General features: G+C 60.3%; 103 protein-coding genes, 1 tRNA gene and 1 riboswitch (1 of these 105 only partly in view). Of the genes, 55 read left to right on the top strand and 49 right to left on the bottom strand.

The genetic code is table 11. From position 1 onward, the window contains the following. From rsmA to GSQ93_RS37185, 3 genes are all read left to right on the top strand, one after another. Positions 1-121, top strand: partial view of a 16S rRNA (adenine(1518)-N(6)/adenine(1519)-N(6))-dimethyltransferase RsmA gene (gene rsmA / locus GSQ93_RS37195; protein ID WP_158941203.1) — the 3' end only. 692 nt of this gene lie to the left of the window's left edge; only the last 121 of its 813 coding nucleotides appear in the window; the start codon falls outside the window, past its left edge; it ends in the stop codon at positions 119-121. Positions 122-536: 415 nt separating this feature from the next. Beyond that, on the top strand, positions 537-1,685 hold the full coding sequence (locus GSQ93_RS37190) for a porin (protein WP_158941202.1): 1,149 nt from the start codon (positions 537-539) through the stop codon (positions 1,683-1,685). Between the two features lie 178 nt (positions 1,686-1,863). Then, entirely contained in the window at positions 1,864-2,808 is a 945-nt protein-coding gene (locus GSQ93_RS37185; RefSeq protein WP_158941201.1) for a LysR family transcriptional regulator, read from the top strand. A 9-nt stretch (positions 2,809-2,817) separates the two neighbouring features. On the opposite strand, the gene GSQ93_RS37180 is transcribed toward GSQ93_RS37185, so the two are convergent. From GSQ93_RS37180 to GSQ93_RS37110, 15 genes are all read right to left on the bottom strand, one after another. After that, on the bottom strand, positions 2,818-3,753 hold the full coding sequence (locus GSQ93_RS37180) for a DMT family transporter (protein ID WP_158941200.1): 936 nt from the start codon (positions 3,751-3,753) through the stop codon (positions 2,818-2,820). A gap of 551 nt (positions 3,754-4,304) precedes the next feature. Further along, on the bottom strand, positions 4,305-4,691 hold the full coding sequence (gene gloA / locus GSQ93_RS37175) for a lactoylglutathione lyase (protein ID WP_089163063.1): 387 nt from the start codon (positions 4,689-4,691) through the stop codon (positions 4,305-4,307). A gap of 171 nt (positions 4,692-4,862) precedes the next feature. After that, positions 4,863-5,864 (bottom strand): M48 family metallopeptidase, encoded by a 1,002-nt coding sequence (locus GSQ93_RS37170; RefSeq protein ID WP_158941199.1) that lies wholly within the window; start codon positions 5,862-5,864, stop codon positions 4,863-4,865. A 96-nt stretch (positions 5,865-5,960) separates the two neighbouring features. Then, on the bottom strand, positions 5,961-6,782 hold the full coding sequence (locus tag GSQ93_RS37165) for a 1-acyl-sn-glycerol-3-phosphate acyltransferase (RefSeq protein WP_158941198.1): 822 nt from the start codon (positions 6,780-6,782) through the stop codon (positions 5,961-5,963). A 67-nt stretch (positions 6,783-6,849) separates the two neighbouring features. Then, on the bottom strand, positions 6,850-7,413 hold the full coding sequence (gmhB, locus tag GSQ93_RS37160) for a D-glycero-beta-D-manno-heptose 1,7-bisphosphate 7-phosphatase (RefSeq protein WP_158941197.1): 564 nt from the start codon (positions 7,411-7,413) through the stop codon (positions 6,850-6,852). An 11-nt stretch (positions 7,414-7,424) separates the two neighbouring features. Next, on the bottom strand, positions 7,425-9,524 hold the full coding sequence (gene glyS / locus GSQ93_RS37155; RefSeq protein ID WP_158941196.1) for a glycine--tRNA ligase subunit beta: 2,100 nt from the start codon (positions 9,522-9,524) through the stop codon (positions 7,425-7,427). 18 nt (positions 9,525-9,542) lie between these two features. Beyond that, complete coding sequence (gene glyQ, locus GSQ93_RS37150; protein WP_158941195.1) at positions 9,543-10,550, bottom strand: glycine--tRNA ligase subunit alpha; 1,008 nt, start codon at positions 10,548-10,550, stop codon at positions 9,543-9,545. A gap of 182 nt (positions 10,551-10,732) precedes the next feature. Continuing rightward, positions 10,733-11,230: a GNAT family N-acetyltransferase gene (locus GSQ93_RS37145; RefSeq protein ID WP_158941194.1), complete on the bottom strand. Its 498-nt coding sequence runs from the start codon at positions 11,228-11,230 to the stop codon at positions 10,733-10,735. Further along, positions 11,211-12,929, bottom strand: a complete 1,719-nt coding sequence (lnt, locus tag GSQ93_RS37140) for an apolipoprotein N-acyltransferase (RefSeq protein ID WP_158941193.1) — start codon at positions 12,927-12,929, stop codon at positions 11,211-11,213. The genes GSQ93_RS37145 and lnt overlap by 20 nt, the downstream gene beginning before the upstream one ends. Positions 12,930-13,143: 214 nt before the next feature. Continuing rightward, positions 13,144-14,070, bottom strand: a complete 927-nt coding sequence (locus GSQ93_RS37135) for an HlyC/CorC family transporter (protein ID WP_158941192.1) — start codon at positions 14,068-14,070, stop codon at positions 13,144-13,146. A 235-nt stretch (positions 14,071-14,305) separates the two neighbouring features. Next, entirely contained in the window at positions 14,306-15,001 is a 696-nt protein-coding gene (locus GSQ93_RS37130) for a gamma-glutamylcyclotransferase (RefSeq protein WP_254074258.1), read from the bottom strand. A gap of 3 nt (positions 15,002-15,004) precedes the next feature. Then, positions 15,005-15,478, bottom strand: a complete 474-nt coding sequence (ybeY, locus tag GSQ93_RS37125; RefSeq protein ID WP_158941228.1) for an rRNA maturation RNase YbeY — start codon at positions 15,476-15,478, stop codon at positions 15,005-15,007. Next, positions 15,475-16,584, bottom strand: a complete 1,110-nt coding sequence (locus tag GSQ93_RS37120; protein WP_158941191.1) for a PhoH family protein — start codon at positions 16,582-16,584, stop codon at positions 15,475-15,477. Before GSQ93_RS37120 ends, ybeY begins: the two co-directional genes overlap by 4 nt. Before the next feature lie 33 nt (positions 16,585-16,617). Then, positions 16,618-17,979 carry a tRNA (N6-isopentenyl adenosine(37)-C2)-methylthiotransferase MiaB gene (miaB, locus tag GSQ93_RS37115; protein WP_158941190.1) on the bottom strand — a complete coding sequence of 454 codons (1,362 nt, stop codon included), beginning with the start codon at positions 17,977-17,979 and terminating at the stop codon, positions 16,618-16,620. Positions 17,980-18,174: 195 nt separating this feature from the next. After that, positions 18,175-19,146, bottom strand: coding sequence for a LysR family transcriptional regulator (locus GSQ93_RS37110; RefSeq protein ID WP_158941189.1), 972 nt, complete (start codon positions 19,144-19,146; stop codon positions 18,175-18,177). A 149-nt stretch (positions 19,147-19,295) separates the two neighbouring features. On the opposite strand from GSQ93_RS37110, the gene GSQ93_RS37105 reads away from it, so the two are divergent. From GSQ93_RS37105 to GSQ93_RS37095, 3 genes are all read left to right on the top strand, one after another. Next, positions 19,296-19,700: a VOC family protein gene (locus tag GSQ93_RS37105; protein WP_158941188.1), complete on the top strand. Its 405-nt coding sequence runs from the start codon at positions 19,296-19,298 to the stop codon at positions 19,698-19,700. Positions 19,701-19,710: 10 nt separating this feature from the next. After that, a complete protein-coding gene (locus GSQ93_RS37100) occupies positions 19,711-20,889 on the top strand; it encodes an MFS transporter (protein WP_158941187.1) in 1,179 nt (392 codons plus the stop codon). Positions 20,890-21,119: 230 nt separating this feature from the next. Next, a complete protein-coding gene (locus GSQ93_RS37095) occupies positions 21,120-21,989 on the top strand; it encodes a hypothetical protein (RefSeq protein WP_158941186.1) in 870 nt (289 codons plus the stop codon). 295 nt (positions 21,990-22,284) lie between these two features. On the opposite strand, the gene ribB is transcribed toward GSQ93_RS37095, so the two are convergent. The 3 genes from ribB to glpD all read right to left on the bottom strand — a co-directional run bounded on the left by ribB (position 22,285) and on the right by glpD (position 25,972). Then, positions 22,285-23,010, bottom strand: a complete 726-nt coding sequence (ribB, locus tag GSQ93_RS37090) for a 3,4-dihydroxy-2-butanone-4-phosphate synthase (RefSeq protein ID WP_158941185.1) — start codon at positions 23,008-23,010, stop codon at positions 22,285-22,287. 163 nt (positions 23,011-23,173) lie between these two features. Continuing rightward, a riboswitch (FMN riboswitch) is annotated at positions 23,174-23,353 on the bottom strand. A 100-nt stretch (positions 23,354-23,453) separates the two neighbouring features. Further along, entirely contained in the window at positions 23,454-24,224 is a 771-nt protein-coding gene (locus GSQ93_RS37085; protein WP_158941184.1) for a helix-turn-helix domain-containing protein, read from the bottom strand. A gap of 164 nt (positions 24,225-24,388) precedes the next feature. Beyond that, positions 24,389-25,972 carry a glycerol-3-phosphate dehydrogenase gene (gene glpD, locus GSQ93_RS37080; RefSeq protein WP_158941183.1) on the bottom strand — a complete coding sequence of 528 codons (1,584 nt, stop codon included), beginning with the start codon at positions 25,970-25,972 and terminating at the stop codon, positions 24,389-24,391. A gap of 256 nt (positions 25,973-26,228) precedes the next feature. Here glpD and GSQ93_RS37075 point away from each other — a divergent pair, with 256 nt between their 5' ends. Then, the gene (locus GSQ93_RS37075; RefSeq protein WP_158941182.1) at positions 26,229-26,609 is read left to right on the top strand and encodes a hypothetical protein; all 381 of its coding nucleotides are present in this window, start codon (positions 26,229-26,231) and stop codon (positions 26,607-26,609) included. Between the two features lie 95 nt (positions 26,610-26,704). Here GSQ93_RS37075 and GSQ93_RS37070 read toward each other — a convergent pair whose 3' ends face one another. Together GSQ93_RS37070 and GSQ93_RS37065 are read right to left on the bottom strand one after the other, a co-directional pair. After that, the gene (locus GSQ93_RS37070) at positions 26,705-26,902 is read right to left on the bottom strand and encodes a hypothetical protein (RefSeq protein WP_089163086.1); all 198 of its coding nucleotides are present in this window, start codon (positions 26,900-26,902) and stop codon (positions 26,705-26,707) included. A gap of 330 nt (positions 26,903-27,232) precedes the next feature. After that, positions 27,233-28,012 carry a DeoR/GlpR family DNA-binding transcription regulator gene (locus GSQ93_RS37065; protein WP_158941181.1) on the bottom strand — a complete coding sequence of 260 codons (780 nt, stop codon included), beginning with the start codon at positions 28,010-28,012 and terminating at the stop codon, positions 27,233-27,235. Between the two features lie 749 nt (positions 28,013-28,761). On the opposite strand from GSQ93_RS37065, the gene GSQ93_RS37060 reads away from it, so the two are divergent. Together GSQ93_RS37060 and GSQ93_RS37055 are read left to right on the top strand one after the other, a co-directional pair. Further along, entirely contained in the window at positions 28,762-29,589 is an 828-nt protein-coding gene (locus GSQ93_RS37060; protein WP_089163045.1) for a ferritin-like domain-containing protein, read from the top strand. Positions 29,590-29,675: 86 nt separating this feature from the next. Then, the gene (locus GSQ93_RS37055) at positions 29,676-30,200 is read left to right on the top strand and encodes a hypothetical protein (protein WP_158941180.1); all 525 of its coding nucleotides are present in this window, start codon (positions 29,676-29,678) and stop codon (positions 30,198-30,200) included. A 230-nt stretch (positions 30,201-30,430) separates the two neighbouring features. Here the strand turns inward: GSQ93_RS37055 and GSQ93_RS37050 are convergent, their stop codons facing one another. The 4 genes from GSQ93_RS37050 to GSQ93_RS37035 form a co-directional block, all read right to left on the bottom strand. After that, complete coding sequence (locus tag GSQ93_RS37050) at positions 30,431-31,963, bottom strand: DEAD/DEAH box helicase (RefSeq protein WP_158941179.1); 1,533 nt, start codon at positions 31,961-31,963, stop codon at positions 30,431-30,433. A gap of 311 nt (positions 31,964-32,274) precedes the next feature. Then, positions 32,275-32,895: a hemolysin III family protein gene (locus GSQ93_RS37045; protein ID WP_158941178.1), complete on the bottom strand. Its 621-nt coding sequence runs from the start codon at positions 32,893-32,895 to the stop codon at positions 32,275-32,277. A gap of 267 nt (positions 32,896-33,162) precedes the next feature. Continuing rightward, on the bottom strand, positions 33,163-34,461 hold the full coding sequence (locus GSQ93_RS37040; protein ID WP_158941177.1) for a cytochrome c: 1,299 nt from the start codon (positions 34,459-34,461) through the stop codon (positions 33,163-33,165). A 21-nt stretch (positions 34,462-34,482) separates the two neighbouring features. Continuing rightward, on the bottom strand, positions 34,483-35,244 hold the full coding sequence (locus GSQ93_RS37035) for a cytochrome c (RefSeq protein WP_158941176.1): 762 nt from the start codon (positions 35,242-35,244) through the stop codon (positions 34,483-34,485). A 455-nt stretch (positions 35,245-35,699) separates the two neighbouring features. Between GSQ93_RS37035 and GSQ93_RS37030 the strand changes: the two genes are divergently transcribed. Then, complete coding sequence (locus GSQ93_RS37030) at positions 35,700-36,635, top strand: CopD family protein (protein WP_158941175.1); 936 nt, start codon at positions 35,700-35,702, stop codon at positions 36,633-36,635. A 41-nt stretch (positions 36,636-36,676) separates the two neighbouring features. On the opposite strand, the gene GSQ93_RS37025 is transcribed toward GSQ93_RS37030, so the two are convergent. Further along, positions 36,677-36,982: a hypothetical protein gene (locus GSQ93_RS37025; RefSeq protein ID WP_158941174.1), complete on the bottom strand. Its 306-nt coding sequence runs from the start codon at positions 36,980-36,982 to the stop codon at positions 36,677-36,679. A gap of 300 nt (positions 36,983-37,282) precedes the next feature. Beyond that, on the bottom strand, positions 37,283-38,431 hold the full coding sequence (gene dgoD / locus GSQ93_RS37020) for a galactonate dehydratase (RefSeq protein WP_031359553.1): 1,149 nt from the start codon (positions 38,429-38,431) through the stop codon (positions 37,283-37,285). Between the two features lie 152 nt (positions 38,432-38,583). Between dgoD and GSQ93_RS37015 the strand changes: the two genes are divergently transcribed. The 4 genes from GSQ93_RS37015 (at position 38,584) to GSQ93_RS37000 (ending at position 42,625) form a co-directional block, all read left to right on the top strand. Continuing rightward, positions 38,584-39,282 (top strand): FadR/GntR family transcriptional regulator, encoded by a 699-nt coding sequence (locus GSQ93_RS37015; RefSeq protein ID WP_158941227.1) that lies wholly within the window; start codon positions 38,584-38,586, stop codon positions 39,280-39,282. A 259-nt stretch (positions 39,283-39,541) separates the two neighbouring features. Next, positions 39,542-40,600, top strand: a complete 1,059-nt coding sequence (locus tag GSQ93_RS37010; RefSeq protein WP_158941173.1) for a DedA family protein/thiosulfate sulfurtransferase GlpE — start codon at positions 39,542-39,544, stop codon at positions 40,598-40,600. Between the two features lie 55 nt (positions 40,601-40,655). Beyond that, positions 40,656-41,543 (top strand): alpha/beta fold hydrolase, encoded by an 888-nt coding sequence (locus GSQ93_RS37005; protein WP_158941172.1) that lies wholly within the window; start codon positions 40,656-40,658, stop codon positions 41,541-41,543. Positions 41,544-41,875: 332 nt separating this feature from the next. Further along, complete coding sequence (locus GSQ93_RS37000; protein ID WP_158941171.1) at positions 41,876-42,625, top strand: hypothetical protein; 750 nt, start codon at positions 41,876-41,878, stop codon at positions 42,623-42,625. 443 nt (positions 42,626-43,068) lie between these two features. On the opposite strand, the gene GSQ93_RS38825 is transcribed toward GSQ93_RS37000, so the two are convergent. Together GSQ93_RS38825 and GSQ93_RS36990 are read right to left on the bottom strand one after the other, a co-directional pair. After that, positions 43,069-43,506, bottom strand: coding sequence for a nucleotide-binding protein (locus GSQ93_RS38825; protein ID WP_158941170.1), 438 nt, complete (start codon positions 43,504-43,506; stop codon positions 43,069-43,071). A 194-nt stretch (positions 43,507-43,700) separates the two neighbouring features. Continuing rightward, positions 43,701-44,081, bottom strand: coding sequence for a hypothetical protein (locus tag GSQ93_RS36990; RefSeq protein ID WP_216857734.1), 381 nt, complete (start codon positions 44,079-44,081; stop codon positions 43,701-43,703). Between the two features lie 155 nt (positions 44,082-44,236). Here GSQ93_RS36990 and GSQ93_RS36985 point away from each other — a divergent pair, with 155 nt between their 5' ends. Then, on the top strand, positions 44,237-44,524 hold the full coding sequence (locus GSQ93_RS36985; RefSeq protein WP_158941168.1) for an AbrB/MazE/SpoVT family DNA-binding domain-containing protein: 288 nt from the start codon (positions 44,237-44,239) through the stop codon (positions 44,522-44,524). A gap of 3 nt (positions 44,525-44,527) precedes the next feature. Then, positions 44,528-44,866 (top strand): type II toxin-antitoxin system PemK/MazF family toxin, encoded by a 339-nt coding sequence (locus GSQ93_RS36980; protein WP_158941167.1) that lies wholly within the window; start codon positions 44,528-44,530, stop codon positions 44,864-44,866. A 37-nt stretch (positions 44,867-44,903) separates the two neighbouring features. Here the strand turns inward: GSQ93_RS36980 and GSQ93_RS36975 are convergent, their stop codons facing one another. Continuing rightward, the gene (locus tag GSQ93_RS36975; protein WP_158941166.1) at positions 44,904-45,053 is read right to left on the bottom strand and encodes a hypothetical protein; all 150 of its coding nucleotides are present in this window, start codon (positions 45,051-45,053) and stop codon (positions 44,904-44,906) included. A 134-nt stretch (positions 45,054-45,187) separates the two neighbouring features. Between GSQ93_RS36975 and GSQ93_RS36970 the strand changes: the two genes are divergently transcribed. Then, entirely contained in the window at positions 45,188-45,460 is a 273-nt protein-coding gene (locus GSQ93_RS36970; protein ID WP_158941165.1) for a DUF1778 domain-containing protein, read from the top strand. Between the two features lie 669 nt (positions 45,461-46,129). On the opposite strand, the gene GSQ93_RS36960 is transcribed toward GSQ93_RS36970, so the two are convergent. From GSQ93_RS36960 to GSQ93_RS36945, 4 genes are all read right to left on the bottom strand, one after another. Continuing rightward, positions 46,130-46,206, bottom strand: a tRNA-Met gene (locus tag GSQ93_RS36960). Positions 46,207-46,325: 119 nt separating this feature from the next. Further along, positions 46,326-47,984, bottom strand: a complete 1,659-nt coding sequence (locus GSQ93_RS36955; protein ID WP_158941164.1) for an MFS transporter — start codon at positions 47,982-47,984, stop codon at positions 46,326-46,328. Positions 47,985-48,211: 227 nt separating this feature from the next. Beyond that, complete coding sequence (locus GSQ93_RS36950) at positions 48,212-49,789, bottom strand: sensor histidine kinase (protein ID WP_158941163.1); 1,578 nt, start codon at positions 49,787-49,789, stop codon at positions 48,212-48,214. 24 nt (positions 49,790-49,813) lie between these two features. Next, complete coding sequence (locus GSQ93_RS36945; RefSeq protein ID WP_158941162.1) at positions 49,814-50,557, bottom strand: response regulator transcription factor; 744 nt, start codon at positions 50,555-50,557, stop codon at positions 49,814-49,816. A gap of 224 nt (positions 50,558-50,781) precedes the next feature. On the opposite strand from GSQ93_RS36945, the gene recA reads away from it, so the two are divergent. The 8 genes from recA to GSQ93_RS36905 all read left to right on the top strand — a co-directional run bounded on the left by recA (position 50,782) and on the right by GSQ93_RS36905 (position 60,451). Then, positions 50,782-51,858, top strand: a complete 1,077-nt coding sequence (gene recA / locus GSQ93_RS36940; protein ID WP_062081268.1) for a recombinase RecA — start codon at positions 50,782-50,784, stop codon at positions 51,856-51,858. Between the two features lie 16 nt (positions 51,859-51,874). Beyond that, a complete protein-coding gene (recX, locus tag GSQ93_RS36935) occupies positions 51,875-53,497 on the top strand; it encodes a recombination regulator RecX (RefSeq protein ID WP_254074257.1) in 1,623 nt (540 codons plus the stop codon). 223 nt (positions 53,498-53,720) lie between these two features. Continuing rightward, complete coding sequence (locus GSQ93_RS36930) at positions 53,721-54,404, top strand: DUF2889 domain-containing protein (RefSeq protein WP_158941161.1); 684 nt, start codon at positions 53,721-53,723, stop codon at positions 54,402-54,404. A gap of 203 nt (positions 54,405-54,607) precedes the next feature. Next, entirely contained in the window at positions 54,608-55,789 is a 1,182-nt protein-coding gene (gene sucC, locus GSQ93_RS36925; RefSeq protein WP_367889811.1) for an ADP-forming succinate--CoA ligase subunit beta, read from the top strand. A 125-nt stretch (positions 55,790-55,914) separates the two neighbouring features. Further along, positions 55,915-56,796: a succinate--CoA ligase subunit alpha gene (sucD, locus tag GSQ93_RS36920; protein ID WP_158941159.1), complete on the top strand. Its 882-nt coding sequence runs from the start codon at positions 55,915-55,917 to the stop codon at positions 56,794-56,796. 152 nt (positions 56,797-56,948) lie between these two features. Further along, positions 56,949-57,659, top strand: coding sequence for a TerC family protein (locus GSQ93_RS36915; protein ID WP_158941158.1), 711 nt, complete (start codon positions 56,949-56,951; stop codon positions 57,657-57,659). 223 nt (positions 57,660-57,882) lie between these two features. Further along, positions 57,883-58,392: a pilin gene (locus tag GSQ93_RS36910; protein WP_213767645.1), complete on the top strand. Its 510-nt coding sequence runs from the start codon at positions 57,883-57,885 to the stop codon at positions 58,390-58,392. A gap of 238 nt (positions 58,393-58,630) precedes the next feature. Then, on the top strand, positions 58,631-60,451 hold the full coding sequence (locus tag GSQ93_RS36905; protein ID WP_158941156.1) for a PglL family O-oligosaccharyltransferase: 1,821 nt from the start codon (positions 58,631-58,633) through the stop codon (positions 60,449-60,451). A 187-nt stretch (positions 60,452-60,638) separates the two neighbouring features. Here GSQ93_RS36905 and moaC read toward each other — a convergent pair whose 3' ends face one another. From moaC to GSQ93_RS36870, 7 genes are all read right to left on the bottom strand, one after another. Then, positions 60,639-61,118 carry a cyclic pyranopterin monophosphate synthase MoaC gene (moaC, locus tag GSQ93_RS36900; protein WP_158941155.1) on the bottom strand — a complete coding sequence of 160 codons (480 nt, stop codon included), beginning with the start codon at positions 61,116-61,118 and terminating at the stop codon, positions 60,639-60,641. A 103-nt stretch (positions 61,119-61,221) separates the two neighbouring features. Then, a complete protein-coding gene (locus GSQ93_RS36895; protein WP_158941154.1) occupies positions 61,222-61,857 on the bottom strand; it encodes a DUF2946 family protein in 636 nt (211 codons plus the stop codon). After that, complete coding sequence (locus GSQ93_RS36890) at positions 61,850-63,145, bottom strand: YheT family hydrolase (RefSeq protein WP_254074256.1); 1,296 nt, start codon at positions 63,143-63,145, stop codon at positions 61,850-61,852. The genes GSQ93_RS36895 and GSQ93_RS36890 overlap by 8 nt, the downstream gene beginning before the upstream one ends. Before the next feature lie 123 nt (positions 63,146-63,268). Next, positions 63,269-63,715, bottom strand: a complete 447-nt coding sequence (locus tag GSQ93_RS36885) for a nuclear transport factor 2 family protein (RefSeq protein WP_158941153.1) — start codon at positions 63,713-63,715, stop codon at positions 63,269-63,271. A 311-nt stretch (positions 63,716-64,026) separates the two neighbouring features. Then, positions 64,027-65,076, bottom strand: coding sequence for a lipopolysaccharide heptosyltransferase II (gene waaF / locus GSQ93_RS36880; RefSeq protein WP_158941152.1), 1,050 nt, complete (start codon positions 65,074-65,076; stop codon positions 64,027-64,029). 289 nt (positions 65,077-65,365) lie between these two features. Beyond that, a complete protein-coding gene (locus tag GSQ93_RS36875; RefSeq protein ID WP_031359576.1) occupies positions 65,366-65,560 on the bottom strand; it encodes a zinc-finger domain-containing protein in 195 nt (64 codons plus the stop codon). Between the two features lie 134 nt (positions 65,561-65,694). Next, the gene (locus GSQ93_RS36870) at positions 65,695-66,618 is read right to left on the bottom strand and encodes a branched-chain amino acid transaminase (protein WP_158941151.1); all 924 of its coding nucleotides are present in this window, start codon (positions 66,616-66,618) and stop codon (positions 65,695-65,697) included. Positions 66,619-67,212: 594 nt separating this feature from the next. On the opposite strand from GSQ93_RS36870, the gene GSQ93_RS36865 reads away from it, so the two are divergent. The 9 genes from GSQ93_RS36865 (at position 67,213) to GSQ93_RS36825 (ending at position 78,021) form a co-directional block, all read left to right on the top strand. After that, complete coding sequence (locus tag GSQ93_RS36865) at positions 67,213-68,058, top strand: AzlC family ABC transporter permease (protein ID WP_158941150.1); 846 nt, start codon at positions 67,213-67,215, stop codon at positions 68,056-68,058. Next, entirely contained in the window at positions 68,055-68,378 is a 324-nt protein-coding gene (locus tag GSQ93_RS36860) for an AzlD domain-containing protein (protein WP_158941149.1), read from the top strand. The genes GSQ93_RS36865 and GSQ93_RS36860 overlap by 4 nt, the downstream gene beginning before the upstream one ends. Before the next feature lie 476 nt (positions 68,379-68,854). Next, positions 68,855-70,045, top strand: a complete 1,191-nt coding sequence (locus tag GSQ93_RS36855) for a phosphoglycerate kinase (protein ID WP_158941148.1) — start codon at positions 68,855-68,857, stop codon at positions 70,043-70,045. A gap of 427 nt (positions 70,046-70,472) precedes the next feature. Further along, complete coding sequence (gene pyk, locus GSQ93_RS36850) at positions 70,473-71,909, top strand: pyruvate kinase (RefSeq protein WP_158941147.1); 1,437 nt, start codon at positions 70,473-70,475, stop codon at positions 71,907-71,909. A gap of 612 nt (positions 71,910-72,521) precedes the next feature. Then, positions 72,522-73,586 (top strand): class II fructose-bisphosphate aldolase, encoded by a 1,065-nt coding sequence (gene fba / locus GSQ93_RS36845; protein ID WP_158941146.1) that lies wholly within the window; start codon positions 72,522-72,524, stop codon positions 73,584-73,586. A gap of 427 nt (positions 73,587-74,013) precedes the next feature. Next, positions 74,014-74,916: a phosphoribosylaminoimidazolesuccinocarboxamide synthase gene (locus GSQ93_RS36840; RefSeq protein ID WP_158941145.1), complete on the top strand. Its 903-nt coding sequence runs from the start codon at positions 74,014-74,016 to the stop codon at positions 74,914-74,916. A gap of 282 nt (positions 74,917-75,198) precedes the next feature. Next, complete coding sequence (purE, locus tag GSQ93_RS36835) at positions 75,199-75,726, top strand: 5-(carboxyamino)imidazole ribonucleotide mutase (protein WP_158941144.1); 528 nt, start codon at positions 75,199-75,201, stop codon at positions 75,724-75,726. A gap of 79 nt (positions 75,727-75,805) precedes the next feature. Beyond that, positions 75,806-76,993, top strand: coding sequence for a 5-(carboxyamino)imidazole ribonucleotide synthase (locus tag GSQ93_RS36830; protein WP_158941143.1), 1,188 nt, complete (start codon positions 75,806-75,808; stop codon positions 76,991-76,993). A 5-nt stretch (positions 76,994-76,998) separates the two neighbouring features. Further along, positions 76,999-78,021: an L-threonylcarbamoyladenylate synthase gene (locus tag GSQ93_RS36825; protein ID WP_158941142.1), complete on the top strand. Its 1,023-nt coding sequence runs from the start codon at positions 76,999-77,001 to the stop codon at positions 78,019-78,021. A 230-nt stretch (positions 78,022-78,251) separates the two neighbouring features. Here GSQ93_RS36825 and GSQ93_RS36820 read toward each other — a convergent pair whose 3' ends face one another. From GSQ93_RS36820 to GSQ93_RS36810, 3 genes are all read right to left on the bottom strand, one after another. Further along, positions 78,252-79,442: an SGNH/GDSL hydrolase family protein gene (locus GSQ93_RS36820; protein WP_254074255.1), complete on the bottom strand. Its 1,191-nt coding sequence runs from the start codon at positions 79,440-79,442 to the stop codon at positions 78,252-78,254. Positions 79,443-79,689: 247 nt separating this feature from the next. Then, complete coding sequence (gene dacB, locus GSQ93_RS36815) at positions 79,690-81,288, bottom strand: D-alanyl-D-alanine carboxypeptidase/D-alanyl-D-alanine-endopeptidase (protein WP_254074254.1); 1,599 nt, start codon at positions 81,286-81,288, stop codon at positions 79,690-79,692. A 166-nt stretch (positions 81,289-81,454) separates the two neighbouring features. Beyond that, positions 81,455-82,423 (bottom strand): LysR family transcriptional regulator, encoded by a 969-nt coding sequence (locus tag GSQ93_RS36810; protein WP_158941140.1) that lies wholly within the window; start codon positions 82,421-82,423, stop codon positions 81,455-81,457. Positions 82,424-82,548: 125 nt separating this feature from the next. On the opposite strand from GSQ93_RS36810, the gene GSQ93_RS36805 reads away from it, so the two are divergent. The 9 genes from GSQ93_RS36805 to GSQ93_RS36765 all read left to right on the top strand — a co-directional run bounded on the left by GSQ93_RS36805 (position 82,549) and on the right by GSQ93_RS36765 (position 92,116). Further along, positions 82,549-83,859, top strand: a complete 1,311-nt coding sequence (locus GSQ93_RS36805; RefSeq protein ID WP_158941139.1) for an MFS transporter — start codon at positions 82,549-82,551, stop codon at positions 83,857-83,859. Between the two features lie 19 nt (positions 83,860-83,878). Next, positions 83,879-85,123 (top strand): Zn-dependent hydrolase, encoded by a 1,245-nt coding sequence (locus GSQ93_RS36800; RefSeq protein WP_254074253.1) that lies wholly within the window; start codon positions 83,879-83,881, stop codon positions 85,121-85,123. Between the two features lie 13 nt (positions 85,124-85,136). Further along, positions 85,137-86,159 carry a histone deacetylase family protein gene (locus tag GSQ93_RS36795; RefSeq protein ID WP_158941137.1) on the top strand — a complete coding sequence of 341 codons (1,023 nt, stop codon included), beginning with the start codon at positions 85,137-85,139 and terminating at the stop codon, positions 86,157-86,159. A gap of 118 nt (positions 86,160-86,277) precedes the next feature. Beyond that, entirely contained in the window at positions 86,278-86,940 is a 663-nt protein-coding gene (locus GSQ93_RS36790; RefSeq protein ID WP_089162973.1) for a response regulator, read from the top strand. Further along, positions 86,940-88,265 carry a HAMP domain-containing sensor histidine kinase gene (locus GSQ93_RS36785; protein ID WP_158941136.1) on the top strand — a complete coding sequence of 442 codons (1,326 nt, stop codon included), beginning with the start codon at positions 86,940-86,942 and terminating at the stop codon, positions 88,263-88,265. Before GSQ93_RS36790 ends, GSQ93_RS36785 begins: the two co-directional genes overlap by 1 nt. Before the next feature lie 65 nt (positions 88,266-88,330). Further along, on the top strand, positions 88,331-89,878 hold the full coding sequence (locus GSQ93_RS36780) for a DegQ family serine endoprotease (protein ID WP_158941135.1): 1,548 nt from the start codon (positions 88,331-88,333) through the stop codon (positions 89,876-89,878). 354 nt (positions 89,879-90,232) lie between these two features. Beyond that, positions 90,233-90,664: a carboxypeptidase-like regulatory domain-containing protein gene (locus GSQ93_RS36775; protein ID WP_158941223.1), complete on the top strand. Its 432-nt coding sequence runs from the start codon at positions 90,233-90,235 to the stop codon at positions 90,662-90,664. A gap of 274 nt (positions 90,665-90,938) precedes the next feature. Further along, on the top strand, positions 90,939-91,301 hold the full coding sequence (locus tag GSQ93_RS36770) for a DUF427 domain-containing protein (RefSeq protein ID WP_158941134.1): 363 nt from the start codon (positions 90,939-90,941) through the stop codon (positions 91,299-91,301). Positions 91,302-91,351: 50 nt separating this feature from the next. Further along, positions 91,352-92,116, top strand: coding sequence for a CoxG family protein (locus tag GSQ93_RS36765; protein ID WP_158941133.1), 765 nt, complete (start codon positions 91,352-91,354; stop codon positions 92,114-92,116). 18 nt (positions 92,117-92,134) lie between these two features. Here GSQ93_RS36765 and GSQ93_RS36760 read toward each other — a convergent pair whose 3' ends face one another. Next, entirely contained in the window at positions 92,135-92,773 is a 639-nt protein-coding gene (locus tag GSQ93_RS36760; RefSeq protein ID WP_158941132.1) for a TetR family transcriptional regulator, read from the bottom strand. A 451-nt stretch (positions 92,774-93,224) separates the two neighbouring features. Between GSQ93_RS36760 and GSQ93_RS36755 the strand changes: the two genes are divergently transcribed. The 3 genes from GSQ93_RS36755 to GSQ93_RS36745 are packed head-to-tail and all read left to right on the top strand — an operon-like array spanning position 93,225 to position 99,355. Then, on the top strand, positions 93,225-94,499 hold the full coding sequence (locus GSQ93_RS36755) for an efflux RND transporter periplasmic adaptor subunit (RefSeq protein ID WP_158941131.1): 1,275 nt from the start codon (positions 93,225-93,227) through the stop codon (positions 94,497-94,499). A gap of 28 nt (positions 94,500-94,527) precedes the next feature. Continuing rightward, complete coding sequence (locus GSQ93_RS36750) at positions 94,528-97,719, top strand: efflux RND transporter permease subunit (RefSeq protein WP_158941130.1); 3,192 nt, start codon at positions 94,528-94,530, stop codon at positions 97,717-97,719. 1 nt (position 97,720) lies between these two features. Beyond that, positions 97,721-99,355: an efflux transporter outer membrane subunit gene (locus tag GSQ93_RS36745; protein WP_158941129.1), complete on the top strand. Its 1,635-nt coding sequence runs from the start codon at positions 97,721-97,723 to the stop codon at positions 99,353-99,355. Between the two features lie 109 nt (positions 99,356-99,464). On the opposite strand, the gene GSQ93_RS36740 is transcribed toward GSQ93_RS36745, so the two are convergent. Beyond that, the gene (locus tag GSQ93_RS36740; protein WP_158941128.1) at positions 99,465-100,838 is read right to left on the bottom strand and encodes a nucleobase:cation symporter-2 family protein; all 1,374 of its coding nucleotides are present in this window, start codon (positions 100,836-100,838) and stop codon (positions 99,465-99,467) included. 446 nt (positions 100,839-101,284) lie between these two features. Between GSQ93_RS36740 and GSQ93_RS36735 the strand changes: the two genes are divergently transcribed. The 3 genes from GSQ93_RS36735 to fghA all read left to right on the top strand — a co-directional run bounded on the left by GSQ93_RS36735 (position 101,285) and on the right by fghA (position 104,599). Next, positions 101,285-102,508 (top strand): AGE family epimerase/isomerase, encoded by a 1,224-nt coding sequence (locus GSQ93_RS36735; protein ID WP_158941127.1) that lies wholly within the window; start codon positions 101,285-101,287, stop codon positions 102,506-102,508. A 58-nt stretch (positions 102,509-102,566) separates the two neighbouring features. Continuing rightward, positions 102,567-103,673: an S-(hydroxymethyl)glutathione dehydrogenase/class III alcohol dehydrogenase gene (locus GSQ93_RS36730; RefSeq protein WP_158941126.1), complete on the top strand. Its 1,107-nt coding sequence runs from the start codon at positions 102,567-102,569 to the stop codon at positions 103,671-103,673. A gap of 80 nt (positions 103,674-103,753) precedes the next feature. Further along, on the top strand, positions 103,754-104,599 hold the full coding sequence (fghA, locus tag GSQ93_RS36725) for an S-formylglutathione hydrolase (protein WP_158941125.1): 846 nt from the start codon (positions 103,754-103,756) through the stop codon (positions 104,597-104,599). Between the two features lie 7 nt (positions 104,600-104,606). Here fghA and GSQ93_RS36720 read toward each other — a convergent pair whose 3' ends face one another. The 4 genes from GSQ93_RS36720 to GSQ93_RS36705 are packed head-to-tail and all read right to left on the bottom strand — an operon-like array spanning position 104,607 to position 107,457. Continuing rightward, positions 104,607-104,798, bottom strand: coding sequence for a hypothetical protein (locus tag GSQ93_RS36720; RefSeq protein WP_158941124.1), 192 nt, complete (start codon positions 104,796-104,798; stop codon positions 104,607-104,609). After that, positions 104,795-105,577, bottom strand: coding sequence for a metal ABC transporter permease (locus GSQ93_RS36715; protein ID WP_158941222.1), 783 nt, complete (start codon positions 105,575-105,577; stop codon positions 104,795-104,797). The genes GSQ93_RS36720 and GSQ93_RS36715 overlap by 4 nt, the downstream gene beginning before the upstream one ends. Beyond that, positions 105,570-106,508, bottom strand: a complete 939-nt coding sequence (locus tag GSQ93_RS36710; RefSeq protein WP_158941123.1) for an ABC transporter ATP-binding protein — start codon at positions 106,506-106,508, stop codon at positions 105,570-105,572. Before GSQ93_RS36710 ends, GSQ93_RS36715 begins: the two co-directional genes overlap by 8 nt. Positions 106,509-106,560: 52 nt before the next feature. Continuing rightward, on the bottom strand, positions 106,561-107,457 hold the full coding sequence (locus GSQ93_RS36705; RefSeq protein WP_158941122.1) for a metal ABC transporter solute-binding protein: 897 nt from the start codon (positions 107,455-107,457) through the stop codon (positions 106,561-106,563). A 428-nt stretch (positions 107,458-107,885) separates the two neighbouring features. On the opposite strand from GSQ93_RS36705, the gene GSQ93_RS36700 reads away from it, so the two are divergent. The 6 genes from GSQ93_RS36700 to GSQ93_RS36675 all read left to right on the top strand — a co-directional run bounded on the left by GSQ93_RS36700 (position 107,886) and on the right by GSQ93_RS36675 (position 114,012). Continuing rightward, entirely contained in the window at positions 107,886-108,659 is a 774-nt protein-coding gene (locus GSQ93_RS36700) for an L-iditol 2-dehydrogenase (RefSeq protein ID WP_158941121.1), read from the top strand. A gap of 206 nt (positions 108,660-108,865) precedes the next feature. Then, positions 108,866-110,173 carry a sugar ABC transporter substrate-binding protein gene (locus GSQ93_RS36695; RefSeq protein ID WP_158941221.1) on the top strand — a complete coding sequence of 436 codons (1,308 nt, stop codon included), beginning with the start codon at positions 108,866-108,868 and terminating at the stop codon, positions 110,171-110,173. A 205-nt stretch (positions 110,174-110,378) separates the two neighbouring features. Next, entirely contained in the window at positions 110,379-111,221 is an 843-nt protein-coding gene (locus GSQ93_RS36690) for a carbohydrate ABC transporter permease (RefSeq protein WP_254074259.1), read from the top strand. Further along, on the top strand, positions 111,218-112,066 hold the full coding sequence (locus tag GSQ93_RS36685) for a carbohydrate ABC transporter permease (protein ID WP_089162953.1): 849 nt from the start codon (positions 111,218-111,220) through the stop codon (positions 112,064-112,066). Before GSQ93_RS36690 ends, GSQ93_RS36685 begins: the two co-directional genes overlap by 4 nt. A 70-nt stretch (positions 112,067-112,136) precedes the next feature. Then, positions 112,137-112,841, top strand: a complete 705-nt coding sequence (locus tag GSQ93_RS36680; protein WP_158941220.1) for an HAD family phosphatase — start codon at positions 112,137-112,139, stop codon at positions 112,839-112,841. 49 nt (positions 112,842-112,890) lie between these two features. Further along, positions 112,891-114,012 carry an ABC transporter ATP-binding protein gene (locus GSQ93_RS36675; protein ID WP_158941119.1) on the top strand — a complete coding sequence of 374 codons (1,122 nt, stop codon included), beginning with the start codon at positions 112,891-112,893 and terminating at the stop codon, positions 114,010-114,012. The last annotated feature ends 174 nt before the right edge of the window (positions 114,013-114,186 follow it).

Genomic DNA, 114,186 nt, shown 5'->3' with positions numbered 1-114,186 from the left:
GGGCGTGTATCGTGATCGCGTGGATTTCGATGCGCTGGGATTCGACCTTTCGCGGCGCGCGGAAGAAGTGCCGGTGGCCGAGTTCGTGAAACTGGCGCAGGTGGTGAAGGCGGCGCAGTAGTCGCTTTTAAGGCAGCAGGCGCGTTCCTGTGGCGCGTGCCTTCTTGGGCCGGGATGACGTGCGCGCTGGCGCACCAAGGCGGTTCTATCCGACCGCTATTGCCCCTGCTGCCGCTGATCTTATCTTTTCTATCTCACTATTCCGGGTTCGCTGACGCGAACCGCGCGACCGCTGTTCTGCTTGTCTTTCCCCCTCGCTCTCATGCGGCTCCTGCATCCTATCGATGCAAGGAATGCACTGGAGTAAATCCCCTCGTTAGTCTCAAATTGGCAGCGCAAACGCGCAGCAGACTCTTTTAAGGGGCAACCGCTTCAGCGGCATGACGCGGGTGCATCGGAGACGGGCAACGGCTTCTTTGATTCGTGGCGATACAGGCGCGGCCTGATCGTCGCATTACGACATCACGAGGAGACGTATGAACAGGTCGGGACAACTTAAAAAAACGGGCGGGTTAGGAAAATGGTGCAAGCTGAGTTGCGCGTTGCTGCCCGCCGCGTTCGCGTGCGAAACGAGCGAAGCACAATCCAGCGTCACGCTCTACGGCGTTGCCGACGTGAGCGTGCGTTATCTGTCCAACGCCGACACGCAGGGTAACGGCCGCTTCCTGATGGGACCGGGCGGCATGAGCGAAAGCCGCTGGGGCATCAAGGGCGTTGAAGATCTGGGCGGCGGCTGGGCGACCACCTTCAAGCTCGAAAACCGCTTCTTCCTGAACAGCGGCCAGAGCGACCCGACCATGCCGTTTTTCAACGAAGCGCAAATCGGACTGCAGTCATCCACTTACGGACAGGTCGTGTTGGGCCGTCAGTACAACGTGATGATTGAGGGCATTGTGATGGGCGGCTACTCCAGCAATCCGTGGATTCCCTTCGACTTCAACTTCCAGCCCGAAGTCACCATGACCGGCGGCATCTGGAGCAGCAACCAGATTCAGTATCACGGCAAGTACAAGGACTTCCGTATTTCGACCGCCTATTCGTTCAGCGGCAACGCCGGCCATATGGCATACGGCAGCCAGTACGGCGTGGCCGCAGCGTACGCGCCGGCGAACGGCCCGTTCACGCTCGGTGGCGCGTTCAAGGAAACGAAGGACTCGATCAACGGCAGCAACGCAAAGGCGTGGACCATCGGCGGCTCGTACACGTGGGACAAGACGCGCTTCGCGCTGGGTTATATCGTCAATCAGAACGACAAGGGATTCTCCACGTTCGCCAACGGGCCGTTCGCTGCACCGGGACTCGCCGCGCTGAAATGGTCCGACTTCAAGAAACGACGGATGATACTTGGCGGTATTACGCAGCAAGTCGGACCGTGGCATTTCGCCGGGAACGTATGGCGCACGCTGCAAGACGGGAAGACCCAGCCGATGGACGGTTCGGCGTGGCAGTTTCAATTGGTCGCCGACTACGACATCTCCAAGCGTACCGATGTATATCTGACAACCGATTATTCACTCTATAGAGGCGATCTGATCGGCTCGCAGTTGCAAGGGGTCAACGCTGTCAGCCTTGCGCAAAAAAGCACGCAGCTTGGCGTGATGGCCGGGATCCGGCACAAGTTTTGAACCCGTTTTGAGTCAGGACCGGCGCATCCGGCGCGGGATGTCGCCGGACGTTCGCGTATTTTCTGCGAACGTTCGGCGCCGGTATGCGCTGGTATGTGCGGCTCGCAGACTGTGAGAAATGGTATAACCAGCCGGCTTCAAAACCGGCGATCAATCAATTAGGGCTCCGTTTTAAATCATGCATGAGATTAATTCGCGGCGTCTCGCGCACCTCATCGCGCTCGCCGAGGAGGGCAGTTTCGCGCGTGCAGCGGAGCGGGTTCACCTGAGTCAGCCCGCGCTCAGCCGCAGTATCCAGGCGCTGGAAGACGAGTTCGATATCAAGCTTTTCGATCGTGCAGCACGCGGTGTGACCACGACGGCAGCCGGCCGGATGCTGGTCGAGCGCGCCCGGCGGGTGCTGTTCGAAGCACGCTGTCTTTTTCGCGACGTCGAGCTGATCAGATCCGACGCCCTAGGCGAAGTGAGAATCGGAATGGGACCCTATGCCGCTGCCGTCCTGTTTCCGGATTTGCTGGTCGAACTTGCGCGGCGGTTTCCTGCCACCAAGGTAGTGGTTCAAATAGACGAAGCGGGCGTGCTGATGCAAAGCCTGCGCTCGGAGGGCGCTGATTTCGTGGTGGTGGATCGTCGCGAAACGCCTGCTGCGCCCGACATAAGCACGCATCGTCTGACCAGTCATGACGGTGGCTGGTTCGTGCGCCCTGGTCATCCGTTGCTCGCACGTTCACCGGTGCCGCTGGCAGCGTTAAAAGATTTTCCGATGGTGTCCGTGCCGCTGTCCGCGTTCATGGAAGATGCGTTGCGGCGATTGCTAAAGTTTCGCGCGCACGAAGCCATTCCGGTGCAGCTGGAATGTGACGATGTCGCCGTGCTGAAGGACGTAGTCGCGCGATCGGATGCCGTGATGTTTTGCACGGCTTCCGTGTTACAGCGAGATCCCGATAGTCAGCGCCTCGTGCGCGTGCCAATTGTTCATTCGCGCAAATTGGGGCTCCAGTTCGCGCTTATCTGTCTTGCGGATCGGACGCAATCCGCGGCGGCGGATGCGGCACTCGCACTTGCCGGGCAGATCATGAATGACGCCAGCCGCGCGGCGCAAGCGGCCGGACGCGCCCGGTAGCGGGCCTTTTCAGGTGCGCCGCCATCCGGCGGGGGCATTGACCAGCGCAATGCCCATGACCACAAGCGCCGATGCAATAATGAAACGCGTTGTCAGCGTTTCGCCCAGCAGCACCACGCCGAAGGCCACACCGAAGATCGGCGTGAGAAACGAGAACACCGAGAGCCGCGACGCCATGTAGCGCGTCAGCAGCCAGAACCACGTGAGATAGCTCAGGAACGCCACCACGATCGCCTGATAGGCGAGACTGGCGACGGCAACCGGCGTGATCGTGCTCACATGCGTCTGCCCGAGCGCGAAGGCGAGTGCGAGCAACACAATTGCCGATACCGCGAGTTGATAGAGGAGCGTCTTGCTCGCGCTTGCACGAGCGAGCGGTGATGCGCGGATGACGACCGTTGTCGCCGCCCAGAACACGCCGCCGAGTACGCCGAGGGCATCGCCGGCAGTGCCTTGCCATGTCGATGCGCTGCCCGTGGTGGGGTGCAGGAAGCCATCGGCGAAAGCGAGTGCGATGCCGCCGAACGCGAGCGCTATTCCCGCCCACTGCACCCGCTTCAGTTTTTCTCCCGCGACGAACCAGTGCAGGCCGAGCGCCATAAAACACGGCGCGGTGTAGAGAAAGACGACCATGCGCGTGGCGCTGGTCAACGTCAGTCCCAGGAAGATGCACACAAACTCGCCGCCGAACAGCAGGCCTGCGAGCAGGCCGGACGCGAGGGTATCGTCGCGGCGAAACAGCGCGACGCCGCGTGAACGTGTCCATAGCCAGACGAGGATTGTCGCGATGGTTGAGCGGATTCCCGCTTGAAGCAGCGGCGGGAACGAGGCGTTCGCTCCCTTGATGGCGACCTGCTGGAAACCCCACACGGCGCATAGCGCGATCATCAGCAGGATGGCAGTGGCGTCGGGCGCGCGGCGTACAGGCAGGGCAGTGGTGCTCATCGAATTATTGTGTTTTAGCCGGTTGCTGAGTCATGTCTCTGGCGCATTCTGCCATTGATGGCGTTGGGCTGTCATGCGGGGGTGTCTCGCATGGAGTTGGCATTACCGGTGTTGGGTCGGCCGCCCGGGATGTCGAGTGATTAAGCCCGGCGCGTTGTGCGCTGCACGAAAATGCTGGCACGCTGGCCTTTGTTCACGATGTAGGGATCGTGCTGTTGAGCCTGATAATTTAGGATATCTGATGATAGTTCGCGAAGAGTTGGCATCAAGCGGAAATGTTTGAGGCTCCCGAAGGAGCCTCAAACAGCGCGGGAGCTCTTGACTGGAAACCAGCATACCAGCACGGCTGGACCCTGCTTGCGCAGGAGGCGGATAGACGTCCTTGCGAACCCCGCAGACCTATCTGTGATCAGTATATATAGAGCAGACATTTCGTGACTTCGAAAAAACGTCACGTTTTGAGTGCGATCGGCGACAAGCGCAAATTTGATCGTCGCGAAAAGTTTGGAGATAACCCGCCATCGCTGGCAGATCGTTACCTCCAAACCGACTCAAGCATGCTTCTCGATCAACTCGACCTTGTACCCATCCGGATCTTCAACAAACGCGATCACGGTCGTTCCGCCTTTCACCGGACCGGCCTCGCGCGAGACCTTGCCACCGGCTTCGCGGATGCGATTGCAAGCGGCCGCTGCGTCGTCCACTTCCAGCGCGATGTGACCATAAGCCGAGCCCAGGTCGTACTTGTCGACGCCCCAGTTGTAGGTCAATTCGAGCACGCTGTTTTCGCTTTCATCGCCGTAACCGACGAACGCAAGCGTGTACTTGTATTCGGTGTTTTCGCTTTGACGCAGCACTTTCATGCCGAGGATGCGCGTGTAGAAATCGATGGATCGCTGCAAGTCGCCGACTCGCAGCATGGTGTGAAGAAGTCGCATGATGGGGTTCCTGTGGGGAATGTCGATGGAACGGGTAGTCCGCTTTACCGTGTCTTTTACCGTGTTCTCAGTGAACAGCGCGCACGATTAAAACGGCCACGTCCAAAATTGTACCGCCCGCCGCCAAGGCTCGCTGAGCGCTGCGTTGTACCGCTCCGCGAGCATGGCGCGTTAAAGCAGGGGCAGCAATTCGGGCGGATGATGTTTGAGCGTATGCCGCGCTTCGCGGAAGTCCGGGAAAATGGATTCGACGGTGTGCCAGAAGCGCGCACTGTGATTCATCTCTCGAAGGTGCGCGAGTTCGTGCGCGACCACATAGTCAATGACATGCACGGGGAAATGAATCAGCCGCCAGTTGAGGCGGATCTTGCCGTCGCTGGAACAACTGCCCCAGCGCGTAGCTGCCGAGGACAGCGCATACGCCCTGAATTCAACGCCTAATTTTGCCGCATACACCGGCAGCCGTTCGCCGAAAACCTCCAGCGCCTGAACATGCAGCCAGCGTTGCACACGCTCGCGAATAAGCTGACCATCTGCCAGTGCGGGAAGGCCGAGCCACAATACGTCGGTTTGTGAATCGAAGGCTGGTTGCGTCGCGCTCTTGCCCGTCGTGCCCGGCGCGGAAGTCATCATGACGGTGACGTTTTTCCCGAGATACGGAAGCTGTGCGCCATCCTTCCATTCAATCCGCGGTACCGCGCGTTGTTCCACGCGCGTTTGCCATTCGGTGAGCTTCTTGAAGATCCACTTTTCCTTCTCGGCAATCGCGCTTTCAATTGCGCCGATGGTCACCCAGCGCGGCGCCGTAATCGCGAGGCCGGTGCCGTCGATAGTGAAGCCGATTGTCCGGCGCGATGATCGTTTCAAGCGGTAATCGAGCATCTGCGAACCGAGCACGAGTTGCCGGTTGCGCGACCCGTCGGGCGCAGTGGGTGCACCGGGTGAACGAAATGGCGGCGCGGCAGGGCTGGTGGTTTCGGTTGTATCGGTCGGCGTGATGTCGCCACGCAATGTTGCAGGCATGGCGGGTGTCGTTGCGGCAGGAGTGCCCAACATGGCAGGCGATGGTGCCGCACTCGACAGCCTTGGCTCACTGGGGAGGTTGAGCGGCAGGTCGAGTTGCGGGTTGTCGAGCGCGGCAGCGGGACGCTGTCGCGAGGGGGTCTTCTGCATCGGCTCAGCTTGGCGCACGCGGCGCAGGAATGACGGAAAGAACGGCACTAACGATAGAAATGAACGTAACGAGCGCAACGATAACGACATCTGGCGCTACAGGCCGGTAGCCGCGCCGCGAGACTTGGACTCGGCATCAGACTTAGCGTCTGACTTGGCGTCGGCGTCAGACTCGGCAGCGAAACGATCGGCGGGACCGTACGAGTCCGGATCAAGACGACGCATTTCCGTTTCGATCCAGCGCTCCACGCGCAGGTTGACTTCTTCCGGCGTGAGGCCTGTCGTGTCGATCGGACGACCGATAGACATTGTGACTATACCCGCATATTTAAGAAACGATTTCCGCGGCCATACGTGTCCGGCGTTGTGGGCAATAGGGACGACCGGCGCACCCGCCGCGCATGCGAAGCGCGCACCGCCTGACTTGTACTTGCCTTGCTGGCCCACGCGTGTACGCGTACCCTCCGGGAACATGATGACCCACGCTCCCTCGGCCATGCGCTCGCGCCCTTGCCGCGCCACCGATGCAAACGCGTCCTTGCCCTGACGCCGGTCGATATGAACCATCTTCAGCATGCCCATGGTCCAGCCGAAGAACGGCACGAACAGCAACTCACGCTTGAACACATAGCAGAGCGGTCGCGGCATTAACGCGGGGAATGCCAGCGTTTCCCAAGCCGACTGGTGTTTCGACAACAGCACGGCCGGACCATTGGGAAGGTTCTCCATGCCTTCAATCTGATAGCGGATACCGTTCAGGTATCGCATCACTACGACGCACGATTTGCACCAGTACGCCGCCATCCAGTAACGCTTTTCCGCGCGCATGAACGGGAACACGAGGAAGCACACGCACGCATACGGCACCGTATAAACGGCGAAAAAAATCATCAACAACAGCGAACGAATGAAGCGCATCGGCTTGAATAAGTCTTATGTGATGTGACGAAAAAACCCTGGCGTTAGATCGGCTAGATCAGTCAGGTCAGTCGTGATGTGCGGCGAGGAAGTCGAGCGCGAAGGTGCGCAGGTCGTCGTGTACTTTCGTATTCGGCGGCAGATTGCCCGCTGCGAGCGTTTTGCGCCCCTTGCCGGTCAGCACCAGATGCAGCGCAAAGCCGAGCGCCGCGCCCGCTTGCAGATCGCGCAACGAGTCGCCGACCATGGGCGTGTCAGCAGGATCGATCTCGAAGCGCTCGACAATCTGCTGCAACATGCCGGGCTTAGGCTTCCTGCACTCGCACTCGTCTTCTTGCGTGTGCGGACAGAAAAACACGGCGTCTATGCGGCCACCCACAGCCGCCGCCGCCCGGTTCATCTTTTCGTGCATTGCGTTGAGCGCGGCCATGTCGAACAGACCACGGCCTATACCCGATTGATTCGATGCAATTGCCACACGGTAGCCGGCCTGATTCAAACGCGCGATCGCTTCCAGGCTGCCGGGGATGGCAACCCATTCGTCGGGCGACTTGATGAACGCGTCGGAGTCGACGTTGATCACGCCGTCACGATCGAGAACCACCAGTTTTTTATTTGCGTTGGTCGGCATGGTGTGGCGCATCAGGCAGCAAGCTTCGAAATGTCCGCGACGCAATTCATCTGCTGATGCAGTGCGCCGAGAAGAGCCAGGCGGTTACTTCGCAGCGCCGGATCTTCCGCGTTCACCATCACGTCGTTGAAGAAAGTATCCACGGCATCGCGCAACGCGGACAGCGCGGAGAGCGCTTCCGTGTAGTTGCGCTCGGCCAGTTGCGTTTGCACGCGCGGTGCGACTTGCTCGAGCTGAGCGTACAGCGCTTTTTCGGCCGCTTCTTGAAGCAGGGCGGGCTGCACACTGGAAGGCACGCCTTCCGCCGACTTCTTCAGGATATTCGAGATACGTTTGTTCGCCGCGGCAAGCGATGCGGCTTCCGGCAACGACGCGAATTCGCGCACAGCGTCCAGACGCGCGACGATGTCATCGAGGCGCGTGGGGTTCAGGCTCAGCACGGCGTCAATTTCAATTGCGTTGAAACCGCGCTCGCGCAGCACGCCGCGCAGCCGGTCCATGAAAAACGCGTAAATGGCGTCGGTTGAATCGACGACTTGCGGCATGCCGGCGAATTGCTTGTGTGCGGTGCGCAGCAAGTCGAACAGGTCGATGGCAAGGCGCTTTTCCAGCAGGATGCGCAACACGCCGAGCGCGTGACGGCGCAGCGCGAACGGATCTTTCTCGCCGGTTGGCTGCAGGCCGATGCCCCAGATGCCAACGAGCGTTTCCAGTTTGTCGGCCAAAGCGACGGCGCTGCTCACGCCGGTGGGCGGAGTTTCATCGCCGGAAAATCGCGGCTGATAATGTTCCGAAGAAGCGAGCGCGACTTCTTCCGGCTCGCCATCATGGCGCGCGTAGTACGTGCCCATGGTCCCTTGCAATTCCGGGAATTCGCCGACCATGTCGGTGATCAGGTCGGCCTTCGCGAGCAGGGCGGCGCGCTTCGTGACGGCCACATCCACGCCGATCATGGGCGCGATTTCACCGGCCAGCGCTTCAAGCCGCTGCACGCGCTGCAACTGCGAACCGAGCTTGTTGTGATACACCACGTTCGCGAGCAGCGGCACGCGGTCGGCGAGACGTTTCTTCTTGTCCTGCTCGAAGAAGAACTTGGCGTCGGCCAGTCGCGGGCGGACCACGCGTTCGTTGCCTTCCACAATATCGCCCGGCGTTTGCGTGTCGATGTTCGACACAATCAGGAAACGCGAACGCAGCTTGCCGTGCTCGTCAGTCAGCGCGAAATACTTCTGGTTCGTCTGCATGGTGAGGATCAGGCATTCCTGCGGCACTTGCAGGAACGACTCGTCGAAACGGCACTGGTACACGACCGGCCATTCGACCAGCGCATTCACTTCGTCCAGCAACGACTCAGGCATGACGACGCGATCTTCGCCCGCGAATGCCTGCAGCTGCGTGCGGATGGATTCGCGGCGATCATCGAAATTCGCGACGACCTTGCCCTTCGAGCGCAAGGTTTCGGCGTAATCGTCGGCGTGCGCGATAGCGACAATTCCTTCCGACATGAAGCGATGCCCCAGCGTGGTGTCGCCGGAGTCGATGCCGAGCGCGCTCACCGGCACGATATGACGGCCATGCAACGCGACCAGCCCATGCACCGGCCGCACGAACTGCACGCTGGTGCCGTCCGGCCGTTGATAGGTCATCAACTTGGGAATAGGCAACTTGCTGAGCGTTTCTTGCAGAGCGGTCTGGAGACCGTCGGCAAGGGTTGCGCCGGGTGCCGCGTAGCGCAGGAAAAACGCTTCGGCCTTGCCGTCCTGGGCGCGTTCGAGATCGCCGATGGCGAAGTCGGGAAAACCCAGCGCCGCGAGTTTCTTCGCGAGCGGCGCGGTGGGCTGGCCGTCTTTGTCCAGTGCGACGGAAACTGGCAGCACCTTCTCGCGCACTTGCCGTTCCGGCGCGACTGCGCGCACATTCTTGATGAGCACGGCGAGACGTCGCGGCGTGGCATATTTTTCGAAACTCGCTTCGCCTTCAATCAGGTCGCGCGCGGCCAGCCGCTGCACAATACCTTCGGCAAACGAGGTGCCCAGGCGCGCGAGCGCCTTCGGCGGAAGTTCTTCGGTGCGCAGCTCGACGAGCAGCGATGCAAGATTGGTTTCGGTCATTGTTATGTCGTGCTCTGGTCAGGCCTGATCGATATTGCGCTCGACCTTCAGCGCCGGCGCCCACGCGGGCTTGGCGGCGTCTTGTGCGTCCGTGGTGAGTCCGGCCGCGGCGTGTACGGGGTTGCCCAGCATCGGGAAGCCGAGCGCCTCACGGGACTCGTAATAGCCCTTTGCGACTGCACGCGACAGATCGCGAATCCGGCCGATATACGCCGCGCGCTCCGTCACAGAAATCGCGCCGCGTGCGTCCAGCAAGTTGAACGTATGGCCGGCTTTCAGCACCAGTTCATACGCGGGCAGCGAGAGCTTCGCTTCAATCATCTTCTGTGCTTCGGCTTCGTAGCTCTTGAAGAACGTGAACAGCAGGTCGACGTTCGCGTGCTCGAAGTTGTAGGTGGACTGCTCGACTTCGTTCTGGTGATACACGTCGCCATACGTCAGGCGCCGGAGTTCACGGCCGTTCGGCGTGTCCTCTTCCCATTCGGTCCACACGAGGTCGTAGACGTTCTCCACTTTCTGCAGATACATGGCGAGCCGTTCGAGACCGTAGGTGATCTCACCCAGCACCGGCTTGCAGTCGATACCGCCGACTTGCTGGAAGTACGTGAACTGGGTCACTTCCATGCCGTTCAGCCAGACTTCCCAACCAAGGCCCCACGCGCCGAGCGTCGGATTTTCCCAGTCGTCTTCCACGAAACGCACGTCGTTCTGCTTCAGGTCGAAGCCGAGCGCCTCAAGCGAGCCGAGGTACAGGTCCAGGATGTTTTCGGGCGCGGGTTTCAGCACCACTTGATACTGGTAGTAGTGCTGCAGGCGGTTCGGGTTGTCGCCGTAACGGCCGTCCTTCGGACGCCGTGACGGCTGGACATACGCTGCGCGCCACGGTTCCGGGCCAATGGCGCGCAGGAATGTGTGCACGTGCGAGGTACCCGCGCCGACTTCCATGTCGATCGGCTGGAGGAGCGCGCAACCCTTGTTATCCCAATAGGATTGCAGCGTCAGGATGATTTGCTGAAAAGTGAGCATGAATGCCTTTGAAGCGTGCCTTCGAAGCCTAAGCCGGTGGGCCGGCGCGTAGTCGAAGCGGACCGGAAAAATGCACCGGCCGGAGGGCTAAAACGTTGAATTTTAGCGGGAATGAGGGGCTTGTGCGACTTTCCGGGGGTGAACGGCGGACTCATCGGCCATTCGGCCGGTAAAAACGGGGATTATCCGTGGAGCCGTTTCGTCATGGGTACGCAATCCATGGTCAGGCCGCGCGGCGAGCGGTATGGCGTGATTTCATCGCCTTCAAAACCGAGTGAGCGATAGAACGGCGCGGCGTTCAGCGTGGAGTCGAGCTTGAGTTCCTGAAGTCCGTGCGAAAGGGCGAGTGTTTCCAGATGGCGCATCATCGCCGTCCCGATGCCACGTTTCATATACGCCGGATGGACAAAAATCGCATCGATTTTGCCGGTCGCGAGGTCGATCATGCCGGTGCCGGCCACTTGGTCGCCGATGGTTGCCACCAGGAAACGCTCCTCGACGGCATCGGCAAATGCTCTCGAAGCCGTGCCGCCGGTCCATTGCTCCAGTTGGTCCAACGGATACGCGGCCGCGCATTCACTCATCACGGCGGCGCGGCGGATCTCCCACGCGGCGTCCGCGTCCGCTCGCACCGCTTTGCGGATGGCGAGCAGGGCGGGCTCAGGATTGTTGCGGACCATTGTTGTCAGGTTTGTTGCGGCCGTTCCTGCCCGGCGCGAACGCAAAGGCGAACGCCAGCAGCAATAGCGACACCAAGATCACCGTCATGTTGCCGCTCGTGACATACGGCGTACGGCCGGATGTGCCCTGCACGGTGGCATCGAGAGAACCGACCGTGTACACCGGCAAGCGCGCCACGACATCGCCATTCGCCGCGATCACCGCGGTGGTGCCCGTGTTGGTCGAGCGCAGCATGGGGCGACCTGTTTCGATCGACCGCATGCGGGCCATTTGCAAATGCTGATCCAGCGCAATGGTGTCACCGAACCACGCAAGATTCGTGGAGTTCACCAGGATGCCCGCGGGCGCTTCCTGTTCGCGAATCGTCCGCGCAATCTCTTCACCGAAAATGTCTTCGTAGCAGATATCGACGGCAATCGGCTGGTTGTGTACGAAGAACGATTTTTGCACCAGTGGGCCGCGGCCCAGGTCGCCGAGCGGAATGCCCATGAGCGCCACGAACCAATGGAAACCCGTTGGCACGAATTCGCCGAATGGCACGAGATGATGTTTGTCGTAGCGGTACACGTCGTGCTGATTCGGCGTGATGCCGAACAGGCTGTTCGTGTAGCCGGTTACGCGGCCTTCCGAAGCGGTTACGCCAATTGCACCGAACAGGATGGACGAGTTGGTGGTATCGGAGAAATTGCGCAGTGCAAGCGCCAGATCCGGGGGCACCTCGACAGCCAGAACGGGCAATGCCGTCTCCGGCGTGACGATGAGATCCGCAGGCTTCTCGGTGATCAGTTTTTTATACAGCGACAACGATTGATCCACGCCCGCCTGCTCGAACTTCATGTCCTGCTTTACGTTGCCTTGCAGTAGCCGAACGGTGAGCGGCGCATTCGCCGGGGTCGTCCATTCGACCAGCGACAACAGCGTGCCGGACGCAAGCAGCACCATTGCCACGATGAACGGCGCAAGGCGCGCAGCCTTCGAGGTTTCGGCCACCGCCGAGTTGGGCTTAAAACCGTAAAACCCTTGCACAAGCAACGCGGCCACGAGGCCAAGCACCCAGCCCACGCCATATACGCCTGCAATAGATCCAAAGCCCGCCAACGGGCCATCGACTTGCGCATACCCGCTTGCAAGCCACGGGAAGCCGGTGAACACAAGGCCGCGCAACCACTCGCCCAGCGCCCACGCGCTCGCGAACGCAAACGCGCCATGCCAGGTCGGCACGAAGCGCGGTTCATCGATCGGCATCGTTGTTGAGGAGTCGTTGTCGCCATACCGTGCACGGCCCGCGCACAGCGACCAGACCACGCCCGCCAACGCCGGATAGATCGCGAGATACATTGAAAACAACGCGACCGCCGCAGCCGCCAGCGGCGCCGACATGCCGCCGTAGTCGTGCATGCTGACATACAGCCACCACACACCCGTCACGAAGTTGCCGAATCCAAACGCCCAGCCCGTCAACGCCGCGCTTTTCCAACCATCGGTGCGCGTCAGCCACGCGAAGAACAGCGTAAAGATCACGAGTTCGACCCAGCCGCCATGCGGCGTAGGCGCGAACGACAGCGTATTCGCGGCGCCCAGCACGGCTGCCACGAGGTAATGCCAGAACGGCAAGGACCGAGCCGTGCCGGCGCGTTTTTCAGCGGGCATCGGCTGGGAGCCGCGCCGCGAGGTGATAGGAGACGAAGAGTCGGCCATGGATTACGAGGTCGGCAGAAAGTAAGCGAATGACGAAGCGTGACCGGCGCTCGTCATTTCACAAAAAGGGCGCAAAACACCTGTGTAGCCGGCACGCCACTGACTACTGGCAACTGACGCGTAGTGTGAACACGCAGTGTTACAGGCTTAAGCAGGCCGGGGCCGCTCAGCGGCGTTCCAACGCGTATGTCGATCAAGCAAGAAGCAAACGCGTTCAATCGCGTTCGTCGTCGTTGTCATGGTCGCGATGGTCGCGGTGGTTACGCGAATTCCCGTCGAGCAGGTTGGTATTCGGTGCACGTCGTACACGCAGCACGTGGATCTGGCGGGCGTCGCCGCGGAGAATCTCGAACACGAACTCGTCGATCTTCACCTTCTCTCCACGATGCGGCACGCGCCCGAACCGATGCGTAACCAGCCCGCCGATGGTGTCGACTTCGCCGTCGGAATAGTGCGTGCCGAACTGTTCGTTGAACTGCTCGATACCCGTCAGTGCACGCACACGATGCGCTCCATCCGGCGTCGCAATGATGTTGCCGGCTTCTTCGTCGAAGTCGTATTCGTCTTCAATGTCGCCAACAATCTGTTCCAGCACGTCTTCAATCGTGATCAGTCCGGCCACGCCACCGTATTCATCGACGACGATGGCAATGTGATTCCGGTTCACGCGGAAATCGTGCAGCAATACGTTCAGGCGTTTCGATTCCGGAATGAACACGGCGGGGCGAAGCATGCCGCGGACATCGAATTCTTCTTCGTGGTAATAGCGCAGCAAGTCTTTTGCAAGCAGCACGCCGATCACGTTGTCACGGTTGCTTTCGAATACCGGGTAGCGCGAGTGCGCTTTTTCGAGCATGAACGGAATGAACTGCTCGGGCGTTTCGGCAATATTGATGGCGTCCATCTGGGCACGCGGAATCATGATGTCGCGCGCGCAGAGTTCCGAAACCTGGAACACGCCTTCGATCATGGAGAGCGAATCTGCGTCGAGCAGATTGCGTTCGTGGGCGTCCTGAAGGACTTCCAGCAATTCGTCGCGCGATTCAGGTTCGTGCGAGATGAAATCGGTCAGGCGCTCAAGCAGCGTGCGCTTTTCCGGCGGTTTGTCGGTGTGTCGTCGACTGGGATAGGCGTCGTTCATAGTGGGGCGCCCGGATTGTTCCGGACGCGAAATTTCGGAAAGTTAAGAATACACCAAGGAAAATTCGCGCCCATTCGAGCCGGCGCGAAGACGTTCAGATTTTGTAGAAACATCGTAACTGATAAATATTGGCCGAGTATGTCGAGCCGGTGACGTTAGCCGATCGGTCACAGTTGAATACATTACCAAGCATTCGATGCAGTTTTATGCGTGCTTTTAACGCGTTCCGTCGCATTCATTCTTGCGACGAATTCGTGGAATTCGCGGAATTCACACTCCGGCAGCGCTGCAACAGCGCTTCGAGTTGCCGGTCGGGCATGCCGCATTCGCGTAGCGCCTCGACCGTTCGGCTAACGTAGTCGAGCGTGGTGCCGTATCGGCCGGTGGCGCAGCCGAGCACGTGGCGGACCATTGGGTCGGCGAGCTTGCCGGTGTAGGTGGAGGCCTCGCGTCGCATCACGAACGCCAGCGCCTCCACACGGCGGCCGTCGACCAGCGTGCAGGGCAACCAGGCCACGCGGTACGAATTCATCGCCATTTCGCGTCGCCACAGCACGTCAAGGTGCGGGTCCGCGCCCTCAGCGGCAAGCCTGAACGCCATGCCGGAGCACGAACCGCCGCGATCCAGCGCCAGTACGAGCCCAGGCTGCTCGGGTGTGCCGCGATTCACGCGCGACCACAAATACAGCCCGCGATGATAACCGTGCACCTTGCTGCGCACCGTTTCCACGGCAGGCAAGCCCGGGTTCCAGATCAGCGAGCCATAGCCGAACAGCCAGAGATCGGTCTTGCGATCCCAGTGCGCCAGGGCTTTTTCACGCGATGCCACGAGTTCTTCGTCGGTGAGAAGACGCGACTCCTCGAACACCGGCGGATAGTCGACGGGAATCGCTGCAGACAGGTCGGGGAGAGGGGAAGGGTCGTCAGTCACGGCTTAGTTGGGCGGCAACGGCAGGTAAGGATCGGTGAAACCGAGCTGTTGCATGATGCCCGTTTCGATCGATTCCATTTCTTCCGCTTCCGCCGAATCTTCATGGTCGTAGCCCTGAGCGTGCAGCGTACCGTGCACGATCAGATGCGCGTAATGCGCGGCGAGCGGCTTGTTCTGCTCGCGCGCCTCGCGTTCCACTACCGGACAGCACAGCACCAGGTCGCCCGTGACCGGATCGTCTTCCGACTCGGCGTAGGCGAACGTCAGCACGTTAGTGGCGTAATCCTTCTGCCGATACGACCGGTTCAGCGTCCGGCCTTCCTCGGTATCGACGAAACGCACGGTCAGTTCCGCGTCCGCGAACAGCGACGCCTTGATCCAGCTAGCGACGGTTGCGCGCGGCAACAGCGCCTTGTGTTCAGGGAACGTTTTGGCGGCGGGAAACTGCAGTGTCAGCGCAAGCTTGGGCATGCTTATTCAGAGCGATATTTTGCGGTGGCCGCCGCGGCCGCCGCGGCGTCGCGCTCCGATTGCGCGTCATACGCTTCCACAATGCGCGCCACCAGCGGATGCCGCACCACGTCCACGCTCGTGAACTTCGTCATCGCGATACCGCGGACATCCGCCAGTATGTGTTGCGCTTCAATCAGCCCGCTTCTGTGCCCGCGCGGCAAATCGACCTGCGTGGTGTCGCCAGTGACAACAGCCTTCGACCCGAAACCAATCCGCGTCAGGAACATCTTCATCTGTTCGGGCGTGGTGTTTTGCGCTTCGTCCAAAATGATGAACGCGTGATTCAGCGTCCGGCCGCGCATGTACGCGAGCGGCGCGATTTCGATCATCTGGCGTTCGAACATTTTCGCGGTTTTATCGAAGCCGAGGAGGTCGTAGAGCGCGTCGTAAAGCGGCCGCAAATACGGATCCACTTTCTGTGCGAGATCGCCCGGCAGGAAACCCAGACGCTCGCCGGCTTCCACCGCAGGACGCGTCAGCACAATGCGCTTCACCTGATCGCGTTCGAGCGAATCTACCGCGCACGCCACTGCCAGATACGTCTTGCCCGTACCCGCCGGGCCGATGCCAAACGTCACATCGTGCGCAATGATCTGCTTCAGGTATTCACGCTGCATGGGCGTGCGGCCGCGCAGATCGGCGCGTCGCGTGTACAGCTTAGGACCTGGATCTTCCTCGTCGCCCAGATCGATGGTCGCGCTGGGTTCATCGAACGGATGATCGGGGTCGCCACGGAAACGTGGATCGACGGGATCGGAATTCAGATTATTCGACGGCTTGTTGGCATTCAACCCGCGCCGCGCCGCGTTGCGCGCTTCGACCAGCGCAAGCTGGATATCGTCCACCGACAACGTGTCCTTCGCGCGATTGTAGAAATTCTCGAGCGCCGCTAGCGCAACCTTCGCGCCGCGCCCGCGGATGGTGATCTTGTGTCCGCGACGCGTCAGCGTCACGTCGAGCGCCTGCTCGATCTGCCGCAAGTTTTCGTCGAGCGGGCCACAGAGGTTGGCGAGCCGCGCGTTGTCCTCGCGCGGTGCGGTGAATTCCATATGCTGCTGAGCGGTCTTCAAGGCGAGAGTCGGGTTCCTGTCGAAGCTGCGGTTTTAGTGAGTTGTCGCGGGCGTCATGATCAATTCGCCGCGCAACGAATGCGGATACGCCACGTTGATTTCCACATCGACCATCTGGCCAATCAGCCGTTTGTGCGAAGAAATGGGTGCCGGAAAATTCACCACGCGATTATTCTCCGTGCGTCCGGCGAGTTCGCTCGGGTCCTTGCGCGATGGGCCTTCCACCAGAATGCGTTGCACCGATCCCAGCATGGAGTTGCTGATCTTCGCTACATTTGCCTCGATGGTCGCCTGCAAATGTTGCAAACGCTTGAGCTTCACTTCGCGCGGGGTATCGTCGTGCAGGTTTGCAGCGGGCGTGCCAGGACGCGGGCTGTAGATGAATGAGAAGCTGGTGTCGTAACTCATTTCGTCGATGAGCTTCATCATCTTCTGGAAGTCATCTTCCGTCTCGCCCGGGAAGCCGACGATCATGTCCGTGGACAACGATAAATCCGGACGAATCGCGCGCAATTTGCGGATCACGGACTTGTATTCGAGCACGGTATAACCGCGTTTCATGGCCATCAGAATGCGGTCGGAACCGTGCTGCACCGGCAAGTGCAAGTGGCTCACGAGTTTCGGTACTTTCGCGTACGTATCAATCAGCCGCTGCGTGAATTCCTTCGGATGCGACGTGGTGTAGCGAATCCGCTCGATGCCCGGAATTTCCGCCACGTATTCGATCAACGTAGCGAAATCCGCAATGTCCGTGGAATGCTGTGTCACCGGTCCACGATACGCATTCACGTTCTGACCGAGCATGGTGACTTCGCGCACGCCTTGGTCGGCGAGGCCCGCGATTTCGGTCAACACGTCGTCCAGCGGCCGCGATACCTCTTCGCCGCGCGTATAGGGCACCACGCAATAGCTGCAGTACTTGCTGCACCCTTCCATGATCGATACAAACGCGCTCGGGCCATCAACGCGCGCCGGCGGCAGATGATCAAATTTTTCGATTTCCGGAAACGAGATATCGACTTGCGCGCGGCCACTGGAACGCCGTTTCGCAATCATTTCCGGCAGACGATGCAGCGTCTGCGGGCCGAACACCAGGTCCACGTACGGCGCGCGGGACACAATCGCCGCGCCTTCCTGGCTCGCCACGCAACCGCCTACGCCAATGATCAGGTTCGGATTTGCTTCCTTCAATTCGCGGACGCGGCCGAGATCGGAGAAAACCTTTTCCTGCGCTTTTTCGCGCACTGAACACGTGTTGAAGAGAATGACGTCCGCGTCTTCCGGCGTAAACGTTTGGGTGAGGCCATTGGCTGCTCCGAGGACGTCGACCATTTTGTCGGAGTCGTACTCGTTCATCTGGCAGCCAAAGGTCTTTACATACACTTTCTTGGTCATGAATTTCGCCGGTCGCAGTGATTAGTCTGGGGGCGCGGTATTTAATGCGTTGAAGGGACTGACGTGTTTCGTTTCGTCGGCGTTTGCGCTCGTTTTTGGGGCCGCTTTTAGCGCTGCTTTAGCCCTATTTCGCCTGAAATGGCCGAAATTCGGACGCCGCGCAGCTCGACGATTGACTCGACGGTTAGCTCGATATTATAGCGTCCGCTCGACGTCGTAACCCGGCTTGCCGGGCGGATAGGCCAAGTCGCCCAGCAATTCCGCGGTCGCGCGGGCGAAGCGTTCGATCAGGAAATCCAACAGCACGCGCACCCGCGGCGCCATGTACCGGTTGCCGTGGAACACGGCGTGAACGGCCGCTTCGTTCGAACACCAGTCTGCCAGCAAAATCTTCAGCGCGCCGGAGCGGACATCGGCGGCAATATCCCAGATCGATTTGTGCGCAATGCCCTGGCCCGACAGCGCCCACGCACGGGACAACGCGCCGTCGTTGGTTTCCCAGGCGTTATCAAGCGGCACGGTGTGGGTGAAACGCTCGTCGCCACGGACGAAATCGAACTGATTGAACGTAGCCGTGGACGTCACCAGCACCGTGAATGTGTGCGTAGCGAGATCGGCGGGCGTTTTCGGATCGCCGTGCCGCGCCAGGTATTCCGGCGATGCGCACAGCACACGCCGGTTCGGCGCCATCCTCCGCGCGACCAGATTGCCCTCCGACGGCCGGTTAAAACGGATCGCCAGATCAATATCTTCCAGCAGCAGATTCGACACTGAATCCGACAGCGTCAGCGAAAAGCTCACGTCCGGATACAGGCGGCTGAATTCATCGAGCCAATGGCACAGCAGGTTGCGGCCGAAATCCGATGTGGCCGAAATCCGCACCTTGCCACGCACGAGATTCAGGCCGGCGTGCAGCGCGGCTTCGCCGTCGTCGATAGCCTGCAGCGCGATCTGGCAATGCTGCAAATAAAGCCGGCCTTCGTCGGTGAGCCTGAGCTGGCGGGTGGTGCGCTCGAACAGCCGTGCCGTGAGGGATTTCTCCAGCTTGAGCAGCCGGGCGCTGGCAGCCGCCGGCGATAAACCCAGCTTGCGGCCCGCCGCAGACAAGCTGCCGAGCGCTGCCGCTTCGGTGAACAAGCGCATGTCGCCGAGTCGATCCATCGTCATTCTCAATTTACTTTTGATAATGCTTCAAATGCTACGCCAATTATCAAAACGTTTCTCCGCGCGCAGAATTTGGTGCATTGCAGCGTATGAGGTCGAAGATCGATCATGCAGCCCGAATTTTCCAGACGCGCCCTGACGCGTATTCCCCGATGAAACTCGATCACGTCACGATCGTCGCGCCCGATTGCGAGCCGATCCGCCATTTTCTCGTCGATATAGCCGGCATGAAAGTCGGCCCACGGTCGCCGTTCGGCGTAAGCGGGTACTGGCTTTATCTCGATGACGCACCCGCCGTGCATCTGATCGAGCACGGTTCGGTGCTGGCTTCGCCGCCCGGTGGGCTGGCGGCTACGCGTATCGATCATCTCGCGTTGCGCGTGCAAGACGCAGCCGAATGGCAGGCGTTGCTCGCACGCCTTCACGAACACGCAATCCCGTTTTCCGCAGCCGATGTTCCGCTCTCCCGCGAGCAGCAAGTGTTCGTGCAGCTCGCGCCGGGCGTGGTCATCGAGTTCGTGACGTCAAATTCCGCTTTCTCCGCATTCTCAAACTAAGGGGATTTCCATGCCTATTCCACTTCTGGCGCTCGCGATCAGCGCGTTTGCCATCGGGACGACCGAGTTCGTCATCATGGGGCTGCTGCCTGATGTGGCCCGGGATCTGGCTGTATCGATTCCATCGGCGGGCTTTCTCGTCACGGGATACGCGCTGGGCGTGGCCGTGGGCGCGCCGCTCCTCGCCGTGCTGACCGCAAAATTGCCGCGCAAACTCTCGCTGCAGTTGCTGATGGGCGTGTTTATCGTCGGCAATGTGCTGTGCGCCGTGGCACCGGGTTATTCGATGCTCATGGTGGCCCGCGTGGTGACATCGTTCGCGCACGGCTCGTTTTTCGGCATTGGCGCAGTGGTCGCGGCGTCGCTGGTTCCCGCTGAAAAGCGCGCTAGCGCAATTGCGTTGATGTTTACCGGACTCACGCTCGCGAACGTCTTGGGCGTGCCGTTCGGGACGTTTATCGGCCAGGAATTCGGCTGGCGCGCGACATTCTGGGTCGTGGCGGCGCTCGGCGTGTTGTCGTTGATCGGCGTGGCCGCGCTCGTGCCCAACAAGCACGATTCGGGACCGTCGAACTTCGGCCACGAATTGCGTGTGCTGAAGGAACCGCAAGTCTGGCTCGCCCTGGCCATGACCGTGCTCGGCTTCGGCGGCGTGTTCGTGGTCTTCACCTACATCGCACCGATTCTCGAACAGGTCAGCGGATTTTCGCCACACGGCGTGACGTTGGTGCTCGTGCTGTTCGGAGTTGGATTGACGATTGGCAACACGATCGGCGGCAAGCTGGCCGATCGGGCGCTGATGCCTTCGCTGATGGGCATTCTCGTCGCGCTCGCCATCATCATGGCGGTGTTCGCGAAGACCAGCCACAACCAGACGCTGGCGGCCGTCACGATCTTTATCTGGGGTATCGCCGCGTTCGCCACCGTTCCGCCGCTGCAAACACGCGTTGTCGAGAAGGCGAAACACGCGCCGAATCTGGCGTCGACGCTGAATATCGGCGCGTTTAATTTGGGTAACGCCGGTGGTGCGTGGCTTGGCGGCGTGGTGCTGCAGCAAGGGCATCCGCTGGATTCGCTTCCGTGGGTCGCGGCGGTTGTGGCTGTGGTCGCGCTTGGCGTGACTTGGTACGCGGGCCGGCTGGATCGCGGCGGGCAGGGAGCGAGTGCGGGGGCAGTGGATGCGGTTTGAGTTCGTGGGGTGAGCGGGATGGGGGAATGCGCACGCCGATCTATCGTGCGGCGTGGTGCGGTATGCGCGTCGATCTAGCGCGTCGATCCGGCGTCCCGCAAAGGAAGACCCGCACGCCGATCTCGCCAACCTCCTCGCCGGATATTGACCCGGCGTCCTCAACCGACTAGCGTGTCGTGCGAGCCGCATCCGCGGCTTATCGCTTGATCACGCTTTTCGACTGAGGTTTTATGGAAGACATCACGCTGCGCCAATGCCTGAAGGGCGCATGGCGCGACGCCGCCTCCGCCGTACGACACATGCCGATCGTATTTCTAGTGGCGTTCGTAGCGGTGCTCGCGACGGGAACCGCCGGCTACAAGGCGCAATTCCCCGGGCTCGAGGCGTCGGGCAGCACGCTGACTGCGATGACCAGCAGCAGCGCCGGTCATGCCGCCGGGTTCACTCAGGGGCTGATTTCTCTTGGCGTCACGTTTATACAGACATTGATACTCGCGGTGCTGGCCGTGTTTGTGGTCCGCTTTGCGATGAAACTGAGCGCTGAGCCCGTCGGGGCTTCCGCCACGTCCGTGCCCGTGCCCCCGGCGACACGCCTCTGGGACGCCGGTATCCGACGCTATTTCCTGCTCTGCATCGCGCTGATTGCCGGTTACGTGGGCGCGATGCTCGCGGTGGCGATCGTCTGGATCGGGTTGCGGCTGGCGGGATTGTCCAGCGGCACCTCGATGGCGGCTACTGCCACGCTTGCTGTGCTGGCCGTGTGCGGCGTGAGTTATGTGTCGGCAAGGCTGTCCTTGCTGTTTCCGCACACTGCCGCCGGTGGCCGGATTCAATGGCGCGCCGCCTGGGAAGATACGCGTGGGCACTTCTGGTTTATCACGACGGCCGCCGTGCTCGCGATTTTGCCTATCGTGGGAATTGCGACGGTGTTGACGGTGATCGCGGAAATGCTGGCGACGACAGGGTCCGCCGGCAGCCTGACCATGGGATTGCTGGTCGTGCAAAGCGTGGGCACGCTGCTTTATACGGCGACGGGGGCAACCTGCTCGGTCTGGCTGTACAGGAAGTTCGCGGCGATTTTGGCGACTGAGGCTAAGTGAATTTGTGTTGGCGAGGGCTGTTTCATTGGCCGCTGCGCTTGTTTGCGGTTTGCTGTTCGTGGTTCGGGGTTCAGGCGAGGTCGAGCGTAGCCGTCATGTCCCCTTCGACGTTTGCATTAGAACGGTTTTGACATGCGTCGATCGACGCGGCGGCGGGTTGAATTGCTTTGTCGCCGGATGCAGCCGTTCCCAGCTTTCCCACGATACCCAAACGAAAAACGCGGCCCTTCAACTCAGGGCCGAGTTTTTCTTTGCTCTCGATATTCCGTTGAACGGAAACGGAACCTTCCCGTCGTTAAACCGTTTCTTCGGCCAGTTCGCGCGCGGCGGCGAGCGCCATGCGGAAATCGGCGAGTTCGGCGATGGTCAGCACCGGAATGTTGCGCTCCTTCACGAACGCATCGATCTGCGCACCACGCGCCATCGTGCCATCCGGGTTCATCAGTTCGCACAGCACGCCGGCCGGCTTCAATCCGGCCAGGATCGCCAAGTCGACGGTTCCTTCGGTATGACCGCGCCGCGTCAGCACGCCGCCCGGCTGCGCGCGTAGCGGGAACACGTGGCCAGGACTCACGATATCGCCAGCCTTGGCGTTATCGGCGATTGCGGCGCGGATCGTGGTCAGCCGGTCCACTGCGGATACACCCGTCGTCACGCCCTCGCGTGCTTCGATAGAAACCGTAAATGCGGTGCCGTATTTGCTGCCGTTGTCGGCGACCATGGGCGGCAAGTGGAGCGCGCGAACGGTCTCGTCAGGAAGGCACAGGCACACGATGCCGCTGCACTCGCGGATCATCAGCGCCATGCCTTCGACGTCTAGCTTTTCAGCGGCGTAAATGAGGTCGGCTTCGTTCTCGCGATCGTCGTCGTCGAGCAGGGCGACCGCACGGCCTTCGCGCAACGCTTGCAGGGCAGCGGCAATTCGATGAGGAATAGCAACGGGCGCGTCGCCTGCGCGAAGTTGCGCAAGATCAGCAAAGGCGGTGGCCGGGGAGGTGGAGGTGAAAACTGATTCGGACATGGATGAAACGCTCTCGCAAAAGAAATGGGGCGAAAAACGTTTCAGGGCATTGCAAACAGACAGAACGACACGCGTTTTCAGCGCCGTCAACTCGACAGCACCCGTTCGACGCGGACGCAAACAAATGCGCCGCGGCAAACACGCGAAACGGACATGGCCGTCTGCACATCTTCTTCCATCCGGACTATGACCGTCGGCTCTGGCATCTCACCAGATCTGCTGACCCCGTTGCGTAGCTGGCAATGATTTGCAAGCTGCGTTCACAGGCGCTCGCGGGCTCACGAGAAGCTTTCGCCGCTCGCATACCGCCGGTGGGGAATTGCACCCCGCCCTGAAGACGTACTGACTTGTCGCTAAACACTTAACAACGCGACTAATTTCAGGATACAACAGACTTGGTGATGTTGCAGTACTGCCTGCCTGCAGCTTCTACGGAAGTGCGTCTAGCTGGCATCGTCGATACGACGTGAATCGGCCGGAACATGCCAGCGCGGCGGCGTTTCCGCGTTCACCGTCACTTGGTACGCACGCGCTTCCGTGTTGCCGGGATTGCGCAGCGTGTGGGGTTGATCGGCGTCGAACACAATGGCGTCGCCCGTGGCCAGCAACTGCGCCCGGTCATGCACGCGGATTTCCAGCGTGCCGTCGCTTACAACCAGGTTGATCGTGGTGCCGGGCGGACGCGGAGTGCCTGATTCGGCGTGCAGCGGGGCGATCCGCAGTTCATGGAATTCCGCCGATGCCGGCGCACTCAGCGGAAACAGCGGCCGTGCCGAAAAGCGTCCGTTCGATGTCACGAGGCGCGTCGCCTGCTCGGCCGGCAAATATTCGATGCCATTGGTCGCGTGGCGTCGAAGGAACGCCGCCACCGATACCTTCAGCGCGCTTGCAATCTTGTGCAGCACCTTGATGGACGGCACGCTGCGCCCGGATTCGATCTGCGCCAACATGGCTCGGGACACGCCGGACGCGCGAGCGAGGGCATCGAGCGAAAGTTGGCGTTCGGCGCGCAGCCGCGCCAAATTCACGCCAACGAGATATTCGAGCGCGTCGCTCGCTTCCTGTGCGTCGGTCTGCTGCGCGTCATGCGCATGATGACCGTTAGCCGGAACCTTGGCCGACGCCGCCTGTGTTGCCTCGGCGAGTTCGGCCGGCGCGCGCGCATCGAACGACTCGCGCACGAGTTCCAGCGATGAATAAGCCGGTGCAACCATGATGAGCCTCCAGTCGTTCTGTCGTCCTGTCGATTAAACCCGCTCAACGAAACAGCGCGGGAACGAGTGAAGGCAAGACTAGCATTGGCTTCAGTGGCGTCAAACGAAGATATCGTCACACCGTTATCAGGTGCCGCAGGGTAGCTATTCGCGGCAAAGCCCGGTTAAAAGACGGTGCGAGCGGTCGTGGGTGATGTGGATGACGCCACCTGCGCCTGCGCTTCCGGCTTGCTCGATGCGAACCACCCGTCAATGCGACGAATCACGTCATCTAGCGAACCGGGCTCCAGGTGCAAGCCGAGTTTCGAGCGGCGCCAGAGCACGTCGTCCGCACAGGTCGCCCATTCGTTGTCGCGCATATAGCGGAGTTCGGCTTCGTAGAGGCCTGGAGTGAGGGCCTCGCCGAGATCGGCCAAGGAGCTTGCATTGCCCAGAAGCTTCTGGGCGCGCGTACCGTAAGCCCGTGCGTATCGATGCGCGAGTTCGTCGGGTAGCCAGCGATTACGCTGCTTGAACGCGCTGAGGAACAGCGCGAAGTCGGCATTGGCAATGTCCCCGCCCGGCAACGGCGCGCCTTCGGTCCACGTTTTACTCCGGGCCGGCGATTGCAGTGCTTCGCCGAGTTTGTCGACGGCTTCTTCAGCCAGCTTGCGAAACGTCGTGATCTTGCCGCCAAACACCGACAACAACGGCGCTTCGTTCGCGGGCGTGTCGAGTTCGAGCAGGTAATCGCGCGTGACTGCCGATGCGTTCTCCGCCTTTTCGTCCTCGAGCAGCCCGCGCACGCCGGCATAGGTCCAGCAAACGTCTGCCGGGCTGATGTGCTTCTTGAAGTAGCGGTTGATGGAGTCGCAGAGGTACGTGGTTTCTTCCGGGCTGATGGCCACTTTGGAGGCGTCGCCGTGATACTCGAGGTCCGTCGTCCCGATCAGCGTGTAGTCGTGCTCGTACGGAATCGCGAAGATGATGCGTTTGTCCGGATTCTGGAAAATGTACGCGTGGTCGTGCTCGAAGAGGCGCCGGGTGACGATGTGGCTTCCCTTGACCAGCCGCACGGTGTGGCGCGTGTGCGTGTTGCTGTTGAGCGAGTCCTTGAGCAGGTCGCTGACCCAAGGGCCGGCAGCATTCGCGATGGCGCGCGCCCGAACGTCAAAGGTCGCGCCGTGGTTGTCGGCAAGCGTGGCGTGCCAAACGCCTTCGCCGCGCCGCGCACTGACCAGACGCGTGCGGGTCTTGATGACCGCGCCGTGTTCCTGCGCGTCGACCGCGTTGAGCGCGACGAGCCGTGCGTCGTCCACCCAGCCGTCGGAATAGACAAAACCGCGCTTGATTGAGTCGATCAGCGGTGCACCTGCCGGGTGCCGGCGCATGTCAATGCCGCGGGAGCCGGGCAGCAATTCGCGCCGAGCGAGGTGATCGTAGAGGAAGAGGCCGGCGCGGATCATCCAGGCGGGGCGCAAATTGGGCATGTGCGGCATCACGAAACGCAGCGGCCACATGATATGCGGCGCCGCGCGCAGCAGCACTTCACGCTCCTGAAGCGCCTTGCGCACGAGCCGATATTCACCGTATTCGAGATAACGAAGCCCGCCGTGAATAAGCTTCGTACTCGACGACGACGTGTGCGAAGCAAGGTCGTCCTTTTCGCACAGCATGACGGTGAGGCCACGGCCCGCCGCGTCCCGCGCTATGCCCGTGCCGTTGACCCCGCCGCCCACCACGAGCACATCGTAAAGATTGCCTTGCATCGCTTGTCCGCCCCATGGCCCCCAACGGAAAACTCCGTCGGAACATAATAATGTTCGAATTCGAAATTTAACGAACAAAAACGAAAATGTAAAGTCGTCTGAATGGCTAACGCTCTGCTGTTACGGCGTTTTGCCGGAAAAAGTGCAGGTCGCGGTCGTATTTCGGATCATTTGGAGTCATAGACCGTCCGGCCGAGTGGCGCGACGTTGACCACCGACGGATACTGTAGCCACTGAAGATGAAGGAGAGAATGCAATGCGAAAGATGCTGGTGGCCGGTGCGCTGAGCGCGCTGATGCTGGGCGGATGTTTGTCAGCGCCTGATGTGGCAGGGTCCGGCAGAGCGCCGTCCTTGGCCGCGCTTCAGTCCATGTGCGGTGGGAGCGCTGTCGATTACGGCACGGACGCGCAAGGCGTGTATTCGGCGTTTCTCGATGCTTATGTGGCGCAAAAGCGCGGCAAGTTGCCGAAGGAGCAGTTTTGCGGGTTCCAGGCGGGGATCGCGAGTCAATATGCGGCGTTCAGTGCTAATCGCACGGCGGCGGCGCAAAACGCGTGGGCAATGTTCTTCGCAGATCAACGGGCGCAAGCGCTTAGCTGGCGCGCAGCCGTCGACCCGACGTTGCGCGCTGGCTAATCAGTTGGCTGATTGATTCGCGAATCGGTTCGCTCGCAGCCTGATTCACTCGCTGGCGAGCGCTGGCTTACCGAAAAGCGGCAGGTCGGCGAAATTTACGAATATCGTTTGATTGCTTTCATCGTGGAGTCGCCGGAAGCCGTCAGGCTCCACAACTGGCGCCCAGACGCGAGATTTTCCAACTGGACAAGCTGGCGCTCGAGCAGGGCGTCGAGTTCGTCGCGCACCATGTCCATCTGATGGGGAGCGTCTTGCAACAGGAGCAGCGTGGCAAATTCATGCGGACTGAGCATCGTGTTCTCCATGACAATCGAACGGCACTTTGACCGGTCGGCGACCGGCATTCGTGCTTAGGAACGTTGTGCGAGGCTGGAACTTCGATCCGGCAGACGCATGATGCATAGCGTGGTGGGCGGCGCCGAAAAGCGGCGCTTCGTTGCCGGGATTTGATTGTATGCAAGTGCCAGACGAGTGCCAAACGCTTGCGCAAAATATTGGGTTTGACTTTTTAGGGGCGCGAAAGCGGTTCAGCAGACAAGCGGAATCGTAGAAATTACTTGAGGTTCCTGCCGCGGTGCACACAGGCAGGGTGCACTTGTGGCGCAGGGTTTTTGGGTCGGCTGCTACTCCGCCACGAACACCTGCGTGTTTGCATCGGCGAGCGTTTGAACCATGTCGGGCGGAGCGGGGGCATCGGTGAAGAGCGCGTCGATCTGGCTCAGGTGACCGAGCCGGACGAGCGCCGGGCGGCCGAATTTCGAATGATCGGCGGCGAGAAAGACCGTGCGCGCGTGTTTGATGATTGCTTCGGCTACGCGGACTTCGCGTGTATCGAAATCACGCAGCGTGCCGTCGGATTCAATGCTCGACGCCCCAATGATGGCGAAGTCGACCTTGAACTGGCGGATGAAGTCGATGGCCAGCTCGCCCACAATGCCTTTATCCCAGGGTCGAACAATGCCGCCGGTGATCAGCACCTCGCATTCGGGGTAGCCGCTCATCATGCTCGCCACGTTGAGGTTGTTCGTGATCACGTGCAAGCCGCGATGCCGGTTCAGCGCCCGGGCAACTTCCTCGGTCGTGGTGCCCAGGTTGATGAAGAGCGACGCCTGATCCGGAATGTGCTGAGCGACCAGCGCGGCTATGCGACGCTTTTCGTCGTGGAACATGCGCTGGCGCGCCGTGTATGAGACGTTCTCCGAACTGGTCGGGAGGCTCGCACCACCGTGATAGCGGCGCAGCAGGTTCATGTCGGAGAGCCAGTTGACGTCGCGGCGGATGGTTTGCGGCGTGACGTCGAAATGCGTGGCCAGGTCCTCTACCGTCACGAAGCCATCGCGTTGCACCCAGTCGAGCAGCTCTTGCTGTCGTGCGTTCAAGGTGATGCGGGGATCTCGTGTCATGGCGTCGAAGAGTGCGCTTTATTGTCTTGAGGTGGCCCGTATTGTAAGGGAAAGGCCCAGCAGGCCCGCAATGCTCGATCACCCGCCTTGCCTTTGGATATCGCTGTCTTATATCCGAGATGCACGCGCGCTAACGAGCGCCTTGTCAGGGCAGTTTGTGACTCGGAAAGGCACATCGAGAGCGACAAGTTCGTTACGACGCATTACGCCGCGTGGCGACCGCGAACAGGTCGTGATGAAGGCGCTCCGCGTGATCCACCCATGTGTACATATCCGCATGTCTCGATGTCCGCACCGGCCGTACGGGTTGCATGCTTCGCGTTCTGCGCAGCAACTCGTGAGGATGGCAAAATTGATAGTGTTGAGTCTGAGTGCGGCTTAGCGGCCGGGACCTTATCGCGTGGTATGCGGATTCAAAATGAAAATCGCTCGGCGAAAGGGTCAATGCTGAATCGTCTTTCAATGGCTTGCCGAAATCTCTCTGTAAGCGGGCGGGAATCAAGTCTGACATGCGTTATCGCAACGCGAACCGGCGCGGTACGATTTATGCTGATTTGTCCGGCATCCGGAACTGACATGTGGTTCTGACGGTCTGTCTTCGGGTCTGCAGCTTCGTTGCAACCCGGCTAAGATGCAGGCTCTAAGTCTTTAACCACATGAGGACGCCGCGACTTGTTCACGGCGTCGCCTGATTTTCGGCCGGTTTGGCTGACGGCGCGTTCAGTACAGCTTTTGGGAGCGCGATTTTTATGCACACTGACAGTACCCATGTGATGCCCTGGCGGATCGAAGATATCGATCTGGCCCGGATCGACCGGCGTAAAGCGGCATCGAATGAACACCTTCTCTTGTTGCTGTGCGCGGCTTCGTTCATTGAGAGCGGGACCGATCTTTATACAAGCAACTTGAGCACTTATTTCAACGACGACCCCGAAGTTTCCGACTGGCTCAACAATGAGTGGGAACCGGAAGAAATGCAGCATGGCCGCGCGTTGAAAACGTATATCCATCATGTGTGGCCAGAGTTCGACTGGGACACGGCATTCAAGAATTTCTTCGCCGAATACTCGCTGACGTGTTCAGTCGAGGACTTCGAGAAAACGCGTGCGCTTGAAATGGTTGCGCGTTGCGTTGTTGAGACCGGGACGGCCACGCTGTATCGGGCAATCAACGAGTGCTCGGATGAACCGGTCCTCAAGCAACTCACCGACAACATCCGCACAGACGAAGTCCGGCATTACAAGCACTTCTTCCGCTTCTTCAAGAAGTACAACAAGATCGAGGGCAACGGCCGCTTCGCCGTTCTTGGCGCATTGCTGCGTCGTGTAATGGAAATCAAGAATGAGGATTCCGAGATCGCGCTGCGCCACGTGTTTGCGATTCGATACCCGGAGCGCGCCAATGACACCGCGCACAACAGGGAGTTGGCGGCGCGGGTGAATGCGCTGGTCCGGCGCAATTTGTCGGCGGACATGTGCGTGAAAATGCTGCTCAAGCCACTCGATCTGCCAGCCCGAATTCAGCCTAGCGTGCACTATCCGCTCGCGAAGATCACGCAGCACGTATTCTTCCGATAGGTCAGCCGGCGTTTGCACTGAACGGTTCGCTACGCTTTAATCGATGGCCCGCTTTCGCGGGCCATCGTCTTTTCACGGAGATCCGCATGACCGATTCCACTGCGTCCGGTACGGCCGGTTCCCACGGTATCGAGCACGGCACGTTTGACGAATGGCCCGCAGAATTGCGGACCTTGTTCGACGGCACGTCGATCGAGACGAAAACGGGCTTCACGGCGTCGTTGCTTGCAGCCGATGAAGGCCGTGTGCGGACGTCATTGTTGAGCGTCGGCGAGTTGTTCGCGCCGGATCCGGGGACGTTGTGTTTTTCGTTGTGGCCGCAGTCGCGGGCGGCGCGGTTGGTGTCGAAAACGGGTAACGCCACGCTGACCTTCGTCTTCGATGAAGCCTTCTTCCAGGTGCAGCTTCAGGCGCGAATTGCGCCGTTGGCGGGTTCACCGATCACGTGTTTTATCGCGACGATAGAAAGCGGGGAATGGCAGAAAGTCCCTTATGCGCGGCTTGTGCAGGGCATTGGATTCGAGTTTGCGGCGGGGCAGGGAGACGCGGTGCTGGCGCGCTGGCGAGAACAGGTTGATGTCCTGAAGCGTGCAGCGAGCGCCGCAGCCTGAAATAAAAAGCGGAGCCGAGGCTCCGCTTTTTATCGGGTGCAAGCTGCGGCGGTTACGCTGCGGAGAGAGAAGGTTTGCAACTGACCTTTCGCCAGCATAGCGAGGCTTGACGCAGCGAGGCTTGAACTTGAGGCAGCGAGCTTGCGCTCGCACACCTTCCGGTCCGAAGCGGTCGTTACACGCGTAAGAAGGCGCAGGCGAGCATCCCACCCGCACCCTCATCACGCCATTTAACGCCCGCGTTGTCCCGTCCGGGGCGTATCGCGCCGACCTGCACCGCCGCCGCCTTCACTGCGCGGCTTGCCGCCGAGCAGCGCAGCGCCAGCTGGCCGTGAGCCTTCTGGTTTGCGCGGCGCGGCGCCATTGGCACCGGTTTTCGCGGCAACGGGTTTCGGCGAGCGCGAACCGTAGCCACCACCACCGTTGCCACCATTACCACCACCGCCATTACCATTCCCGTTACCGTTTCCAGCCGGCTTCGCCGACGGCCGCCCGCCGCCGTTCGATTGCTTCGGCGCACCCTGACGCGGCGCGCCTTGACCTTGGCGCGGCGCACCTTGACCTTGCCTTGCACCGCCGCCACCTTGGCCGCGTCGGAGAATCGGTTCCGGCTTCTGTGTCAGATCCGGTTCAAACCCGGCGATAACTTCCTGCGGAATCGGCCGCTTGATCAAACGCTCGATATCCTTCAGCAACTGATGTTCATCGACGCAAACCAGCGACAGCGCCTCACCCGTCGCCCCTGCACGCCCGGTACGGCCGATCCGGTGAACATAATCCTCCGGCACGTTCGGCAAATCGAAGTTGACCACGTGCGGCAACTGGTCGATATCGATACCGCGCGCCGCAATATCCGTCGCCACCAGAACCTGCAGCGTGTTGTCCTTGAACTCGGCCAAGGCACGCGTGCGAGCCGACTGGCTCTTGTTGCCGTGAATGGCCAGCGCGCTGATGCCGTCCTTCGTCAACTGCTCGGCGAGCCGATTCGCGCCATGCTTCGTACGCGTGAAGACCAGCACCTGGAACCAGTTGTTCTTCTGGATCAAATGCGTGAGCAACTCGCGTTTCTTGTCGCGATCCACCGGGTGAATCTTCTGCGCGATAGCTTCAACCGTCGAATTCCGACGCGCCACTTCAATCAGCGCCGGGCGGTCAAGCAGGCTGTCCGCAAGCGTCTTGATTTCTTCCGAGAAGGTGGCCGAGAACAGCAGGTTCTGGCGCTTCGGCGGCAACTTGGCGAGCACGCGCTTGATGTCGTGGATGAAGCCCATGTCGAGCATCCGGTCGGCTTCATCGAGCACGAGAATTTCGAGCTTCGACAAATCGATGGTCCGCTGCTGCATGTGATCGAGCAACCGGCCCGGCGTTGCCACGACAATATCCACGCCGCGTCGCAGCGCATCGATTTGCGGATTGATGCCCACGCCGCCGAACATCACGGTCGATTTCAGTTTCAAATACTTACCGTAGCCGCGCACGCTTTCTTCCACCTGGGCGGCGAGTTCGCGCGTAGGGGTGAGGATCAGCGCGCGGACCGGACGCTTCGCACCGGCCAACGGCGCGGGCGCTTCGGACAAACGTTGCAGGATAGGCAGCGTGAAACCTGCCGTCTTGCCCGTGCCGGTTTGCGCGCCTGCGAGCAGGTCACCGCCGTTCAGAACAGCCGGAATGGCCTGCAACTGGATGGGGGTAGGGATGGTGTAGCCGAGTTCGTTGACAGCGCGAAGCAAGGGTTCGGACAAGCCGAGGGAATCAAAAGACATAAGTGTTCACAGATTCGGTATGACGACCGGCGTTATCGCTTAAAGCCCCAAAAGGCTTTGCAGCCCCAAAAAAAGGCGGCTCGCACAACAAGGTGCGTGCGTACGACGATCGAGGAAATCGGGCGGCATGACGTTCGGGGCGCTTGCTCAAAGTAAAAGCTACGAGCGCCGGGAAAGTTGCCGCGAAGATCAACGCGCTATCAAGACACGCTGACTGGCGTTAAGTTGCATTTGAAACGCCGTAAAACGCTTCGCGTCAGGCATTAGGTGCCGATTAAGGCAATCTCACGCAACGTACTCGGGCAAAGTGCTCAAGCAACGTAACGTGCAATGCTGACGAATTGACACAAGCTGCCGCCCAACACGAACAGGTGCCAGATGCCATGTCCATGCCGGATGCGCTCGTCGTTGATGAAAAAGTAAATGCCGGCGCTGTAGATCAAACCGCCGGCCAGCAGCCACGCCGTGCCGGCGGGCGGTAGAGCCGAAACGAGAGGACGGATGGCTACGAGCGCGAGCCAGCCCATCATCACGTAAATCACCATCGATACGCTGCGGGTTCGACGCCCGAGCGTGAGTTCCTGAACGATGCCAAGAGCAGCGAGCCCCCAGCTTACGCCGAATAACGACCAGCCCCACGGGCCGCGCAGCGTAACAAGCGTGAACGGTGTGTAGCTTCCAGCGATCAGCAAGTAAATGGCCGAATGATCGCATTTTTGCAATACCGCCTTGGCCCGCGGGCTGCGGACCCAGTGGTACAGCGTGGAAATTGTGTAGAGCACAAGCAACATCGCGCCGTACACGGCAAAGCTGACGATCTTGTACGGGTCGCGTTCCATCGCGGCCATGGTGACGAGCGTTGCGAGTCCTGCCACCGACAGCACCGTGCCGACGAGATGGGTAACGCTGTTGAACCGTTCACCAAAATGCATCGACCATCCTCATCGCGTGATTGCGATCCTGTCTGCAACGCCGCGCTTTTCTGCTTTAAGAAGTGTTGAGACCGGAGCAAAACCCGCGTAATCCGGCAAACCGACCTGAGCATTTTACCGCCCCCCGAGGTCCGTCCAGCCTGCCTGTCCGCGCTCCGGCTTATTCGCGCTCAAAAAAGAAGAAGGGCGCAGCCCCGGTTTCGAGGCCTGCGCCCTGCTTGCGCCTTTCAGCGTATTTTACGCTACCTGCGGAAAACCCTTCTTCAATCAGTCCAGCGGAGCCGAACGCAGGTTGCTGACTTGTTGCGGCGACACCGGCGTACCGTGGTTGCCCCACGACATACGAATGTACGTCACCACTGCAGCCACTTCCGTATCCGACAGCGATTGAGCGAACGGCGGCATGCCATACGGATGCGGGTTGCCGTCCGTGCTCGGCGGATAACCGCCGTTGAGCACCATGCGGATCGGGTTCACGGCCGATTGCATCTGGATGGACTGGTTCGTGGCAAGCGGCGGGTAGGCCGGCGGTTTGCCGAGACCGTTTTCCGCGTGACACTTCGCGCAGTTTTCCGTGTAGATCTTCTTGCCCTGTTGCAGCAATTCCGAACCAAATTGCGCCGATGTTTCGAACTGCATCGTTTCCGGCGCTTCACCCTTTTGCGGGATCGACTTCAGGAACGTCGACATGGCGTTGATGTCCGCGTCCGACAAGTACTGCAAGCTGTTGTGGACCACTTCGGCCATCGGGCCAAACACGGCGCCGCGCTGCGATACACCGGTCTTCAGCAAGTCGTTGATGTCCTTGATGTCCCAGTCGCCGAGGCCGGCTTCCTTGTTCGACGTCAACGAAGGCGCATACCAGTTCTGCAACGGGATCAACCCGCCGCCGAATGCTGCCGAGCTGACCGGGCCGCCCATTGCGTTGATCGATGTATGGCACATGCTGCAATGGCCAAGCCCTTCGATCAGGTAAGCGCCGCGGTTCCACTCAACCGACTTGGTGGGATCCGGCTTGAATTCGCCTTCGCTGAAGAAGAGCACGCGCCAGCCAATCAGCATGTTGCGCTGGTTGAACGGGAAGCGCAGTTCGTGCGGACGGCTGGGTACGTTGACCGGGGGCACCGAGCGCATGTATGCAAACATGGCGTCCGAGTCGGCGCGTGTGACCTTGGTATAAGCCGTGAACGGCATGGCCGGATACAGCAGGCTGCCATCTTTCGAGCGGCCGAGATGGATCGACCGGTAAAAGTCTTCCGACGTCCACTTGCCAATACCGTACTGGTCGTCCGGCGTGATGTTCGGCGTGTACAGCGTGCCGAACGGCGTGAGCATGGGCAGGCCGCCAGCAAACGTCTTGCCGCCGCGAACCGTGTGGCAGGCAATACAGTCGCCGGCACGCGCCAGATATTCACCGCGTTTGATCAACTCGGTCTGGTCGGCGGGCACGGCGGCAACGGCGCCGCCCGAATGGAAGGTGTCGCCACCTGACCAGAGAGCGGCAGCAGCGGCGGCGGCAGTAATGACAACAACAGCCGAAAGTGCGAACAGGGACTTGCGTTTCATATTCTTCTCGCTCCTCGCGCCTTATTGCGGTTCGCTGCCGCAGGCGAGCGGCGTTTTGCGCGAGCCTGCAGGCGCGGGTACCGGATTAGCCGGTGCGGTTTGCGTGGAGAGCCATGCGGCGACAGAAGTCACGTCGTCGTCGGTCAGGCGGGTGGCGATCTGTTGCATGCAGTCAGGTGCGATTGCGTGACGCGAGCCCGCACGCCAGGCGCCAAGTTGCGCGCTGATGTAGTCGGCGTGCAACCCTACGAGGCCCGGAATAGCCGGTTGCATACCCGTCAGGTTGGCGCCGTGGCACGCGGCGCAGGCGGGAATGCCACGGCCAACGTCGCCGTTCAGCACGAGTTGTTGTCCTTTCGCCACCGTTGACGCCGACACAGTCAGCTTGGCCGGCTGCGGATACGGCGGACGTTGTTGCGAGAAATACGTAGCGATCTGATGAAGGTAGTCGTCCGAGAGATACGTGACGAGGTAATTCATTGGCGGATACTTCCGGCGGCCTTCGCGGAAGTTCTGCAACTGGTTGTACAAGTAGTCAGCCGGCTTGCCAGCAAGACGCGGGAAATAGTCGTTGTCCGTGCCTTCGCCGTGGACGCCGTGACATGCCGTACAACCCTGAACACGCGCTGCCATGGTGTCCGGCGCCATTGGCTGGGCGGCGGCTTGAGCGGGCGCCGGGGCTTCTGCTGCGCCGGCAATGCTGGCACTGGCGATCAGCGCCAGAGCCATTAGCGGGGCGAGCAACGGACGAAATATGCGTCTTGAAGACACGCGACACTCCATGAATTTCGAGGACCTGCCGAGCTTCGTTCGGCCCGGTGCGAATATGTGGTGAACCATTGCCACATTGGCTCTGCGAGCCGGTGATGCGACGCGGCATTCTATCATCGATGCCTGATGATGACTATTTGAGCATCGCCCTGTTGCGCCGCACTTTCAACGTGTACGCGACAATTTGCCGCGCGACGGATCGACAGGGCTTTTTGAACATGCGTAACAGTTAACAGTCGAGGGGATTCGACAAAGTATCGACGAGTTTTGTGGGGTTTGGTGGTGGTTTTGCGTTGCTCGAGTGCCCTTGGGCGCTAATGCATTCCGTGTGCCCGTTCCGCTAGACTCGCGTTCCTGGCCCATGCGATTTGTTTTGTTTCTTTTTTGTTTCTTCATCGACCCTTCATCGAACCTTCAATGCATTCCTTGTTTGCTTTCAGCCTGAATTTCCTCGTTGAGTCGCGGTTATGAGTGACGATCCGCTGTGGTTCGCTCAAGTCCTCATTGCCGCAATTGCTGACATCGCGTTTGCCTGCACGCTCGGCGGGGCGTTCCTGAGCGTGTGGTTATCGAAGGAAAACGCGGCCGCGCCTATTTCTCCCGCGCGACTCGGTTGGGTAAGGGCGCGCCGGCTGAGCACGGGCGGCGCGGTCGTGCTCGCGGTGGCGGATCTTGTGCTGGTGTGGATGCAGGCGGCGTCGATGAGCGGTGCGCCTCTTTTTCAGGCCTTCGATGCCGTCGTCACCGTTGTGACCGGCACGCACGCCGGCACGGGCTGGGCGATCGCGTTCGCCGGCAGCGTGCTGCTGATATTGGCTACGGTCTTGGGTAATCCGAAGGGCGGACCGCGAGTCGGATTGTTCGCGATCGGTGCACTCGTGGCGGCGGCGGGCAAGGCGTCGATAGGACATGCCGCCGATGCCGGCGCGTTTTCGCTCGCCGAAGGTGTGCAGACGGTTCATCTGCTGGCAACGGCCGTGTGGGGCGGGTTGGTGATCGCGAGCGCGTGGCGGGTGTTGCCGGCGTTGGGGACGTCGCTGGCGCGGGCGTCCCTGATTCGTATTTCCGGGAAGGTTTCCACGGCTGCGGTGCTTGCCGTATCGCTGGTGATTCTCACCGGGATATATAACGCGTGGCGCGGGCTGGGTGGATCGGTGGAAGCGCTCGAAACGAGCGGATGGGGCCACGCGCTGGTCGTGAAGGGCGTACTGATTGCGACCGCGTTGCTGCTCGGCGCGATGAACCGATGGTCCGTCATGCCGCGATTACAGCGCACTGCATCGACAGTCGATGCGCACACGTTCACCGGCGTGATGCGGATGGAGGCGTTGCTGATTGTGGGGGTATTTGTCGCGGCCGCCGTGCTGTCGCACAGCGTGCCGGGTTTTTCTGCGATGGGCTGAATCGAAATAAGTTAAAGCGACTACCGATTGATGCCGTTAATTTACTCGTAGCCCAGCTTATGACTCACGATGGGGGCGCAGAATAGTGCCAGCGCGCAGCCGATCGCTTTGCCTTCGAGCTCGATGAACGCGCGATGCGACATGGGCGACGACAACAACACATCAAGCAGTTGCGGCAAGCAAAACAGGACGGCCGCGCCGATAAAGCAGCGCGTCACCGTCGACATGCGCCAGCCGTGCTGGGCGCCCATGACGGCACCGATCACCCGCAGCACGCCGAACAGCACCAAAGCGCCCACAGCCATCTGGGTGCGGACAAATTCATCTGGAAGGATGTAGTTATACATGCTGGACTCTCTAGCTTGGTCGTCGCGCTCTTCCCGGGCGCTGGGTCGAAACAAACACACGTACGCCAGATAATGCAAGAGGCGGGCCAGGCGTCATCACCTTCGGCAAAACCTTGCGGCGCATAGGTTTCGTGCGCCGTAAGCAAGCCATGTCCAGTGCTGTAACCCGTTGGCTGAAACCATACCGCCAGCATGTTACGTAACGCCATTGAGACGAAATTATCGTATCAATGGCGCTATTCTACGATGCCCGCTAATTTTGCATAGTGCGGTGCAGCGCAATTCTCTGTAACTCTTGTATCACCACTCTGCAACGCTGCCATCGGCGTGACGCCACACCGGATTGCGCCAGCGATGCCCGACCTTCGCCATCTCGCGCACCTTCTCCTCGTTCACCTCGATACCCAAGCCCGGCCCTTGCGGAATCATCACCATGCCGTCTTCGTATTTGAAGACTTCGGGGTTCTTGATGTAATCGAGCAGGTCGTTGCCCTTGTTGTAGTGAATCCCGAGGCTTTGCTCCTGGATGAAGGCGTTGTAGCTGACCGCATCGATTTGCAGGCAGGTCGCCAGCGCAATGGGCCCAAGCGGGCAATGCAGGGCGAGGGCGACGTCGTAGGCTTCGGCCATCGATGCAATTTTGCGGCACTCCGTAATCCCGCCCGCGTGCGACGCGTCCGGCTGGATGATGTCGACGTAACCGCCCGCCAGGATGTGCTTGAAGTCCCAGCGGGAGTACAGACGCTCGCCGAGCGCGATTGGCGTGCTCGTCTGGTTCACGATGTCGCGTAACGCTTCAACGTTCTCCGACAGCACCGGTTCTTCGATAAACAGCAGCTTGAACGGATCGAGTTCCTTCGCGAGCACCTTCGCCATCGGCTTGTGCACGCGGCCGTGGAAGTCCACGCCGATGCCGATATTCGGTCCGACCGCCTCACGCACCGCCGCCACGTTGTTGATGACGGCTTGAACTTTGTCGAAGGTATCGATGATCTGAAGTTCTTCCGAACCGTTCATCTTCACGGCCTTGAAACCGCGGTCCACGACGGCGCGCGCGTTGTTCGCGACATCGCTCGGACGGTCGCCGCCGATCCACGAATACACCTTGATCCGGTCGCGGACCTGGCCGCCGAGCAGCGCGTGAATGGGCACGCCATGATGCTTTCCCTTGATGTCCCACAGCGCCTGGTCGACGCCCGCAATCGCGCTCATGCCGATCGGACCGCCGCGATAAAACCCCGCGCGATACATGACCTGCCAGTGATCCTCGATCAGCAGCGGATCCTTGCCGATCAGATAGTCCGACAGCTCATCGACTGCCGCCGCAACCGTGTGCGCGCGGCCTTCCACCACCGGTTCGCCCCAGCCGACGATGCCTTCATCGGTCGTGATCTTCAGGAAACACCAGCGCGGCGGAACGATAAAAGTCTCAAGTTTGGTGATTTTCATGCTGGCGTCTCCTGATTTTTCCGGTGGGTGAGGAACGAGGGTTTCTATGCTATCAAAAATCCGTTTGATGTGTATATTAATAGTACTATTCGACGAAAACCCTTGTCGGAAAAGGGTCCGTATAATCGCGTGGTTTTGATTGCTTAGCGACAATCTTAGGAAAGGGGAAGGGTATCCAGCAAGATCTGCACGGACGCGTGGCGTACGACCTTGGCACCGAGATTTTGCGCGGCGATTTTCCGCCGGCTTCTACGCTGCCGCGCGAAGCCGAACTGATGGAGCGTTTTGGCGTCAGCCGGACCGTGTTGCGGGAGGCGCTGCGAACGCTGACATCGAAGGGGCTGATTGAATCGCGGCCGAAGATTGGGACGCGCGTGCGGCCTCGGCAGGCTTGGAATCTTCTCGATGCGGATGTTTTGGAATGGTATTCGCGAGTCGCCAGGCCGTTGCAGTTCGCGATAAAGCTGCAGGAAATGCGCGAGATGATCGAGCCTTACGCGGCTGCGTTGGCTGCCGCGAATCATGACGATGACGCGTTAGCACGTTTAAACCAAGCACATCAAACGATGCTGGACGCGCGCAATGTCGATGAATGGGTGCGTGCCGATTTGCGGTTTCATCTGAGCGTGTTGAATGCGTGCAGCAATGAATTGCTGGTGCCGCTCGGAACGTTGATCGAGCGCACGCTTGAGGCGCAGTTGCGGCTGAATGCGCGGCGGGCGGAGGTTTTCAACGCATCGATGGCGGAACATACGGCCGTTTTCGATGCCATCGTCGCGCGGAATTCGGCGGCGGCGCGTGACGCGATGGGCGGTTTGCTCGGCGTGACGCGAGCGCGGATTGAGGGGTAAAGCCGGTATTCTCAAACGCATCTGCACCCAGCGACGATTCGTAGAGAATTCACCTTACGCACCCAATCCGACGCCCGTATCCTCGGCATAACGTGGAGGCGACCTTCAGACCAGGCGAGCGCATTAAAGGCTTTTGGCCACTCGGCGATAATTTCAGATTCGCGATAAAGTTGCAGGCCCGGGCGCCGTTTTGTTGATATTGATCAGGTAGAAGTAATTCACAACGCGGCGCTCCGCACCCTCCCCGAAGGAGCCCGAATTGCCGCACGTCCCGATCTCCGTTGTGTCCTCGTGGGGCGCGTGGGCCGTGTTCGTCAGCGTGCTCGCCACCCAACTCGGCGTTCCCATTCCCGCTGCACCCATGCTGGTGCTGGCCGGCACGTTAGTCGCGGCCGGGCTGGCTTCGTTCTGGCATATGTTGGCGGCCGCGGTCATCGCGGTGGTTATCGCCGATTCGCTTTGGTTCGCGGCCGGCCGGTTGTATGGCCGGCGGTTTCTGAACTCGCTCGTGCGCTTCTCTCTTTCCCTTGATACCACTTTGCGTACCGCCCGGCATTGGTTCGAGCGGTTCGGCGTGCCTTTGCTGGCGCTGTCGAAGTTTGTGCCGGGATTGGGATTGGTGTCGTCGCCATTGCTGGGGACGACGCAGATCGATGTGCGGGTTTTCGTGTTCTGGGATCTGGTGGGCGCGACGCTCTGGGCGTCGGCGTGGATGCTCGGTGGCGCGATTTTGAAGGCCGAAGTCGCGAATCTGCTGGTGTTTGTGAGGACGTATGGGCTCACCGCGCTCGATGTGCTCGGCATGGCTGCGGGTGCGTTTTTGGCGTACCGATGGGCGCGCCGCTTGCAGTTCCGTCGATGGCTCGCGAAGTATCGGATCTCGCCCGAACAACTCGATGAAATGATGCGCTCCGATGCACCGCCCGTTATTTTCGATGCCCGGCCGGAAGAGGTGAGGCGGAAGGAGGCGCATCGGATCAAAGGCGCGATTCCGCTGGATTTGGAGTCGTCTCGGAAAATCGATCCGATGTTTCAGGAACACGAGGTCGTGGTGTATTGCGTGTGTCCGAATGAAGCGACGGCCAAGCAGATCGTGCGGCAGTTGAAGGCGAAGGGGTTTAGGAATGTGCGGCCGCTGAAGGGCGGATTGGACGCGTGGGAGAAGAAGGGGTTTCCGGTGGAGGCTATTCCTTTTGATTCTTTACGGGCGACTGCTGGGTCGTTGGATTCTGCGTCTTCTTCTACCTCTTCGCTCGATGACGACGATGATCGGAGTTTGGGCGATATGGTGACCGTTCGGGCTACGGCGCCGGAGTGAGTTTTTTTGCGGACTTTTGTTTTTCGCGGTATTTCGTTAATCGGAGTTGCAACGGATGAAGCTGTTGGATGGGGTGGATCCCTCGCAACTTTTTGGCCTGCCAGCGCCGGATATCGCCACGCTCGATGATGGTTTGCAAGTTCCCTTTGTACAGACCGGGCACGAGCACGATGAGGTGATGCTGTTCGTGCATGGGTCGCTTTGTGACTTTCGATACTGGAAGCCGCAGTTAGGGCCGCTTGCCAAGCAGTATCGATGTGTCGCGCCCAGTCTTTCGCATTATTGGCCTTCGGGCGTGTTGGGGTTTGGTGCGATGGCTGGTGGTTCAAGGCAGTTCAGCTGGGACGCGCATGTTGATGAGTTGGGAAGGCTTATCGAGCGGTTGGGCGTTGGGGCGGTGAATGTTGTCGGGCATTCAAGGGGTGGGTGTGTTGCGTTTCATCTCGCCGTGAGGTATCCGGAGTTGGTGAAGTCGTTGGTGCTTGCGGATCCGGGTGGGGCGGTGGCTAGGGGCGGGGATGATGGGAGAGCCGGGACGGTTTTGCCTGCGCCGGTTAATGCGTTGCGCGCGAAGGCGGCGGAGTTGATTGGTCGCGGGGAAGTTGATGCGGGGTTGGAGCTTTTTGTCGATTCGGTGAGTCGGCCAGGGTTCTGGGCGAGGAGTCCGAAGGAGTTCAAGGCCATGGCGATGGATAACGCGAATACGTTGGCGCTGCAGTTTAGAGATCCGTTGCCGGCCTACGATGCGCGCGCGGCGGGGAGGGTGCAATGCCCTACGCTGCTAATCGATGGGGAGAAGAGTCCGCGGATGTTTCGGGATGCGGTGGGGGCGTTGGAAAGGTGGATTGAAGGAGCGCGGAGCGTGACGATTGAGGGCGCATCGCACGGGATGAGTGTTACGCATGCGGGAGCCTTCAATCGGATGGTCATGGGCAACGTTTAAATGCAATGAAATTCGCGCGAACGATCACGCCGCTGTCGCTATTTCTGGTTTTGGTACAGCCCGCCACTTGAACGATCCCGCGGGATTGCTTTCATGGAGCAGCTTTTCAAGCATTTTTCGCATGCACGAGCCGCTTGAAGCTTACGCCCCTGCTGGTACGGGGACGGCTTCTTCCTGCGCCGATTTGGTAAGCAGGGTTGCATCAATCTTGTCTCCCGACGATGTTGCACTTTCCTTCAAGGGAGGTGCCTGGCAACAAACCGGACATGACAGGTACATTTACCGACTTCTGAGAGCCTCTTGCCAAGCTCAACGATTCGGACCTTGAGGGTTTGGACAGGCTTTTGGGACAATGGACGATTAAAGATGCATTGTCCGTTTTGGATGAAATTGATAATCGTCTCGCGGTGATCGTTGCCATCGACAAGCTCAGCGGAGACCCAGGCACCGACGAGCTGCACACGCTGCATCCTTTGGTTACCCAGGCACGTTGGCTATTCGGCCCAGAATTCGACAGTCACGAATATGCCTCGAACGTCACGCTTCGCACTGCAGCCGGAAAGATTTTTGGCAAGCGTGTCGATGCGGCTGCATTTCTCAACCCCAAGCAGCGTCCCGATCTGATGATTCTATCGGACGCCACATGTTCGATTGTCGGAACAGAGGGTTTCGACAGCCATGACCAAGGCCTGACCCGCATACAGAATGTTCTGATCATCGAGCTCAAAAAGGGGAAGTCGTGCATCGGCAGGGATGAGATGAACCAGGCGGATGGTTACGTTCAAGACTTCCTGGCGAGCGGAGCAATGGACGGCACCCCGGTTTTTCGTGCCTTCGTCGTGGGCCACGAAATAGCTCCCAAAACGAGCAGGGAAAAGGACATCAAGGACGAGGGCGTCATTCGGGGGCACATCTTCGCGACGACGTACGGCCAACTCACCCGAAGCGCCAACCACAGGCTATTTAAGCTAAGGGAAAAGATCCCCACCCGCTACGATGAAGTCTCCGGCGCAGATTTAATGGCGCGGGTGATGCAAACGCCGTCGCAGAGCGTCATTGCACTGTTAGAGGATGGTAGGTGACTCGACCGAACCCAACCGGTGCCTCTACCGATATGTGCTCGAGGGGCACCCCGCCGTTTTTGCTCGAGATGAGTGGCGGATTCGATTTATTAGCCGCACTGCAAATCCATAACCCGCGCGCAGCAGACTCGTAGTCCGCGGAGACCCCGAAGCCAGTCGGAATTACAACAGATCAGCGAGTTCGGCGCGGGCAGTAGTTTCCATAGAATAAGGGATGACCCATGCTCGCAGCGTCCGGTTGTATGACGCATACGAAAGCGCTGAGAGGCGCTCTCTGTGAGAAGGATTGTCACTCTTAAGTAAAAACGATTTCTTGTAGGGTTCTATCTTTAGCTTTGTCGTGGCCGCAGGCTCTGCAAATTTCGACGATTCCGCGGGCGCGGCGTTGGCTACATTTGCAGCAGCGCTTTTCTCATTGTTGTCTTGGAAAGACCTCAGTTTATTCACAACTCGCAGTATCTGCGTGCATGCTGGATTGACTGCGGCCTCCCAATTTGAATCGCGGCGTTGAGATTCATACCTGGTTGGACTAAACCCGAAGAGATCTGTAGGTAGTCGCATTTTCTCGGAGTCGGAACGAGAAAAAAACAACGCTCTTGCCCAAGTCGACCAATGAAAAGACCGAGCTCGAAAAGAACATTGTCTCGTACGACTTGGTCTACCGCGGATCTCATAATCGAGACATCGTCGGGGCTAAAAACGAAAATCGCAAAATCCGACACGCGGAGTATTCCCATCAAGTCGAAGAGCGTGGACGAAGACGGTTGAAAAACACCGTCCTTCCAAACGGTGCATTCGGCATCGTCTGTTAGATTCGAATGAATCGCGTTTGCAATTGGGATTCCCTCTCGGGATGAACCAATAAATATTTTGGGTTTCATAATTTCCTGCTGTCTAGTGTTTGTGTTTTTTGAATGCCTTGGTTGGGCTTCGTCAGAAAAGTAATTTTTGAGTAGATTCTTCTGAACTTAATCCTGCTCGGCCATTTTTGCTAAACCTTGCTCTCGCAACCGCGATCGTATAGTGCTTCTCTATAATTTAACGCTAGGGCGCAAATTTTGACTTTTAACGGTTTTTAAACATTAAACGTCAATGTCAGGGTGCTAGCTTTCGGGTCCTTGAGAAAGCGATATGGCGGACGCGTATTCAATCGCATCGAGCTGTCAAGTTCAGAGGGGCAGCCGGATCGATTGCCTAGATCCGTATCGGATTCGCCGCCATGATCCGCACGCTTTCCATTCGAGGGGCTCAAGATCTCGGTTTGTATCAATTGCTCGATTTGCTGCGCAGCTAATTTGGCCGAAAGTACTAAACCAACGACCAATCCGTAAATTTTGCTGGGCAGCAGATGATCTTTTTGCAGAGACGAATCATTTTGCAAACTCGTTACCGTCCCCCTGCTGAGGCGTTTCGCAGATTTCGTATGAACGAAGGGCATCAACAAGGCGGCCGACAACGCCTCGGCCTTCAATGAACCAATTGAGGGAAAGTAGACACGCCGTATACACGTCCATGAAAATGCGTTACAATGTGTCTACGCGGTATCTACCGGACGCTGCAGTTGTTTTGATATCTAACGGCTACGAAAGCCGCTCAATAAGGAGCCGACGCATGGCACTTCAACAGGTGAAGCGGTGGGGCAACAGCCTCGCCGTGAGAATTCCTGCAGGTCTCGCAGAAACTCTGCGCTTGCAGGAAGACACGGACGTAGAGGTGAGCGCAGAAGATGGCGCTCTTGTGATTAAACCAGCGGGCGTGAAAAAGTTCTCGATGGCGCGCTTTCTTGAGGAAGGCCCGGCGCGCAAGCGAGAGCGACAGGTCGATCCGTTGCTGGATGACGAGCCGATGGGTTCAGAGGCCGGCGGCCCGGATGATCCCGCCCGCAATGACGCGTGGTGATAAATGGACGATGGCATTCCAGAGGCAGGTGAGGTGTGGTGGGTGCAGTTAGCGCCAACAATGGGAACTGAGCAGAGCGGCAAGCGGCCGTTTCTTGTGATTAGCCCGAAAGCAGTCAACGGCGTGATCCATCGGGTCATCGGTGTGACGATCTCGAGGACGAATCACGAGTGGCAGACCGAGATTCCGCTCTCAACGCTTCCCGAGCCTTGCGTTGCTCAGGCTGACCAGATTCGGTCGGTCGATATCGAGGCCAGAAAGGCTGAGTTTCGCGGGCACAAGGTGACAGAAGCAGAGCTGGAATCGGTGAGAGAGGCGGTGCGACCGCTGATCGGTTTGTAACGATCAAGGGGCTCGGAAACAAGCCATTTTTGTCGAGTTAGGTGAGGCCGCGACGCTGCCTTGGCGGATGCTGGTGCGCGACAATTGGAAGGTCACGCCGGCCATCATAGTTGTCGCGCAACGGGAATTCGTAGTTGACGATATCCAGTGTTGGCGGAACGTGAACACCGCTTCGCGGCGTGAGCATGCAGCCTTCCCGCCGTAAATACTGCGCGGGCCTACCAAGAGCAAAGGGCGACCGTCGGCCGGTCGGCGTGCTGACAACAGCTATACGCAAACGTATTATGTGTATCTGTTGTGCATACACAAAGGAGAAGCTTTATGCATGACGTCTCCATAAATTTACGTGCGCTACCCAAACAGCGCGACCTGATCGACCATGCGGCCAATCTGCTGGGCAAGAATCGCTCGGACTTCATGCTGGAAGCTGCATGCGAGCGCGCGCAAGCTATCGTGCTGGATCAGGTCTTTTTCAGCCTGGACGAGAACAAATTCCGGGAATTCACCGCGCTGCTCGACGCGCCACAAAGCGCTAATCTAGGATTCGAGCGTCTGATGGCTGTCAAGGCTCCGTGGAACGCGGGCACGGGGTGAGCGCTCAACTTTTAGTACCGCAGTCGCTCGCTGCGACGCATCTACTCGATGGCTTCAATTGTGGCGAGCCATCACTAGACGATTGGCTTAGGCGGCGTGCACTGACCAACCATCTGAACGGGGCCAGTCGCACTTTCGTCGCAGTCAATCCCAATCAGTGCGTGCTTGGGTATTACGCTTCGGCGGCGGGTGCAGTCGCGCATCAAGATGCCACTAGCGCCGTCCGTCGCAACATGCCGGATCCAGCGCCAGTAATGCTGCTCGCAAGGCTCGCGGTCGATGCTCGCGTTGGGTATCAAGCTTGGCGGCGCCTTGCTCAAGGACGCAGGCTCATGTGCGATCTGTCGCAGAGAATGCCGGTGTCCGCGCGTTGCTTGTGCATACGTTGAACGAGCGCGCGAAGCAGTTCTACGAGTACTACGGATTTAGGGCATCGACGGTAGATTCAATGATCTTAATGCTCCCTCTAAAACGGCATCCGTAGTAGCCACACTAGCAGCTTTAGGTCGGAAAGAGGCAAGGCGCACTGTCGCGCCCTAACCAGAACGCAAGACGCGTTCTCGGCTTGCTCACTCAAATAGTCAAAAAAGCTATAACCATCAAGAACTGGCAGCGCGCACCCAAACAAAAAGCCGCTACTTCTTTCGAAGTAGCGGCTTTTTTTACAACTGGTGGCGAATCAGGGATTCGAACCCCGGACCTGCGGATTATGATTCCGTCGCTCTAACCGGCTGAGCTAATTCGCCAAGAGATCGAGATTATGAAGAGGGTTGCGAAACCTGTCAACCCCTTCCAGGCTCATTCCTAGAGACAAGTGAGCCCGGAAAGCGACCACCCCACAATCGCTCCCCCAATCGCCCGAAAATCAATCCGAGTCATAAACCGCCGTTCCCCTCGTCTCCTTCACAAACAGCATCCCGATCACGAACGCCGCGAGCGCGATCACAATCGGATACCACAGCCCCGAGAAAATATTCCCCTTCGCGGCCACGATAGCGAACGCCGTCGCCGGCAAGAACCCGCCGAACCAGCCATTGCCAATGTGATAAGGCAGTGACATCGACGTATACCGGATCCGCGCCGGGAACATCTCAACGAGCATCGCGGCGATAGGCCCATAAACCATCGTCACGAAGATCATCATGATGGTCAGGATGACAATAGCCATCGTCCAGTTAATCAGCGCCGGATCAGCCTTCGCCGGATAACCCGCCGACTTCAGCGTGCCAGCCAGCGTCTTGTCGAACGCAGCGCCCTGGGCTTTCGCATCGGCGGCCTTGCCGTCATACGTATCCACCACGGTGTCGCCGACCTTGACCTGCGCGATCGTCCCGGCCGGTGCGGCCACGTTCTCGTAGTTCAAACCGGCCTTCGACAACGCGCTCTTGGCAATATCGCAGGAGCTCGTGAACTTCGATGTCCCCACCGGGTTGAACTGGAACGAACACTCGTCCGGATTGGCAATCACGCTGATCGGCGCCTTCAAGGTCGCGGCTTCCAGCGTCGGATTCGTGTAGTGAGCGAGCGCGTGGAAGAGCGGAAAGTACGACAGCGCGGCAATCAGGCACCCGGCCATGATGATCGGCTTGCGCCCGATCTTGTCCGACAGCGATCCGAAGAACAGGAAGAACGGCGTCCCGATCAACAACGCCACTGCCACCATGATGTTGGCGCTGGTGCCATCAACCTTCAGCGTCTGCGTCAGGAAAAACAGCGTGTAGAACTGGCCCGTGTACCAAACAACGGCCTGTCCCATCGTCAGCCCGAACAGCGCAAGCAGCACGATCTTGAGGTTTTTCCACTGCCCGAACGCTTCGGTCAGCGGCGCTTTCGACGTCTTGCCTTCCGCCTTGATGCGCTCGAACACCGGCGATTCGTGCAGCTTCAACCGGATCCACACGGACACAGCAAGCAGCAGGATTGACACCAGGAACGGAACACGCCAGCCCCACGCCCCGAACGTTTCCTCACCAACGGAACTCCGTACCAGCAAGATCACGATCAGCGAGATGAACAGCCCAAGCGTAGCCGTCGTCTGGATCCACGCGGTCCACGCGCCGCGCTTGTTGGCGGGCGCATGTTCGGCCACGTAAGTCGCCGCGCCGCCGTATTCCCCGCCGAGCGCGAGCCCTTGCAGCAGCCGCATCGCGATGAAGAGCACAGGCGCGGCAATCCCGATCGTGCCGTACCCGGGCAGCAGCCCGACCACGAACGTGGACAGACCCATGATCACGATGGTCACAAGGAAGGTGTACTTGCGTCCGACCATATCGCCGAGACGCCCGAACACAATCGCGCCGAACGGCCGCACGGCAAAACCCGCCGCAAAGCCGAGCAAGGTGAAGATGAAAGCGGCCGTCGGATTGACGCCGGAGAAGAACGTCCTGCTTATGTAGATAGCAAGCGAGCCCGCCAGATAAAAGTCATACCACTCGAACACCGTGCCTAGCGATGACGCGAAAATCACGCGCCGTTCTTCGCTCGTCATCGGTGCGTGGGAAATGCGCCCCTCGACCGTTGCCATGAAATCGTCTCCTGTATTGATCTTTGAGTGGCATCCGCGAATAGCAGCGCCGTGCAACGATTATTGGAGGGAAAACTTACGGCGTTCTGACGTGGAAGGGGTGGGCGCCAAGATGCTTTTTTATCTTCCTATTGAGTTAATTTCTTCTAAATTGCTGTCTTCTATCTAAATTAGTTGGCTAACGTCCGTCTAAATTGGGTTGTGGAAAGACTTTAGGCAAACTCCGATCAGGGTTTGTCCCGGGAAGGATAAACCCGCTTCAAGCCCACTCGGACAAGCGTTCCGGCTTGTCGCGGCGTTTCGCTATACACGTGATCGTCAATATCGAGAGTGCCGCCGTGCATCATCGCGATCTCCCGGACGATGGCAAGACCGAGTCCGCTGCCATCGCCTTCACGCCCAAGAATGCGATAGAACCGTTCCACCACACGCGTGCGTTCCGCTTCAGGAATGCCCAACCCCGTGTCCTCCACTTCGAGAAAGACGTGCCGCGTGTCGGACTCGTCAGTACGCACGCGGACCGTGATCCGGCCTCCCGGCGGGGTGTAACGAATGGCGTTATCGATAAGATTCGACAGCATTTCGCGCAACATCACCGCATTGCCTTCAACCTCGACCGGATGCGGCGGCTCCTCATAACCAATGTCCATCCGTTTGGCCAACGCCGCCTGCACCCAGTCGCGCACAGCGAGCCGCGCGAGATCGGTCAACTCCACGCGCGAGAAAATCTGCCCCGACATCCGGTTCTCGGCCCGAGCCAGCGCGAGCAGTTGCGTCACAAGCCGTGCGGCGTGCTCGGAACTCGTCGCTATCTGTTCAAGCGAGCGCTGCACTTCCGCCGATACATCCTGCCGCAACGCCAGCTCTGCCTGCGTCCTCAAGCCCGCGAGCGGCGTTTTCATCTGATGCGCGGCGTCGGCTATGAAGCGCTTTTGCAACTGCATGTTCTGCTCGAGCCGGTTGAGCAGATCGTTGAACGACGCCACCAACGGCGCGATTTCCGGCGGCGCACGGCTGGCTTCGAGCGGTGAAAGATCGTCGGGACGCCGGGCGCGAATATTCGCTTGCAGCGCATGCAGCGGCGCCAGCCCGCGCGATAACCCGAACCAGACCAGCACGATAGCCAGCGGCAAGATCACGAACTGCGGCAGGATCACGCCCTTGATGATGTCGTTGGCCAACTGGCTGCGTTTATCGAGCGTCTCGGCCACCTGGACCAACACCGGATTAGAAAGCGTCGGTGCTTCCACCGTTGTATAAGCGACGCGAATGTCGTTGCCGCGCAGCACGTCGTCACGAAATTCCACAATGCCGGGCTGCGGCCGGTCATCGTCGTGAGGCAAGGGCATATCGGCGTCGCCGCCTACTAGTTCTCCACGCGTACCGAGCACCTGGAAAAACACGCTGTCCACGTTATCCGCGCGCAGGAAGTCACGCGTGGCGTTCGGCAGCCGCAATTCCGCGACGCCATTCACCGGCGCGATCTGCCGCGCGAGAACGTACGCATCCGTTTCCAGCGCGCGGTCGAACGGCCCGTTGGCAATCGACTTGGCGACGAGATACGTGACCGCAATACTCATGGGCCACAGAAGCAAGAGCGGCGCGAGCATCCAGTCCAGGATCTCACCGAATAGCGAACGCGGCGCGGGCTCGCCGTCGGGCTCGAGCTCGTCCGGTGGTGCGAACGGATTCGCGTAACGCGCGTCGCGAGAAGCATCGGGGTCGGCTTCCGGCAGATCCGGCGAAAGTGGTGTCAGCTCGCGCAACGCCGGAGCGGCGCGCTCGGGGGACGCTGGCGAGCCCATGGCGTGGTTACTCGTGGTTACTTGCTACTTGTAATGCGGGCTGGGCGAGACAGGCTCGTCGGCGTTTGCCGGGGCAGGTGGTACAGAGGTGGGCACCGCGGCAACGGCTTTTTCAAGGCTATAGCCTAACCCGCGAACGGTTATGATCCGCGCCCCACCGGCCTCGATTTTTTTTCTTAGCCGATGGACATAGACTTCGATCGCGTTGTTGCTGACTTCCTCGCCCCACTCGCAAAGGTGGTTGACGAGTTGTTCCTTCGAGACTAGCCGGCCAACCCGTTGCAACAGGACTTCGAGCACGCCGAGTTCGCGTGCAGATAATTCGATGACCTGGTCGTTGATGGACGCAATGCGCCCGACCTGATCGAACGCGAGCGCGCCATGTTTGACAACGGTGGGGCCGCCGCCTGCGCCACGCCGGGTAAGGGCGCGCACGCGGGCTTCGAGCTCGTTCAGCGCGAACGGTTTGGCCATGTAGTCGTCGGCGCCGAGGTCGAGGCCCTTGACGCGTTCGTCGACACTGTCGGCGGCCGTCAGGATCAGCACGGGCATCTGGGAATTGCGGGCTCTGAGGCGCCTCAGGACCTCCAGGCCGGACATCATCGGCAGGCCCAGATCGAGGATCAGAAGGTCGAAAGTTTGCAGCGAAAGCGCATTGTCCGCGTCCACGCCGTGCGGCACGTGATCCACGGCATAGCCCGATTGGCGGAGTGATCGAATGAGACCGTCCGCGAGTATGCTGTCGTCTTCGGCAATGAGGATTCGCATCGTAGTGTGCGCAAAAGGCATTGCCGGCACCGCAATTCGCCCGGCGCGGCGGTCTCCAGGTGTAGTGGTGTTCGCAGGGGTCGAACGTGGCGCTGAAACTACGCGCTTCAATCGGACTTGCAAAAACACCTGTTTTTTTATACAGTGTCTGCAGCAGTGCGCCCAACCGGAAAAAGTCCCAAGGGCATGCGCCAGACGCCGTTCATCATAGCAAAGGACGATTCATGGAAGATAGCAAGAAAGGCCCGGGCGGGATGTCTGCAGAGAAGAGCAAGGCGCTTGCCGTCGCGCTCGCGCAGATCGAGAAGCAATTCGGCAAGGGGTCGATCATGCGACTCGGCGCTGGCGAAGCCATTGAAGACATTCAAGTGGTGTCGACCGGTTCGCTCGGACTAGATATTGCATTGGGCGTTGGCGGCTTGCCGCGTGGACGCGTGGTGGAAATCTACGGTCCGGAATCGTCGGGCAAGACCACGCTGACGCTGCAAGTCATCGCCGAAATGCAGAAGATCGGCGGCACGGCAGCGTTTATTGACGCGGAACACGCGCTCGACATCGCTTACGCACAAAAGCTCGGCGTGAACGCGTCGGACCTGCTGATCTCGCAGCCGGATACGGGCGAGCAGGCGCTGGAAATCTGCGACGCACTCGTGCGCTCGGGTTCCATCGACATGATCGTGATCGACTCGGTCGCGGCACTGGTGCCGAAGGCTGAAATCGAAGGCGAAATGGGCGACTCGTTGCCTGGTTTGCAAGCGCGTTTGATGTCGCAAGCACTGCGCAAGTTGACCGGCACGATCAAGCGTACGAACTGCCTGGTGATCTTCATCAACCAGATCCGCATGAAGATTGGCGTGATGTTCGGCAATCCGGAAACCACCACGGGTGGTAACGCGCTGAAGTTCTACGCATCGGTGCGCCTGGACATTCGCCGTATTGGTTCGATCAAGAAGAACGACGAAGTGATCGGCAACGAAACCCGCGTGAAGGTGGTGAAGAACAAGGTTGCGCCGCCGTTCCGCGAAGCCATTTTCGACATCCTTTACGGTGAAGGTATCTCGCGTCAGGGCGAAATCATTGACCTGGGTGTGCAGGCCAAGCTCGTTGACAAGGCAGGCGCCTGGTACAGCTATAACGGCGAACGGATCGGCCAGGGTAAGGACAACGCACGCGAATTCCTGCGTGAGAATCCTGAAATGGCGCGTGAAATCGAAAATCGGATTCGCGAGTCTCTGGGCGTCAATGCAATGGCCGACGCAGTTGCACCGGGTGTTGCCGAAGTGGCAGATGAAGAAGAATGAGTTTTAGGCGGTAGAGATGATGCGCAGCAAGAGCCGGTTCGGATCGAAGACCGGTCGCGATTCAAATCGTGACGCGGAGCAGGACGTAAAGGAAGATCCGGACGGCTCGAAGTCCATAAGCGACGAAGACGAAAGTCCCGACGCCGAGGACGGAGTTGATCGCTACGAACGTAGCAGCGATCGATACCGCGCAGCAGCAGGCGAACGCGTCGGTGCGGAGAAAACTGCATCGGCGCGTCGTTCGTTTGGAAACAGCTTTTCTAAAAGCGGCGGGGTTTCCGGCGAAAAGAGTGGAGGCGGTGGGTTTAGTAAGGGCGGTGGGTTCTCCAGCGGCAAGAGTGCTGGGAGCAGTGCTGGGAGTGGTAGTAGTTTCGCCAGGAAAAGCAGCTTTGGCCGCCCGGGTGGTTCAAGTTTGTCGTTTGGCAGCAGCAAGGCTGAGGCAATCGCCGCGAGTTTAAAAGAAGCCGGCGAAACCACGCAGCAAGACAGCGAGCCGGTATTCGAACGGTCGAGTGATCGTGCGTATCCGAAACGCGGATCGTTTGGTAGTGCTGGTGCGTCGGCGCGGTCATCTTCGAAGAGTGCGTCGGCAGAGGCGCCGGCTGAGTACGAGCGATCGAGTGATAGAGGCAAATTTGGACGTGGCGGGTTGTCGGGGCGCAAAGCGGCTAGTCCGGCCTCGCGTGGAAAATCTTCACCTCAGCCTGCTGACGGTGAAGACGTTTTCGAGCGGTCTACCGACCGGCAAGCCAGCCGTCGCAAAGCGCCGAAATCAACAATGCCCGTTGATGAGATCGGCACCGAAACCGCCGACATTCCGGTTGAATCCCAAATCGAGCAGCAACAAAGCGAATCCGCGCATCCTGATTCGGAAGCCGGATTGGACGCGGTCGATGCCGAGGAACGCTTAAAGCGTGCTCGGGCGGTATTGGAACAAGCACTTGTTCAATCGCAGGCCACTCCTGCAAAAGCTGCCCGGAAATCGCAATCGAAACCACCAGTTATTTCTCCGGGCGTGCTTGGAGACACAGGCATTGGCATAGCCGATCCATTCGAGTCGTTCGAACAGTGCGTGCCATCGACTGCGGATGCAGCTAGCGAAAACCAAAGCGCCGAAGCGGTTTATACACGCGGCTCTACCGGACGTGGAAAGGCATCGGCGACGGACGATTCCAAGCGAAAGGGGCCGCAATTATCGTTACGCGGCCGTGCGCTGGGTTATTTATCGCGTCGTGAACATAGCCGCACTGAGTTGTCGCGCAAGCTGACGCCGCATCTCGGTGAAGGCGATTCCCTCGATACCTTGCTCGACGCGCTTGAACGGGAAGGGTGGTTATCGAATGAGCGATTTGTCGAGAGCGTTGTTCATCGGCGGGGCACTCGTCTCGGCACGAGCCGGATCGTGCATGAGTTAAAGCGCAACGGTATCGACGAAACGTTGATTCAGGACGCTGGCGCTGAGTTGAAGAAAACCGAGCTCGCTCGTGCTCGCGATGTCTGGAGCAAGAAATTCGGCGAACTGCCAACAACACCGGCCGAACGCGCAAAGCAAGCGCGGTTTCTCGCCACGCGAGGGTTCAACGGCGGGACGATCGTGAAAGTGCTGAAAGCAGGCGACGACGACTTTATCGACGAATAAACGAATAAACGAATAGGCATCGGCGTTATTTTGACGCTGCGACCCCAACCTCGACGTTGAGTAGAATTCCCTACCGCCAACGACCGTATCGAAACGAACGCGAAATAAGCCGCCGCACAAGCCTCTGCATTGCCTCGCAAGCTCCCCGCGGCAACCCGATCCGGCCGAAAATGCCCAGTATGGTAAAATTTCGGCGTTTTCCCATTCCGGCCTTCCTCTGCACATGCCGCTTTCTCCGCCCGTTTCTCGACAGTTGCGCCATCGCCGCGCGATTCGAATGGAAGCGTTTGAGCGTGAAGATGGCTTGTGGGATATCGAAGCCTGTCTAACCGATGAAAAGCCGCGCGACGTCAAACTCGCGTCGGGCGTCCGGCCTCAAGGCCTGCCGATCCATGAACTCTGGCTGCGCATCACCATCGACCGCACGTTCACCATCGTCGACGCCGAAGCGGCTTCCGAGTGGGCTCCGTATACCGGAATGTGCGCAGCATCGAACCCCGCGTATCGCGCGCTCATCGGCCTCAATCTTGTGCAAAATTTCCGTCGTGAATCCAGCCGTTTGTTGGCCGGAACGACCGGTTGCACGCACATCACTGAACTCTGCGCCGTGTTGCCCACAGCCGCCATCCAGGCATTCGCCGGCGAGGTGTGGAACACCGAAAAAGGCGGCGCGCCGGGCAAACCATCGGAAAATCCAGCAAGCGGTGCATCAAACAAAGCAGCAGAAATCGACAAACCCCCATTCCAGCTTGGCCGTTGCAACGCATTGCGTTTCGACGGTGAAGCCGTTCGGCAATATTATCCGCGCTGGTTTGGTCACGCGCCGCGCGGGACGGCAGACCGGATAGCGGATCAGGACAACTCCAAAAAGGCCGGAAGCGACACGGAGCCGGCTCAGCGAAATTGATCGGAATTAGTCGACACTAATCGAAATTAGCAAGAGCAGGTTCCCAGAACTGGCCGACCAGGAAACATCAGCATGACGCCGGACGCGCGTACTTTTGGCGCCGGAAGCAACGCTGAACGTGATTCAGGTATTCCAAGTAAATTGAATAAGTAATTCAGGCAACTCATTAATTCACGTAATCGAAGTTCAATCCAACTCTCAGACTGAAGGAATCACGCATGAAGATTCACGAGTACCAGGGAAAGGAAATCCTGCGGAAGTTCGGCGTCGCGGTCCCGCGCGGCAAGCCCGTGTTCTCGGTGGACGATGCGGTCAAGGCCGCTGAAGAGCTGGGCGGCCCGGTTTGGGTCGTCAAGGCTCAGATTCACGCTGGCGGTCGCGGTAAGGGCGGCGGCGTGAAGGTTGCAAAGACGCTGGAACAGGTTCGCGAATATTCGAACCAGATCCTCGGCATGCAGCTCGTCACGCACCAGACCGGCCCTGAAGGCCAGAAGGTGAACCGCCTGTTGATCGAAGAAGGCGCGGACATTAAGAAGGAACTGTACATCGGCCTCGTGCTCGACCGTATCACGCAAAAAGTCGTGGTGATGGCATCGAGCGAAGGCGGCATGGACATTGAAGAAGTTGCGGAAAAGACGCCGGAACTGCTGCACAAGTTCGCCGTTGAGCCGTCGACGGGTCTGCTGGACAAAGACGCTGACGACCTCTCGCGCAAGATCGGCATCCCGGAAGGCTCGATCCCGCAAGCGCGCGCGATCCTGCAAGGCCTGTACAAGGCATTCTGGGAAACGGACGCATCGCTGGCCGAAATCAACCCGCTGATCGTCACGGGCGACGGCAAGGTGATTGCGCTCGACGCCAAGTTCAACTTCGACGCCAACGCGCTGTTCCGTCACCCGGACATCGTCGCGTATCGCGACGTCGATGAAGAAGATCCGGCTGAAGTGGAAGCGTCGAAATTCGATCTGGCCTACATCTCGCTCGATGGCAACATCGGCTGCCTGGTGAACGGCGCCGGCCTGGCAATGGCCACCATGGACACGATCAAGCTGTTCGGCGGCGAGCCGGCCAACTTCCTCGACGTGGGCGGCGGTGCGACGACCGAGAAGGTTACGGAAGCCTTCAAGATCATGTTGAAGAACCCGAACCTCAAGGCAATCCTCGTGAACATCTTCGGCGGCATCATGCGCTGCGATGTGATCGCGGAAGGCGTGATCGAAGCGTCGAAAGCCGTGTCGCTGAAGGTGCCTCTGGTCGTGCGCATGAAGGGCACGAACGAAGATCTCGGCAAGAAGATGCTGGCGGATTCAGGCTTGCCGATCATCGCGGCCGACAGCATGGAAGAAGCTGCGCAGAAGGTTGTCGCAGCCGCCGAGGGCAAGTAATCGCCAGGATTTATCCGGCAATTACGAGCGTTCCACCAGATACGAAAGGCGGCGCTTTTCCGCCTGCTGTGCTTTGAAACAAGGCACGCGGGCTAAAGGCGGCGTCGACGAACAGAGGTCACACTATGTCGATTCTGATCAATAAAGACACCAAGGTCATCACCCAGGGCATTACCGGCAAGACCGGTCAGTTCCACACCCGCGCTTGCCGCGAGTATGCGAACGGCCGTGAAGCGTACGTGGCGGGCGTGAACCCGAAGCGCGCCGGCGAAGATTTCGAAGGCATCCCAATCTACGCAAGCGTCGCGGAAGCGAAGGCTGAAACGGGCGCAACCGTTTCGGTGATCTACGTGCCGCCGGCGGGCGCCGCTGCTGCAATCTGGGAAGCGGTCGAAGCCGACCTGGATCTCGCAATCTGCATCACGGAAGGCATTCCCGTGCGTGACATGCTCGAGCTCCGGGACCGTATGCGTCGCGAAAATCGCAAGACGCTGTTGCTCGGACCGAATTGCCCGGGCACGATCACGCCGGACGAACTGAAGATCGGCATCATGCCGGGTCATATCCACCGTAAGGGCCGTATCGGCGTGGTGTCGCGTTCAGGCACGCTCACGTACGAAGCGGTTGGCCAGTTGACGGCTATTGGCCTTGGCCAGTCGTCGGCAGTCGGTATTGGCGGCGATCCGATCAACGGTCTGAAGCACATCGACGTCATGAAGATGTTCAACGACGATCCCGACACGGACGCCGTGATCATGATTGGCGAGATCGGTGGCCCGGACGAAGCGAACGCGGCTTACTGGATCAAGGACAACATGAAGAAGCCGGTGGTTGGCTTTATCGCGGGCGTCACGGCTCCGGCCGGCAAGCGCATGGGTCACGCGGGCGCGCTGATTTCGGGCGGTGCGGATACGGCCGATGCCAAGCTGGAAATCATGGAAGCGTGCGGTATCACCGTCACGAAGAACCCGTCGGAAATGGCGCGTCTGTTGAAGGCGATGCTGTAAGGGTTTCAGGAACGGCCGATCGACAGAAAACGCAGGGCTGCGCTATGCTTACGTAAGCCTTTCGTTAAACGTCGGTTCTAAAAGCGGGGGAGCTAAGGCTTCCCCGCTTTTTTTATCGCGCGTTTTTTCTGATGTCGTTCACTGGTTTTCTCATGCTCGAATTTTTCGCCACCCTCCATTGGGGCGCTGTTCTACAAATTATCGTCATCGATATCCTCCTTGGCGGCGACAACGCCGTCGTCATCGCGCTCGCCTGCAGGAATCTGCCGCCCCAGCAACGCACGCGCGGCGTGCTGCTCGGTACGCTCGGGGCCATCGTGCTCCGCGTCGCGTTGATCTCGTTCGCCGTTGTGCTGCTCGATGTCCCGTTCCTCAAGTTCGCTGGCGGCCTGATGTTGCTGTGGATCGGCGTGAAGCTGATGATGCCGGATCACAGCGACCCGGATATCAAGCCGACCGACCAGCTTTGGGCGGCAATCAAGACAATCATCGTGGCCGATGCCGTGATGAGCCTCGACAACGTGATTGCAGTGGCGGGGGCGGCCGAAGCGGCCGATCCGCAGCATCGGCTGGCGCTGGTTATCTTCGGCCTGCTGGTGAGCATCCCGTTGATCGTGTGGGGCAGTACGCTGGTGCTGAAGCTGCTCGACAAATTCCCGATCGTAATTGCGCTTGGCGCCGGTTTGCTCGGGTGGATCGCGGGCGGATTGATGATCGACGATCCGTTCTTCGACCGTTGGCCCGCGTTGAACGTGCTGGGTGCCGAATACACGGCGCATGTGGCGGGTGCGGTGCTGGTGCTGGCCTTTGGCTGGTACTTTCGCCGGCGTGCGCTGGCGGCGGAATCGAAAGCCGCGCACTGATTTTCGGTTTAACCGTTGGCCGTTTGGCTGACTGTTGAGACGGGGTGGCGCTCAATAAGATCGAAGCGTCTGGATTGCATCACGCAACCAGGCGCTTCGTCTTTTTGGGAGTCCAGCGATGGCAGCAGCAATGACAGCAGCGGTATGCAGAGTAGATGGATCGGGTAGTAGCAAAGTGTGGTTTCGAAGGCTGATTACGCGCGGCAAGATACAGCGTTTCGGGATGGGCTTCACGTTGATCGAGTTGATGATCGTGCTGGCAATTGTTGGCGTGGTCGCGGCGTACGCTATTCCGGCCTATCAGGATTATCTGGCGCGTAGCCGGGTGGGCGAGGGTTTGTCGCTGGCATCGTCGGCACGGTTGGCGGTGGCGGAAAATGCCGCGAGCGGCTCTGACCTGGGTGGGGGATATTCGTCGCCGCCGGGGACGCGAAACGTGGAGTCCATTCATGTCGACGATACCAATGGGCAAGTCACCATCGCGTTTTCCACGCGTGTGGCGCCGGCAGGATCGAATACGCTCGTGCTTGTGCCGTCAACGCCGGACAACGCCGAGACGCCGACTGCACGTACCGTTCTGACGAAGGGTTCGGTTCAGGCCGGATCGATCACGTGGGAATGTTTCGCCGCCACGAAAACGGCGTCTTCGTTGCCAGCGCCGGGCGCGGGTCCGTCACCTTCGGAAGCGCCCACATTACCGCCCAATCTCGCCCCGCCGGAGTGCCGGACTTAACCAGTCGAGAGGCACTGAGCGAAGCTGAAAGGCTGGCCGCATGAAACCGTAATCGCGATGAACCGTCATCATGGCGCTTGTGAGCGAGCACGCGGATTGCGGGCAGCCTCGATGTTTTGCTGAAACCGCCACGAAATTTTCAGGAATGACAGGGATTTCGGCGCATTTCATGCCAGGTGTCGCACAGCAAGAGTAATTTTTTGTATAGTGCGCCGGTTGCCGACGTTCCCTACCCCACATGCCTTCAAACATCGCGCGCTACCTTTCTCTTGCTGCCCTCTGTCTGGCACTGACGATCCCGTTCGCGGTCGTCAACCATACCTATCCCATTCCGACCTTCTACGCCGAGTTCAGTGCGCTTGCACTGTTCCTGGTGATTGGCGGGGGAATGGCGCTGATCGTGTGTTTGTCCGAGCCACGCGTGCCATTCGCGATGCCGGTTATCGCGTTGATGCCGCTCGTGCTTGGTTTGCTACTGGTGGCGCAGACGGTTGTTTTGCCGGTGTCGCAGCCGTCGATGAACTGGCTCGGCGGCGGCTATTTGCTGGCATCGTTTGTCGCGGTGCATACGGGTTATGGCTTCACGCGCGCGGGTCTGGGCGAGAAGGCGTTGCGCTGGGGCGCATCGGCGTTGATTGTCGGTGGCCTGTTCGCCGTGTTCTGTCAGGTCGTGCAGTTGTTCCATATGGAGCCGAAGTTTTCGCCGTTCGTGGTGGCCTACAACGTTGCGATCGAACGGCGGCCGTTCGGCAACATGGCGCAGGCGAATCACCTTGCCACCTACATTGCGTTCGCAACGGCGGGCGCGCTGTACTTGGTGCAGACACGACGCCTGCCGGTGATCGCATGGCTCGTCTTGTCCGCGATATTTTCAGCGGGCCTCGCGTTGACCGTGTCGCGGGGACCGTGGCTGCAGATGGGCGTTATCGTGGTCGGGGGATTGTGGATGGCCTTCATTCAGGGCCGTCCAACCGTGGCCGATGATCCGGATGGTCCCGCCAGCCGTGCTGCTCGCAACAAAACACGCGCATGGCTGATTCCGATCATGCTCTTGGTGTTGTTCTTCGCGGTGAACGCAGCCATTCGCTGGGCGAACTTGCGTTTTCAGCTCGAACTGGGGCAATCGGCGGCGGAGCGGATGCAGGACGCGAACCAGATCGCGCCGCGGCTTGCGCTTTGGAAGTACGGCTGGACCATGTTCCTGACGCATCCGTTGCTGGGTGTTGGCTGGGGCGAGTTCCCGCTGCATCAGTTCGAGTTCGTGCGTGAGCTTGGCGGTGTGGAGATCGCGAACAATTCCCACGATATTTTCATCGACTTGCTCGCGAAAACCGGTCTGCTCGGTATGGCGATCGTGTTGTTCAGCGTGGTGTGCTGGCTCGTGCGCGTGCTGCGTGCGCCGCATACGCCTGCGCGGATTTTCGCGCTGTCGCTGCTGGGCGTGCTGATGATGCACGCGCTGGTTGAGTATCCGCAGCAGTACATGTTCTACCTGATGCCCGCGATGCTGATTTTTGGCTTGCTGGAGACGCGGCCATTGCGGTGGGTGTCGCGATCGTTTTCTTATGGATTGTATGTCGTGCTCGTGGTGCTTGGACTGGCATCGCTGTACCCCATCTTGCGCGACTACAACCGCTCGGAAGTGCTCTATTACGGGTCGCAGCCGGCTGAGCAATACCATGCGAATCCGTCGTTTTTGTTCGGCGCATGGGGGGAGTATGGCGCCGCGACATTACTGCCGATGAACAGCCAGGATCTCGCCACCAAGCTTGTGATGCATCGTCAGGCGCTGGCGTTGTTGCCTGGGGAAACTGTATTGCGACGCTACGCGGTGTTGCAGGCGCTGGCCGGACAGTCGCAGGACGCACTCGATACCATCGCCCGGCTGAAGATTTTTTCCACCGAGCTCCACGACTGGCCGCAACAACTGGCGGATGTTTATCAGTTATTGGACGATCAGGGTCAGCCGCTGGCCGGGTTCAAGGCCGAGCTGATGAAGATGTATGGTGTGCCAGCGCCGTCAGCTACCGATGACGATAGCGACGATGGGGATGATTGAGGGGCGGCTTGATGGACGACTTCGCTGTGACGAAGAGATCGATCGCGGCTAAAAACAAAGGCAGTTCCGACTCGCGTTGGAACTGCCTTTTTTGTCGGCCCAACGTTGTCGGTTACCAATGCTGGCAATCAAGCAGCGACAGCGATTTACTCAGAACCCGAGCATGCAGCGATACTCAGCCCCGTGATCAGCTCCCCGCCACCCAGTCCCCCGATTTCCCACCGTGCTTCTCCAGTACCTTCACATTGGTGATCGTCATTCCGCGATCCACTGCTTTGCACATGTCATAAACCGTCAGCAGTCCCACCTGCACGGCGGTCAGCGCTTCCATCTCCACGCCTGTGCGCCCGAACGTTTCCACGCGTACTTCGCAAAACACGCCGGGCAGGTTTTCATCGATGGAAAAATCCACGGCCACTCGCGTCAACGCCAGCGGATGGCACAGCGGGATCAGATCGGAGGTGCGTTTCGCGCCCTGAATCGCTGCGATTCGCGCGACGCCGAGCACATCGCCTTTTTTAGCCTTGCCGTCGCGGATCAGCGCGAGCGTGGCCGGCAGCATGACGATCGAACCGCGCGCGATGGCTACGCGACGCGTCTCGCTTTTATCGCCGACATCGACCATGTGCGCTTCGCCAGAAGCATCGAAATGTGTAAGTCCGGACATAACCTCTCCTTGCAACGGGCGATCATCATATCAGCGGCGCGCGAGTGATCCCGGCGCGCTCACGCCGCTACGATAAGCCGTTCAAGTTGTTTTAGCTTTCGCTTTACACCGCCGCCGCGTTCGCCGCCGGGCTGGTAACAAAGCCAAACTTGCCCGGCACATCGGCTCGATCGATATGCCCCAGCGTCAGATCGATGCCAGCAGCAAAATGGAACACGCCGCCGTTATCGTCGAGATCGGCGTGTGTGGAAAACAGATCGAGATCGTGATCGTGCAACGCGGCGATTCGCGGCACGTGAGAGCCATCGCGGGCATCACGGGCATCGGGATCATCTGAAAACAGCACAGCGCCTTCATCGTCGAGCCAAGCCGCCGTCGGCTCAAACCGCTTGCCTGCGTGATCGGTCAGCCGCAAAGCACCGGCGGCTGCGCCGTCCATCGCGCCATCCATCGCATCGTTCACTTCACTCAGCCGCACGATCCATGGCGTATAACCCAGCTCCACATACACACGCTGGGGGCCGTTTTGAAAGAACCACTGGCCTTCGGCATCGGCGGCGTAGTTGCGGTTGATGAAGCCCAGCAACGCGTCGTGGCGGATGATATCGCCGGGAAGGCCTGCCGCCTGCGTGGCATCGTCGCGCATGCGCCACTGACCGCGGCGATCAAGCAGCAGCCAGCCGGTGCAATGCGGGACGTTGGGCCATTTGGCCAGCGCCTGTTTGACGATCTCATCCATGCTCGGAATCCGTTTGGTGCGCCACGTGATGCACGTGACGCACATGAGTTTGCAAATAGCCGAACACCCGCTGCGACAACCAGTCGATCCGCCCCGGAAACGGCCCGGTCATAAAGCCGACGTGGCCGCCATGCGCGGGTTGATCGAGGGTCACAGCCGCTGAAACTTCCGCCGCCGACGGCAACACTCGCCCAGGCAGGAACGGATCATTGCGGGCGTTCAGAAGTAGCGTTGGAATGGCAATGCGCGGCAGATAGGGCCGGGTGGTGGCACGGGTCCAGTAGTCTTCGGTATCGCGAAAACCGTGGAGCGGCGCGGTCACGGCGTTATCGAAGGCATGCATGGTGCGGGCCGCGAGCATGGCATCGCGGTCGAACAGGCCGGGATACTGGTCGAGTTTCGCCAGCGCCTTGTGCTTGAGCGTCTTGAGAAAGTTGCGCGTGTAGATCATGCCGAAACCCTGCGATATCGCGTGGCCACCGGCGTGGACATCGAGCGGCGCGGAGATCGCGGCGGCAGCGTCGAGAATGGCCGCTGCGTCCTGTTCCTGCTCGCACAACCAGCGCAGCAGCACGTTGCCGCCCAGCGATACCCCCGCCGCGATGACCGGCCCGGGATGTTGCGCCTTCAATCGACGCAAGACCCAGTCGACTTCGGCGCTATCGGCGAGATGGTAGAAGCGCGGGAGGAGATTCATCGAGCCGCCGCAACTGCGGAAATGCGGCACGACGCCAAACCAGCCGCGCGCCTTCGCTTCGGCCATCAGCACGCGTGCATAGTGCGAGTCCGAGCTGCCTTCAAGTCCGTGGAAGAGCACAAAGAGCGGTGCGCCCGGGTCGGGAGGGGGATTCGCCCCTCGTGGCGCGGCCGTGTCGTGGCCGACGCCTTCGTGCAAGGCCGCGGATTCATCGAACGATGTGGCAGCGGCGTTTCCAGGCTCACGCGACGCGGGCTGCGAGGCGACGGTGGTGGCGCTGGAATGAACGCAGTTGTGGCCTTCACCATCGGCGTCATAAGCCAGCCAGTCGAGTTCGATGAAATCGCCGTCCGGGGTCGTCCATCGCTCCCGTCGGTATTTCACCGCCGGCCGCTGCGCGAACAACGCCGGCACGATGGTCTGTGCGTGCGCGGTCGGCAGCCATCGAGGCGCTCGGTACAGCCATTCGGCCAGCGGCTCAAGCGTTGCTTGGCTCACTGCGTCGAGAGCGGCCGAAGCGGTCTGCTCAAGCGCAGAGGGGGATTCCAGCGCCGGAGCATCAGGAATGAGATGAGCGTGATCGCGTTTCATGGCGCGTCTTCAAACAGGAAGCAGGATGCGAACGGATGCCGACGGTCTGCCGATCAGACTGGCAGAGCAATTGTCGAGCCGCGGACGCCGGCTACCCTGCCCAGCGTACCCGCAAAACCGATGTCAATGCAGCGGACCTTGTCCATGTCGCATTTTCGCAGCAACTTGTCCTGCGGCTTCGTCTGGCATCGCACTAGCGTGGATATGCGCTATGCGCCATTCCCCACGTTCGTGGACCATTACATAGGTGCTGAACACCATGACGGGCGAACTGCCCGGTTCGACAGGCTGATGCGCTTCGGCGATGGCGTAGACCACGGTGCCGAGACTGTCGTACACGCGGATATCGAGCGGCTCGACCGTGACCGGCCGGTTCCCCAGTTGCGTCGCGAGACCCGCGCGTACGCTGTCCAGGCCGCTCAGGTGCGAGCCGTCCGCGCAGATAAAGGTGGCGAATTCCTCGTCGATCCAGAGCGCCATGATGCTGTCGATATTGCCCTCCGCGACAGCCTGGTAATAGGCGTTGAGGGTATCGGCGGCGGCTTCGAAGAGGCGGGCAAAACGTGGCATGGCTAGTGGGTCTCTAACAGTCGATGCATGGCGCCTGATGTTCTCGGACAGTGAGCGCCACGGTTCGGTCAAGTTTCAAAAGCATGCCCCGGCTTAGGGACATTGGCATGTCAGGAAGCGCCGGTAATCGCAAACGCGCCGCCGACAGGAACTCGGAAGGACGCGGGCACGGCGCCGGTGAACCTGGCGTGGCGGACGCTGCCCCGACGAAGTCATGAAGCAGTCTTTGAAGCCGAAGCGGCGGCCCAAGCTTGCTCGATCAGCAAATCAGCCTGAGCCATGGCGCCGAAGCCGCGTCAGCGTAACCCGTTCTAATGACGCTGCATCATCAGCATGCCGCGTAAATCGGCGAAAACCTGCTCGGCGCCGAGTTCACGCAAACAGTTCAAATGACCCAGCGGACACTCGCGGGCAAAGCACGGACTGCATTCGAGGTGCAGCCATTGTACCTTTGCGAGATCGGAGAGTGGCGGTGTGTGGCGCGGGTCGGTCGAGCCGAACACGGCCACCAGCGGGCGGCGCAGCGCAGCGGCGACGTGCATCAGGCCGGAATCGTTGGTCACCACGGCGCTCGCGCGCGAGATCAGCGCGCACGCTTCACCCAGCGACGTTTGCCCGCACAGGTTACGCACGTTCGGCGCGCGATCGGCAATGGCCTGGGCGATGGGCGAATCTTTCGGCGACCCGAGCGCGACGATCCGCGCGTACGGAAACGACTGCGCGATGAACTGCGCGAGCGCCGCGAAATGCTCCGGCGGCCAGCGTTTTGCCGGACCGTATTCCGCGCCCGGACAAAACACGACCAGCGGCGCGCGGGTATCGAGATTAAAGCGGGTGGAGACGCGCGCCGCTTCGTTCAGGTCGGCATCGAGCCGCGGTACCGGCATGGGAACCGTCGCGTTTTCCTGCAGCCACGGCAGCTTCGCGCCCGGCGCATAGGCGAGGGCGGCGTACTGGCCGACCATGGGCGGGCGTTGCCCCTTGGCCGGATTCGCGTGCCGCACGTTGAGCACGCCATAACGGCTTTCGCCCGTGTAGCCGACCCGCAGGTTGATCCCCGCCATCCACGGAATCAGCGCCGATTTGAACGAGTTCGGCAGCACGTAGGCGGCGTCGTAACCCACGTCGCGCAAATCGCTCGCGAGTTGCCATCGACGCAGCATTTGCAGCTTGCCGTGGGCGAGATCGGTGGCGTAGACGTCGTGGATCTCGGGCATGCGTTCCAGCACGGGCGCGACCCAGGCGGGCGCGACAGCATCGATGACAATGCGCGGATGCAGCTTCTTCAGCAGCGAAAACAGCGGCTGCGCCATCAATGCGTCACCAATCCAGTTCGGTGCGATAACCAACGCGCGACGCATCTATGTAGGTTCCAGTCTCAAAAATAACGCAGCTCGCACCATGTGGGCGGGCGCGTCGTGGCAATGGGGAGTGAGGGCGCCCGGCTTCCAGTGTCCGATATCCGGCCTGTCCGGCGTCGAGGCGCGAGGTGCTGTGCTTTCAAAACATGGAGCGCGGCCGGAGCGTAGTGTTCAACGGGGTCGGCAGCAGCATCGGATGAGTGCGGCACAGCATCGCTAGTGGCCGCGAAGACCCAACGGGCGGCGTGGTTCAAGCCGCAGGCCGCTGGCTCTTCGCGAAGTCGAAGATTTAATGACCCTTGATGTGCTCGCCGTCTTTCAGCTTGTAGCGCGTGCCGCAATACGGGCAACGTGCTTCACCGTGGGAAATATCGAGGAAAACGCGCGGATGCGTGCTCCAGCGCGGCATGTTGGGGTTCGGGCAGAACGCCGGCACATCTTTCGCCGACAACTGGACCAGCGGCATTTCCTTCAGTTCGCTCATGAGGAATCTCGTTCGTTCTAGTCTGGGGACGCAGTGAGCCTGGTTTTTTCGAGTCCGATATTCCTGAGACTCGAAAAACCCGGCTCACCGCCGTACGTCATGCGTCGGGTTGCGCGTTAAGTTACGCAGTTGCGTTACTTAACTTGCGCAAGCCAACCGGCGTACTTTTCGTTCTTGCCGCTCACGATATCGAAGAAAGCGCTTTGCAGCTTTTCCGTGATCGGACCACGCTTGCCTTCGCCGATAGTGCGATTGTCCAACTCGCGGATCGGCGTGACTTCAGCGGCCGTGCCGGTGAAAAACGCTTCGTCGCAGGTGTAGACCTCGTCGCGGGTGATGCGCTTTTCGATCACCTGAATGCCGAAGTCGCGTGCGAGCGTGATGACCGTGTCGCGCGTGATGCCGTCCAGGCACGAAGCCAGGTCCGGCGTGTACAGCTTGCCGTTGTTCACCAGGAAGAAGTTTTCGCCGGAGCCTTCGGACACGTAGCCGTCCACGTCGAGCAGCAGCGCTTCGTCGTAACCGTCGGTGATGGCTTCCTGGTTCGCGAGGATCGAGTTCACGTACCAGCCCGACGCCTTCGCGCGGACCATGGAGACGTTCACATGATGGCGCGTGAACGACGACGTTTTCACGCGGATGCCCTTCGCAATGCCGTCGTCGCCAAGATAGGCGCCCCACGGCCACGCGGCGATTGCGACGTGAATGGTGTTGCCTTTCGCCGATACCCCCAGCTTCTCCGATCCCACCCAGATGATCGGCCGGATGTAGCAGGATTCCAGCTTGTTCACGCCGACCACTTCGAGCTGCGCGGCTTCAAGCGTTGCATGGTCGAACGGCACTTCCATCTGGAAGATCTTGGCGGAGTTGAGCAGGCGCTTGGTGTGGTCTTTCAGGCGGAAGATCGACGTGCCGGTGCCCGTCTTGTAGGCGCGCACGCCTTCAAAAACGCCCATGCCGTAGTGCAGCGTGTGGGTGAGCACGTGGATGTTGGCGTCGCGCCAGTCGATCAGCTTGCCATCCATCCAGATCTTGCCGTCGCGGTCGGCCATTGACATACGATTTCTCCTGGCGAGTAGTGTGCAGATAATGAGTGGGCCGCCGGTTTTCGTCAGCGTATTTGCCAGCTTACTTGTCCGCGTTTTTCGTCCGCTTGACCAGCATGACGATGACGACGGGCTTTCTGCGCCTTCCTCCGATCCGTGGCGGCTGTCCGTAGACAGCGCACGTGGCATGGGATTTCAGCGCAAAACAGGCAAGCAACCGGGCGGCCAAAGACCGTCATTTTAGCGTCTTTTCGATTAAAAAATGGGCGCTGTCGGCCATTTGGCGCCTTTCACGACGCTATAATTTGCCTTTCGGCTTCACGCGAAGTGCTCAGGGTGTGGTCAACATTGCGGATCGAAAGCAAACTGTGAGGAACCTGCGAAAGCCCGCCATCCGGATCGGTCGGCCTGATAGGGCGTGAGACCGGGCTTGATTCAAGGCTCGGCGCAACGGTTTCGGGTCATGTTTCGGATCGTTTTAGACACGGATTCTGGCTCGATCCGCAGCGGGTCTGCACCAACCGCCCGACCCTTGCCCGTTCTTCGCCGGATCCACCGGATCCGCCGCTCAACCGCACAAGTACACCCCGACTCGCACCAATCTCCATGCTCGACCGGCTGTCAGACCTCAACCGACGCGCGTTTCTCGATGGCGTCAAAACCCTTTCTCCAGCGGTTCCGGCCACGTTCTCGTGGGGTCTTGTAACGGGCATCGCGATGGCCAAGTCCGTGCTGACCTTGCCGCAGGCGCTTGGCATGTCACTCGCGGCCTACGCGGGATCGTCGCAACTGGCCGTGCTGCCGTTGCTCGCTGCGAAGCTGCCCCTCTGGACCATCTTGCTGACCGCCGCCATGGTCAACCTGCGGTTCGTCATTTTCAGCGCGGGGCTTGCGCCCCATTTCGCCTATCTGCCGCTGCGCCGCCGGCTGGTGCTCGGCTATTTCAATGGCGACATCATTTACCTGATGTTCCAGAAGCGTAATTTCCCGACCGGCTATCAGCCCGGCAAGGAGGCGTTTTTCTGGGGCATGGCGGCGACGAGCTGGTCCTCGTGGCAAGTGTCATCCATAGCGGGAATCCTGCTTGCGAGCCTTTTCCCCGATAACTGGGGCCTCGAGCTCGCCGGCACGCTTGCGCTGATTCCGCTGATCGTCTCGGCTATCGCGACGCGCTCCACGCTGGCGGCGGTCGGCGTGGCGAGCGTGATTGCGTTGATTACGCTGGATTTGCCGTATCGGCTTTCATTGCCGCTGGCCGTGGCGGCGGCGCTGCTCGCCGGAACATTCGCCGATGTCATGGCGGAGAAGCTGGGAGCGGGGCGCAAGACTACCGGCGCGGCAAAGCCTACGGAAAGTCTGGCGCCTCGTCTCACCGACGCCGCGCCGCTGAATCCTCCCTCCGATCTCGACAAATCGCCGGTAAGCCCGAAGCGCGCCCGGAGTGCCCGATGAGCGCCGCGCAAGTCTGGCTGGCCATCGCAGGCATGGCGCTGATCACGGGCGTCACGCGCGCGCTGTTCCTGATGGGCGGCGAGCGCATAATCCTGCCCGAGCGTGTGCAGCGCGCGCTGCGCTACGCGCCGGCTGCGGCACTGGTGGCGGTCGTCGTGCCTGACCTTCTGACTACGCCGACCGGCCTGTCGATTGCTTTCTCGAATCACGCGCTCTACGCTTCCCTGTGCGGTCTCGCCTGGTTTCTCTGGCGCCGCGGCATGCTCGGGACGATTGTCGTCGGCATGATTGTCTTCACGGTATTGCGGCTGTTCGCCTGACGCTGTTTTGCTGCGGCGCGTCATGCAGCGTGTGACCTAAGCCATCGAAAACTCGCCAATCCCGAATCCTGGGGATTTGCGTTTCCAGCGTCGAACGGGCATGGGTATCGGTTAAAATGGCGCTCTCGCTGTCGTATCGAATGAGGTCGAAACGTGTATCCGGCAGTCATCGCACACCCGCTTCACTCGCTCCATTCTTCGCTGCCACGCCTCGTCGCCCGGGCCTCCAGGTCGCAGGCGAAAGGCGCGGCACGCCTCGTTTCGTCGTCCCTTATTAGTTCAACTCGTTGGTCGAATCCTCCGCTTGGCGCGAGTCGCCTTGCGATGCTGCACGCACGCCGGTTTATCGCCGGCATGGTTTTGAGCACTTCAATTTCTCCGTAGCGACCTGTGTGAGTCCGCTGGCGTAAATCCACGGCGCGCAGATTCAACTCGCCCGAACCGCTTTCCAATTACTCGCTCACCCGCTGACTCCCATGACGAAAGTATTGCGTTTCACCGATCTGATCGCCGAAGGCAAAGTGTCCGGCAAACGTGTTTTCATCCGAGCCGACCTCAACGTCCCACAGGACGATCAGGGCAACATCACCGAAGACACGCGCGTGCGCGCCTCGGTGCCGGCGATCCAGCAAGCGCTGGCAGCAGGCGCCGCCGTGATGGTTACGTCCCACCTCGGCCGCCCGACGGAAGGGCAGTTCAAGCCAGAAGACTCGCTTGCGCCGGTAGCCAAGCGCCTCGGCGAACTGCTCGGCCGCGATGTGCCGCTGATCGCCGACTGGGTGGACGGTGTGCAAGTGCAGCCGGGCCAGGTCGTGCTGCTCGAAAACTGCCGCTGCAACAAGGGTGAGAAGAAGAACGACGACGCGCTGTCACAGAAGCTCGCCAAACTCTGCGATATCTACGTGAACGACGCGTTCGGCACCGCGCATCGTGCGGAAGCAACCACGCATGGCATCGCGAAATACGCGCCCGTCGCGTGTGCCGGTCCGCTGCTTGCCGCTGAACTCGACGCATTGGGCAAGGCGCTCGGCGAGCCGAAGCGCCCGCTGGTCGCCATTGTGGCGGGATCGAAGGTATCGACGAAACTCACTATCCTGAAGTCGCTGGCCGAGAAAGTGGACCAGTTGATCGTGGGGGGCGGCATTGCCAATACGTTCATGCTCGCGTCGGGGTTGAATATTGGCAAGTCGCTGGCGGAGAAGGATCTTATCGATGAAGCCAAGACCATCATCAGCGAAGCGCGGGCGCGTGGGGCGTCGGTACCCATTCCGAGCGACGTCGTGACTGCGAAGGAATTTGCCGCGGCCGCCAAGGCAGAAACGAAAGCCGTCGATCAGGTTCAGGACGACGACCTGATTCTCGATATCGGTCCTGACACCGCCAAGGCGCTTGCCGCGCAGTTGGAGAAGGCGGGCACGATCGTGTGGAACGGGCCGGTTGGCGTGTTCGAATTCGACCAGTTCGGCAATGGCACGAAGACGTTGGCGGACGCAATCGCGAACTCATCGGCATTTTCGATTGCAGGTGGCGGCGACACGCTCGCGGCCATCCAGAAGTACGGCATCCACGACAAAATCTCTTATATCTCGACTGGCGGCGGCGCGTTCCTGGAGTTTTTGGAAGGCAAGACGCTGCCCGCGGTGGAAGTACTCGAGTCACGGGCCTGAGCCGATGAAACGAGCCACGTCGAAGAGCGATCGTCCCGAGTCCGTAGTCGAAGTTGCTGCAGATAAAAAAGAGTTGGCTGCTGACGCGGGTTTGTCGGTAGCGGCTGAAATTGGATCGAGGGTGGAGGTTGGGATGAAACCTGGCCCCGCTCGCGCACCGGCCAAGTCGAAGCGTTCCGCTGCGACACCGGCCCGGCGTGGTTCGGATGTAAAGCAGGAAAGGAAGCAAATAAGGAAAGAAACGGCGGTCATGATTGGTGGCGCGAGCGCGTCGCTGATTCCGGTCGCCGGGCAGCTATCGAATAGCCACCACAAAGCGACGCCGGCCCGAGCCGGCGCGCGTTCGCAGGCGGAGACAGTTTCATCCCCGTCGGCACACCGTACTCGCAGCGCTGTTTCAGGCGATACCACCCAGACGAGGAATTCCATGCATCGCGCTACAAAGATTGTCGCCACTATCGGCCCCGCTTCCAGCACCCCTGAGATCCTGCTGCAAATGATGCAGGCCGGTCTCGACGTGGTCCGCTTCAACTTCTCGCACGGCACCGCCGACGATCATCGTCAGCGTGCGCAATACGTTCGCGACGCCGCCAAGCAATGCGGCCGTGAAGTGGCGTTGATGGCTGATTTGCAAGGCCCGAAGATTCGCGTGGGCAAGTTCGAAAACGGCAAGGTTACGTTGATCGCCGGCAATTCGTTCATCCTCGATGCCCGCTGTGAGCTGGGCAATGACGAACGTGTTGGTCTCGATTACCCCGATCTGCCGCGCGACCTGCGCAACGGCGACGTGCTGTTGCTGAACGACGGCTTGATCGTGCTCGACGTGGTCCGCGTGATTGGCGAAGAGATCCATACCACGGTGAAAGTGGGCGGTGATCTGTCGAACAACAAGGGCATCAATCGGCAGGGCGGCGGCCTGACGGCGCCGGCGCTGACCGAGAAGGACATGGAGGACATCAAGACAGCGATGTCGCTGGGCGCGGACTTTGTGGCGGTATCGTTTCCGAAGAACGCGACGGACATGGAGATGGCGCGGCAACTGGCGAACATCGCGGGCGCGCCTTACGGCATCAAGCCGAAGATGATCGCGAAGATCGAACGCGCGGAAGCCATTCCGGCGTTGCAGGGCATTCTTGATGCGTCGGACGGCATCATGGTTGCGCGCGGTGACCTGGCGGTGGAAGTGGGTAATGCGGCTGTTCCGGCTTTGCAGAAGCGCATGATCCGGATGGCGCGCGAGTCGAACAAGTTCGTGATCACGGCCACGCAGATGATGGAGTCGATGATCCATGCGCCTGTGCCCACCCGTGCTGAAGTTTCTGATGTCGCGAATGCCGTGCTGGACGGGACGGACGCGGTGATGTTGTCGGCGGAGACGGCTGCGGGTAAGTATCCGGTGACGACCATCGAGACGATGGCGGCCATTTGCCTGGAAGCTGAGAAGTCCGAGCAGAGCGAGCTTGACAAGGATTTCCTTGATCGCACGTTCACGCGCATCGATCAGTCGATTGCAATGGGCGCGTTGTTTACCGCTTATCACTTGGGCGCGAAGGCGATTGTTGCTTTGACCGAGTCCGGGGCGACGGCGTTGTGGATGTCGCGGCATTGGTCGCATGTGCCCATTTTTGCGCTGACGCCGCGGATTGGCAGTGAGCGGACTATGGCGCTTTATCGGAATGTCACTTCGCTGCACCTGGATACGAACACCGATCGCGATGTTGCGCTTCAGCAGGCGCTTGAGGTGGTGGTTTCGAAGGGGTATGCGGCGCGCGGGGATATGGTCGTGTTGACTGTTGGTGAGCCAATGGGGCAAGCCGGCGGCACTAACGCGATGAAGATTGTGCGGGTCGGAGATCCGTTTTAATTTCGTTCGCACCGGTGGACGGTTTGGGGCGGTTTTGGGTTGGCGGTTGAGTCATTGCCGGGTTGCTGCTTTCGGCCTTAGTGGTCTGCGTGAGTTGGATGTTTTCTTTATCACTATTAGCCACTGTGCGTGGCGGCACGTCATTTCTTTGTTCAAAGCGACAAAGAAACGAAGCAAAGAAAACGCTTTCAACCACGCTACCCTAAGTGTCCACAGCGTGCAGTTTTGATTCATAGGTGCCCCAAAAGCACGGTGCTCGCCAGAGCCACCGATGTTTGAAACCCTCCTTCTCGCGAATCCCGACATAGACACGCTTCGCCACCCGTGCTCTCGGGCAAGATCAAGCACTCACAGACCAGCACGGCTTCACGCGTGCTGGTCTGTTCGTTTGCTGGTCAGATTGATCGCTAACCTCGAAACGACCTTCTAAGCACTGTTCCCCGCAGCACCCCGTCTTACCTAAGCCCCCCAAACCCGTCCACCGGTGCGAACGAGCACATAGAGCCCCTACGGGCTCCGGCTAAAATATTACAAACATGGCGATGCCCAAAAGAGCAATAACACCGCAATCAGCCAAAAAAAGACTTCGTTCCATCTCAAGGAGTTTTACCCATGCCTCTCGTATCAATGCGTCAACTGCTGGACCACGCGGCCGAAAACAGCTATGCGCTCCCAGCATTCAACGTCAATAACCTGGAGCAAGTTCAAGCCATCATGGCGGCCGCCGACCAGATCAACGCTCCAGTCATCATGCAAGCCTCCGCCGGCGCGCGGAAATACGCTGGCGAAGCGTTCCTGCGCCACCTGATCGAAGCCGCCGTCGAGTCCTACCCGCACATCCCGGTCGTCATGCATCAGGACCACGGGCAATCCCCCGCAGTCTGCATGGCGGCCATCCGCAGCGGTTTCACCAGCGTCATGATGGACGGCTCGCTCGAAGCCGACGGCAAAAGCGTGGCATCGTATGAATACAACGTCGATGTATCACGCAAAGTGGTCGAAGCCGCCCACTCCATCGGCGTGACGGTGGAAGCCGAACTCGGCGTGCTCGGCTCGCTCGAAACCATGATGGGCGACAAGGAAGACGGCCACGGCGCCGAAGGCACCATGACCCGCGAGCAGTTGCTCACCAACGTCGAACAAGCCGCCGACTTCGTGAAGAAAACCCAGTGCGACGCGCTGGCTATCGCCATCGGCACATCGCACGGTGCGTACAAATTTACCAAGAAGCCAACAGGCGATATCCTCGCCATCCAGCGCATCAAGGAAATCCATCAACGCATCCCGAACACCCATCTGGTGATGCACGGATCGTCGTCGGTGCCGCAAGATTTGCTGGCCGAAATCCGTGAATTCGGCGGCGACATGAAGGAAACTTATGGCGTGCCAGTCGAGGAAATCCAGGAAGGAATTCGCCACGGCGTGCGTAAGGTGAATATCGATACCGACCTGCGCCTCGCAATAACGGGTGCAATTCGCCGCTATTTCGGCGAAAATCCGTCGAAATTCGATCCGCGCGACTACCTGAAACCGGCACGCGAGGCAGCCAGGAAAATTTGCCTCGAACGCTACATGCAGTTCGGCTGCGAAGGCCAGGCGAGCAAGATCAAACCGATCCCGCTCGATAAAATCGCCGAGAAGTACAAATCCGGCGAACTGGCTCAAATCGTCAGGTAAGCCAGTCGATAAGCGCTACGGCCCCGGTTTTATGCGCTTAACAAGGTTTGACAGGGCCAGCTTGCCTTGGGTCATGAGTAGTTGAGTCATAAGCTGGACCATGAGCCCAGGCAGGCATTTGAACGGCCCGCTGGACGGCTTTTTTTGAGATGTTCATCCTCGGGCGGTGTAGTGGGCGGTTTTGCTTGCAGCATCGCCGTCGATGAACCAAAACCGAGTCGTCCGCCCGACGCGTTTACAATGGCGTTGAGTCGCGTTTGTCGCCCGGTTTTGCGCCGGGCATCACAATACGCAGAATGAATGCAAAGGCTGACCCTGGGCGCATGACAGGGCCAGCTGACACGAACCGCCGTTCCCGCAATTCCGGGGAACGGCGTGTTGGTTTTTTCTCTCAGCCTGATTTGCGGCACTTTTCCGGTAGATGACGATGTCCACCTCACATTCCCCGCTGTACGAATCCACGCTGAAATCGGTGCCCCTGCTCGGGCGCGGCAAGGTCCGCGACAACTACGCAGTCGGCACCGACAAACTCCTGATCGTCACGACCGACCGCCTCTCGGCGTTCGACGTGATCATGGGTGAGCCCATTCCGAACAAGGGCCGCGTCCTGAACCAGATGGCCGATTTCTGGTTCGCGAAGCTCTCGCACATCGTGCCGAACCACAATACGGGCATCGATCCGGTAACTGTCGTTTCCGCCGATGAAGCCGATCAGGTCAAAGGCCGCGCCGTCGTGGTGAAGCGCCTGGAGCCGATCCTGGTGGAAGCGGTCGTGCGCGGTTATCTGGCCGGCAGCGGCTGGAAGGACTATCAAGCAACGGGTTCGGTCTGCGGCGTGGAATTGCCGCCGGGCCTGAAGAATGCCGAAAAGCTGCCCGAGCCGATTTTCACGCCGGCAGCCAAGGCCGAAATGGGCCATCACGACGAAAACATCACCTACGATGAGATGGAACGCCGGATCGGCACGGAACTGTCGGCGACCATCCGCGAGATTTCGATCAAGCTGTACAAGGAAGCGGCCGAGTACGCGGCGACGCGCGGCATCATCATCGCGGACACGAAGTTCGAATTCGGGCTGGACACGCGCGGCGAACTGTTCCTCATGGACGAAGTGCTGACGGCGGATTCGTCACGCTTCTGGCCGGCGGACGGGTATCAGGTCGGCACGAACCCGCCATCGTTCGATAAGCAGTTCGTGCGCGACTGGCTCGAAACGCAATCGTGGGGAAAAACGCCCCCGGCGCCGAAGCTGCCTGACGACGTCGTCGCGAAAACAGCCGAGAAGTACGAAGAAGCGCTGCAACGGTTGACCGGGCAGTCGCTGGCGTAATTTTTTAAGCGGCCGGTCCGGCGCACGATAGCGCCCGCTTTTGCGGGCGGGTCCGATGGCTTGGCCGCCATAACGGTGACGGCAAAATGCTGCCGGTAATCAGCGCACGAGAGCAAAACACCCGAGCGATGCACGGGAGCAACGTATCTGACTAACGCTCCCGAGCCCCCGGCCATGCAGCGCCGAGTCCCGAAAGCCATTTCATATGGCCAAAAAGCTTTCTATCCGCACCACCCGAAAAGGGCCGACAAAGGCCTGTCCACCCCAAAGGAATGCAGCACGATGAGCGAAGTCCAGACCGCCGCCGCGGCCCACACGCATGACGCACCGTTGATCGGCGTGTTAATGGGTTCCAGTTCCGACTGGGACGTGATGAAAAACGCGGTCTCGATCCTCCAGGAATTCGGCGTGCCTTACGAAGCCAAGGTCGTGTCGGCGCACCGCATGCCCGACGAAATGTTCGCCTACGCCGAAAGCGCGCGTAAGCGCGGCCTCGCGGCGATCATCGCGGGGGCGGGCGGCGCGGCGCATCTGCCGGGCATGCTCGCTGCCAAAACCACGGTACCGGTGCTGGGCGTGCCGGTATCGAGTAAATATTTGAAGGGCGTGGACTCATTGCATTCAATCGTGCAGATGCCCAAGGGCGTGCCTGTGGCGACGTTTGCTATCGGTGAAGCAGGTGCGGCGAACGCGGCGTTGTTCGCGATCTCCATACTCGCTGTCACCCAAACGGCCTACGCTGACAAGCTCGCGGCATTCCGCGCGCGCCAGAACGACGCGGCGCACGCGATGGTCCTTCCGCCGCTGTGAATTCACCGGTTGCGCAGCAGTTTTACGTAACACCTCCGGCACTATTTCCGGCCCGAGACCGACTGACCGACCCCACACGATGAACGCACACTCCCAACCCAGTTCTCCCATCCAGCCGGGCGCATGGCTCGGCATGGTCGGCGGCGGCCAGCTCGGCCGCATGTTCTGTTTCGCGGCGCAATCCATGGGCTATCGCGTGGCGGTCCTCGATCCGGACGAGACGAGTCCGGCCGGTTCCGTCGCGGATAAACACATCCGCGCTGCCTTCAACGACGAATCCGCGTTGACGGAACTCGCGCGATTGTGTGCGGCGGTATCGACGGAATTCGAGAACGTGCCGTCCGCCAGCCTCGATTTCATCGCGAAAACCACGTTCGTGAGCCCCGCCGCCCGATGCGTGGCGATTGCGCAGGATCGCGTGGCGGAGAAGCGATTTATCGCGAGTGCGGGCGTGCCGGTGGCGCCGCATGTGGTGATCGAGTCGCCGGAAGCGCTGGCCGCTTTAAGCGACGAACAGATCGCCGCCGTGTTGCCCGGCATTCTGAAGACGGCGCGACTCGGCTACGACGGCAAAGGCCAGACAAGCGTGCGCAACGTCGATGAAGTGCGCACCGCTTACGGGTCGCTCGCGGGCGTGCCTTGCGTGCTCGAAAAGCGCATGCCGCTCAAGTTCGAGGTGTCCGTGCTGATCGCGCGTGCCGGTGACGGGAAGTCAGCCGTGTTTCCGCTCGCGCAGAACCAGCACGTCAGCGGCATTCTGGCCAAGACCGTCGTGCCCGCGCCGGATGCGTCGCCTGCGCTCGTCGCCCAGGCACAGGACGCCGCGCTCACCATCGCCGCGAAGCTGGACTACATTGGCGTGCTGTGCGTGGAGTTTTTCATCCTGGAAGACGGCACGCTGATCGCTAATGAAATGGCGCCGCGTCCGCATAATTCCGGTCACTACACCGTCGATGCTTGCGCCACCAGCCAGTTCGAGCAGCAAGTCCGCGCGATGACCGGCATGCCGCTGGGCGACACGCGCCAGCATTCACCGGCCGCGATGCTGAATATTCTCGGCGACATCTGGTTCGAAGGCACGAAGGCCCGCACGCCGCCGTGGCATGACGTGATCGCGTTGCCGACCGCGCGTTTGCATCTGTACGGCAAGGAAGAGGCGCGGCACGGCCGGAAGATGGGCCATGTGAATTTCACCGGCGCCACGCTGGAAGAAGTGCGCACGGCGGCGCGCGATTGCGCCCGCATGCTGCACATTGCGCTGGGTTAACTTTGATGACTTTCGAAGCTCCCACCGTCGCGCAGATTCAGGAGGCTGCCGCGTTGCTCGACGCCGGGCAACTCGTCGCGTTTCCGACTGAAACCGTCTACGGACTGGGCGGCGATGCCGAGAATCCCGAGGCCATCGCACGGATTTACGCGGCGAAAGGGCGGCCTTCGAATCATCCGGTGATCGTGCATCTCGCGCCCGGCAGCGACCCGGCGTACTGGGTCGAATCGCTTTCAGCCGATGCGCAGAAATTGATCGATGCCTTCTGGCCCGGTCCGCTCACGCTGATCCTGAAGCGCGCGGCGCACGTGCCGGCGGCGGTTAGCGGCGGGCAGGATTCCGTCGCAATTCGTTGTCCGTCGCATCCGGTCGCGCAGGCGCTGCTCATGGCTTTCAGCACTTTGCGCGATGGTCATGGCGGCGTGGCGGGGCCATCGGCGAATCGGTTCGGACATGTCAGCCCGACCACGGCGCAACATGTCCGCGATGAATTCGGCGCAAGCGTGCATGTGCTCGATGGCGGGGCGGCGAAGGTGGGCATTGAATCGACGATTCTGGATTTATCGCGTGGCTTTCCTGCGTTGCTCCGGCCGGGACATGTGAGTCCGTTGGAGATCGCCGATGTGCTTGGCGTGATGCCGCGTCTTCCCGATGGCACCGACGCCAGCGCGCCACGCGCCTCCGGCACGCTGAAGGCGCATTACGCACCGCGCACGCCGCTGAGCTTGTTGCCGTTTGCGGCGCTTGAACCGTTGCTCGCCGCGCATCCGCTCGATGCCGGCAAGAAGCTTGCGTTGGTCGCGCGGGAATCGAGCGCCGGTAAATGGGCGGACGCGCCGAACGTGCATTTCATCGCCGCACCGGACGATCCGCAGAGCTACGCACGCGAGTTATACCGCTTGCTGCGCGCGCTCGATTGCGCCGATGTCGAGAGGATCTTGATCGAGACGCTGCCGGTGTCGGCGGAATGGACCGCGGTGAACGACCGGTTAGGGCGTGCGGCGGCGGCGTTTGAAGAGCAGGAGTAGAGGGGCGCGGCCGGCTAGCGCCACGCTAAGCACGATCACCTAAAAAATCTTTCAAATCATAGGTCTCGGCGCCCTAAATAGTTTAGATACAAAAAAGTATCTAAACTTTCGAGCGGACATGCGGGGCCATAAAACCCACAGTCTGACGGCGATAAAACCGTCCTTCAAAAAGCAAAACGCCCAGTCGGAAAGACCGGGCGTTTTAACCTCATCAGCTCATTCAGCCGCGCTTATTTCCCCAGCCCGCTTGCAGCAATCTGCTGCTCCACGTAGGTGGAGAACAGCGCGTGCAGATGCGTCGTCGGATGGACTGTATCGGCGTACATATACGACTGATCTGCGCCCGGCACCGTGTAGGTTTGCGGTGAGCAGAACAGCGACGTAGCAAAGGCGCTCGGGTCCGGCTCGCCCAGCTTGGTCGCGGCGGCGGTCATCGCGGCGAGATTACAGGCGGTGCCCGTATTCGATACCGTGAAGCCGTTCGCCTGGAAGTTCGCCTGGATGCCGTCGACCCAGGTGTAGGCATCGACGTAGATCACCTTCGACAACAACCCCGACTGCGCCAGCGCGCCTTTCAGCGTGCCATTGAACAACTGCGTCACTTGCGAGAAGGTCACGCCTTTATCGGCGCTGGCCAATCCCTCAGGCGCTCCGCCGATGTCAGGAACCGCCGATACCACCACGTGCGTCGCACCGGATTGCAGCACCCGGCCAACTAACGTCGCCAGGTCGATAGCCGCCTGGCTGATCGCGGTCGTCGCGGCGGTCGTTGCGGCGGTGCCGGCTGCCTGTGCCTGTGCCGGCGTGATAGCGCCAGCGGCAAGCTGCGCCTGGATGCCGGCGGCTGTCGCTTGCGCCACGGCCAGGTTGTAGAAGATGTCGTTGGCGCCGCCGTTCACCAGCACGAGTTGATTAGCATTGAACGAACCATACGAGCCGATGAACTGAGTCACCTGATCGTTGATCGGGATCGTGGTGGCTTCCGAGAAATCGGCATTCGCCGTGCCTGGCGTTGCGTGGCCAACTCCCGGCTGCAGCGTCACCCGTGAGCCGCCCTGTGCGTAGCCCAAACCGCTGGCCGGCGTCAGCGGGATGCCAAAGCCACCGGTGTTTGCCGCCGTCAGCGTGCCGCCGTAATACTGCGCCACGTTCTGGGTCCAGATCTGGCCGGGATTCGTCGTGAAGCGGCCGCCGCCGAAGTTTGCCGCCGCGACCGGCGCATACGTACCGACGTCCGAGAGACTGTCGCCAAACGACACCACCTGCAGTTTCACGCCGCCCGCGGGGGTGTTGTTATTGTTGTTATCGCTGCCGCCGCCGCACGCGGCCAGCATGGCAAACGCGGCGCACGCAGTGGCCGTCTGGACAGCGAGCAGCCAGCGCGGTTGACGCGCGGCGGGTTTCGTCAGGGCGGGTTTCATCGACTTCATCTCCTCGTTCCTCGTTGATCTCGTCATGTGGTCTGCACGCCGCTTCGAGGTTGCTGTCGGCTCGCGTTCCGCTTGGGCGTTGGCTTCAAACGACACGCACTGCGGACAATGCGTGTCGTCGGCTTGGCGTGGCGATAGCTTACCGAATCTTTAGGAGGATTTGAGATTGTTTCCTACGAGGGTTTGCCTGTGCTTGCAGAGCGCGCATCCTCGGGTTCTAAGTCGATGACGGACCGTTTTACTCCGTTGCTCCCGTGCGGCGCGCGCCTTCATACACCCACTCGAGCAGCGCGTCATGCGCCGCCCGCGCCGCTTCGGCGCGTGGATCGTTGATAAAACTGACCACCACGTAGCTCTCGCCGTTCTCCGCGCCCACGTAGCCGGCGATGGCCCGCACGTCACGCAGCGTGCCCGTCTTGATATGGGCATTGCCGCCCGCGCCCGCGTTCGTGAGCCGGTTGCGCATGGTGCCGTCCACGCCCGCAATAGGCAGCGACTCGATGAAAACCTGCGCCACCGGGCTCGAATTTGCCGCCACCAGCAAGTCGGCGAGCGATTGCGCCGTAATGTGTTCTTCGCGCGACAGCCCGGAGCCGTTATCGAGGTAAAGGTTGGTCATGGGCAGCGCGCTGCGATGCAGGAACGCCTCGATCGCCGCCGATGATTTCTGGGTCGTCGCCGGCGGTTTGCCCATCGCGGCGCCGATGGTCAGGAACAGGTTGCGCGCCATCACGTTGTTGCTGAACTTGTTGATGTCGCGAACGATATCCGACAGCACCGGGCTGCGGTGCGTGCCGACCAGCCGCGCGCTGACCGGCGTCGGGCCTTCGCGGGTGGTGCCGTTGAATGTGCCACCAGCCTGTTTCCACAGCGCGAGGAAGCCGCCTGCAAAGAAAGTGGAGTGGTCGAGCGCGGCAACGTTGATGGTCCGCGGGCCGCAGCGCAGCGGATAGTCGCCGATAAACGACGCCTGCACAAAACCGCCCGTGGTTTGCGCCACGCTCGGCGATGCCGCCGGCAGTGAGCCTGCGCACGCGCCGCGCGTAACCTTGAGTTCGTTGTCGATTTGCAACTGCGCGAGTTGCGGCAGGACATCGATTGCAACCTGGCCGTCCGGGCTCGGCGTCAACGTGAACGACAGCGACTTGAACGCATACAGCAGCGGGTCCGGGCCGACGTTGTAGGGCGCGCTTTCGTCGGCGTCGAAGGCGGGGAGATCGCGCGTGGAGGTATCGAAGTAGCGTTTGTCGAGCACCAGCGCACCATCAATGCCCGTGATGCCGTTGCGGCGGATCTGGTCCACCAGGTCGATGAGTTCTTCCGGCACGAGTTTCGGGTCGCCCGTGCCCTGGATGTACAAGTTGCCGTGAAGGACGCCGCTTGCATCGACTTCACCGTCGGCGTAGGCCGTGGTTTTCCAGCGGTAATCCGGACCCAATAACGACAAGCCCGAGTACGTGGTGACCAGCTTCATGGTCGAGGCGGGCATCATCGGCTCGTTGGCGTTGATCGCGACGAGGGGCACGCCGCCGCTGCCGATCCGCTCGACCACCACGCTCATCGATGAAATCGGCACGTGGGCGCGTGCAAGCGCCGCCATGACCGTGGCCGGAAGCGGACCGGCCGGGACAACAACGCGCTGGATCTTCGACTTTTTCGCCGTTGCGTGCTTCGGCGTGGGTTTCTGTGCTTCCGACTTTGAGCCGCCACCGCCGCGTGCCTCGGCAGGCGTGTTCATCGCGAAGGTGAAAGTGGCTGCGGCTATAACCAGGGTCGTGGCTGTGCGCCAATGTTTGGCAAGTGGGTTTTTCCTGTTCAGAAAGGCTGCTCTATACATGTGGTCGGATCGTGATGGGGTGATGTGATGCGGTTTTGCGGATTGCAGGGCGAGGGTGCCCCAAGCGGTGCGGCTATTGTATGGGGGTTCTGCTTACGGTTTAAGGTTTGCGGGCTTTCAACCGGCAGCGGGTGCGCGGCTTTGGCACCGGCATTCCGCCTGGGGCTCAGCGCGGGGCGAGCCGTTCGGGCAGTGAATAGCGCTGCATCGTGCGCTCCATGCCGTCAAGGAACGCCTGCTCCGCCGCGTTCATCTTGCGTCCGCGATGCCACAGCAGATCGACGTCGACATCGACCAGACCTTCTTCGGGCGGCAAACGCCACAGGCGCTGCTGCGAAAGGTCGTCGCGGACAATGTGCTCGGGCAGGCAACCGATGCCATATCCCGCGAAGATCAGCCGCCGCACTTCGTCCAGACTGGGCGATGCCGCCACGATCCGTCCCGTGAACCCGCGCTGGTCGCGAAAAACGGTCAGCGGCGACAAGCTGTCGCCAATTTGATCGCTCGTGAATGACACGAAATTCTCCGCGAGCAAATCTTCCATGCTCAGTCCATGCCGTCCAAACAGGCGATGGTACCGGCCACAAAAAATGGCATATCGCTGGCGCAGAAAGCAACGCTGCTCGAGTTTATCGATGGGCGTGCGGCACAAGCTTAAGCCCGCTGTCGCGGTCTTTTGCAGCAGCGACGAAATGATGTCCGAGGAACGCATGACTTCGATATGCAAGTCGATACGCGGATAAGTCCGGTGGAATTCGCCGAGAAACTCGTCGTACACGCCTGAATCGATGCGGCTCACCGTGAGCAGCCTGATCGAACCGGTGATGTCTTCGCTGCGGTCATCGAGCTCGGTTTCGAGCCGTGACATGTGCCCGTAGATATCGCTTGCGATCCGGTACACCTCTTCGCCCGCGTGCGTTGGCTCGAAGTGCGGGCCGCGGCGCTGGATCAGGTTGCGCCCGAGCGTGTCTTCCAGGCGCTTGAGCGCCTGGCTCACCGCCGGTTGCGTCAGATGCAGGCGCGCGGCGGCGCGGCTCACGCTGCGCTCCTGCATGATGACCAGAAAAGTTCGCAGCAGGTTCCAGTCGAGCCGGTCGTTCAGGAACCGCGCGATATCCACACGCCGTTGAGTCATGGGGGAATGTCCAAGGTATTAGCCAAACTTATATGGCGAATAATAAATCGAAATTGGACTAATGTTTTATGGCTGGCGATAAAACGCCCTGACCATGCATTAAAACAAGCGAATCAGGAGCCACCGTGACCCCAGCATCCAGTCCGACTCGCCAGCCCGTGCGCGCGGCGACCGCCGCTTTCATCGGCACGATGATCGAGTGGTACGACTTTTATATCTACGCGACCGCCGCTGCGCTCGTGTTCGGCGAGCTGTATTTCCCGTCGCATGATCCGTTCATCAGCACGATGGCGTCGTTCGCCACGTTCGCCGTCGGGTTCTTCGCGCGACCGTTGGGCGGTGTGATCTTCGGTCACCTCGGCGACAAGATCGGCCGTAAGAAAGCGCTGATGACCACGCTGATGATGATGGGCGTGGCGACCGTATGCGTCGGCTTGCTGCCCGCTTATTCGAAGGTCGGCCTGCTTGCGCCGGTGTTGCTCGTGCTGCTGCGCGTGGTGCAGGGCATTGCCGTTGGCGGAGAATGGGGCGGGGCGGTGTTGATGGCGGCTGAACATGCACCCACGGGACGACGCACATTTTTCGCGTCGTTCGCGCAACTCGGCAGTCCGGCCGGGCTGATTCTGTCGCTGATCGCGTTTCGCGCGGTGACGTCGATGCCGCATGACGAGTTCATCGCGTGGGGCTGGCGTCTGCCGTTTTTGATCAGCGCGGTGTTGCTCGTGGTCGGCATCCTGATCCGCATGGGCGTGAACGAGTCACCGGAATTCGAGCGCGAGAAGTTGTCCAAGCGCACGGTGGAGTTGCCGATTGCCGAAGTGTTCCGCTCATCGGGCGCGCTGGTCGCGTTCTGTATAGGGGCGAATACGATTGGTATTGCCGGCGTCTATTTCACCAATACCTTCATGATTTCGTACACCACGCAGTATGTGGGCGTGACGAAATCGCTGATTCTCGATTGCCTGTTTGCCGTCGCGATCATCCAGTTCCTTACCCAGCCGCTGGCCGCGTTGCTCGCCGAAAAGATCGGCGGTGCGCGCTTCCTGAAGCTCACCGCCCTGTGCGCGATGATCTCGCCGTATCCCATGTTTATCCTCGTGCAGAGCGGCAACATGGTGTCGATGATTATCGGCATCGCGATTGCCGTGGTCTGCATGGCGAGCTTTTATTCGGTCATCGCGGGATTTGTCAGCGGTGTGTTTCCGGTGCGTGTGCGTTACTCCGCGATCTCGATTTCTTATCAGGTCTGCGGCGCGATTGCGGGCGGCCTGACGCCGCTCGTGGGCACCTGGCTTGCGCACAAATTCACGGGGCAATGGTGGCCGCTGGCGGTGTTTTACACGTGCCTCGCCGGGATTTCGCTCCTGTCGATCGTCGCACTCGATGCGTTGAAACATCGTCGCGCCGATGCCCCGGAAGCACTGGCTGCTCGCTGAATTAAGAGGATACCGAAGCATGTTGAAGATCGACGGCCCGCGCCTGTGGGCGAGCTTGATGGCGATGGCAACAATCGGCGCGACGCCGAAAGGCGGCGTACGTCGCCTTGCACTGACGGAAGAAGACCGCCGAGGGCGCGCGTTATTCGCTGCGTGTTGCAGCGAAGCGGGAATGTCGGTGCGCACCGATGAAGTCGGCAACGTGTTCGCGCGTCGTGAAGGCTCGGATGCGAATGCGAAACCGGTGGTGATCGGTAGTCATCTGGATACGCAGCCGGAAGGCGGTCGCTTCGATGGCGTCTACGGCGTTCTGGCTGCGCTCGAGGTGGTGCGCACGTTGAACGATCACCGCGTGTTGACGGAGAAGCCCATCGAGATTGTTTCGTGGACGAACGAAGAGGGCGCGCGCTTCACGCCGGCCATGCTGGGCTCGGCGGTGTTTGTCGGCGCGACGCCATTGGAAACCGCATTGCAGACGAGGGACGCAGAGGGCGTGACCTTGCGCGAGGCGCTGAACGAAATCGGTTGCGCAGGAGCGCGCGGACTCGGCGTTGAAAACGTCGATTCGTATTTCGAAGCGCATATCGAACAAGGGCCAATCCTGGAGAGTCACGGCCATCCTATCGGCGTGGTCACTGGCGGCCAGGCGATCCGCTGGCTTGACGTCGACGTAACGGGCGTTGCTGCGCACGCTGGCACGACGCCGATGCCTTATCGGAAGGATGCGTTGTTTGCGAGTGCGGCGATGGCGCTTGAACTTGAAGCTATCGCGCAGCGTTTCGCGCCACTCGGCCTGGTCACGATTGGTCAGGTCGACGTGCCGAATTCATCGCGTAACACTATTGCAGGGCGCGTGGCTTTCACCGTCGACCTGCGTCATCCCGACGATACGCAAATCGACGCGATGGAACACGAAGTCCGCACGGCCTTCGGAAAGATCGCTGCGCAACGAGGCCTTGAAGCCGACATCGCAACGTACTGGAAAAGCCCCGCCACGCCATTTGATTTCGCCTGCGTAGACCTGGTTGAAGAAGCTACGAAAGGCTTGGGCTATGCGTATGAGCGCATTGTCAGCGGCGCGGGTCACGACGCGATCCACCTCGCGCGGCACGTGCCCACGGCCATGGTTTTCATCCCGTGCGTAGATGGCCTGTCGCACAACGAAGCCGAGGACGCGCTCCCCGAAGACGTCACATGCGGCGCGAATGTTTTGATCAATGCGGTACTGGCGCGCGCGGTAATCAGCGCGACGGTTGAAGCATAAATAGGATCCGATAATGCTGACTTACTTTCACCCCTCGCAACTCAAGCATCATCCGCGCACGTACCTTTCGCGTGGTCAGATGCGCACGCCGCAGGAGATTCCTGAGCGCGCATTGCGGCTGGTCGAGGCGTCGAAGGCACTGGGCTTCGATGTCCGCGAACCCGCTGACTTTGGCACCGCGCCGCTCGCCGCGGTGCACGGCATGAACTACGTGCGCTTCCTTGAGGAGGCACATCGCGAGTGGAAGAAAGTGCCGGCCGAATGGGGCGACGAAGTGATGTCGAATGTATACATCCGTGAGAACAATCCGTTGCGCGGCGTGCTGGGACAAGCAGCGCGTTATCTCGCCGATGGCAGTTGCCCGGTCGGCCCTGACACATACGAATCGGCCTACTGGTCGGCGCAAAGCGCGCTCGGCGGAGCGCACGCGATTTTGGACGGCGCACGCGAGGCGTACGCGTTGTGCCGGCCGCCGGGACATCATGCGCGTGCTGAAGCAGCAGGCGGTTTCTGCTACCTGAACAACGCGGCAATCGCGGCGCAGGCGCTTCGTGAAAAGTACAGCCGCGTAGCTGTCCTCGATACCGACATGCACCACGGTCAGGGCATACAGGAAATTTTTTACGACCGCAGCGACGTCCTGTATGTATCCATTCACGGCGATCCGACGAACTTCTACCCGGTCGTGGCCGGCTTTGACGACGAGCGGGGCGAGGCGGCCGGCGAGGGTTACAACGTGAATTTGCCGATGCCGCATGGTTCATCGGAGGACGTGTTTTTCGATCGCCTCGATACCGCCGCGCGCGTGCTTGAGCGTTTCCAGCCCGACGTTCTGGTGCTGGCGCTGGGCTTTGATATCTACAAGGACGATCCGCAGTCGATGGTCGCGGTGACAACCGAAGGATTCGGCAGGCTGGGCAGCGCGATCGGCGAGCTAAAGTTGCCGACGTTGATCGTGCAGGAGGGCGGGTATCACATCGATACGCTTGAGGCCAATGCGCAGGCGTTCTTCGGCGGATTTAGTGCGGGACGTTGAAGCAAAACGAGGGAAACCGCGTCTCTTGGTCTTAAGGCCCCTTTAAGCCCGCCTTAACGCGTCCCGGCTAGAATGATCATCCGGGCTGCAAAGCCAAGACAAGCCGTGACCCAAACCGATGCGAATCCTACTGGTAGAAGACGACAGAATGATTGCGGAAGGCGTCCGCAAGGCGCTGCGCAGCGACGGATTCGCGGTGGACTGGGTGCAGGACGGCGAAGCGGCCCTGACGGCGGTAGGCGGCGAACCTTACGATCTCATGCTGCTTGACCTGGGCCTGCCAAAACGCGACGGTCTCGATGTCCTCAAAAGCCTGAGAGCAAAAGGCAACGCGCTGCCCGTGCTGATCGTCACCGCGCGGGACGCCATTGCCGACCGTGTAAAAGGCCTGGATGCCGGCGCCGACGACTATCTCGTCAAACCTTTCGACCTCGACGAACTGGGCGCTCGCATGCGCGCCCTGATCCGGCGTCACGCCGGTCGCGGCGACTCGCTGATCCGCCACGGCGCGTTGACGCTGGACCCTGTAGGCCACCAGGTCACGCTTGAAGGCAACGCCGTAGCGCTGTCCGCCCGTGAATTCGCGCTGCTCGAAGCCTTGATGGCACGGCCGGGCGCGGTGTTATCGAAGAGCCAGCTTGAAGAAAAAATCTACGGATGGGGTGAGGAAATCGGCAGCAACACAGTCGAGGTCTACATCCATTCGTTGCGTAAAAAGCTGGGGCCCGACCTTATCCGCAACGTTCGTGGACTGGGTTACATGGTGTCGAAGGAAGCCTGATGCATTCCATTCGACGCCAATTGCTGGTCTGGCTGCTGGCACTGGTGATCGTCGGCGTGGGGTTTGCGGGCTGGCTGATCTATCGTCAGGCACTGGCCGAAGCGAACGAATTGTTCGATTATCAGCTGGAGCAGATTGCGGCCGCGTTGCCGTCGGAACCGTTTTCGTCGGTGCTGCAATCGCGCAGCGACAGCGACGAAGGCGTCGTGATCCAGATCTGGAACCGCAACGGCGTGCTCATGTATTACTCGCACCCGCGCGTGCCGCTGGCGCCGCATGCGGAACTGGGCTTTTCCACGGAAGCCACGCCGCGTGGCGTATGGCGTGTTTACAGCGCTATTGTCGGCGATAACGTCGTCCAGCTCGCGCAGCCGTTGTCCATCCGCAACCGGCTGGCAGCGGGTGTGGCGTGGCGGACCTTATGGCCGCTCGTGGTGCTGTTGCCGCTGCTGGGCATGGCGATATGGATCATCGTCGGACGGGGTTTGAAGCCGCTGCAACGCGTGACGCGCGCGCTCGATACACGTCATCCCGAAGCGCTGGAACCTCTACCCGACAACCGTTTGCCGGAAGAAGTCGTGCCTGTTGTGCGCGCTTTGAACGCGCTGCTCGCCCGGCTTGCGACCGCGCTGGACACGCAAAAAGCGTTCGTTGCCGACGCCGCGCACGAGCTTCGCACGCCGCTCGCCGCGGTGCAGATCCAGTCGCAACTGGTGGCGCGCGCAAAGGACGACGCGTCGCGCAAGGAAGCGCTCGACGACCTGCAAGCGGGTATCACGCGGGCCACGCGTCTGGCCGAGCAACTGCTTGCGCTCGCCCGCTCAGAGCCCGACGGCAAGAGCGAGACCAAGCCGGTGGACCTGCACGCGCTGCTGGACGAATGCGTGGGTGGGTCGGTGCTGGTGGCGCAACAGCGCGGTGTCGACCTGGGCATCGAGGCGAGCGAACCGGCCACTATCTCAGGCGACGGCAACGCGTTGCGCGTGATGTTCAACAATCTCATCGATAACGCCACGAAATACACGCAGGATGGCGGGCGCGTGGACGTTTGCTTGCAGATGAAAGACGGCAATCCCACGGTGGAAATAGCAGATACAGGCCCAGGCATTCCCGCCGATGAACGCGAGCGTGTGTTCGACCGGTTTTATCGGGCGGGAATGGGCGCCAGCCGGGCGCGCACGGACGTGGCGGGCAGCGGCCTGGGCTTGGCAATCGTGCGTCGGATCGCGGTGCAGCATGACGCGAAAGTTTCGCTCGCCGAATCGAAAAGCGGCGGTCTGCTCGTCTCCATTCAATTCAAATCTGCATTAAATACCCCGCTTTAAGTGCCCTTTAAGCGGCGCCTCGTACTCTTCGTTTCATTCTGAAGCGCATCCCCGAGGAGCACACGATGAAAGCGAAGATCATTTCCCGCAGCGCCGTTGCGGTTGCCGTTGCCGTCGCGTTGTCGGCGGGTTACGTGGCCGGAAACCGGAACGTCCCGGCGCCGCAGGTCATCACGCCGGCACAAGCCGCGATGATGCCGGCTGAAGCCGCTGCAAAGACCGGTATTCCCGATTTCTCCGGCCTGGTCGAAACCTACGGCCCGGCGGTCGTCAATATCAGCGCTAAGCACGTGGTCAAGACCGCGTCGCGCCGCAATGGCATGAATGGCGGCATGAATGGCGGCGCGAACGGTGGCAATCCGCAATTGCCGATCGATCCGAGCGATCCGTTCTACCAGTTCTTCAAGCACTTCTACGGTAATGGCGTGCCGGGCATGGGCGGCAACGACGGCCAGAACGCCGCCGATACCCCCAGCGAAAGCCTGGGTTCAGGCTTTATCGTAAGCAGTGACGGTTACATCCTGACCAACGCGCACGTGGTCGACGGTGCAGACGTGATCACGGTGAAGACCACCGACAAGCGCGAATACCGCGCGAAGGTGATCGGCTCGGACAAGCAGTCGGACGTGGCTGTGCTGAAGATCGATGCGAAGAACCTGCCGGTCGTCAAGATTGGCGATCCGAACGGCAGCAAGGTCGGCCAATGGGTGGTGGCTATCGGCTCGCCTTACGGTTTCGACAACACTGTGACGTCTGGCATCATCAGCGCGAAATCACGCTCGTTGCCGAACGAGAATTACACGCCATTTATCCAGACCGACGTGCCGGTGAATCCGGGTAATTCCGGTGGCCCGCTCTTCAACCTGCAAGGCGAAGTGATCGGCATCAATTCGATGATCTATTCGCAGACAGGCGGCTTCCAGGGCCTTTCGTTCGCAATCCCGATCAATGAAGCCATGAAGGTGAAAGACGCGCTGGTGAAGACAGGCCATGTGGATCGCGGCCGTCTTGGCGTGACCGTGCAGGGCATGGACCAGACACTCGCGAAGTCGTTCGGCCTGCAAAGCCCGAATGGCGCGCTCGTGAGTTCGGTCGAAGCGGGCGGTCCTGCGGCGAAGGCCGGCCTGCAGCCCGGCGACGTGATCCTCTCAGTCAACGGCGACTCGGTTGCGGATTCGAACGCGTTGCCGTCGCAGGTGGCAGCGCTCGCGCCGGGAACCACGACGAAGGTGCAGGTCTGGCGTGACAAGGCCACGAAGGACCTGAGCGTGACCGTGGGCACATTGTCCGATGCCAAGACCGCAAGCGCGGGCCAAGGCGCGGGCAAGGGGGATCAGTCATCGCAGGATGCGCGCTTGGGCGTCGCTGTCCGGCCGCTGACGCCGGATGAGAAGCAGAGTGCGTCGCTCTCGCGCGGTCTGCTCGTGCAACAGTCGGGCGGCGCGGCGGAAAGCGCGGGCATCCAGGCGGGCGATGTGATCCTGGCGGTCAACGGCCAGCCTGTCACAAGCGTGGAGCAACTGAAGACGATGGTGGCTCACGCGGGCGACAGCATCGCGTTGCTGATCCAGCGCGACGATGCACAGATCTTCGTGCCGGTTGATCTGGGCTGAATGGCGGGTAATGTAAATATCGGCTGAAAGCCTGCCAGCGCGAGACGAGGGCGGCACGCGCTACGCAACACGCGCCGCCGCCCGGAGAAATTAGGGTGGGATGCAGGCACGAACTGTGCTCATAGCTTCTCTCCCGAACCGCTTTGGCCCGACTGCTCAAAACAAACGCGTGCTGGACGGCGGGACACAAGCGGAACGCCGATGAAGGCGTCTGAAGTCCATAAGGAGCTGATCACGATGACCAAGACGACTAAAGCAGCGATTGAAGCAACTACCGAAGCAAACACTGGCGCGTCAACTAAACACGGCCGGCCTGCCATAAGGAGAGCGTCCATCGCGGTGCTTGCGGCCGCGATGACGTTCGGAATGACAGGCGGCGCGTTCGCCCAGGCCTCGGGCGGCGGAACGAGCGACATGAGCAGCGCCGGTAATACGAACGGCGGCGGACTGCCGCAGATCCAGACGCAGGGCGACGTGTCGTTCACGTCTGGCGGCGTGGGCTTGGACGAATCGCACGCGCTGATTCGTGAGCAGGCGCATTGGCCGCTATCGTTGCGTTTCACGGGGCCGACGTCCGACTATCTCTCCGATGTCCACGTGCGAATTGCCGATGCAAAGAACGCTGAAGTGCTCAAGACCGACGCCATGGGCCCCTACATGCTGGTGAAGCTGCCGGCAGGCCATTACACGGTTTATGCCCGCTACAAGGATTCGGAAAAGAAGCAAGGAGTGACGGTGGCCGGCAACGGAAAGGCGAAGGCTGACTTCCACTGGTCGATGCAGTAAGCGTTCGGAGACCCTCAAACACTCTTAAATACACCACGCGCCTTGTTGAGCCACCGTACGCAAAACCGCATAGGAAACAAAGGACTGCGGTGATGCGTTAAATGTGGCCCAGGGTGTGGCGCAGGCGCCAAAGACGTTAGCGGTGCTTGCACAAGCACCCCGAAGTTGTCTCATAATGAAAGCCACGGGTCCCGGAAAACCCGTGGCTTTTTTTATGTCGCTGCTGCAAACGCGGCGGTGGCGGTTTCATTTTTTTTGGTACCGGGAGCGCGCGATGAGCACCGACACCCATCACATTGAAATTTCGCTGAATACGCGACGCCATCGCGTGATTCATCAGGGCGTGACGTTTGCCGATACCCGTGCGGCGTTGACGGTGATCGAAACGGGCCACGATCCGGTGCATTATTTCCCGCGTGCCGATGTCAACCTGGCGCGCCTCTCAAAATCCACGCATACCTCACATTGCCCTTACAAGGGCGATGCTACGTACTACCATCTGCTGACAGAGGACGGTCCGGTCGAAAACGCCGTCTGGAGCTACGAGCAGCCGAACGAAGGCGTCGCGCAAATTAAAAATTATCTGGCGTTTTATCCGTCGCGGATCGATCGTATCGACGAGACGGCGGGTACCTGAAACGCCAGGTCGACATTAAAACAATGGGCGCCATGTAACGGGAGGGCCCGATGGAAGTAGCCGATGCCTTACGCATTCCGCTCGAAGCCGCTCAGGTGCGCGAGGCGTTGGGCGACCTTGCGCTGGTGCGTGCGAGTATCGATAACTGCGAATCCCTGTTGCGTCTTTCTGGTGGCGAGTACACGTTGAGGTTGACCGTGCCGCTGGGCGCGCTGCGGGCGCACTACACCATCCGCGCACACGTTGCCGACGCCACCCGTTTGCCGCGCCATGACGGCCAATCCGGCGATGTCGACGCCCAAACCCTCAGTTTCAAGGCGCGCGGCGAAGGCGTGGGATCGTTGCGCGGACAAATCGCGGTGGCGCTGATTCCAGACGCTAACGGCGCATCGACGTGGATTGAATACACCGTCTGGGCGACGCTCACCGGGCCGCTGGCAGGTTTGCCGGCACGCCAGATCGAAAACTCGCTGCGTGAAGTTGCCGACGATTTTTTTATCGAATTCTGCGAAGTCGTGCGCGCGAAGCATGGTCAGCCGCCGGCGGTGGTGCCCACTCCCGCTGTTTCGCGCCGCCATGTGTTCTTGCGGCCGATCTCCATGTCGTCGGCGTTTGCCCGGCACGCCACCCCGGCGACGCAAAAATCCCGCGCGGCAGCCGCGGCCGATGCAATTGGCGGCGTCTTGCGCCACCGGCTACCGGGTCACGCGCCTCGCCATCCGCATCCGCACAGCCTGCCTGCATGGGCGTGGGCCGCGATGATCTGTTGTGTCGCCGTGTTCCTGTTTCTCGCGCAGCGCTACGGTCTGCGGTAGCACCGTGCACGCTTTCCGCTAGCCCGGCTGCAGCATATGGGGGCTGTAGCGCATGACGTCGAAACACGAATCGATCAGGCGTTCGGCATCATTCTTGAGGTCGATACTCTCGGGCCACATTAGTGAGTCGTAGAGAATGCCGGTGAAAAGCGCGTGCAGGATGGTGGTGGCGTGGCGCGTATCGAGCAAGACCGGCAACTGACCTTTATCAACCGCATTGCGCAGTCCGCGCTCAATCTTCTCTTTCCCTTCGCGCATGTTCGTCTGATGCCGTTCGCGCACCGGCCCCATGTCTTCGACGAACTCACACTTTAGAAACAGGATGTCGAATACGCGCCGGCGCTGTTCGTCGAGTGCGATATTGCGCATGCACCAGATAAAGATGTCGCGAATCTTGCCGAGCGGATCGGCCTCTTTGGTGTCGAGCGTTGCTTCGACCAGTTCATCAAGCGGTAACAGGCTCCGGTCGAACATGGCGGTGAACAGGTCGCCCTTGTTCGCAAAATGCCAATAGATTGCGCCGCGCGTCACGCCGGCTTCAAGCGCGATGTCGGCCAGTGTGGTGCGCGAAACGCCTTTCTCGAAGAACACCCGTTCTGCCGCATCGAGAATACTATTGCGCGTCGCCGCCGCTTCTTCCTTGGTTCGTCTGACCATTATTTCGTGGGTTCCAGCTTGCCTGCCCAGCGGTAAATTTACCGCCGTCTTACATTGCACCGCAGCGACGTCATGCATTTGTTCATCGTTCGCCAGCCCTTCGAGACGATTCCCCTCGCACTGCTCTTGTTCACGTACGATCGTCTCTTTTACGTTCGTTGGTGAATGTATATACAATACCATCCGTCCAACGATAGCCCAAGTAGCACTGACCGGTTAATATCCGACACAGCTTTCATTCCGCGTCCCTCTGCGTGGCCCGTCCCAAGGGCGTTGTCACCGGCAGCCGTACCCAGAGACGGCTCCCAGGCGCTGCGGACGAATGATGGTCGGGGCACTGGTTTTTGCGCCCACTGGCTACTGGTAAGCGTCTTCAGACGCTCGTAGCGGCCCGCCCGTAGAAGGCGGCCGCGCACTTATTTCAATCTCAGTCTTTGACAGAGGTCGCTCCATGCGCGTCGAACGGGTTCCATTCCGCTTAATCAGTGCCGCGACGGCTGCCGTGATTCTTGCAGCCTGCGGACAAAAACCATCAGCACCGCCGCCCCAGACGCCCGAAGTCGGCGTCGTCACCATCCAGCCCACCACGGTTCCTGTCGAGAGCGAACTGCCTGGCCGCACGAGCGCATTTCTTGTCGCCCAGGTTCGTGCGCGGGTCGACGGCATTGTGCTGCGTCGTGAGTTCATCGAAGGCGCGGACGTGAAGGTCGGACAGCGGCTCTACAAGATTGATCCGGCGCCGTACATCGCCGCGCTGAATACCGCCAAGGCAACGCTCGCCAAGGCGCAAGCCAACGTGGTCACGCAGAACGCCCTGGCGGCGCGCTACAAGATCCTCGTCGCGGCAAACGCGGTCAGCAAGCAGGACTACGACAACGCCGTGGCGACTCAAGGGCAAGCCGTGGCCGATGTCGCATCGGGCAAGGCGGCTGTCGACACCGCGCAAATCAACCTCGGTTATACCGACGTAGTGTCGCCCATCACGGGCCGCACAGGTTTGTCACAGGTCACGCCGGGTGCTTACGTGCAGGCTAGCGCCGCCACGCTGCTCACCACCGTGCAACAACTCGATCCGGTCTATGTCGACCTGACGCAATCGAGCGTTGACGGCCTGAAGCTGCGCCGTGACATCCAGGAAGGCCGCTTGCAGACCAGCGGCGCCAACGCCGCCAAGGTCACGCTGATCCTGGAAGATGGCCGCGAGTATGCGGAACCGGGCAAGCTGCAGTTCTCCGACGTGAGCGTGGACCAGGGCACCGGTTCGGTCACTGTGCGCGCGATTTTCCCGAACAAGGACCGCGTGCTGTTGCCGGGCATGTTCGTGCGGGCGCGTATTGACGAAGGCGTGAACGACAAGGCGCTGGTGGTCCCGCAAGTCGGCGTGACGCATGACCAGAAGGGCCAGCCGACGGCGCTGGTGGTCGGTCCGGACAACAAGGTGGCGTTGCGCCAACTGGTGACGTCGGGTACCTACGGCGACAAGTGGGTTGTGGACAGCGGCCTGAATCCGGGCGATCGCGTCATCGTGCAAGGCACGGAGAAAGCGCGGCCAGGTTCAACCGTGAAGCCTGTCGACGCACAGCTTCCGCCCGACGCAGCTCAAGCGGCATCCGGTGCTGCACCGGGCGCGGCTTCCGGTGCAGCTCCGGCGGCAGCGGACGCTGGCGCTAGCGGCGCGGCGGCTTCGAGCAATCCGGCGCCCGCATCCGCGGCATCAGGCGCGTAATCAGGCGCACTAAAAGGGAGCCTGTTTCATGGCAAAGTTCTTTATCGATCGCCCGATTTTCGCGTGGGTGATCGCCATTATTCTGATGCTGGCGGGGATCGCTTCGATCTTCACCTTGCCGGTCGCGCAGTATCCGACGATCGCGCCGCCGGCCATTCAGATCAGCGCTACGTATCCGGGCGCGTCCGCCAGCACGGTGGAAAACACGGTAACGCAGGTGATCGAGCAGCAGATGAGCGGCCTCGATCACTTGCTGTACCTGTCTTCCACCAGTGATGACTCCGGCACGGCCACCATTACGCTGACGTTCGCGGCCGGCACGAATCCGGACATCGCGCAGGTGCAGGTGCAGAACAAGCTGCAACTCGCGACGCCGCTCTTGCCGCAAGCCGTTCAGCAGCTTGGCTCCAAGGTGACGAAGTCGAGCAGCAGCTTCTTGATGGTGATGGCGTTCGTTTCCACTGACGGCAGCATGGGTCGATACGACCTCGCTAACTACGTGGCGTCGAAGGTCGAAGATCCGATCAGCCGTATTGACGGCGTGGGCACGGTGACGTTGTTTGGCTCGCAATTCGCCATGCGGATCTGGCTGGATGCAACCAAGCTGAACAACTACGCGTTGACGCCGCTCGACGTGACGAACGCTGTTGCTGCGCAGAACGTGCAGGTGGCAGGCGGCGGCTTGGGCGGCACACCGGCCGTGCCGGGCCAGATGCTGCAGGCGACCATTACGGAAGCCACGCTGCTGCAAACGCCTGAGCAGTTCGGCAACATCCTGCTGAAGGTGAATCAGGATGGCTCGCAAGTGCGGCTGAAGGACGTGTCGCGCATTGAGCTGGGCGGTGAGAACTACAACTTCGACACGAAATACAACGGTCAGCCGACTGCTGGTTTCGGTATCCAGCTCGCCACGGGCGCCAACGCGCTGAACACGGCGAAGGCCGTCCGCGCGAAGATCGACGACTTGTCGAAGTACTTCCCGCCGGGCCTGGTCGTGAAGTATCCGTACGACACCACGCCGTTCGTGAAGCTGTCTATTGAAGAAGTGGTCAAGACGCTGATCGAAGGGATCGTGCTGGTGTTCCTGGTGATGTACCTGTTCCTGCAGAACCTGCGGGCCACACTGATCCCGACCATCGCCGTGCCGGTCGTGCTGCTGGGTACCTTCGCGGTCATGGGGCTGGTGGGTTTCTCCATCAATACGCTCTCCATGTTCGGGCTGGTGCTCGCCATCGGCTTGCTGGTGGACGATGCAATCGTGGTGGTGGAAAACGTCGAGCGGGTGATGGCCGAGGAGGGACTCTCTCCAAGGGACGCCACCCGCAAGGCGATGGACCAGATTACCGGCGCGCTGGTCGGCGTGGCGCTCGTGCTGTCGGCCGTGTTCGTGCCGGTGGCGTTCTCGGGCGGTTCGGTGGGCGCGATCTACCGGCAGTTTTCGCTGACCATCGTCGCGGCCATGATCTTGTCCGTGCTGACCGCGTTGATTTTGACGCCGGCATTGTGCGCGACCCTCCTGAAGCCGATCGAGAAGGGTCATCACGACGAGAAGAAGGGCTTCTTCGGCTGGTTCAACCGCACGTTCGCGAAGAGCCAGGACAAGTATCACAGCGGCGTGGAGCACGTGATCAAGCGCTCCGGGCGCTGGCTCATCATCTATCTGGTGGTGATCGTCGCGGTGGGTTTCCTGTTCGTCCGCCTGCCGAAGTCGTTCTTGCCTGACGAAGATCAGGGCACGATGTTCGTGCTCGTCCAGGCGCCGGCGGGTTCGACGCAGGAGCGCACGGCCAAGGTGCTTGCCGACGTAACCCACTGGCTGCTGACGGACCAGAAAGACATCGTGGAAGCGGTCTTTACGGTGAACGGTTTCAGCTTCGCGGGCCGCGGCCAGAACTCGGGCCTCGTGTTCGTGCGGATGAAGGATTACGGGCTGCGGCAGCGCGCGGACCAGAAGGTGGGCGCGTTGGTCGGACGGATGTTCGGGCACTTCGCCGGCTATAAGGACGCGATGATCTTCCCGGTCAACCCGCCGTCCATTCCGGAACTGGGCACGGCGTCGGGCTTTGACTTCGAACTGGAGGATCGCTCGGGTCTCGGTCACGCGAAGCTGATGGAAGCGCGCAACATGCTGCTCGGCATGGCGTCGAAAGACCCGACGCTGGCGCAGGTTCGTCCTAACGGCCTGAACGACACGCCGCAGTTCAAGGTGAACGTCGATCGCGAGAAGGCGAACGCGTTGGGCCTGTCGCCGGCGACCATCGACCAGGTGTTCTCGATCGCGTGGGCTTCGTCGTACGTGAACAACTTCCTGGACGTCGATAACCGGATCAAGAAGGTGTACGTACAGGGCGATGCGCAGTTCCGCATGAATCCGGAAGACCTGAACAAGTGGTACGTGCGCAATAGCGCCGGCGCCATGGTTCCGTTCGGTGCATTCGGTTCGGGTGAATGGATCTACGGCTCGCCGAAGCTGGAACGCTACAACGGTATTTCCGCGGTGGAAATCCAGGGTGCGGCGGCTCCAGGCAAGTCGACGGGTCAGGCGATGCAGGCCATTGAAGCGATCGCGGCGAAGCTGCCGGCAGGTATTGGCTACGAATGGACTGGCTTGTCGCTGCAAGAGCGCCAGTCGGGTTCGCAGGCGCCGATCTTGTACGGCATCTCGATCCTCGTCGTGTTCTTGTGTCTTGCTGCGTTGTACGAAAGCTGGTCGATTCCGTTCTCGGTGATCATGGTCGTGCCGCTCGGTATTTTGGGCGCCTTGCTCGCGGCTACCTTGCGCGGACTGGAAAACGACGTGTTCTTCCAGGTCGGCTTGCTGACGACGGTGGGCTTGTCGGCGAAGAACGCAATTTTGATCGTGGAATTCGCACGCGATTTGCGCAGTCAGGGCAGGACCACGGTGGAAGCGGCAATGGAAGCGGCACGCCAGCGGTTGCGCCCGATTCTGATGACGTCGCTGGCATTTATTCTCGGCGTGTTGCCGCTTGCAGTGAGTAACGGCGCGGGTTCAGCGAGCCAGCACGCCATTGGTACGGGCGTGATCGGCGGGATGTTGACGGCGACCTTCCTGGCCATTTTCATGATCCCCATGTTCTTTGTGGTGATCAGCAAAATCAGCCACGACAAGGGTACGCCGCACCACGAACACGACGGCGATGGCAACGGCGGCAATGGTGGCCACGGCGGCACGCCTGCTCCGGCCAAGGAAGGACATTGAGATGCTAAAACACTCCTTGATAGCGGCAGCGGTCGCGCTTTTTGCGGCTGGCTGCACGATGGCGCCGAAGTACGAGCGCCCGGCGGCGCCCGTCGACCAGACGTTCCCGACGGGCGGCATCTATGACAAGCAACCGGACGCAGCGTCGTCGACCGCGGCAAGCGGCTCGGCGCAGGCCAAGCCGGCGGTGGACATCGGCTGGCGCGATTTCTTCGCCGATGCACGCTTGCAGCAGATCGTTGCAATCGCGCTGAAGAACAACCGCGATTTGCGCGTGTCGATGCTCAACGTGGCAGCAGCGCGCTCGCAGTATCAGATCACGCGTGCCGAGTTGCTGCCCACGCTCGACGCAGTCGGGTCGCAGACGAAGTCGCGCACGCCGAAGGATCTGTCGTTCTTCGGACAGACCATTTCGAACCAGTATTCGGTCGGCGTGAATGCGTCCTGGGAAATCGACTTCTTCGGGCGGATTCAAAGCTTGAAGGACCAGGCGCTCGAGCAGTATTTCGCGTTGGCGGAAACACGCAAGGCAGCGGAAATCTCGCTGGTGTCGCAAGTTGCCGACCAGTATCTGACGATGCTCTCGGACGACGATCAGCTCACCGTCACGCGCAATACGTTGAAGACGGCGGACGAGTCGTATCGGATCACGAAGCTGCAATTCGATAACGGCGTGGGCACCGAACTCGACGTGCGTCAGTCAGAGGGCATCCAGCAACAGGCCGCCGCCAACCTGCAGTCGCAATTGCGTCTGCGGGCGCAGGCCGAGAATGCGCTGGTGCTGTTGGTCGGCGAGCCGTTGCCGGCAGATCTGCCGCCGGGCTTGCCGCTCGACAGTCAGAACCTGCTCACCGATATCCCCGCCGGGCTGCCTTCGGACCTGCTGACGCGGCGTCCGGATATTGTGTCGGCGGAGCATTCGCTGCTGGCTGCGAACGCGAACATCGGTGCGGCGCGTGCGGCGTTTTTCCCGAAGATTTCGCTGACGGGTAGCTTCGGGACGTTGGCGCCTTCGCTTGGCACGTTGTTCAAGCCAGGTTCGGCGGCGTGGTCGTTCGCACCGCAAATCTCGATTCCGATTTTCGAGGGCGGCACGAACCTGGCCAATCTCGATTTGGCTCAGATCCAGAAGCGCATCGAGATCGCAAATTACGAGAAGGCGATCCAGACCGCGTTCCGCGAAGTGGCGGACGGACTGGCCGCGCGCGGCACGTACGACGAGCAGATCAAGGCGCTCGAGCGTTATGTGAAGTCGCAGGCTCGCGGGCTGGAGCTGTCGGATATGCGCTATCGCAACGGCGTGGACAATTATCTGAGCGTGCTGACGGCGCAGACGAACCTGTACACCGCGCAGCAGTTGCTGATCACGGCGCGGCTGAACCGGGCGACGAATCTCGTCGATTTGTATCGTGAGCTGGGTGGCGGCTGGGTCGAGCATGCAGGCGATCAGCCACGTCCTTCCGATGCAATGCCGAATTACCGCGATATCGGTACGCCGACGGCGGCTGCCGCTTCCGGGACAACGGTCAGTTCGGCTTCGACAGGCCCTGCAAAGCTGGTGCCGGTGCAGCGTCTGATGCCGGCTGCAAAGCCCCAGGTTGATGCCGACGGGAAAGCAGTGGGATCGGCGGGATAAAGTTGTAGGTGGTTCAGATGTTGAAAAACCGCAGCCTTTTGGGGCTGCGGTTTTTTTTATTCTCTCAGGTCTGTACTAACAGCGATTCGACGATTTGGCTTAACCCGTCTCAATGCTCCGCCTTTGCCGTCCCATCGAAATCCCTTCCGGCATGACGGATCGCACACGTTGCTTCGCGTTCCTTCTTCACCCCGTTGAACACGATGTTCAACAACACCGCCGACACCGATGCCAGCAAGATCCCGCTATGAAGAATGGGTTCCAGCGCATGCGGTAACTGCGAGAAAAACTTCGGCGCGACGACCGGCACGAGCCCGAGTCCAATACTCACCGCGACGATAAACAGGTTGTGGTGGTTCTTGACGAAGTCCACCTTCGACAGCACCTTGATCCCGTTCGCCGCGACCATGCCGAACATCACAATGCCTGCGCCACCAAGCACGAACGGCGGCACCGACGCCACCACCTGCGCCATCTTCGGAAACAGACCAAGCGCCACGAGGATCACACCGCCCGTCGCACAGACGAAGCGGCTTTTCACACCGGTGACGCCAATCAGCCCGACGTTCTGCGAGAACGACGTATGCGGAAACGAGTTGAAGATCCCGCCAATCAGCGTGCCCAATCCATCGACTCTCAGTCCGCGCACCAGCGCATCCTGATCGACCGGACGCTCGACCATGTCGCCGACGGCCAGGAACATGCCCGTCGATTCGATGAACGTCACGAACATGACGATAATCATGGTTGCAATGGAGAGCGGGTCGAAGTGCGGCAGGCCGAAGTGAAACGGCAGCACGATACCGACCCACGGCGCGCTCGTCACGCCGTTGAGATCGACACGCCCAAGCGACATCGCAATCCCGAACCCCGCCACGATACCGAGCAGCACGGAAATATTCGCGATAAACCCGCGTGCAAACTTGTTGATCATCAGGATCAGCGTGAGCACGACAAGCGCCAGCAGCAGATAAACCGGATTGCCGTACTCAGGATTACCGACACCGCCGGCGGCCCAGTTGATGCCCACGCCCATCAGCGACAAACCGATCACCGCGATCACCGTGCCGACCACCACGGGTGGGAAGAATCGCAGCAACTTTCCGATCATCGGTGCTAGAAAAATCCCTACTATGCCCGCCGCGATCGTCGCGCCGAACACATCGAGAATACCGAGCCCCGGATTCGTGCCGATGGCGACCATCGGGCCAACGGCCGCGAACGTGCAGCCCATGATGACCGGCAGGCGGATGCCGAAGATCCAAAGACCTAATGTCTGGATAAGGGTCGCGACACCGCACGAGAACAAATCGGCGCTGATGAGGAACGCGATCTGGTCTTTCGGCAGCTTGAGTGCCGCGCCAAGAATTAGCGGGACCGCGACGGCGCCCGCATACATCACGAGTACATGTTGAATGCCTAGCGTAAGCAACTGGGCGGCGGGTAACCGTTCGTCGCACGGATGAACCTGATTCGATGCCATGTCGTTTCTGTCTCCAATTTTGATCCGAGCGTGTCCCTCGAATTAGAGATTCAAGGTACGTGGCGCAAAAAGCGAGAACAAGTCGACGTTGGCGTATGGCCCCCTTAGCCGCGCTGATATGCCGCGAGTGCCTTAATATCGCGTCTGGCGCAGTGAAGCCACGACTGGCGGGCGAAGGACGATTTGCGTCGCGCCTGGCAGGGCATTCAGATACAAGGCGTGGTTATGATGGTTATCTGCCGCACCGCATAGTCCGTTTTCCGGAGGCGCGGCGCGGGCAGCGGGTAAACCCGCCGCAACCCGTTTTTACCGCCTACTTTTTCTACGAATCTCCATGCGTAACGCGAGCTGGTTTTAATGCACGTTTTCGACCTCCGCTTACACTAACGCCTGCCCTAGCGAATCCAAGCGAATCCACGAGACAGCACGAACAGCCTCATACGACTATGTCCGATACCACCACATCCTCCGCTACCCATCCTGACTTTCGCTCGCGTGAGTTCCTGCTCGATCACGCACTGCGGACCATGACCTTTTATCACCCGCACTGCATGGACCCGGCTGGCGGTTTCTATCATTTCTATAAGGATGACGGCACCCTCTACGATCGCAAGTCGCGGCATTTGGTGTCGAGCACGCGCTTCGTTTTCAACTACGCAATGGCGTACAAGCACTTCGGCCTCGACGAGTACCGCGGCGGCGTGCGTCATGGCATTGAATACCTGCGCGAGTTTCATCGTAATCCGCAGACCGGTGGTTACGCGTGGACGCTCAACGGCCGCGACGTCACCGACGCCACCAATCATTGCTACGGCCTCGCGTTCGTCGTGCTGGCGTATGCGAAGGCTCTGGAAGCCGGATTCGAAGAAGCGCGCGGGTACCTTGAAGAAACCTGGGACCTGATGGAAACGCACTTCTGGGACGCGGCACACGGCCTGTACAAAGACGAAGCGAGTGCGGACTGGGTGGTGTCGGACTATCGCGGACAAAATGCCAACATGCATGCCTGCGAAGCGATGCTTGCTGCGTTCGAGGCGTCGCAGGATGTGCGTTATCTGGACCGTGCCGCGCTGCTCGCGGACAACATGGTGAATCGTCAGGCTACGCTTGCCGGTGGCCTGGTCTGGGAGCACTACAAGCCGGACTGGTCGGTCGACTGGGAATACAACAAGGGCGACAAGACGAACATCTTCCGGCCGTGGGGATTCCAGCCGGGCCACCAGACCGAATGGGCGAAGCTGCTGTTGATTCTCGACCGGCATCGTCCGGACCCATGGCACGTCACGCGTGCCCGGGAGTTGTTTGATCGTGCGCTGGAATTTTCGTGGGACGACGAACACGGCGGCATGGTTTACGGCTTCGATATCAAGGGCGAGTTCTACGACGAAGACAAGTATTTCTGGGTCCAGGCAGAGTCGCTGGCCGCCGCCGCGTTGCTAGCCGATCAAGCCGCACAAGTGGGTGACACGGCTACGGCAACGCGTTACTGGACCGATTACGACCGTCTGTGGGCGTATAGCTGGGACCATTTCATCGATCACAAATGGGGCGCGTGGTACCGGATACTCGCCCGCGACAACACGAAATACAGTAACGAAAAAAGCCCGGCCGGCAAGGTCGACTATCACACCATGGGCGCATGCTACGAAGTACTAAACGTTGTGTCCTGAGATAGTTCGACGCACCGCCTGCCCACTCGGAATCAACGATCAACGAAAGGAGTCAGACATGAAGACCAAAGCCGCTATTGCATGGGAAGCCGGAAAGCCGCTCACCATCGAGGAAGTCGATCTCGAAGGGCCGCGCGCCGGTGAAGTGCTGATCGAAGTGAAAGCGACCGGCATTTGCCATACCGATTACTACACGCTCTCGGGCGCTGATCCGGAAGGCATCTTCCCGGCCATTCTTGGGCATGAAGGCGCGGGTATTGTGGTCGATGTCGGCCCGGGCGTGGGTACGTTGAGGAAGGGCGATCACGTCATTCCGCTCTATACGCCAGAGTGCCGGCAGTGCAAGTTCTGCCTGTCGCGCAAGACCAATCTGTGCCAGGCCATCCGCTCGACGCAAGGCCGTGGCCTGATGCCGGATGCTACGTCGCGCTTTTCCATCGGCGGGAAGCCGTTGTTCCATTACATGGGGACATCGACGTTTTCGAACTACATCGTCGTGCCGGAAATCGCGGTGGCGAAGGTCCGTGAAGATGCGCCCTTCGACAAGATTTGCTACATCGGTTGCGGCGTGACGACGGGTGTCGGCGCGGTCGTGTATTCGGCGAAGGTCGAGGCCGGTGCAAACGTGGTGGTGTTCGGACTCGGCGGCATTGGCTTGAACGTGATCCAGGGCGCGAAGATGGTGGGTGCCGACAAGATCATTGGCGTCGATATCAACCCGCGCCGCGTGGAACTCGCGAAGAAGTTCGGCATGACGCACTTCGTCAACCCGAACGAAGTGCCGAATGTAGTCGATCACATCGTTCAGCTTACCGATGGCGGCGCGGACTATTCGTTCGAATGTATCGGCAATACGAAGGTGATGCGCCAGGCGCTGGAATGCACGCACAAGGGCTGGGGCCAGTCGTTCATTATCGGCGTGGCAGCGGCGGGCGAAGAGATCAGCACGCGGCCGTTCCAACTGGTCACGGGCCGTGAGTGGAAGGGCTCGGCGTTTGGTGGTGCACGCGGACGTACCGATGTGCCGAAGATTGTCGACTGGTATATGGAAGGCAAGATCAATATCGACGATCTGATTACGCATACGCTGCCGCTCGAACGCATCAATGAAGGTTTTGACTTGATGAAGAAGGGCGAATCGATCCGCTCGGTGGTGTTGTATTAAGCGTATTAAGCGAAGCGCGAGCTCGGGCAGCACGCCAAAAACGGCGCGCTGCCTCGGCGAAAAAAAGAAGAGGTGAAGCAATGCTGGAACTTGTGGAAGAACATCGGTGCTGGGGCGGCGTGCAGCGGACCTACAAACACGACTCGCAATCGATCGGCTTGCCGATGCGGTTTTCGGTGTTTTTACCGGCCCAGGCATCGACAGGAAAAGTGCCCGCGTTGTTTTACCTCGCGGGCCTCACTTGCACGGAAGAGACCTTTCCGATCAAGGCTGGCGCGCAGCGTTATGCGGCTGAGCATGGCATCGCCTTGATCGCACCGGATACGAGTCCGCGTGGTGCGGGCGTGCCAAACGAAAGTGCTGCGTGGGACTTCGGCGTGGGTGCGGGTTTTTACGTCGATGCCACGCAGGAACCGTGGGCGCGCAATTACCGGATGTACTCGTACGTGACACAGGACCTTCGCGCGGCGGTGCTTGCGGAATTGCCGGTACGTGAGGATCGGCTGGGTATTTTCGGGCACTCGATGGGCGGTCACGGCGCGCTGGTTCTCGCCCTGAAGAACCCCGACATTTATAAGTCGGTGTCCGCGTTCGCGCCGATCGCTGCGCCTTCGCAATGCCCTTGGGGCGCGAAGGCGTTTTCAGGCTATCTCGGCGAGGATCGGGAAACGTGGAAGCAGTATGACGCGAGCGAACTGGTCAAGAACGCAGCGTCGAAATTTGAAGGAGGGATTTTGATCGACCAGGGTCTCGCCGATAACTTCCTCGCAGCGCAGCTGCATCCGGAGATTTTCGAAGCGGCGGCGAAGGCGGCAGGGCAGGCGGTGACCGTGCGCAGGCATGATGGCTACGACCACGGGTATTACTTCATCTCGACGTTTATCGGCGAGCATATTGCGTTTCATGCACGGACGCTGTGTGCTTGAGAGTGGGTCAGGCGGAAGCGCGTGGTGCGCTTTCGCTTTCTGTTTCATCGCCTGCACTTTCAATCGGCTCTTCCCACCCGTCGAACGGTTCACGGGCGGAGATCCCTTGATTGCGGTCTTCCATACTCAGAAAGTCCGCGGGCACGTCAAGGTCTTTAAGTAACGCGAAGAACTCATCCCAGTCAGCGCTTCGATTCATTTCCGTCCCAACAAACTCAACCCATAAACCCCGGCTGCCAGGATCGTGATCCAGAAGCTGGTCGGCCAGTCGGTGTAATACGCCAGCGTCAATCCCAACCACGCTTGTCCCAATGCGAAAACCGCTGCGAGCAGCACGCCGGTCGACAGCCGCGTCGCCACGTTTTGCGCCGCCGCGGCCGGGCCCACCATCAGCGCGAAGACCAATAAAACGCCTACTATCTGCGTCGATGCCGCCACTGCCAGCGCCGTGATCGCAAGAAACAGGATGGACACGAGGCGCAGCGATACCCCTTTGGCTTCGGCCAGTTCCGGTTGCAGCGAAGCGAACAACAACGGCCGCATGATGATCGCGAGCGCCCCGAGGCTGACCACCGCGAGCCCTGCCAGCACCACCAGCGTTTCGTGGCTCACACCGAGCACATTGCCGAACAGCAGCGCAGTCGCCTGACTCGCATAAGCGGTAAAGAAGTGAAGAAACAACAAACCAAACCCGAGCGACAACGTCAAAATCACGCCGATAGCGACATCGCGTCCGGTCAGCTTTTCGCCGAGCGCGCCCATGCCGATACCCGCCGCGAGCGTAAAGCCGATCATGCCCCAGAGCGGCGACATGCCGACCAGCACGGCGCCGGTCGCGCCGGTAAAACCCACGTGCGATAACGCGTGACCCGCGAAGGTCTGACCGCGCAGCACGAGGAAGTAGCCGACCACGCCCGCGAGCACCGCGACAATCCCCGACGCCGCGAAGGCGTTTTGCATGAACTCGTATTCAAACATCGTGGGAATGCGTTCCGGTGTGGTGAGCGTGACCGTGGCCATGATCGTGTCCGTGATCATGATCGTGGGAATGAGAATGGCCTTCGGGACCGTCTTCGTGCGCGTGATCGAGCTTGTCGACTTCCACGTCGCCGGCCATCACGAAGATGCGGCCGTTCACGCGCATCACGTCAATCGGCGATCCATATAGCTGCGATAAAACCGGCTTCGTGATGACTTCATCGATCGTACCGAGCGCCGCCCGCCCATTGCCGAGATACAGCACCCGGTCGATAGAGTTAAGCAGCGGGTTGAGTTCGTGCGCGGAGAACAGCACGGTAATGCCGAGTTCGCGCTGCACGCGCCGCACGAGATCGACCACGCCGGTTTGATGGCGCGGATCGAGGCTGATCAGGGGTTCATCGAGGAGCAGGAGTTTCGGATCGCCGAGCAGGCATTGTGCGAGCAGCAATCGCTGCCGTTCGCCGCCCGACAACTCGGACAACGGCCGCGTGGCGAGGGTCTTGCCGCCGACCAGATCGAGCACGCGATCGACATCGGCACGCGCTGCGGCGCTCGCGCGTGGCAGGCCCCAGCGATGCCCATCGGCGGCCATCGCAACGAAATCGCGGCCGCGCAGATGCCGGCCGGCAAGACCGCTGCGCGTCTGGGGCATGTAGCCAACTGACGGATTGCCCCGCACGACCGCCGCGCCGTTCACGCGAATCGTTCCCTGCGATAACGGCAGCAACCCGAGCATCGCGCGCATCAGCGTGGTCTTGCCGGCGCCGTTAGGACCCAGCACGCCGATAAATTCACCCGCCGCGACGCTGAAGCTGGCGTCTTTCAAGATCGAGCGCCCGCCCAGCTCAAGCGCGACGTGCTCGACCTCAAGCGCGCCAGCTTTATCGCGCTTCGAAGCTGTGCCTAGGGCCGTGTCCGGAGCCGTCATTGCAACGCGCCCGAAAGCGCGATCGTTCTGATGCTTCTATTGCCACATCCCGTCATTGTGTCTTTCCCTGCAGCGCAACCGACAACGCGTCGAGCTGCGACGTCATCCATGTCTGGAAGGTCTTGCCGGCGGGCAGCGTCTCGGTGACGCTGATGCTCGGCACGTGTGAATCGTGGGCCACTTTCAACATGCGCTTCGTGAGTGCTTCCGTCGCCTGGCTGTTATAGATCAGCACGTGCACGCGACGCTCGCGCAGATCCTTTTCGAACGCAGCGATATCCGTCGCGCTCGGTTCCGTGTCGTTCATCGCCGCGAGCTGGAAGCGGTTGTTGCGCATGTCGAGGCCGATCGCATCCGACATATAACCGAACACCGGTTCCGTTGCTGTCACGGGTACGCCCTTGAACTGGCTTTTAAGCGCGGCAACCTTGTCGTCGATGGGTTTCACCGAAGCCAAAAACGTCGCCAGACGCGCATCGTAGTCAGCCTTGTGCGCCGGGTCCGCCTGGACGAGATATTGACTCACTGCTTTCGCCACCGTCGGCATCGTCGCCGGGTCGTACCACAGATGCGGATTATCGCCGGATTTCTTGCCCATCAGTTGCGCCGCGACGATCGTCGTTCGCCCTTTGCCCTTCGATGCCGACAGCAGCTTGTCCATCCACGGATCGTAGTCGGCGCCGTTATACACGACGAGCGCCGCATTCTGCAACGCGCGGGCGGTCTTCGGGCTGGCTTCGAACAGATGCGGATCTTCGTCGGGGTTGCTCAGGATGCTCGTCACCTGGACATGATTGCCGCCGAGCTGACGCACGACATCGCCGTAGAAATTCTCGGCCGCGACCACCGGCACCACGCCCGTGGACGCCGTTTGCGCCGTGGCTGTGCTGCAGAAGCTGGCATATAAAAGGGCGGCGCTGGTCAGGATGGCGGCGGCAAGCTTGCTCATGGTGTTTCCTGGAATGAGGGTGGATAGAGGCTGACGATGTGCGTATCGGGTGCTGCTGCTCGCTCGCCGCCAAGCATGGCGACTGCGATGGGGCACTCCGCTATGACCGGTCAAGTCGACCGCGATGATATAACGTATCAATCCCTTTTGCACCCGCCAGCGTATTACGAAAGCCTGTCTGATCCTCTTTCCCGACACCTTCCGATTCCCCGCAAACCCGCGCCGGTTGGGGTTTTCCCGCGGTTTTGAGGTGCTTTGCGCGCCGCACCATCGAAACATGACGGCGTGCCTTGACACCGCCTCATACCTCGCCGATCATTCGACCAACCAGAGAGCAAATGATCACGCAAAGAGCGTTCGCTCACCAAAACGTGTTTCAAGCGTGCAATTTTTCAAGTAGTCGAATCAAAGACGAACCGGAGACAACCGTGAGACTGCAGGACAAGGTAGCAATCGTGACGGGTGCGGCAAGCGGGATTGGCGAAGCGGTCACGAAACGATTTCTGGACGAAGGCGCGAAGGTTGTCGTCGTCGATCTGAAAGACGAAAGTGAGTTGGCGCAGCGTTTCCCGGAAGGCGCCGGGCGCGTGCTGGCTTTGAAGGCCGATGTCACGAAGCGCGAAGACCTGGAACGTATCGTCTCGTCAGCCGTCGAGAAGTTTGGCGGCATCGACATCCTGTTTAACAACGCGGCGCTCTTCGACATGCGCCCGATCCTCGACGAAGCCTGGGACGTCTTCGACCGCCTGTTCTCGGTCAACGTGAAGGGCATGTTCTTCCTGATGCAACTCGTGGCGCAACGTATGGTGGAGCAGGGCCGGGGCGGCAAGATCGTGAACATGTCGTCGCAGGCGGGACGTCGCGGCGAAGCGCTAGTTTCCCACTATTGCGCAACCAAAGCCGCCGTGATCAGCTACACGCAATCAGCCGCGCTGGGTCTCGCGCAACATGGCATCAACGTGAACAGCATCGCACCAGGCGTAGTCGATACCCCGATGTGGGAGACGGTCGATGCCCTCTTCGCGAAGTACGAAAACCGCCCGCTCGGCGAGAAAAAACGGCTGGTTGGCGAAGCCGTACCGCTCGGCCGCATGGGGCTGCCGAACGACCTGACGGGCGCGGCACTGTTCCTCGTATCGTCGGATGCGGACTACATCACGGCACAAACATTGAACGTGGACGGCGGCAACTGGATGAGTTGAAGGCATGCCCTGGATGCTGCGCACGCACGCATGTATCAGGACGCCGCCGCAGTGAAGATCACATTAGCGAAAGTCATTAAAGCAACACCTGTACTACCCGAGTATCGACTGCTTCAAGCAACGCAACGCAAGACCAGCGCCCGTGCTAACGATAAAGGAGACGAAACAACATGAAACGCGCCAACTTCACCCTCAAGAACCTGCCGATGCGCTCGCTCGCACTCGCTGCATTCACCGTTGCCGCCATTGCACCAATCGCAGCCAAGGCCGCAACCGTGACGATCGCTACGCTTAACAACCCGGACATGATCGAGTTGAAGAAGCTGTCGCCGGCATTCGAAAAAGCGAATCCGGACATTCAACTGAAGTGGGTCATTCTGGAAGAAAACGTGCTGCGCCAGCGGGCCACCACCGACATCACCACGAACAGCGGTCAGTTCGACGTGATGGCGATTGGCACGTACGAAGCGCCGCAGTGGGGCAAGCGCGGCTGGCTCGCGCCAATGGACAACTTGCCGGCCAGCTACGATCTCGACGACGTGGTGAAGACCGCCCGCGACGGCCTCTCGTATAACGGCCAGTTGTACGCGCTGCCGTTCTACGTCGAAAGCTCGATGACGTATTACCGCAAGGATCTGTTCGAAGCAGCCGGCCTCAAGATGCCCGATCAGCCCACCTACGACCAGATCAAGCAATTCGCCGACAAGCTCACCGACAAATCCAAAGGCCAGTACGGCATCTGCCTGCGCGGCAAAGCGGGTTGGGGCGAGAACATGGCGTTTTTCTCAACCGTCGTGAATACGTACGGCGGCCGCTGGTTTGACGAGAAATGGCAAGCTCAACTGAATACCCCGGAGTGGCACAAGGCCCTCACGTTCTACTCGGACCTGCTTAAGACCGACGGCCCTCCGGGAGCCAGCTCGAATGGTTTCAACGAGAACCTGACGTTGATGTCCTCGGGCAAGTGCGCAATGTGGATCGACGCGACGGTGGCGGCGGGCATGTTGTACAACAAGGCGCAATCGCAAGTGGCTGACAAGATTGGCTTCGCGGCAGCGCCGGTCGCGGTCACGCCGAAGGGCAACCACTGGCTGTGGTCGTGGTCGCTTGCGATTCCGAAAACCTCGAAATCGCAGGACGCCGCGAAGAAGTTCGCGACCTGGGCTACGTCGAAGGAGTACATCGAACTGGTTGCGAAGGACGAAGGCTGGGCCTCGGTTCCGCCGGGCACGCGCAAGTCGACCTACGCCAATCCGGAATACAAGAAAGCGGCACCGTTCGGCGACTTCGTGCTGAGCGCAATCGAATCGGCGAGTCCGACCGATGCAACGCTGCAAAAGGTGCCGTACACCGGTGTTCAGTTCGTCGGGATTCCTGAATTCCAGTCGTTCGGTACCGTGGTTGGTCAGTCGATCGCCGGTGTGGTCGCCGGACAGACGACTGTTGACGCCGCGCTGACAGCTGGCAACGCCGCAGCCAATCGTGCCGTGAAACAGGCCGGGTACCAGAAGTAAGGGCCCGAAGCAGCAACTTGTTGCGCCTAATGTAGGACAGCGGGCCGCGCCGCTTCTGTGAAGAAGCGTCTAGCGCGCGGCCTGCGCATCATCATCGAGAGGTGACACGATCATGAGTCAACTTAATCCCCCCCTCACAGACGGTTACGCGGAATCCAACGCCGCGCGTGACAAGAAGCGCGCGAAGTCGGTTCGCTGGCTCATCATGCCGTCGACTGCTGTACTGTTCTTGTGGATGGCCATTCCGCTCGCGATGACCATCTGGTATTCGTTCTCTCGATACAACCTGCTCAACCCGGATGTCAAAGGGTTTGCCGGGCTCGAAAACTATGAATTCCTCGCGACTGATCCGGCTTTCCTTCCGTCGATTGTTCACACGTTGACGCTGATCGGATCGGTGTTGGCGATCACCGTGATTGGTGGCGTGCTGTTGGCCGTGCTGTTCGACCGCAAGTTTTACGGTCAGGGCATTGCGCGGTTGCTGGTGATTGCACCGTTCTTCGTCATGCCCACGGTCAGCGCGCTGATCTGGAAGAACATGATCTTGCATCCGGTGTATGGCCTGATTGCGGCGTTGATGCGATCGTTAGGACTTCAGCCTATCGACTGGTTTGGCGACTATCCGCTCTTTGCGGTGATCGTGATTGTTGCGTGGCAATGGCTACCGTTCGCATTCCTGATTCTGTTTACCGCAATCCAGTCGCTGGACCAGGAGCAGAAGGAAGCGGCGCGCATCGACGGCGCCGGTGCGTTTGCCATGTTCTTCTACATCACGCTGCCGCACTTGAAACGCGCCATAGCCGTGGTGGTGATGATGGAAACCATTTTCCTGCTCTCCATCTTTGCTGAAATCTATACGACGACCGGCGGCGGTCCAGGCACTGCGACCACCATCTTGTCGTACTTGATCTACGCGCTTGGCCTGCAGCAATTCGACGTCGGCCTGGCTTCTGCCGGCGGCATCCTGGCGGTCGTGCTGGCGAACGTCGTTGCGTTCTTCCTGGTGCGCATGCTCGCGAAGAACCTGAAAGGGGAGTACGAATCATGAGCCATCCCGTTACCGCAACAACGTCCGTGCCGATCCTCGACACGCTCAAGCGCGGCGTGCTGGGCGTGATCGCGTGGCTGTTCGCACTGCTGCTGTTTTTCCCGATCTTCTGGATGACCATCACGGCATTCAAGACCGAGCAGCAGGCGTATTCGTCGTCGCTGATCTTCACGCCGACGCTGGACAGTTTCCGCGAGGTGTTCGCGCGCAGTAACTATTTCGCGTTTGCGTGGAACTCCATCCTGATCTCGGTTGGTGTCACGGTGATCTGCTTGTTGTTCGCCGTGCCGTGCGCTTACGCAATGGCGTTTTTCCCAACGAAGAAAACGCAGAAAGTACTGCTGTGGATGCTCTCGACGAAGATGATGCCGTCGGTGGGTGTGCTCGTGCCGATCTACCTGCTGTGGAAAAACACCGGCATGCTCGACACCGTGTGGGGGTTGATCATCGTCTACACGCTGATCAACTTGCCGATCGCCGTCTGGATGTCCTACACGTACTTTAACGAAATCCCGCGCGACATCCTGGAGGCCGGGCGTATAGATGGCGCGGCGACGTGGCAGGAAATCGTCTATCTGCTGATGCCGATGTCGCTGCCCGGGCTCGCGTCCACCGCGTTGCTGCTTGTGATCCTGTCGTGGAACGAGGCGTTCTGGAGCATCAACCTGTCGAGTTCGAACGCGGCGCCGCTGACGGTGTTCATCGCGTCGTATTCGAGTCCTGAAGGTTTGTTCTGGGCCAAGCTCTCGGCGGCTTCACTGCTGGCCGTGGCGCCGATCCTGATTGTCGGCTGGTTGTCGCAGAAGCAACTGGTGCGCGGCCTGACCTTCGGCGCGGTGAAATGAAGTGGAACCCGAGGTGGAACGCGAGGTCGATCCAGTGAACCTGAACTTGTCCCAAGCCGGCGTACCGGGCGTGCTCGCTCCAGCAGATGCCCTCGACGGGCATCTGCTGATCTGCGACTGCGACGGCGTATTGATCGACAGCGAAGCGATTGCGGGACGCGTGCTCGTGCAGGAAATGCAGGCGCTCTGGCCCGGTGTGGATGCCGAGCCGATCGTCACGCCGCTGCTCGGGCTGCGGATTGAAACGGTGCTGCTGCGCACGGCTGAAGCACTGGGCCGGACGCTCGATGCAGCCCAGATCGACGCAATCCGGGTGGTCGTGGAAGCCGCGGCCGTGGAAGGGCCGGCAGTCGATGGAATCGAGGCCGCGCTGGCCGCGATTTCCTTGCGCAAGGCTTGCGCGAGCAACAGCTTTACGTCGTATGTGGAAGCCGTGCTGAACCGCACGGGCCTCGTGCGGTTTTTCGGTGAGCATCTGTTTTGCGCCGATAAAGTGCCGAACCCGAAACCCGCGCCCGACGTGTACCTTGCGGCGGCGCGGACCATGCGGGTCGCACCGGAACGCTGCGTGGTGGTTGAAGACAGCGTGACCGGCGTCACCGCGGCGGCGGCGGCGGGCATGACCGTGCTCGGTTTCCTGGGCGGCGGTCATGCAACTGAAGGGCAAATTGATGCGCTGAAACGTGCTGGCGCAAGTGTCGTGTTCGACGAGATGGGACAACTCCCCGTGCTCGTTGGACAGTGGCTGCAAAACGCAAGCTTCGAACTGCCGTGAGCCTCTTGCTCGCAGAAAACGAAGCCAAGTTAAAGACGGAGACTCCATCATGGCAAGCCTGAATCTGCGTAACATCAACAAGCGCTACGAAGAAACGGAAGTGATTCGCAGCGTGAACCTCGATATCGCGGACGGCGAGTTCGTCGTGTTCGTGGGCCCAAGCGGTTGCGGTAAATCCACGCTGATGCGGATGATCGCCGGGCTGGAAGATATCACCGGCGGCGACCTGACCATCGACGGCGTGCGCGTGAACGACGTGCAGCCGGCCAAGCGCGGGATTGCGATGGTGTTCCAGTCGTACGCGCTGTATCCGCACATGACGCTGTACGACAACATGGCGTTTGGTTTGAAGCTGGCCGGCACGAAGAAGCCGGAGATTGATGCAGCGGTGCAGCAGGCCGCGAAGATCCTGCACATCGATCATTTGCTTGATAGGAAGCCTAAGCAATTGTCGGGTGGCCAGCGTCAGCGGGTCGCGATCGGCCGTGCGATCACGCGCAAGCCGAAGGTGTTCCTCTTCGACGAACCGCTGTCCAACCTTGACGCCGCGTTGCGCGTGAAGATGCGCCTGGAGTTCGCGCGGCTGCACGACGAGCTCAAGACCACGATGATCTACGTAACGCACGATCAGGTGGAGGCCATGACGCTGGCTGACAAGATCGTGGTGTTGTCGGCGGGGAACGTGGAGCAGGTCGGAACGCCTAACCAGCTTTATCACGCGCCGCAGAACAAGTTCGTGGCGGGTTTTATCGGCTCGCCGAAGATGAATTTCTTTAACGCCGAAGTTACGCAGGTGTTAAGCGATGGTGTGCTGGTGAAGTATGCGACGGGTGAGACTCAACTGACGGCGGTCGAGCCGGGTAGTGCGAAGGTCGGCGATTCAGTGACGGTCGGGATTCGTCCGGAGCATTTGCATGCAGGGACGGCGGCGACGGTGGAGCACGGGGTATCGGCGAAGACGATGGCCGTGGAGTCGCTCGGCGATGCCGCGTATTTGTACTCGGAGTCGACGGTGGCGCCGGAGGGGATCATTGCCCGGATTCCGCCGTTGGAGCGCCATTCGCGTGGTGAAGTGCTGAAGCTTGGTGCGTTGCCGGAGCATTGCCATTTGTTTAACGCTGAGGGGATTGCGTATCGGCGGAAGATTGTTGAGGTGTTGTCGGCAGCGTGATGGGGGTGTTTGCTCGCGCCGGTGGACGGGTTTAGGTCGGCGTTGGCGGTCGGGGTCAATGCCGGGTTGCTGCTCTCAGGGTTAGTGGTCTGCAAGAGTCGGATTTTCTCTTTATCACTGTTAGCCACTGTGCGTGGCGGCACGTCATTTCTGATATGACTTTCCGTGTCAAGC

Source organism: Burkholderia sp. S171, assembly GCF_009766085.1.
In the GTDB taxonomy this organism is placed as follows: domain Bacteria; phylum Pseudomonadota; class Gammaproteobacteria; order Burkholderiales; family Burkholderiaceae; genus Caballeronia.
The sequence above is the reverse complement of the archived record's forward strand: the minus strand, read 5'-3'. Positions and strand labels throughout refer to the sequence as shown.

Coding starts and splice junctions, on each gene's coding strand:
- GSQ93_RS37190 (WP_158941202.1), top strand. CDS start 537: ATGAACAGGTCGGGACAACTTAAAAAAACGGGCGGGTTAGGAAAATGG.
- GSQ93_RS37185 (WP_158941201.1), top strand. CDS start 1,864: ATGCATGAGATTAATTCGCGGCGTCTCGCGCACCTCATCGCGCTCGCC.
- GSQ93_RS37180 (WP_158941200.1), bottom strand. CDS start 3,753: ATGAGCACCACTGCCCTGCCTGTACGCCGCGCGCCCGACGCCACTGCC.
- gloA (WP_089163063.1), bottom strand. CDS start 4,691: ATGCGACTTCTTCACACCATGCTGCGAGTCGGCGACTTGCAGCGATCC.
- GSQ93_RS37170 (WP_158941199.1), bottom strand. CDS start 5,864: ATGCAGAAGACCCCCTCGCGACAGCGTCCCGCTGCCGCGCTCGACAAC.
- GSQ93_RS37165 (WP_158941198.1), bottom strand. CDS start 6,782: ATGCGCTTCATTCGTTCGCTGTTGTTGATGATTTTTTTCGCCGTTTAT.
- gmhB (WP_158941197.1), bottom strand. CDS start 7,413: ATGCCGACCAACGCAAATAAAAAACTGGTGGTTCTCGATCGTGACGGC.
- glyS (WP_158941196.1), bottom strand. CDS start 9,524: ATGACCGAAACCAATCTTGCATCGCTGCTCGTCGAGCTGCGCACCGAA.
- glyQ (WP_158941195.1), bottom strand. CDS start 10,550: ATGCTCACTTTTCAGCAAATCATCCTGACGCTGCAATCCTATTGGGAT.
- GSQ93_RS37145 (WP_158941194.1), bottom strand. CDS start 11,230: ATGGTCCGCAACAATCCTGAGCCCGCCCTGCTCGCCATCCGCAAAGCG.
- lnt (WP_158941193.1), bottom strand. CDS start 12,929: ATGGCCGACTCTTCGTCTCCTATCACCTCGCGGCGCGGCTCCCAGCCG.
- GSQ93_RS37135 (WP_158941192.1), bottom strand. CDS start 14,070: ATGAACGACGCCTATCCCAGTCGACGACACACCGACAAACCGCCGGAA.
- miaB (WP_158941190.1), bottom strand. CDS start 17,979: ATGACCAAGAAAGTGTATGTAAAGACCTTTGGCTGCCAGATGAACGAG.
- GSQ93_RS37110 (WP_158941189.1), bottom strand. CDS start 19,146: ATGACGATGGATCGACTCGGCGACATGCGCTTGTTCACCGAAGCGGCA.
- GSQ93_RS37105 (WP_158941188.1), top strand. CDS start 19,296: ATGAAACTCGATCACGTCACGATCGTCGCGCCCGATTGCGAGCCGATC.
- GSQ93_RS37100 (WP_158941187.1), top strand. CDS start 19,711: ATGCCTATTCCACTTCTGGCGCTCGCGATCAGCGCGTTTGCCATCGGG.
- GSQ93_RS37095 (WP_158941186.1), top strand. CDS start 21,120: ATGGAAGACATCACGCTGCGCCAATGCCTGAAGGGCGCATGGCGCGAC.
- ribB (WP_158941185.1), bottom strand. CDS start 23,010: ATGTCCGAATCAGTTTTCACCTCCACCTCCCCGGCCACCGCCTTTGCT.
- GSQ93_RS37085 (WP_158941184.1), bottom strand. CDS start 24,224: ATGGTTGCACCGGCTTATTCATCGCTGGAACTCGTGCGCGAGTCGTTC.
- glpD (WP_158941183.1), bottom strand. CDS start 25,972: ATGCAAGGCAATCTTTACGATGTGCTCGTGGTGGGCGGCGGGGTCAAC.
- GSQ93_RS37075 (WP_158941182.1), top strand. CDS start 26,229: ATGCGAAAGATGCTGGTGGCCGGTGCGCTGAGCGCGCTGATGCTGGGC.
- GSQ93_RS37070 (WP_089163086.1), bottom strand. CDS start 26,902: ATGCTCAGTCCGCATGAATTTGCCACGCTGCTCCTGTTGCAAGACGCT.
- GSQ93_RS37065 (WP_158941181.1), bottom strand. CDS start 28,012: ATGACACGAGATCCCCGCATCACCTTGAACGCACGACAGCAAGAGCTG.
- GSQ93_RS37060 (WP_089163045.1), top strand. CDS start 28,762: ATGCACACTGACAGTACCCATGTGATGCCCTGGCGGATCGAAGATATC.
- GSQ93_RS37055 (WP_158941180.1), top strand. CDS start 29,676: ATGACCGATTCCACTGCGTCCGGTACGGCCGGTTCCCACGGTATCGAG.
- GSQ93_RS37050 (WP_158941179.1), bottom strand. CDS start 31,963: ATGTCTTTTGATTCCCTCGGCTTGTCCGAACCCTTGCTTCGCGCTGTC.
- GSQ93_RS37045 (WP_158941178.1), bottom strand. CDS start 32,895: ATGCATTTTGGTGAACGGTTCAACAGCGTTACCCATCTCGTCGGCACG.
- GSQ93_RS37040 (WP_158941177.1), bottom strand. CDS start 34,461: ATGAAACGCAAGTCCCTGTTCGCACTTTCGGCTGTTGTTGTCATTACT.
- GSQ93_RS37035 (WP_158941176.1), bottom strand. CDS start 35,244: ATGGAGTGTCGCGTGTCTTCAAGACGCATATTTCGTCCGTTGCTCGCC.
- GSQ93_RS37030 (WP_158941175.1), top strand. CDS start 35,700: ATGAGTGACGATCCGCTGTGGTTCGCTCAAGTCCTCATTGCCGCAATT.
- GSQ93_RS37025 (WP_158941174.1), bottom strand. CDS start 36,982: ATGTATAACTACATCCTTCCAGATGAATTTGTCCGCACCCAGATGGCT.
- dgoD (WP_031359553.1), bottom strand. CDS start 38,431: ATGAAAATCACCAAACTTGAGACTTTTATCGTTCCGCCGCGCTGGTGT.
- GSQ93_RS37005 (WP_158941172.1), top strand. CDS start 40,656: ATGAAGCTGTTGGATGGGGTGGATCCCTCGCAACTTTTTGGCCTGCCA.
- GSQ93_RS38825 (WP_158941170.1), bottom strand. CDS start 43,506: ATGAAACCCAAAATATTTATTGGTTCATCCCGAGAGGGAATCCCAATT.
- GSQ93_RS36985 (WP_158941168.1), top strand. CDS start 44,237: ATGGCACTTCAACAGGTGAAGCGGTGGGGCAACAGCCTCGCCGTGAGA.
- GSQ93_RS36980 (WP_158941167.1), top strand. CDS start 44,528: ATGGACGATGGCATTCCAGAGGCAGGTGAGGTGTGGTGGGTGCAGTTA.
- GSQ93_RS36975 (WP_158941166.1), bottom strand. CDS start 45,053: ATGCTCACGCCGCGAAGCGGTGTTCACGTTCCGCCAACACTGGATATC.
- GSQ93_RS36970 (WP_158941165.1), top strand. CDS start 45,188: ATGCATGACGTCTCCATAAATTTACGTGCGCTACCCAAACAGCGCGAC.
- GSQ93_RS36955 (WP_158941164.1), bottom strand. CDS start 47,984: ATGGCAACGGTCGAGGGGCGCATTTCCCACGCACCGATGACGAGCGAA.
- GSQ93_RS36950 (WP_158941163.1), bottom strand. CDS start 49,789: ATGGGCTCGCCAGCGTCCCCCGAGCGCGCCGCTCCGGCGTTGCGCGAG.
- GSQ93_RS36945 (WP_158941162.1), bottom strand. CDS start 50,557: ATGCGAATCCTCATTGCCGAAGACGACAGCATACTCGCGGACGGTCTC.
- recA (WP_062081268.1), top strand. CDS start 50,782: ATGGAAGATAGCAAGAAAGGCCCGGGCGGGATGTCTGCAGAGAAGAGC.
- recX (WP_254074257.1), top strand. CDS start 51,875: ATGATGCGCAGCAAGAGCCGGTTCGGATCGAAGACCGGTCGCGATTCA.
- GSQ93_RS36930 (WP_158941161.1), top strand. CDS start 53,721: ATGCCGCTTTCTCCGCCCGTTTCTCGACAGTTGCGCCATCGCCGCGCG.
- sucD (WP_158941159.1), top strand. CDS start 55,915: ATGTCGATTCTGATCAATAAAGACACCAAGGTCATCACCCAGGGCATT.
- GSQ93_RS36915 (WP_158941158.1), top strand. CDS start 56,949: ATGCTCGAATTTTTCGCCACCCTCCATTGGGGCGCTGTTCTACAAATT.
- GSQ93_RS36910 (WP_213767645.1), top strand. CDS start 57,883: ATGGGCTTCACGTTGATCGAGTTGATGATCGTGCTGGCAATTGTTGGC.
- GSQ93_RS36905 (WP_158941156.1), top strand. CDS start 58,631: ATGCCTTCAAACATCGCGCGCTACCTTTCTCTTGCTGCCCTCTGTCTG.
- moaC (WP_158941155.1), bottom strand. CDS start 61,118: ATGTCCGGACTTACACATTTCGATGCTTCTGGCGAAGCGCACATGGTC.
- GSQ93_RS36895 (WP_158941154.1), bottom strand. CDS start 61,857: ATGGATGAGATCGTCAAACAGGCGCTGGCCAAATGGCCCAACGTCCCG.
- GSQ93_RS36890 (WP_254074256.1), bottom strand. CDS start 63,145: ATGAAACGCGATCACGCTCATCTCATTCCTGATGCTCCGGCGCTGGAA.
- GSQ93_RS36885 (WP_158941153.1), bottom strand. CDS start 63,715: ATGCCACGTTTTGCCCGCCTCTTCGAAGCCGCCGCCGATACCCTCAAC.
- waaF (WP_158941152.1), bottom strand. CDS start 65,076: ATGCGTCGCGCGTTGGTTATCGCACCGAACTGGATTGGTGACGCATTG.
- GSQ93_RS36875 (WP_031359576.1), bottom strand. CDS start 65,560: ATGAGCGAACTGAAGGAAATGCCGCTGGTCCAGTTGTCGGCGAAAGAT.
- GSQ93_RS36870 (WP_158941151.1), bottom strand. CDS start 66,618: ATGTCAATGGCCGACCGCGACGGCAAGATCTGGATGGATGGCAAGCTG.
- GSQ93_RS36865 (WP_158941150.1), top strand. CDS start 67,213: ATGCTCGACCGGCTGTCAGACCTCAACCGACGCGCGTTTCTCGATGGC.
- GSQ93_RS36860 (WP_158941149.1), top strand. CDS start 68,055: ATGAGCGCCGCGCAAGTCTGGCTGGCCATCGCAGGCATGGCGCTGATC.
- GSQ93_RS36855 (WP_158941148.1), top strand. CDS start 68,855: ATGACGAAAGTATTGCGTTTCACCGATCTGATCGCCGAAGGCAAAGTG.
- pyk (WP_158941147.1), top strand. CDS start 70,473: ATGCATCGCGCTACAAAGATTGTCGCCACTATCGGCCCCGCTTCCAGC.
- fba (WP_158941146.1), top strand. CDS start 72,522: ATGCCTCTCGTATCAATGCGTCAACTGCTGGACCACGCGGCCGAAAAC.
- GSQ93_RS36840 (WP_158941145.1), top strand. CDS start 74,014: ATGTCCACCTCACATTCCCCGCTGTACGAATCCACGCTGAAATCGGTG.
- purE (WP_158941144.1), top strand. CDS start 75,199: ATGAGCGAAGTCCAGACCGCCGCCGCGGCCCACACGCATGACGCACCG.
- GSQ93_RS36830 (WP_158941143.1), top strand. CDS start 75,806: ATGAACGCACACTCCCAACCCAGTTCTCCCATCCAGCCGGGCGCATGG.
- GSQ93_RS36825 (WP_158941142.1), top strand. CDS start 76,999: ATGACTTTCGAAGCTCCCACCGTCGCGCAGATTCAGGAGGCTGCCGCG.
- GSQ93_RS36820 (WP_254074255.1), bottom strand. CDS start 79,442: ATGAAACCCGCCCTGACGAAACCCGCCGCGCGTCAACCGCGCTGGCTG.
- dacB (WP_254074254.1), bottom strand. CDS start 81,288: ATGTATAGAGCAGCCTTTCTGAACAGGAAAAACCCACTTGCCAAACAT.
- GSQ93_RS36810 (WP_158941140.1), bottom strand. CDS start 82,423: ATGACTCAACGGCGTGTGGATATCGCGCGGTTCCTGAACGACCGGCTC.
- GSQ93_RS36800 (WP_254074253.1), top strand. CDS start 83,879: ATGTTGAAGATCGACGGCCCGCGCCTGTGGGCGAGCTTGATGGCGATG.
- GSQ93_RS36795 (WP_158941137.1), top strand. CDS start 85,137: ATGCTGACTTACTTTCACCCCTCGCAACTCAAGCATCATCCGCGCACG.
- GSQ93_RS36790 (WP_089162973.1), top strand. CDS start 86,278: ATGCGAATCCTACTGGTAGAAGACGACAGAATGATTGCGGAAGGCGTC.
- GSQ93_RS36785 (WP_158941136.1), top strand. CDS start 86,940: ATGCATTCCATTCGACGCCAATTGCTGGTCTGGCTGCTGGCACTGGTG.
- GSQ93_RS36780 (WP_158941135.1), top strand. CDS start 88,331: ATGAAAGCGAAGATCATTTCCCGCAGCGCCGTTGCGGTTGCCGTTGCC.
- GSQ93_RS36775 (WP_158941223.1), top strand. CDS start 90,233: ATGACGTTCGGAATGACAGGCGGCGCGTTCGCCCAGGCCTCGGGCGGC.
- GSQ93_RS36770 (WP_158941134.1), top strand. CDS start 90,939: ATGAGCACCGACACCCATCACATTGAAATTTCGCTGAATACGCGACGC.
- GSQ93_RS36765 (WP_158941133.1), top strand. CDS start 91,352: ATGGAAGTAGCCGATGCCTTACGCATTCCGCTCGAAGCCGCTCAGGTG.
- GSQ93_RS36760 (WP_158941132.1), bottom strand. CDS start 92,773: ATGGTCAGACGAACCAAGGAAGAAGCGGCGGCGACGCGCAATAGTATT.
- GSQ93_RS36755 (WP_158941131.1), top strand. CDS start 93,225: ATGCGCGTCGAACGGGTTCCATTCCGCTTAATCAGTGCCGCGACGGCT.
- GSQ93_RS36750 (WP_158941130.1), top strand. CDS start 94,528: ATGGCAAAGTTCTTTATCGATCGCCCGATTTTCGCGTGGGTGATCGCC.
- GSQ93_RS36745 (WP_158941129.1), top strand. CDS start 97,721: ATGCTAAAACACTCCTTGATAGCGGCAGCGGTCGCGCTTTTTGCGGCT.
- GSQ93_RS36740 (WP_158941128.1), bottom strand. CDS start 100,838: ATGGCATCGAATCAGGTTCATCCGTGCGACGAACGGTTACCCGCCGCC.
- GSQ93_RS36735 (WP_158941127.1), top strand. CDS start 101,285: ATGTCCGATACCACCACATCCTCCGCTACCCATCCTGACTTTCGCTCG.
- GSQ93_RS36730 (WP_158941126.1), top strand. CDS start 102,567: ATGAAGACCAAAGCCGCTATTGCATGGGAAGCCGGAAAGCCGCTCACC.
- fghA (WP_158941125.1), top strand. CDS start 103,754: ATGCTGGAACTTGTGGAAGAACATCGGTGCTGGGGCGGCGTGCAGCGG.
- GSQ93_RS36720 (WP_158941124.1), bottom strand. CDS start 104,798: ATGAATCGAAGCGCTGACTGGGATGAGTTCTTCGCGTTACTTAAAGAC.
- GSQ93_RS36715 (WP_158941222.1), bottom strand. CDS start 105,577: ATGTTTGAATACGAGTTCATGCAAAACGCCTTCGCGGCGTCGGGGATT.
- GSQ93_RS36710 (WP_158941123.1), bottom strand. CDS start 106,508: ATGACGGCTCCGGACACGGCCCTAGGCACAGCTTCGAAGCGCGATAAA.
- GSQ93_RS36705 (WP_158941122.1), bottom strand. CDS start 107,457: ATGAGCAAGCTTGCCGCCGCCATCCTGACCAGCGCCGCCCTTTTATAT.
- GSQ93_RS36695 (WP_158941221.1), top strand. CDS start 108,866: ATGCGCTCGCTCGCACTCGCTGCATTCACCGTTGCCGCCATTGCACCA.
- GSQ93_RS36690 (WP_254074259.1), top strand. CDS start 110,379: ATGCCGTCGACTGCTGTACTGTTCTTGTGGATGGCCATTCCGCTCGCG.
- GSQ93_RS36685 (WP_089162953.1), top strand. CDS start 111,218: ATGAGCCATCCCGTTACCGCAACAACGTCCGTGCCGATCCTCGACACG.
- GSQ93_RS36675 (WP_158941119.1), top strand. CDS start 112,891: ATGGCAAGCCTGAATCTGCGTAACATCAACAAGCGCTACGAAGAAACG.